General features: G+C 41.0%; 87 protein-coding genes, 1 tRNA gene, 1 other RNA gene, 2 riboswitches and 1 other annotated feature. Of the genes, 86 read left to right on the top strand and 3 right to left on the bottom strand.

Annotated elements, in window-relative coordinates; genetic code table 11:
- The first annotated feature begins 92 nt into the window (after nucleotides 1–92).
- From EO126_RS08545 to ssrA, 50 genes are all read left to right on the top strand, one after another.
- Nucleotides 93–437, top strand: coding sequence for an ABC transporter permease subunit (locus tag EO126_RS08545; RefSeq protein ID WP_225723643.1), 345 nt, complete (start codon nucleotides 93–95; stop codon nucleotides 435–437).
- Nucleotides 437–1273: an ABC transporter permease gene (locus EO126_RS08540; protein WP_127008495.1), complete on the top strand. Its 837-nt coding sequence runs from the start codon at nucleotides 437–439 to the stop codon at nucleotides 1271–1273. The genes EO126_RS08545 and EO126_RS08540 overlap by 1 nt, the downstream gene beginning before the upstream one ends.
- Nucleotides 1270–2214 carry an ABC transporter ATP-binding protein gene (locus EO126_RS08535; RefSeq protein ID WP_127008493.1) on the top strand — a complete coding sequence of 315 codons (945 nt, stop codon included), beginning with the start codon at nucleotides 1270–1272 and terminating at the stop codon, nucleotides 2212–2214. Before EO126_RS08540 ends, EO126_RS08535 begins: the two co-directional genes overlap by 4 nt.
- Nucleotide 2215: 1 nt before the next feature.
- Nucleotides 2216–2983: an ABC transporter ATP-binding protein gene (locus tag EO126_RS08530; RefSeq protein WP_021840533.1), complete on the top strand. Its 768-nt coding sequence runs from the start codon at nucleotides 2216–2218 to the stop codon at nucleotides 2981–2983.
- Between the two features lie 305 nt (nucleotides 2984–3288).
- Nucleotides 3289–3460, top strand: a riboswitch (cobalamin riboswitch).
- A gap of 224 nt (nucleotides 3461–3684) precedes the next feature.
- A complete protein-coding gene (locus EO126_RS08525; RefSeq protein ID WP_127008491.1) occupies nucleotides 3685–5928 on the top strand; it encodes a TonB-dependent receptor in 2244 nt (747 codons plus the stop codon).
- 57 nt (nucleotides 5929–5985) lie between these two features.
- Nucleotides 5986–7266, top strand: coding sequence for a PepSY-associated TM helix domain-containing protein (locus tag EO126_RS08520; protein WP_164726730.1), 1281 nt, complete (start codon nucleotides 5986–5988; stop codon nucleotides 7264–7266).
- Nucleotides 7267–7329: 63 nt separating this feature from the next.
- A riboswitch (cobalamin riboswitch) is annotated at nucleotides 7330–7500 on the top strand.
- A 142-nt stretch (nucleotides 7501–7642) separates the two neighbouring features.
- Entirely contained in the window at nucleotides 7643–8260 is a 618-nt protein-coding gene (locus EO126_RS08515) for a MotA/TolQ/ExbB proton channel family protein (RefSeq protein WP_006556571.1), read from the top strand.
- A complete protein-coding gene (locus tag EO126_RS08510; RefSeq protein ID WP_006556572.1) occupies nucleotides 8250–8654 on the top strand; it encodes an ExbD/TolR family protein in 405 nt (134 codons plus the stop codon). The genes EO126_RS08515 and EO126_RS08510 overlap by 11 nt, the downstream gene beginning before the upstream one ends.
- A gap of 11 nt (nucleotides 8655–8665) precedes the next feature.
- Nucleotides 8666–9403: an energy transducer TonB gene (locus EO126_RS08505; RefSeq protein WP_127008487.1), complete on the top strand. Its 738-nt coding sequence runs from the start codon at nucleotides 8666–8668 to the stop codon at nucleotides 9401–9403.
- 103 nt (nucleotides 9404–9506) lie between these two features.
- Complete coding sequence (locus EO126_RS08500; RefSeq protein WP_127008485.1) at nucleotides 9507–11483, top strand: TonB-dependent receptor plug domain-containing protein; 1977 nt, start codon at nucleotides 9507–9509, stop codon at nucleotides 11481–11483.
- A gap of 115 nt (nucleotides 11484–11598) precedes the next feature.
- Nucleotides 11599–12684, top strand: coding sequence for a radical SAM/SPASM domain-containing protein (locus tag EO126_RS08495; RefSeq protein WP_006556575.1), 1086 nt, complete (start codon nucleotides 11599–11601; stop codon nucleotides 12682–12684).
- Between the two features lie 4 nt (nucleotides 12685–12688).
- Nucleotides 12689–13675: an ABC transporter substrate-binding protein gene (locus tag EO126_RS08490; protein ID WP_127008483.1), complete on the top strand. Its 987-nt coding sequence runs from the start codon at nucleotides 12689–12691 to the stop codon at nucleotides 13673–13675.
- Nucleotides 13676–13717: 42 nt separating this feature from the next.
- Complete coding sequence (locus tag EO126_RS08485) at nucleotides 13718–14755, top strand: FecCD family ABC transporter permease (RefSeq protein ID WP_006556577.1); 1038 nt, start codon at nucleotides 13718–13720, stop codon at nucleotides 14753–14755.
- Nucleotides 14756–15601 (top strand): ABC transporter ATP-binding protein, encoded by an 846-nt coding sequence (locus EO126_RS08480; RefSeq protein WP_127008481.1) that lies wholly within the window; start codon nucleotides 14756–14758, stop codon nucleotides 15599–15601. It abuts the gene before it with no gap.
- Between the two features lie 59 nt (nucleotides 15602–15660).
- Nucleotides 15661–16587, top strand: coding sequence for a magnesium chelatase ATPase subunit I (locus EO126_RS08475; protein ID WP_127008499.1), 927 nt, complete (start codon nucleotides 15661–15663; stop codon nucleotides 16585–16587).
- Between the two features lie 47 nt (nucleotides 16588–16634).
- Nucleotides 16635–18545: a VWA domain-containing protein gene (locus EO126_RS08470; protein WP_006556580.1), complete on the top strand. Its 1911-nt coding sequence runs from the start codon at nucleotides 16635–16637 to the stop codon at nucleotides 18543–18545.
- Between the two features lies 1 nt (nucleotide 18546).
- Nucleotides 18547–22335 carry a cobaltochelatase subunit CobN gene (cobN, locus tag EO126_RS08465; RefSeq protein WP_127008479.1) on the top strand — a complete coding sequence of 1263 codons (3789 nt, stop codon included), beginning with the start codon at nucleotides 18547–18549 and terminating at the stop codon, nucleotides 22333–22335.
- A gap of 3 nt (nucleotides 22336–22338) precedes the next feature.
- Nucleotides 22339–23271 carry an ABC transporter substrate-binding protein gene (locus EO126_RS08460; protein WP_127008477.1) on the top strand — a complete coding sequence of 311 codons (933 nt, stop codon included), beginning with the start codon at nucleotides 22339–22341 and terminating at the stop codon, nucleotides 23269–23271.
- Nucleotides 23272–23350: 79 nt separating this feature from the next.
- On the top strand, nucleotides 23351–25255 hold the full coding sequence (locus EO126_RS08455; RefSeq protein ID WP_006556583.1) for a TonB-dependent receptor plug domain-containing protein: 1905 nt from the start codon (nucleotides 23351–23353) through the stop codon (nucleotides 25253–25255).
- 119 nt (nucleotides 25256–25374) lie between these two features.
- Nucleotides 25375–26577, top strand: a complete 1203-nt coding sequence (locus EO126_RS08450) for an adenosylcobinamide amidohydrolase (protein WP_127008475.1) — start codon at nucleotides 25375–25377, stop codon at nucleotides 26575–26577.
- A gap of 60 nt (nucleotides 26578–26637) precedes the next feature.
- The gene (nifH, locus tag EO126_RS08445; RefSeq protein WP_040771387.1) at nucleotides 26638–27450 is read left to right on the top strand and encodes a nitrogenase iron protein; all 813 of its coding nucleotides are present in this window, start codon (nucleotides 26638–26640) and stop codon (nucleotides 27448–27450) included.
- On the top strand, nucleotides 27437–28981 hold the full coding sequence (locus EO126_RS08440) for a nitrogenase component 1 (protein WP_127008473.1): 1545 nt from the start codon (nucleotides 27437–27439) through the stop codon (nucleotides 28979–28981). Before nifH ends, EO126_RS08440 begins: the two co-directional genes overlap by 14 nt.
- Entirely contained in the window at nucleotides 28971–30335 is a 1365-nt protein-coding gene (locus EO126_RS08435) for a nitrogenase component 1 (RefSeq protein ID WP_127008471.1), read from the top strand. Before EO126_RS08440 ends, EO126_RS08435 begins: the two co-directional genes overlap by 11 nt.
- 38 nt (nucleotides 30336–30373) lie before the next feature.
- Entirely contained in the window at nucleotides 30374–31402 is a 1029-nt protein-coding gene (locus EO126_RS08430) for a MerR family transcriptional regulator (RefSeq protein WP_006556588.1), read from the top strand.
- A gap of 576 nt (nucleotides 31403–31978) precedes the next feature.
- A complete protein-coding gene (locus EO126_RS08425; RefSeq protein WP_006556589.1) occupies nucleotides 31979–32254 on the top strand; it encodes a metal-sensing transcriptional repressor in 276 nt (91 codons plus the stop codon).
- 215 nt (nucleotides 32255–32469) lie between these two features.
- A complete protein-coding gene (locus tag EO126_RS08420) occupies nucleotides 32470–34377 on the top strand; it encodes a heavy metal translocating P-type ATPase (protein WP_006556590.1) in 1908 nt (635 codons plus the stop codon).
- 176 nt (nucleotides 34378–34553) lie between these two features.
- Complete coding sequence (locus EO126_RS08415; RefSeq protein ID WP_006556591.1) at nucleotides 34554–35123, top strand: hypothetical protein; 570 nt, start codon at nucleotides 34554–34556, stop codon at nucleotides 35121–35123.
- A gap of 27 nt (nucleotides 35124–35150) precedes the next feature.
- Nucleotides 35151–35804 carry a DsbA family oxidoreductase gene (locus tag EO126_RS08410; RefSeq protein ID WP_127008469.1) on the top strand — a complete coding sequence of 218 codons (654 nt, stop codon included), beginning with the start codon at nucleotides 35151–35153 and terminating at the stop codon, nucleotides 35802–35804.
- 37 nt (nucleotides 35805–35841) lie between these two features.
- The gene (locus EO126_RS08405) at nucleotides 35842–36372 is read left to right on the top strand and encodes a cysteine hydrolase family protein (protein WP_127008467.1); all 531 of its coding nucleotides are present in this window, start codon (nucleotides 35842–35844) and stop codon (nucleotides 36370–36372) included.
- Between the two features lie 228 nt (nucleotides 36373–36600).
- Entirely contained in the window at nucleotides 36601–37041 is a 441-nt protein-coding gene (locus EO126_RS08400) for a MarR family winged helix-turn-helix transcriptional regulator (RefSeq protein WP_151384937.1), read from the top strand.
- Nucleotides 37038–37364, top strand: a complete 327-nt coding sequence (locus EO126_RS08395; protein ID WP_127008463.1) for a DMT family transporter — start codon at nucleotides 37038–37040, stop codon at nucleotides 37362–37364. The genes EO126_RS08400 and EO126_RS08395 overlap by 4 nt, the downstream gene beginning before the upstream one ends.
- Before the next feature lie 480 nt (nucleotides 37365–37844).
- Nucleotides 37845–38330, top strand: coding sequence for a ferritin (locus EO126_RS08390; RefSeq protein ID WP_006556596.1), 486 nt, complete (start codon nucleotides 37845–37847; stop codon nucleotides 38328–38330).
- A 493-nt stretch (nucleotides 38331–38823) separates the two neighbouring features.
- Nucleotides 38824–39303 (top strand): CtsR family transcriptional regulator, encoded by a 480-nt coding sequence (locus tag EO126_RS08385; protein WP_006556597.1) that lies wholly within the window; start codon nucleotides 38824–38826, stop codon nucleotides 39301–39303.
- 6 nt (nucleotides 39304–39309) lie between these two features.
- The gene (locus tag EO126_RS08380; protein WP_006556598.1) at nucleotides 39310–39849 is read left to right on the top strand and encodes a UvrB/UvrC motif-containing protein; all 540 of its coding nucleotides are present in this window, start codon (nucleotides 39310–39312) and stop codon (nucleotides 39847–39849) included.
- An 11-nt stretch (nucleotides 39850–39860) separates the two neighbouring features.
- Nucleotides 39861–40931: a protein arginine kinase gene (locus EO126_RS08375; RefSeq protein WP_127008461.1), complete on the top strand. Its 1071-nt coding sequence runs from the start codon at nucleotides 39861–39863 to the stop codon at nucleotides 40929–40931.
- 17 nt (nucleotides 40932–40948) lie between these two features.
- Complete coding sequence (locus tag EO126_RS08370) at nucleotides 40949–43399, top strand: ATP-dependent Clp protease ATP-binding subunit (RefSeq protein ID WP_127008459.1); 2451 nt, start codon at nucleotides 40949–40951, stop codon at nucleotides 43397–43399.
- Nucleotides 43400–43611: 212 nt separating this feature from the next.
- A complete protein-coding gene (gene radA, locus EO126_RS08365; protein WP_127008457.1) occupies nucleotides 43612–44985 on the top strand; it encodes a DNA repair protein RadA in 1374 nt (457 codons plus the stop codon).
- Between the two features lie 85 nt (nucleotides 44986–45070).
- Complete coding sequence (locus EO126_RS08360; RefSeq protein WP_006556602.1) at nucleotides 45071–46228, top strand: PIN/TRAM domain-containing protein; 1158 nt, start codon at nucleotides 45071–45073, stop codon at nucleotides 46226–46228.
- Nucleotides 46225–47388, top strand: a complete 1164-nt coding sequence (gene ispD, locus EO126_RS08355) for a 2-C-methyl-D-erythritol 4-phosphate cytidylyltransferase (protein WP_127008455.1) — start codon at nucleotides 46225–46227, stop codon at nucleotides 47386–47388. The genes EO126_RS08360 and ispD overlap by 4 nt, the downstream gene beginning before the upstream one ends.
- Before the next feature lie 59 nt (nucleotides 47389–47447).
- A complete protein-coding gene (gene gltX / locus EO126_RS08350; RefSeq protein ID WP_127008453.1) occupies nucleotides 47448–48914 on the top strand; it encodes a glutamate--tRNA ligase in 1467 nt (488 codons plus the stop codon).
- Nucleotides 48915–49025: 111 nt separating this feature from the next.
- The gene (gene pepT, locus EO126_RS08345) at nucleotides 49026–50246 is read left to right on the top strand and encodes a peptidase T (protein WP_127008451.1); all 1221 of its coding nucleotides are present in this window, start codon (nucleotides 49026–49028) and stop codon (nucleotides 50244–50246) included.
- Between the two features lie 127 nt (nucleotides 50247–50373).
- Nucleotides 50374–50577 (top strand) — a binding site (T-box leader).
- Nucleotides 50578–50626: 49 nt separating this feature from the next.
- Nucleotides 50627–52081 (top strand): cysteine--tRNA ligase, encoded by a 1455-nt coding sequence (cysS, locus tag EO126_RS08340; RefSeq protein WP_006556606.1) that lies wholly within the window; start codon nucleotides 50627–50629, stop codon nucleotides 52079–52081.
- Nucleotides 52071–52538, top strand: a complete 468-nt coding sequence (locus tag EO126_RS08335; protein ID WP_040771308.1) for a Mini-ribonuclease 3 — start codon at nucleotides 52071–52073, stop codon at nucleotides 52536–52538. The genes cysS and EO126_RS08335 overlap by 11 nt, the downstream gene beginning before the upstream one ends.
- 32 nt (nucleotides 52539–52570) lie before the next feature.
- Nucleotides 52571–53299, top strand: a complete 729-nt coding sequence (rlmB, locus tag EO126_RS08330; protein ID WP_006556608.1) for a 23S rRNA (guanosine(2251)-2'-O)-methyltransferase RlmB — start codon at nucleotides 52571–52573, stop codon at nucleotides 53297–53299.
- A gap of 19 nt (nucleotides 53300–53318) precedes the next feature.
- Nucleotides 53319–53855 (top strand): NYN domain-containing protein, encoded by a 537-nt coding sequence (locus tag EO126_RS08325; protein ID WP_006556609.1) that lies wholly within the window; start codon nucleotides 53319–53321, stop codon nucleotides 53853–53855.
- A gap of 81 nt (nucleotides 53856–53936) precedes the next feature.
- Entirely contained in the window at nucleotides 53937–54608 is a 672-nt protein-coding gene (gene sigH / locus EO126_RS08320; protein WP_006556610.1) for an RNA polymerase sporulation sigma factor SigH, read from the top strand.
- A gap of 14 nt (nucleotides 54609–54622) precedes the next feature.
- Complete coding sequence (secG, locus tag EO126_RS08315; protein WP_006556611.1) at nucleotides 54623–54859, top strand: preprotein translocase subunit SecG; 237 nt, start codon at nucleotides 54623–54625, stop codon at nucleotides 54857–54859.
- A gap of 54 nt (nucleotides 54860–54913) precedes the next feature.
- Nucleotides 54914–57379, top strand: a complete 2466-nt coding sequence (gene rnr / locus EO126_RS08310) for a ribonuclease R (protein WP_420883049.1) — start codon at nucleotides 54914–54916, stop codon at nucleotides 57377–57379.
- 28 nt (nucleotides 57380–57407) lie between these two features.
- Nucleotides 57408–57887, top strand: coding sequence for an SsrA-binding protein SmpB (smpB, locus tag EO126_RS08305; protein ID WP_127008447.1), 480 nt, complete (start codon nucleotides 57408–57410; stop codon nucleotides 57885–57887).
- 200 nt (nucleotides 57888–58087) lie between these two features.
- Nucleotides 58088–58430: a transfer-messenger RNA gene (gene ssrA / locus EO126_RS08300) on the top strand.
- A 156-nt stretch (nucleotides 58431–58586) separates the two neighbouring features.
- On the opposite strand, the gene EO126_RS08295 is transcribed toward ssrA, so the two are convergent.
- Nucleotides 58587–60065: a DASS family sodium-coupled anion symporter gene (locus EO126_RS08295; protein ID WP_006556614.1), complete on the bottom strand. Its 1479-nt coding sequence runs from the start codon at nucleotides 60063–60065 to the stop codon at nucleotides 58587–58589.
- Nucleotides 60066–60273: 208 nt separating this feature from the next.
- Between EO126_RS08295 and EO126_RS08290 the strand changes: the two genes are divergently transcribed.
- The 15 genes from EO126_RS08290 to EO126_RS08220 all read left to right on the top strand — a co-directional run bounded on the left by EO126_RS08290 (nucleotide 60274) and on the right by EO126_RS08220 (nucleotide 80080).
- Nucleotides 60274–60357 (top strand) — tRNA-Leu (locus EO126_RS08290).
- 216 nt (nucleotides 60358–60573) lie between these two features.
- Nucleotides 60574–61128: a YagU family protein gene (locus tag EO126_RS08285; protein WP_006556615.1), complete on the top strand. Its 555-nt coding sequence runs from the start codon at nucleotides 60574–60576 to the stop codon at nucleotides 61126–61128.
- Between the two features lie 474 nt (nucleotides 61129–61602).
- Nucleotides 61603–62166: a TetR/AcrR family transcriptional regulator gene (locus EO126_RS08280; RefSeq protein WP_164726729.1), complete on the top strand. Its 564-nt coding sequence runs from the start codon at nucleotides 61603–61605 to the stop codon at nucleotides 62164–62166.
- Entirely contained in the window at nucleotides 62159–63289 is a 1131-nt protein-coding gene (locus EO126_RS08275; protein WP_006556617.1) for an efflux RND transporter periplasmic adaptor subunit, read from the top strand. Before EO126_RS08280 ends, EO126_RS08275 begins: the two co-directional genes overlap by 8 nt.
- An 11-nt stretch (nucleotides 63290–63300) precedes the next feature.
- Nucleotides 63301–66441, top strand: coding sequence for an efflux RND transporter permease subunit (locus EO126_RS08270; RefSeq protein ID WP_127008441.1), 3141 nt, complete (start codon nucleotides 63301–63303; stop codon nucleotides 66439–66441).
- Between the two features lie 310 nt (nucleotides 66442–66751).
- Nucleotides 66752–68134, top strand: a complete 1383-nt coding sequence (gene dcuC, locus EO126_RS08265; protein WP_127008439.1) for a C4-dicarboxylate transporter DcuC — start codon at nucleotides 66752–66754, stop codon at nucleotides 68132–68134.
- 197 nt (nucleotides 68135–68331) lie between these two features.
- Nucleotides 68332–69609, top strand: a complete 1278-nt coding sequence (locus EO126_RS08260) for a manganese-dependent inorganic pyrophosphatase (RefSeq protein ID WP_127008437.1) — start codon at nucleotides 68332–68334, stop codon at nucleotides 69607–69609.
- A 91-nt stretch (nucleotides 69610–69700) separates the two neighbouring features.
- Complete coding sequence (gene pcrA, locus EO126_RS08255; RefSeq protein ID WP_006556621.1) at nucleotides 69701–71896, top strand: DNA helicase PcrA; 2196 nt, start codon at nucleotides 69701–69703, stop codon at nucleotides 71894–71896.
- Between the two features lie 45 nt (nucleotides 71897–71941).
- A complete protein-coding gene (gene ligA, locus EO126_RS08250; protein WP_127008497.1) occupies nucleotides 71942–73966 on the top strand; it encodes an NAD-dependent DNA ligase LigA in 2025 nt (674 codons plus the stop codon).
- Nucleotides 73967–74031: 65 nt separating this feature from the next.
- Nucleotides 74032–74322 carry an Asp-tRNA(Asn)/Glu-tRNA(Gln) amidotransferase subunit GatC gene (gene gatC / locus EO126_RS08245; protein ID WP_006556623.1) on the top strand — a complete coding sequence of 97 codons (291 nt, stop codon included), beginning with the start codon at nucleotides 74032–74034 and terminating at the stop codon, nucleotides 74320–74322.
- Between the two features lie 11 nt (nucleotides 74323–74333).
- On the top strand, nucleotides 74334–75791 hold the full coding sequence (gene gatA / locus EO126_RS08240) for an Asp-tRNA(Asn)/Glu-tRNA(Gln) amidotransferase subunit GatA (RefSeq protein ID WP_127008435.1): 1458 nt from the start codon (nucleotides 74334–74336) through the stop codon (nucleotides 75789–75791).
- Nucleotides 75788–77230 (top strand): Asp-tRNA(Asn)/Glu-tRNA(Gln) amidotransferase subunit GatB, encoded by a 1443-nt coding sequence (gene gatB / locus EO126_RS08235; RefSeq protein WP_127008433.1) that lies wholly within the window; start codon nucleotides 75788–75790, stop codon nucleotides 77228–77230. The genes gatA and gatB overlap by 4 nt, the downstream gene beginning before the upstream one ends.
- A gap of 65 nt (nucleotides 77231–77295) precedes the next feature.
- Nucleotides 77296–77664, top strand: coding sequence for a hypothetical protein (locus tag EO126_RS08230; protein ID WP_006556626.1), 369 nt, complete (start codon nucleotides 77296–77298; stop codon nucleotides 77662–77664).
- Nucleotides 77665–77908: 244 nt separating this feature from the next.
- Nucleotides 77909–78748 carry an HAD family hydrolase gene (locus EO126_RS08225; RefSeq protein ID WP_006556627.1) on the top strand — a complete coding sequence of 280 codons (840 nt, stop codon included), beginning with the start codon at nucleotides 77909–77911 and terminating at the stop codon, nucleotides 78746–78748.
- Between the two features lie 135 nt (nucleotides 78749–78883).
- On the top strand, nucleotides 78884–80080 hold the full coding sequence (locus tag EO126_RS08220; RefSeq protein WP_127008431.1) for a subtype B tannase: 1197 nt from the start codon (nucleotides 78884–78886) through the stop codon (nucleotides 80078–80080).
- A gap of 143 nt (nucleotides 80081–80223) precedes the next feature.
- Here EO126_RS08220 and nadE read toward each other — a convergent pair whose 3' ends face one another.
- Both nadE and EO126_RS08210 read right to left on the bottom strand, forming a co-directional pair.
- Nucleotides 80224–82185, bottom strand: coding sequence for an NAD(+) synthase (gene nadE / locus EO126_RS08215; protein WP_127008428.1), 1962 nt, complete (start codon nucleotides 82183–82185; stop codon nucleotides 80224–80226).
- Between the two features lie 94 nt (nucleotides 82186–82279).
- The gene (locus tag EO126_RS08210) at nucleotides 82280–83503 is read right to left on the bottom strand and encodes an MFS transporter (protein WP_127008426.1); all 1224 of its coding nucleotides are present in this window, start codon (nucleotides 83501–83503) and stop codon (nucleotides 82280–82282) included.
- A gap of 431 nt (nucleotides 83504–83934) precedes the next feature.
- On the opposite strand from EO126_RS08210, the gene EO126_RS08205 reads away from it, so the two are divergent.
- The 21 genes from EO126_RS08205 to hslU all read left to right on the top strand — a co-directional run bounded on the left by EO126_RS08205 (nucleotide 83935) and on the right by hslU (nucleotide 108498).
- Nucleotides 83935–84519, top strand: a complete 585-nt coding sequence (locus EO126_RS08205) for a histidine phosphatase family protein (RefSeq protein WP_006556631.1) — start codon at nucleotides 83935–83937, stop codon at nucleotides 84517–84519.
- Nucleotides 84520–84655: 136 nt separating this feature from the next.
- Nucleotides 84656–86461 carry a B12-binding domain-containing radical SAM protein gene (locus EO126_RS08200; RefSeq protein WP_127008423.1) on the top strand — a complete coding sequence of 602 codons (1806 nt, stop codon included), beginning with the start codon at nucleotides 84656–84658 and terminating at the stop codon, nucleotides 86459–86461.
- Nucleotides 86454–87416, top strand: a complete 963-nt coding sequence (gene mnmL, locus EO126_RS08195; RefSeq protein ID WP_006556633.1) for a tRNA modification radical SAM protein MnmL/YtqA — start codon at nucleotides 86454–86456, stop codon at nucleotides 87414–87416. The genes EO126_RS08200 and mnmL overlap by 8 nt, the downstream gene beginning before the upstream one ends.
- Before the next feature lie 51 nt (nucleotides 87417–87467).
- Nucleotides 87468–88577, top strand: a complete 1110-nt coding sequence (locus tag EO126_RS08190; RefSeq protein WP_006556634.1) for a PhoH family protein — start codon at nucleotides 87468–87470, stop codon at nucleotides 88575–88577.
- 5 nt (nucleotides 88578–88582) lie between these two features.
- Nucleotides 88583–89077 carry an rRNA maturation RNase YbeY gene (ybeY, locus tag EO126_RS08185; RefSeq protein WP_040771401.1) on the top strand — a complete coding sequence of 165 codons (495 nt, stop codon included), beginning with the start codon at nucleotides 88583–88585 and terminating at the stop codon, nucleotides 89075–89077.
- Nucleotides 89070–89966, top strand: coding sequence for a GTPase Era (era, locus tag EO126_RS08180; protein WP_006556636.1), 897 nt, complete (start codon nucleotides 89070–89072; stop codon nucleotides 89964–89966). The genes ybeY and era overlap by 8 nt, the downstream gene beginning before the upstream one ends.
- Nucleotides 89967–89972: 6 nt before the next feature.
- Nucleotides 89973–91319: a hemolysin family protein gene (locus EO126_RS08175; protein ID WP_374111555.1), complete on the top strand. Its 1347-nt coding sequence runs from the start codon at nucleotides 89973–89975 to the stop codon at nucleotides 91317–91319.
- 6 nt (nucleotides 91320–91325) lie between these two features.
- Nucleotides 91326–92042 carry a DNA repair protein RecO gene (gene recO, locus EO126_RS08170; RefSeq protein ID WP_006556638.1) on the top strand — a complete coding sequence of 239 codons (717 nt, stop codon included), beginning with the start codon at nucleotides 91326–91328 and terminating at the stop codon, nucleotides 92040–92042.
- A gap of 172 nt (nucleotides 92043–92214) precedes the next feature.
- Complete coding sequence (glyQ, locus tag EO126_RS08165) at nucleotides 92215–93090, top strand: glycine--tRNA ligase subunit alpha (RefSeq protein ID WP_006556639.1); 876 nt, start codon at nucleotides 92215–92217, stop codon at nucleotides 93088–93090.
- A 1-nt stretch (nucleotide 93091) separates the two neighbouring features.
- Entirely contained in the window at nucleotides 93092–95143 is a 2052-nt protein-coding gene (glyS, locus tag EO126_RS08160) for a glycine--tRNA ligase subunit beta (protein ID WP_127008421.1), read from the top strand.
- A gap of 53 nt (nucleotides 95144–95196) precedes the next feature.
- On the top strand, nucleotides 95197–96600 hold the full coding sequence (locus tag EO126_RS08155; protein WP_127008419.1) for a DASS family sodium-coupled anion symporter: 1404 nt from the start codon (nucleotides 95197–95199) through the stop codon (nucleotides 96598–96600).
- A gap of 188 nt (nucleotides 96601–96788) precedes the next feature.
- Nucleotides 96789–97130, top strand: a complete 342-nt coding sequence (gene rplS, locus EO126_RS08150; RefSeq protein ID WP_006556642.1) for a 50S ribosomal protein L19 — start codon at nucleotides 96789–96791, stop codon at nucleotides 97128–97130.
- 287 nt (nucleotides 97131–97417) lie between these two features.
- Complete coding sequence (ylqF, locus tag EO126_RS08145) at nucleotides 97418–98338, top strand: ribosome biogenesis GTPase YlqF (protein ID WP_006556643.1); 921 nt, start codon at nucleotides 97418–97420, stop codon at nucleotides 98336–98338.
- Complete coding sequence (locus tag EO126_RS08140; RefSeq protein ID WP_006556644.1) at nucleotides 98325–99134, top strand: ribonuclease HII; 810 nt, start codon at nucleotides 98325–98327, stop codon at nucleotides 99132–99134. The genes ylqF and EO126_RS08140 overlap by 14 nt, the downstream gene beginning before the upstream one ends.
- A gap of 339 nt (nucleotides 99135–99473) precedes the next feature.
- Nucleotides 99474–99830, top strand: coding sequence for a YraN family protein (locus EO126_RS08135; RefSeq protein ID WP_006556645.1), 357 nt, complete (start codon nucleotides 99474–99476; stop codon nucleotides 99828–99830).
- 31 nt (nucleotides 99831–99861) lie between these two features.
- The gene (locus EO126_RS08130; protein WP_127008417.1) at nucleotides 99862–101415 is read left to right on the top strand and encodes a YifB family Mg chelatase-like AAA ATPase; all 1554 of its coding nucleotides are present in this window, start codon (nucleotides 99862–99864) and stop codon (nucleotides 101413–101415) included.
- A 141-nt stretch (nucleotides 101416–101556) separates the two neighbouring features.
- Nucleotides 101557–102723 (top strand): DNA-processing protein DprA, encoded by a 1167-nt coding sequence (gene dprA / locus EO126_RS08125; RefSeq protein ID WP_127008415.1) that lies wholly within the window; start codon nucleotides 101557–101559, stop codon nucleotides 102721–102723.
- Nucleotides 102713–105019, top strand: coding sequence for a type I DNA topoisomerase (gene topA / locus EO126_RS08120; RefSeq protein ID WP_127008413.1), 2307 nt, complete (start codon nucleotides 102713–102715; stop codon nucleotides 105017–105019). Before dprA ends, topA begins: the two co-directional genes overlap by 11 nt.
- A gap of 127 nt (nucleotides 105020–105146) precedes the next feature.
- The gene (trmFO, locus tag EO126_RS08115) at nucleotides 105147–106457 is read left to right on the top strand and encodes a methylenetetrahydrofolate--tRNA-(uracil(54)-C(5))-methyltransferase (FADH(2)-oxidizing) TrmFO (protein ID WP_006556649.1); all 1311 of its coding nucleotides are present in this window, start codon (nucleotides 105147–105149) and stop codon (nucleotides 106455–106457) included.
- A complete protein-coding gene (gene hslV / locus EO126_RS08110; protein ID WP_006556650.1) occupies nucleotides 106457–107002 on the top strand; it encodes an ATP-dependent protease subunit HslV in 546 nt (181 codons plus the stop codon). The genes trmFO and hslV overlap by 1 nt, the downstream gene beginning before the upstream one ends.
- 92 nt (nucleotides 107003–107094) lie before the next feature.
- A complete protein-coding gene (gene hslU, locus EO126_RS08105) occupies nucleotides 107095–108498 on the top strand; it encodes an ATP-dependent protease ATPase subunit HslU (protein WP_127008411.1) in 1404 nt (467 codons plus the stop codon).
- Nucleotides 108499–108658: the final 160 nt, after the last annotated feature.

Here is a 108658-nt window from a genome sequence, read left to right as displayed (position 1 = left end):
TGGTGTAATGCACTGCCACGCAAAATTCTAAATTACCGGACACCACAAGAAGTATTCATTGAAGAAGTTAATAAGTTACTGGGTTTTTAAAAGTGTTCAATTTCATATTGCAATTTACTCCTTTTATTCAGACTTTACGCGCTAAAGGTTTTCCTATGCGATATATCTTACTACATCATGTGTTGCCTAATTCATTTATGCCGGTTATAACTATGATTGGTACTTATTTCGGCGCCATTCTAGGCGGCTCGGTAATAATTGAAGATTTATTTTCTATTCCCGGGATGGGCAGTTATGTACTGGCTGCCATATGGGGGCGAGATTACCCCGTTATACAGGGCTATGTGATTGTAAGTGGTACGATATTCCTTGTTTTTAATTATTTAGTCGATTTGAGTTATTATGTATTAAATCCTAAGGGACGAGGTGGCGATTGATGAAGGTTTTCCGCTCTGTACATCCTTTATATCTATTAGCTTTTGCTATAGTATTGGGAACAATCTTTTGCGCCGTAATGGCACCATGGATTTCACCTTATAATCCTACGGAGGTAAATACTGAAGAAATTTTGGAATGGAGTTCATACAAACATTGGTTAGGAACAGATGCATTAGGTCGTGATATTTTATCACGCATGATTTATGGTGCAAGAACATCAGTTGTTTTTGCGACCGTAGCAGCTTGTTGTACTATGCTAGTAGGATTGATATTGGGAATGATTGGCGGCTATTACGGTGGACGCATAGATCAAGGTATACAAGCTTTGGTCAGTCTGTTTCAAGGGTTGCCCGGTATGAGCTTTATGATTGCTATTGCGGCCGTATTACCGGAAAATGATGCCCGTTTAATTATAGCGGTAACGATTACTTCATGGACCGGATTTTCACGTATTGTGCGAAGTGAGGTAATACATCTTCGAAATGAAAACTATATTATTGGCATAAAAAGTTTGGGTGCCGGTAATTCTTATATTCTGAGAAGATATATACTGCCCAATATTTTTCCTTTAATCGTTGTTTTACTGACTCTTAGAATCGGTACCTCTCTTTTATCAGCATCTGCTTTATCTTATTTGGGCCTGGGGGTAGCACCGCCAATTGCCGATTGGGGTGTTATGATTAGTGATGCCCGGACTTATTTTAGGAGTTATCCGTTGATGATATTGGCACCGGGTATGGCAATAACACTTTTTTGTATGAGTATAAATTTGATTGGTGATTTTTTGCGTGAACATTTGCAGTTGAGTAATGCCGGAGAAAGGAAAATGTTATGATGGAAGATATTATTATTGATGACTTATCAGTTGCATATCCGTCAGAACAGGGGCTTACTCGAGTGCTTCGCAATGTAAATTTCAGATTAGTTTCAGGTAAAATAACGGCTTTGGTGGGCGAGTCGGGAAGTGGGAAATCTATAATGGGGTCAGCGATTATGGGGCTTTTGGATGAATCTGCTGTTGTGACCGGTAAAATTTATTTAAAAAATCAGAATTTATTGGCACAATCAGAAGCGGAATGGAATATGACCCGAGGTACCCGGATAGGATGGATTGCACAAGATCCTATTACTGCTATGGATCCTATGCAAAGGGTAGGTAAACAAGTCGTTGAATCAAACTGTTACAGAAATAAGACTTCTTATTCCGCTGAAAAAGCAAAGGGGATTGAACAATTAAAGCGGTTTGGCTTGCCTAATGCGGAAGCGGTATATGATAAATATCCCGGTGAATTATCCGGTGGGATGGCTCAACGTGTATTAGCAGCTATGATGGCGATGCCACACCCCGGGTGGATAATTGCGGATGAACCGACTAAAGGTTTGGATGCTTTTGTGCGGCGCGAAATTTGTCAGTTATTCCGTGATCTTCGAGATGAGAGCGGTGTTAGTATTTTATTCATTACTCATGATATCTGTTTAGCAGAAAAACTAGCAGATTATATTGGGATTATGTATGCGGGAGAAATTCTTGAATACGGTACTTGTGAAGAAGTATTTAAAGAGCCTAAACATCCTTATACTATCAGTTTTTTAGAAGCACAACCAAGATATAGGTTAAAATCGATTCCGGGGTTACCACCTGATTTGCATAACATTCCCAATGGTTGTATTTTTAAAAATCGTTGCAAGTATTATGAGTTAGACATATGCGAAAAAGATCAAGTTATGAAGAATTTATCTTCTTCCCATCAGGTGCGTTGTGAATGGAGTAAATAGTATGAGTGTATTGGAAATAAGGAATATCTCTAAAAGTTTCACAACAGGCTTTATTAATAAAAGAATCTTCAAGGTTTTAAAAGATATTTCTTTTTCGGTAGAAGAGAATGAGATTCTTGGTTTGGCGGGAACCAGTGGGGCCGGGAAGTCCACATTAATTAGAATTATCATGCAACTTTTAAAGCCAGATCAGGGAGAAATTCTATTAAACGGAAAAGTAATATCGCAAATGTCGGCAAATGAGAATAAAAAAATGCGAGAAGATATGCAGTTAGTTTTTCAAAATCCGACTTCGTCTTTAAATCCGCGCATGACAATCAAAGAGTCTATTGAAGAACCGATTCGTATCCATAAGAATCAAGATATTAATTTAAAGCATAGTATAGAGGATGTTTTAGAGAAAGTACAACTTCGTAAAGAGTTACTTTCCAGATATCCGCATCAACTTTCCGGCGGAGAATTACAGCGTATTTGTCTTGCCAGGTTACTGTTATTAAATCCGAAGATTCTTTTATTGGATGAACCGACATCGATGCTTGACGTATCGGTGCAAGCACAGATTATTTCTATTTTAAAAGATATTCAAAAGGAACGATCTTTAGCTTGTCTGTTTATCTCGCATGATTTAGATTTGTTACGCGTAATTTGTAATCGTATCGGAATTATGCGCGAAGGCCGGTTGATTGAATTACAACCGACAGAATTACTTTATCAGCATCCTAAAGAAAAATACACGAAAGAATTGTTAGCGGCTTTTGAAGATTTTTAGTTGAGTATTTGCAGTAAATTATTATATTAGAGTATAGTTATTTTGATTAAAAATATTATAAAAAAATAAATAGAGTTTAACTATAAGATGAAACCTTAAAGTAAAAAATCTTTTGTTTTAAGGTTTTTTGTATAAAAATACTGTTTAGAATAATATGTTTAAATATAAAAATTAACGATGATAAGCTATAAAACCCTATGAAATAAAGGAGTTTTAGTATACAATATAGGGTATAGTATGATTAATATTTGTTTTGAATTAAGATTGACGAGGTGGAAAAGTAAATATATACTGTATATGAAGAAATTTTATACATATTTATAGGTGTCGATTTAGACTTAATAGAGAAATCGGTATAAGCCGATGCGATCCCGTCACTGTAAGAGGAGCTAATCTCATGTTGCCACTGGATATTCCGGGAAGGCGAGAGGCGCTATGAATCTAAGCCAGGAGACCTGCCTATTTATAATCTCCGTTTTAATCTACGAGCGATAGAGAGGCGATTATGGCAAAGGTCATGTAGCATATCTATTTCAAGATTGAAGTAGATATGTTTTTTTATAAGTTAATGGATTATGAAGGGATTACTAAGAACCTTGAGTTAGCATTAGGTGAGGTAGTGTTAAAAGAAGAGGAATAGTAAAAAAAATAAATCTATTAACTGATTAGGTAATTTAGGGTAATTTTATTAGGAGGGTATTATGAAAGGTCAGGGATTGTTAGTACGAGCGGCAGTATTGGCATGTTGTGGTAGTATTTTGAGCTGTGTTGGTGTACAGGCCGAAGATGCGGTTACTGATTATGATTTAGGGACAGTAGTTGTAACTGCGACAAAAACTGAGCAAACTATTGCTAATGTGCCGGCCAGTGTAAGCGTTATTACCTCACAAGATATAGCTGATAAGAATATTTCATCGGTTCAGGAGGTTTTGCAGTTTTTACCGGGCGTTTTTATTGACCAAAATGCACAAGGCAGTTTGACTATGCGCGGTATGAATTCTAAAGATATCTTGGTATTAGTTGATGGTGTTCAACAAAATAGTACCTATAATGGCTCAGTTGATTTTAATATGATTCCAATCAGTAATATTGAGCGTATTGAAGTATTACGCGGTGGTGCATCTTCCTTGTATGGTGGTCATGCAGTTGTCGGCGTTATTAATATCACAACGAAAGGCGCTCCGGAATTCGGTACATCCGTTGTAGCTGATTTATCGTATGGAAGCAATAATACATGGAAACGTGCCGTAGTAGTTAATTCAAGAGTATCTGATAAATGGAGCGTAGGGGTTAACTATGAAAAACGATCATCAGATGGATATAAAGGATTTTATCGCTCTATAAAACCGGTAACCGAAACGAGTAAAAATAAAGCAACTATGGCTGCAGATTTACCGCAATTAAAAAATGGTAATTATGTCGTTGGTGGCCGTGGGGAAAAAGAATGGGAGCATGAAAATTACGGTTTTAACGTAGGCTACTATTTTAATGAAAACCAGACTTTAACTTATAGCTATTCACATATTAACAGCGAATCATTCTATAAAAATCCGTTCTCTTATGTTCGCGATGCTGATGGCAATCCGGTTTGGAGCGGCTCTGTACGAGTAGCAGATAAAAAGGTGGTCGTATTATCCCCGGGGAGCTTTCTTGGTTATGATAACGAAAATAAGCGTGATACACACATTTTAACGTATCGTGACAGTGCTAATGATCTTGTGGCTCGAGCAAGTTATATTCATGATAAAGTTGACGGATATACGCAACCGATTGTTGACAGTAAATATACCGGGATTGATTGGACCGGTTTGGGTGAATACTCTAAATATCCGGGTAAAAAGTTCACGTATGAGGTTGAAAAAACCTGGCGCAATATTGGCAAACATACGATTAATGCGGGGATTTCTTATCATACAGAGGAAATGACTCAGAATCGCTATAAATTATCGAATTGGCATAATAAGAACTCTGTTATAACACACTATGCTCAAGATAATGGTAAGGTTAAAAACTTGGCAATCTTTGCCCAAGATGAATATAAAGTTAATGATGAGTGGAGTGTATTTTTAGGGGCTCGTTATGATCGTTTCGATAAAGGTGGCGGTAAATTTTGGTCGACAGAAGCTAATTATAATGACACCTCTGATGGAAAAATTTACAATCATATAAGCCCAAAAGTTGCCATAGAGTACAAAGCTAATGAAGATACTAATTATTACTTATCTTACGGTGCGTCATTTAATCCACCGGCCTTATATAACATCTATCGATACGTTGTCTATACCGGAGCCTCGGTCAATTCCGGCAATTATATTCCTAACCCGGATTTAGACCCTGAAGTATCTAAAACTTGGGAATTAGGCATGAAGCGTCAGCTTACTGATAAAGACACTCTTGATGTTTCCTTATATCATATAAAAACTGATGATAAGGTAGCGGCAGCCACTTTCTATGAACCGAATACCAATCCTAAGAAAGTAAAATACAAACAATATATAAATTACAGTGAAGAAACACGTCGCGGCATTGAGCTTAACTATGAGCATAAATTTACAGATAGTTTATCTTCATATGTTAACTATTCGTGGCAAATGGGGAAAATCATCGGACCAAAAATAACGAATTCTAATCAATCAGGCTATAGCAATGCAGTTGATTATTCTGTACCGAAACATATCTTCCATGCCGGTTTGGCTTATGACAAGGAAAAATGGACCGGTTTGTTAGATATGCAATATGTTAGTGCACGCCAAAGCTCTACGGCAGCAGCCGGCGAATACGGTGCTTATGACGGCTATTTCTTAGTGAATACCAGTGTTGGGTATCGCGTTACCCCTGATTTTACAGTTAAATTTAGTATTGATAATATATTTGACCGTGAATTCTATGATAATGAGGCAACTGCCGGTCGTACCTATACATTAGGTGTTCGTTACGAGTACTAGACGATTTAAAAAAGACCCTCAATCTATCATGATCGAGGGTCTTTTATGGAGTTTTATATGAAACAATGGTATAAGATTCATAAATACACGGGTTATATAGGGGGCATTGTATTTTTCTTACTCTGCTTTTCCGGGTTAGTTATTATGCTTAGAGGCTTTTCTTTTTCGAATATTGAAAAAGAAATGTACTCTGCCCATGAGAGTTCCATGTGGAATAACAGCCAAAATCAGATTAATACAATATTGGCGGAACATCCTAATTACACGTTGCGATCCATGGCAATTCGACCGGAGACCTCTTTGATTTCTTTTCGTTTTACTGAAAAGAATAATAAGGAGATTATTCGTTATCATTACTATATTCGAGATGGTCAGTTTATTCCGGCAAATAATCAGATGGTACCACGCCATGTTGATATGGACTATACGGCTGTAATTGTAAGAACCTTAGCCAGATTTCACAGTAATCTTTTATTGGGAGATACGGGGCGTGTTTTATTATTGCTGTTTAGTTTGGTTAGTTTAGTAACGTGTTTTGCAGGCTATAAAATTTATAGAAAAATTAATCTTTCACCAAAACGAGGAATGTATTCGCTACATACATTCCTAGGAATTGTAGTTTCGCCTTATTGCATTATTTTATTCGTTTCAGGCATTTTGTTGATAGGTCATTCTTATTTTTCACGGGTGTATTATGCTGATAGTGCGGCCGGGGCAGAAGCGTCTTTTGCGTCACAGCAAAAGACGGCATCTGTTTATACGTATTCGGACATTTTTGACTTAGTAAAGAATAAGTATCCGGATAAGGAGGTTTTATCGTTAGATATTCCATCCGGGAAAGATTTGTCTAAGCCGGCTACAAGTACTTATCACTTATGTTTGATTGATAAATCTGAATTGCAAAATGCATATCAAGGATACTTTGTGGCTGACGACTTGTGGGTGTGGGCTTATAAGAGTCCGGAGTTTATTTCTTACATAACCTCGCCACCATGGTATATGAGTATTTTGGCCGTGGGGGTTGATTTACATTTTAAGAATCATGGGCATCCGGCGTTAGAAATCATATGGCTTATTTATTTAGACTTGAGTTGCGCTTTATTGCTGTTATTATTCATAAAACCGCTTAGACGTGTACAGATTGTTATGAATAATCGTTATTCATTTGGTTGGGGAACTTTTATTTTAAACTGTGGTTATTTATTTTTACCTCTATTTGGGAAAATCGGTGTGTATATAGGTATTGTGTGTGGCCTTTTGAGTTTTGTTCTGATAGGGTTAAATATAAAAAATATTATTTATAAAAAATATGAAATAACACTTTTTTATTTAATTTAATTCAAAGAAGATGTGGGCAGTTGACAGCTATTATGTAGTTTTATACACTATAATCATATAATTAATAAAGTACATTATATAGGTGTCACATGACTTAATAGGGAAATCGGTATAAGCCGATGCGGTCCCGCCACTGTAGGAGGAGCGAACCTCACATTGCCACTGGATTTTTCCGGGAAGGCGAGGTAAGCGATGAATCTAAGCCAGGAGAACTGCCTATAGGAGAATCACCGTTTTTACCTACGAGCGATGGGAAGGGGATTAGCGATAATATAAACATTTGTTTTATTATGGGCACATCTTCGTAGATGTGTCCATTTTTTATATTTTGGGTGATTTGTGTTTTTGATGTGTTTGTCAAGGAGGATTTAAAATCGTGGAAATTTTAGAATTATTTCATAAGGGTGGCTTAGTTATGTATCCTATTTTACTGGCTTCGATTATAGCAGTAACAATAGGGGTAAATCGGTATTTATGTTATAAAGCGGCATCGTCAAATATTGATTTATTAAAAGAACAATTACCGAATTTATTACGTACACGCCAATTAGAAGCCGCTAAAGCTCTTTGTGATGAAGCAGGTGGTGTAGCCGGTAATATTGTTAAAACGGCTATTATTGAACGTACTGAAGATTTAAAAGCCGGTGATGTGGTAGAAAGTATTGCTACGCACGAAGTATTCCAATTAAAGAAATATCTGAATTATTTAGAAACTATTGTTACCTTATCGCCGTTATTAGGTCTATTGGGTACTGTTGTCGGTATGATTGGTTCTTTTAGCGTGCTTTCTATCGAATCCGGTGAACCGTTTGCTATTACCGGCGGTGTCGGTGAAGCCTTGATTGCGACTGCTACAGGTTTATTGGTAGCTATTTTGGCTTTGGTAATTCATACATATTTGGCTCAGCGTGTTAATGTATTGATTGCCGATATTGAGTATGTTGCTTCTTTATATGTAATTAATACGAATGCAGGTGTACGTCATGAAGCTTAAGTCAATGAAAATAGAACATCAACCTAAATTGATGATTATACCTATGATTGATATTATCTTCTTTTTATTGGTATTTTTCATGATGAGTATGTTGACGATGGTTGTTCAAAAGAGTGTTCCTATTCAATTGCCGCAAGCTGCAACATCTAAAGTAAACTTAGATAAAGTATTGCCAATAACGGTAACGGCGGACGGAGCCATTTATTTGGAACAGGAACGAATTCCGGAAGGTCAGTTGAAAGCACGCTTGGAAGCTGAAAAAAGTAAAAATCCGGAGATGGCCATTATTGTTCGCGGTGATGCGGGTGTTAATTATGGACGTGTAGTAAGTGTTATTGATACAGCTAAAAAATCAGGGATTCAAAAAGTATCTATAGCCGCTGAAGAAAGATAGGAGAGAATTCAATGAATAGTCGAAATATGTGGACTAAGCCTTGGGTCGCCTCACTCATTTTTCATGCCGTTGTATTAACCGTTATTCCTTTTTTGCCATGGCCGGCCATCCCTAAAGCGGATGATATGTCATCGATTATTGAGGTGGATTATGTAGAAATTAAACATCCTAATCCTAAGGGCAATTCTAATAGCGGTGGCGACGGTGGTGATGGTAGTGGAAATTTTGGAGCTAATTTACCGGCAGTAACGCCTATGACGGCGTTGCCTGAATATTCTGAGCCATTAACCAGTAATAATGAAAATAGTATTGTTACTAAACATCAGGAAACAATCCAACAAGGCGTAGTAAGTGCAGGCTTGGATTCAGCTCTTAATAGTGGTGGCAGTGGTTCCGGCAGCGGTGGTCTTGCCGGTTTCGGTACCGGTACAGAACCCGGCATTCAGGGGGATCCTAACGGTACGGAGGTTGATACTACTTTTTATAGGCCGGTACCGACATATACGCCCAAACCAAAATATCCAAGATCGGCTCGCAATCAAAATGTGCGTGGCAGTGTTGGCGTTGGTTTAACTATAGGCACTGACGGAAGTGTTGAGTCTGTTTGGATAAATGATTCATCAGGTAGTGATACCTTGGATCAGGCTGCCTTGGATGCAGTAAGTAGTTGGCGATTTGAACCGGCCAGAAGAGGTAATGAACCAATCAGTACGACTACAAGTGTTAATGTAGAATTCCAGTTGCGATAAAAATTAGGGAATTTCTTGCAACTCGAATATATTTTTATGTGTTTAAAAATAAAACTAAGCACATTAGGTATTTTTAATTTTGTATTGGTGTTAAGAGGTTATTATGACAAAAAAGAGTGTGTTGAACAAATCTGTGTTAAAAAAGCTGGTTTTGTTAAGTGTTGTGTCAAATTGTTTGTATACGGGAATTGCTTTAGCGGCTGAAGAGACCTCGGATTCATATACATTAGATCCGATTGTAGTTACAGCTCAACGTACAGAAACGAGAGATTTGGAAACTCCGGCGGCAACAGCTGTATTAACTAAAGAAGATATTAAAAATACAGGTGCTAAGACTGTATTTGACGCTATATCGTTTACAACGGGGATTACGAATTTTTCCTATGGGGCTGGCGGTCTTGATTACGGTTCCATGGATAGCCGTGTAAATATTCGTGGTTTAGAACGTGGTGCTCTTATTTTGATTAATGGCGCTCCTATTAATTTGAATGGTAAAAATAGCTTAAGTGGTATATTACCGGAAAATGTCGAAAGAATTGAAATTGTAAAAGGCGCGTCTTCTACGTTATATGGTGCTGAAGCACTAGGCGGGGTTATTAACATTATTACCTCGACGCCGGAAAAAGAATATGTAAAAGCCAAAGTTGGGTTAGGCAATTTAGGCTATAAACAGTATTTGGTTTCTGCCGGCAATAAAGATTTTAATATCGCTGTAGGTAAAGAGTTTTTCGGTGCTATTGATAGAACGAGTCCGAATCGTAAGGATTTAGACGGCAAGCGTAAATATGAATATTATAATGAACGCGGTAAAGGTGATTTATTTAATATTGCCTTAAATGCTAAGTTAAGTGAACGTTTGGATTTAAGTTATATGCGTAGTGAATCCAACTCCACTTATGGTCAAATTGTAGTACCGGGAACGTTAACTAAAGCAAAAGCGACAGAGGCATCAGAAAGTAAGCGTTATCATTATGACGATAAAAAGAATAATTTTTCATTGACTTATGACTATGATAATACTAAAGCCGTAGCTTTTTACACCGATCGTGATTTGTATGGTGAAAGTAAAAACTTGGCTACTAATAAGTGGAGTGAAAATGCCAGTAATTATTTAGCTCGTAAATATGGTATTGATGTTCAACATGAATGGAGTTTACGAGATAATAAAGATTCTTTCATTGGTGGTTTATTGGTAAGCCGAGATACCTATAAAGGCACAGCAGCGGCTACATCCAATGTAAGAGCTGGTCGTAATAATATGGCATTGTATGGTAGCTATTCGTATGAAATTAATCCTAAATTGACGACAATTTTAGGCGCTCGTTTCCAAAAAATCTCCGATCCGGTAAATGACCAGAATGTATTTATGCCACAATGGCAGATGCTGTATAAATTGGATGAACAGTCATCCATTTATTCGAATGTTGGTAAAGCCTTTACGATGCCAAACTTATCGGATACTTTTAAATATGTAAATGGCGGTTATCAGGCGATTAGCGGTCCGAATTTAAAACCGGAAGAAGGCTGGAACTATGAAGTTGGTTATAAACATGTAACTGAAAAAGACTCCTGGAAAGTGGCTTTATTCTACATGGACTTTAAAAACTTCTTTGATTGGGCTCCGGATCCTGAAACCGGTAAGAATACCGTTCGAATTAATGGCGGTAAATTCCAAAATGTCGGTATTGAATTAGATTACAAACGCTTATTGACAGATAAAGTAACATTGTCTTTGGGGACAACGTATTCTAATCCTAAAAAACGGGATATTGGCGTATCAACTTGGAATCAGGCGTATCCAAAACTTCAATTTAATGCGGGAGTAAATTATACTGACAATAAATTGGATGCCGGTATTGCGTTAAATTGGTTAACTAAACGTTTGCAAAACCGTGATGGGGGAACTAATCCGGATTTAATTAATTTGAATGCATATGTTTCCTATGCCTTCGGCGAAAATGATTCCGTACAAATTAATCTTAATAATATTTTAGACAGACATAATGTAATTACTAATGGCGATTGGGAATATTGGGATAATCCATTTAACTACACTGTTAGTTATGCACACACATTCTAGTGGCAGATTATAAAGGAGTGAATTTTATTTTTAATTTGCTTCTTGATATTTAGTATTTAAAAATTAAGCAAACTGATAATCACCGTCGGTATTTTGAATTTAGTAGGTAAAGGTAATGAGCTATATGGCATGCATGAATTGTAATGCGGATAATACAATACAGTCTAAATCAGTTCAGTTACTGATTTTGGCTTTAACAGGCCAATGTAATTTGAAGTGTTCCTATTGCTATGCAGCCAATCAGACTCAACAGCCTATGACGTGGAATACAGCAAAGCAAGCATTGCAGTATATAACTGAGTATTCGGGTACGCCTACCATTCAATTTACCGGCGGTGAACCTTTATTGGCGTGGGAGTTGCTAGTTAAATGTGTTGAATGGTTAGAACGTCATAAAATCAAGGCAAAATTGCAGATACAGACGAATGCGACGCTGTTAGATGACCGAAAAATAGAATTTATAAAGAAACATCAAATTGCTATAGGGGTTAGCTTGGATGGTTTTGCCGATAGCAATGCTGTGAACAGACCCTATATGGATTTTGGTGATTCAACAATGGATACAATTAAAAGTATTCAACTTTTAAGTAGTGCCGGTATTGAAATAGGTATTACGACAGTAGTTAATGCAGTTACTGTGGATAAATTGGACAAGGTTATAGATTTGGCCTATTATTTGGGAAATGTGCGGCAAGTCGGATTTAATCTGGTGCGTCCGCAAGGTCGGGGAAAAGAAGAACCACTTATTACCGAACAAATATTGGAGGCCGGTGTTCATAAAATGTTAAATCGGCTGGAATATTGGCAAAATATAACGCATCGTTCACTTATAATAGCTCAAATTGATAAAGTTAATAAATTACAAAAGGGATATACTCCTTTTTCACATTGCTATGCACTTCATAAGGCCGGTATGTATGTAAGTCCGGATGGTATGATGTATGCTTGTGCTTCTTTGGCAGGGCGAGAAGAATATTGTCTTGGCCATGTTACTACCGGGGGAGATAGTCAAAAGGAAAGTGTGTTATTGACTCATTTAGAGCCGGTTGTTGATATGTGTACGCAGTGTAATTTTATTAATTACTGTGGTGGTGCCTGTTATAGTCGGGTACGAGCAGGTCAGACTATAAATCCTTTAGAATGTACTATGAAAAAAATCTTTATTAAATATTATCAAAATAAACATACGATGAGGGCATAATTTTATGGCTTTTTGGAAAATATATCGAAAGATAATTATTGCCGGTTTACTTGCCATACTATGCTTAATCAGCTTATCCGGGTGTAGCGTTCATCCGGTTATAGATTCTACATCCGAGAAATATACCAAAACGGTTGAAAGTGCTGATGGTGTAATTGTAAAAATTCCTGATTATCCAAAGCGTATTGTAACGCTGACATCGGCTTATGATACAGTTTTATTAGGTCTTATTGATACGTCCCGAATAGCTGCTATCAGCTCGCTGGTAAAATATGAAGGGTATTCTATGGAATGGGAAAAGGCTAAGCAAGTAAAAACACAGTTGTATAGTTATCCTTTTGAAAAGATTGTAAAGCTAAAACCGGATTTGGTATTGGCACCGGAATATACATCTAAAGATGTAATTGACGGCTTACGCGGAATGGGGATTCCCACTGTAGTCGTCGATTCCGGAAAAACGGTAGAAAGTACTATTAAAAATATAGAAACAATGGCATATCTTGTGGGAGAGCCTGAGAAAGGGGCTTATTACAGTCGTAAAATTAGAACTGAGATTGATTGGCTACAGAATCAAGTAAATAAAATACCTGAGGATAAACGACGGAGTGTACTTTTTGTTTCATCCATGGACGGATATACCGGAACGGGAAGTTTCTTCGATGATATGAGTCGCTATATGGGTATTTATAATGCTCCTTCTTATCGAGGTTATCCACCGCGAATATCATTTACCGATGAGCGAGTTATTGATATGAATCCCGATTATTTATTGATTCCGGCCTATCAAACTATGGATAAAGGTTTGGAAGAGCGGTTCTTACATACGCCTGCTTTTCAGTCGATGAAAGCTATGCGGAATAATCATGTAATGCCGGTTCGAGCAGCGTATTTGTATACGAGTAATCAGCATATCGGTGAAGCAATGATAGAAATTGCAAAAATTGTTTACCCTGAGTATATTCAATCGGATTCGATTCCCAAAAATTTTTAGTTGTTAAGAGATGTAATTTAAATAATTCGTTTGGTGAGAGGTATGGACAGAAAAAAGAAACAAGTTATCAGCGTTATAACAATGACGGCCCTTCTGATAGGGATAATTATAATAGCCCTTCATTTGGGAACTATTAAGGTGCCGGTTCTTGGCGGTTTGCAGAGTATTTGGCAAGGTTTGGGTATACCGGTCACGGTAACTGCTCCATTGGAACCGGAGCAGGAAGCGGTATTATGGTATATTCGTATGCCGCGTATTTTAGTGGGGCTCATGGTTGGTGCCTCGTTAGCATTGGCCGGTGCCGTTATGCAGGGAATTTTTTCCAATCCATTAGCCGATCCGGGCATTATGGGGGTTTCGGCGGGTGCATCGTTAGGTGCTGTTATTGCTATTTCCTTAGGACTTACTTCGCTTGGTATGTTTTATATGCCGATGTTTGCCTTTATTGGCGCATTTGCGGCCGTTAGTATTACGATTTTATTAACCATGCGTGGTGGTCGTGTGGAAACGGCTACTTTATTATTGGCTGGGGTTGCTATCAGTATGTTGCTTGGTGCTTTTACCTCCGGTATTTTGACGCTGATGAATGAATATCGTTTGCGAGAATTTTTATTCTGGATGGTAGGCGGGCTCGATTTTAGACGTTGGGAGCATGTTTTTCTTGCTATTGGACCATTCCTCATTGGGACAACTATTCTAATTACTTTTGGGCGCCAATTAAACGTGTTGGTATTAGGTGATACGGAAGCAAAGGCTTTAGGCGTTCCGGTTATGTTATACCGATTGATTTTCTTATTTTTAGCGTCATTTATTACAGCGACAGCTGTTTGTGTAAGTGGTGCTATCGGTTTTGTGGGGCTTATTATTCCTCACATCGTTCGAATTTTGGTGGGGCCTGACCACCGCATATTATTGCCGGTTTCAGCCTTAGCAGGAGCACTTTTTCTTGTATTTTGTGATACATTGGGGCGTGTGTTGGCGTCGCCGAGTGAAATTCGCGTGGGTATTATGACGGCTTTATTAGGGGCTCCGTACTTCTTATATCTATTACGTCGTGTTCGTCAAAAAGGAGGCATTTAAATGGAATTAAGTGTAGAACATCTAAGTGTATCCTTGAGTAATCAACAGATTTTACATGATATCTCTTTACAGGCTAAACGTGGCGAGTTTATAGGTATTATTGGACCTAATGGTTCAGGTAAAACTACTTTTTTAAAGGCATTACGAGGTTTATATCCTTTTACGGAAGGAGCTGTTATATTAAACGGTGACTCTATAGCACAACGGAGTGATAAAGAGATTGCTCGACAAGTTGCTTGTATGCAACAAAGTGTAAATTTAAACTTTGGTTATACAGCTAGAGAAATCGTTATGACGGCACGCTATCCATATTTAAAATGGTGGCAAAATGAATCTGCCAATGACGAAAATGTTGTTGAGACTGTTATGAAGAATGTGGGGATTTGGCATTTACGAGATCGAGCCGTTAATGAATTGAGTGGTGGTGAACGGCAACGTGTTTTCTTGGCCAAAGCATTAGCTCAAGAAACAGAATTATTACTTCTTGATGAACCGACGGCAGCTTTAGACTTGGTATATGCCGATGAAATTTTTAGACAGGGACGACAACATTGTGAATCGGGTAAAACTATTTTTATCGTAGTCCATGATTTAGAGTTGGCGGCTAAGTTTTGTACACGGCTTTTATTGATTTCAGACGGCTACTTAGTAGCGGATGGTTTGCCTAAAGAAGTATTGACGGCTAAAAATTTAAAAAAGGCGTTTCATTTGTCGGCCGCCGTGTATGAAGATCCATATTTTACACAGCAACGTATTTTTGTATTCCCGAATGATGCAACTGATATCGAACCGTATCGTCGCGGGAATACCTTACCACCTGATATGACGGTAGAGTTAAATGGATAGTAGGAGTCAGCAACATGAGCGAAATTAATGAAATAGAGCAAGGAACACAATTTAAACAAATATTATATCCGTTTTCGGCAATTGTAGGTCAGGAGGATATGAAGCGTTCTTTAATTTTAAATGCTATCGAGCCGGCTATTGGCGGTGTTTTGATAAAAGGGGAAAAAGGAACGGCCAAGTCAACGGCGGTAAGAGCGTTGGCGGCTATTTTACCGCCCTTGGAAATTGATGGCTCAGCGTCAATGCAGGTTGTGGAGTTACCGATTAATGCTACTGAAGACCGTGTAGTCGGAACGATTGATTTGGAATACGCTCTTACTGAAGGCAAGAAAAAGTTTGAGCCCGGTATATTGGCAAAAGCTAACAATAATATTTTATATGTAGATGAGATAAATTTGTTGGACGATCATGTGGTGGATGTTCTTTTAGACGCAGCGGCTATGGGGATTAATACAGTTGAACGAGAAGGTATCAGCTACTCACATCCGGCTAAATTTATATTGGTAGGTACTATGAATCCGGAAGAAGGGGATATTCGCCCACAGTTATTAGACCGTTTTGGCCTATCGGTAGATGTAAAAGGTGAACGCGAACCCGAATCGCGTATGGAAGTTGTAAAGCGTCGTTTGGCTTTTGAAAGTGATAAAGCCGCTTTTGAGGCAGTGTATAAAGACAGTGAGCGGGAATTGGCTGAAAGTGTTGTTAAGGCTCGTGCTCTATTGCCACAAGTTAACGTTACCGACGCTGTTTTGCGGAAGATTGCAGCTTTGTCGATTCGTCTTAATGTTGACGGCCATCGGCCGGATATTACGATGCTACATACTGCAAAAGCGTTGGCTGCGTATAATGAACGAACCGAGATTATTAATGATGATTTAAAAGAGGCGGCACAATTGGTATTGCCACATCGTATGCGCCGCCGCCCGTTTGAGGAACAAGGGTTTGACTGGAATAGTGTTGCCGATATTTTAGAGGCGGATGAATAATTTTTTATTCGTAAAAAATATCGGTTTAACCGCATAAAGGTGGACATATGATTGCGAATGTAGAGCGAGCTTTAGCAATGGCTCTTATACAACCAAAAATAAATAGCATTATAATTTCCGGTCCGACCGGTGTAGGAAAGAGTTATCGTGTCCGTGAATTATTACAGCAATGGCAAATTTCGTATCGTACTATTCCGGTACATATTCAGGCCGAGGCATTGACAGATCATATTGATTTGGAGAGAACCCTTCAAGCCGGTCATTATGTAGGCGGCAATGGTTTATTTAATCAGGCTGTAAAGGTGTTTTTTGTTGATGATTTTCATCTGTTACGAGAATCTTTACGCCACTTTTTACTGCAACGCGTTAGAGATGTGGGGGGAACTTTAATCGGTACTGTCAATACGGCAGAAGGTAGTTTGGCTGTATCTGAGTGGGAAAATATTGACTTACATATATCCATGGAAAACCCGGATGAAACAAATCGTTTGGCTGTATTGCGAGAAGTTTTGACTTCAGAACTTATCGAACCCATAATTTCGATAACGGATCTTAGAAGAGCTGAAGCATTGGTAACAAATATAGAGCCGTCTGAGGCGATATTGCAACTTTGTATCAGTTTTATAGTAAAATCCGGCGCAGTAGGTAATACAAATGAATTTTTACTGGCGGTTGCGGCAGCGGCATTGGCTGGGCTAGATCAAAAGTCATATATTTTACCGAAACACGTAGAGGAAGCTACTTTATATGTATTGCCTCATCGTATGCGGCAACAAACTGAAGTGGGAAATAGTCAAAATCAGTCACTCGATAGAGATAATAATCAATCAGAAAATAATCATGATAATGGTACGGTCAGTGAGGAGGAAAATAATCCGGATAATAATTCGCAAGAACCGGAGCAAAATAACGATAACGAAGATATTCAGAATACTGAATTAGAGGGTGACAATGAAAATGATGTTAGCCAAGATAATCAGTCACAGTCTGATTTTAGTGACGATTTAGATAGTTTAAATGAATCCTCTGAGAACGAAAGTCAAACTGATTTGGACAATCAGGATGATAGCCTTGAAAACGATGGTGTAAATAATATATGGCCGGAATTAATAGCGGCCATGAATCAAAACTTAATGGGTTTGCGTTTAGATGCTGATAAAACCATGGATCGTAAGGCACGAAAAGGTTCAGGCAAGCGCTTACGTACTAAAGCCGGAGATTGCGGCGGTCATTATGTAAGAGCTATCCAATATCCGGAACCGTTAAAAGATTTAGCTTTGGATGCGACTATACGAGCGGCTGCACCGTATCAAAAAATACGGCATTCGGAGTTACAAAATAACAGTTCGTTAGCCATTCAAATCAAGGCACCGGATTATCGACGTAAAGAGCGTGAAAAACAAGTCGGTGGTCATTATCTATTTGTTGTGGATGCCAGTGGTTCTATGGCGGCTCGCAAACGTATGGAGGCCGTGAAAGGTGCTATTTTCAGTTTATTACAGGATGCCTATGAGAAACGTGATAAAGTAGGTCTTATCGTATTTCGCAAGGAGAAAGCGGAATTGGTATTACCTTTTACCGGCAGTATTGAGTTGGCAAGACGTCTATTAGAACATTTACCTACCGGTGGTAAAACACCGCTTGCAGGGGCTTTGGAATTGGCTTATAGAACTTGTGAGCAGGTTTTACGACGTTCACCAACCGAAAAAATAGACGTTCTTATTGTTACGGATGGTCGGGCAACCTATGGTGAAACCGATAATCCGGTAAACGAAGCTTTAGCTTGGGGGAAAGCTTTTATTGATTTACCGGTGGGGATTTTGATATTAGATACAGAGCAAGATTTTATCCGCCTTGGAATTGCGAAAGAACTGATGCAGGCTATGCGTGGAACTTATTATTCGATTGATACCATAACAGCTGATACTGTATTGCAAGTGGTGAAAGGAAGCCGCTAAAATGAAAAAAATTTTATATATTACTAATATGGCTAAGCAAATACACCATGTTCGTGAAGTTGAAGCTAAAGGTCGTATTGAGGCCAAAGAACATTTTAAAATTGACTTATATAACTTAAAACAAGAACCGGAATGGAATGAATCATGGGAACAACGCCTTAAAACATCAGATGTTGTTATTATGAAACATATGGGGACCGGATTAGATACACCGTTTTTACGTCGTTTGGCTAATTGGTTATATCAGAACCATCCTTGCTATGCGTTGTATGCCGATGAAGAACAGGATATGGATAAATTGCGCGCCGGTATGAGTGAAGCTGAAATGATTCGATTGTCAGAATATCAGCAGTTGAGTGGGCTTACCAATTTTGAGAATTCGTTTTTATATGCCGCTTCATTAGCCGGTGAAGCTGTTGAAGTACCGGAGCCGATACCGGTGCTATGGCAAGGTATCCTTGGTGAAAATGGCGTCACGTACGCGACCTATAAAGAGTATTTGGAAGCTGAAGGCGTGGTTGATTGTCCAAGTATCGGTGTATTTTTCTATCGTGAAGAATGGATTATGAAGGAGTTGTATTATCCTGAATTGTTGCGAAAAACAATTAAGACATACGGTTACAACCCTATTATCTTTTTCGGGCAATACGGCGGTAATCCGCTTATAGGAGCACCTTCGTTGAAAGAGTCATTACGGATTTTATTCTGTGATGGACCTTTACCGTTTGAAGTATTAATTAATACTTGTAAATTTTCACTAATCAGTTTGAATGCAGCAACTCAAGAAGATATTAGTCATTGGGATATTCCGATTTTAATGGGGTATAACATCTATATGGATGAAGCGACTTGGGAGGCCAATGTACAAGGTTTAAGTCCTTTAGACGTGAATTTATCGGTATCTTTACCGGAATTTGATGGTTCCCTTCATGGTGGGGTTGTAGCGGCACAAACTAATATTGATGGTAAATACATATATTGGCCGGTTAAAGAACGAGTGGAATCTATCGTTAAACGAGCTGTAAAATATGAAAAACTTCGTCATTTATTGCCAGCTGAAAGAAAAGTTGCGATTATTCTTCATAATTATCCGCCTAAAAATTCTAATATAGGTTCGGCAGCCGGTTTAGACACACCGGAGTCGGTGCAACGTTTATTGGTAGCTATGAAGAACGAAGGGTATACCATTGACTCAATTCCTGAGTCGGGGGCTGAATTAATAGAATCTGTTTTATCACATACTACTAATGATCGCAGTATGCTGAGTGAGGAACAGGTTGAAGACGCCGAAGGTAAATTAAGTGTGCAGCAATATAAGGAATTTTTTGATTCATTGCCGGATAAATCGAAAGTAAATATGGAAGAAGGCTGGGGACCGGCACCGGGAGAAGTTTTTCGTTATGGTGATGAACTCCTGATTCCGGGATTCAGTAATGGAAATATTTGGGTAACGGTGCAACCGCCACGTGGTTTTGGTGAAGATCCGGGTAAATTGTATCATGATCCTATTTTGGCTCCGACACATCATTATGAAGGATTCTATTATTGGCTCCGCGAGATATTTAAAGCGGACGTGGTGATGCATGTAGGCACTCATGGTTCATTGGAATGGTTGCCCGGGAAAGGCACGGGGTTAAGTTCTTCTTGTTATCCTGAAATGGGCATTCAGGATTTACCCAATGTGTATCCTTATTGGATGACAATTGTCGGTGAAGGGATACAAGCTAAACGGCGAAGTTCAGCCTGCTTAATCGGCCATATATCGCCTCCTATGGCTGAAGCCGGCCTTTATGATGAATACGAGGAGTTAGAAAATCTTTTGGATGAATACGGTCATTTTGAATTGGAATCGCCGGAAAGTTTAACATCGTTGTATGAAGCTATCATTGAACAAGCTAAGTTATGCCATTTTTGGGAAAGTATTCCAGAAGATAAAAATACCGATAAGAATAGTGTTTTAGCTATTTTGCATGAAATGTTAACAGATTTAAAACATATGCAAATGCGCACGGGGTTACATATTCTTGGCAATGTGCCGACCGGTAAGAATTTACAAGAGTTTTTGTTGGCACTTATGCGAGTTCAAAATGGTACTGTGCCGGCATTACCGGATACGATTGCCGAAGGTCTGGGGTATGATTGGAATACATTGGAACAACATAGTGGTCAAAAGATAGATGCTTTATATATAGATGAACAAATTAATTCTAATGAGAATCAAGACTATACCTTTATCGGTAAGCGTATCATTCGTAATAAAGATATTGTTGATCAAATTTGGCTTGTCATTCGTAATATAATTACACATTTTGCAGAAAATGATTATACTTATACTGATTCATGGCAAAATTTAGAAACTGTTAATACGTTATGGCAGTTGTATAACATTGAAAAAGATAATAAGGAAAAGCAAGATTGGCTGACTGCAATCGGTTCAATTCTAATGGAGGCATGTCACGAATATGTGCCGAAATTAATGCAGACAGAGCAGGAAATAGGACATACATTAAAAGCTTTGGCCGGTCGTTATATTGAACCGGGTCCCGGTGGTGCGGCTACAAGCGGACACGCTGATGTATTGCCATCGGGACGTAATTTCTTCGGTGTCGATGAAAGAATGCTGCCTACTAAAGTAGCGTATGAATTGGGAGCTACATTGGCAGATCAGGTTATAACTGATTTTATTAAAGAGGAAAGGCATTATCCGGAGTCAATTGGCATAGTTCTATGGGCAGGCAGTAATACACGTAGTCATGGACAATGCTTGGGGCAGTTTATGAATTTAATGGGCGTTCAGCCAGTTTGGCAAGGCGGTGGCGGTCGTGTTATCGGAGTTGAAGCGATACCGCTTTCAGAGTTGAAACGACCACGTATTGATGTGACCGGACGAATAAGCGGGCTTATTAGAGACATGATGCCAAATGTTTTAAAATGGCTAGATAAAGCAGTCACTTTGGTTGCCGAATTGGATGAGAGCGAAGAAGATAATTTTATTAAAAAACACATTAATGAAGATGTTTCGTGGCTCGTAGCAGAAGGGGAAAATGAAAAAGACGCCTATCAAAAGGCTCGCTTCCGTTTGTTTGGTGATCCGCCGGGGGCTTACGGTGCCGGTGTTGGACAATTGATTGAACAGAAAAATTGGAAATCGATTGATGATTTAGCTGATGTTTACGTGACCTGGGGCGGTTATTGTTATGGTGACGGGGCTAAAACCAATCAGGATAAACGGTTATTTAGAAGACGTCTGGCCACTATGGAAGTTACCATTAAAAATGAGGATAATCGAGAAGCACATATGTTGAGCTCGGATGATTATAATGCCTATCATGGCGGTTTAATAGCTGCTGTTCGAAGTATTCGCGGTGAAGTCCCACGCTCCTATGTTGGTGATAGTTCGAATCGTGAACAGGTAAAAACACGTAATTTAAAAGAGGAAGTGAATCGTTTAGTTCGTGGTGAGACGTTAAATCCTAAGTTTATAGAAGGTATGCAACAACATGGCTATAAGGGAGCCTCTGATTTGGCAAATGTGGTGGCACACAGTTTTGCTTGGGATGCCACGAGTGCTGTAATCGAGGACTGGGTATATGAAGGCTATGCCAATAAGTATGCTTTAGATAAAGATATGCAAGAATGGATGCAATCAGTGAATCCATGGGCATTGGCCCGAATTGCTGAAACATTATTAGAGGCTATTCAGCGTGGTTTGTGGCAAGCACCAAAAGATATGGAAGATCAATTAAAACAATTGTATTTAGCCATGGAAGGCGAAATTGAAGGACGATAGTCTATGAGTGTTTATAAAAAGTTGTGGTTTTTATTTATCTTTTGTCTGATAGTATTTTCCATTGTAGGTTGTAAGACATTAGATGAAACAAAAACGTTAGAGGGAACACATCAGATAAGAGATTCTACCGGTGCCGTGGTGCAGGTGCCGGATAATCCTACACGCGTTGTTCCTATCGGTGTAAGTACGGAAGATATGGTGATTTCTTTAGTAGGTCCGCAGAAGATTGTGGCTTTAGGTAATTTACCAAATAATTTTCCGGAAGAATCCAAGCAAATAAAAGCAAAGGTAAAATTGAATACGGAAGCCGTTTTGGCATTGCATCCGGATTTACTGATTGTTCCTGACTGGGTGGACCAGGAAATGGTGGTTACTTTACGAGGCCTAAATGTTCCAGTCTATGTATATAAAGCCCCAATAACTATAGATGGCAGTGAAAAAACTATTTTAGAGTTAGCTGACTTATTAAATCAAAAGAGTAAAGGCGAAGCCATTGTTAACTCAATGCAGCAACGATTGGTAAAGGTTGCTGCATTTACGGAGCAGGTTAAAAGCCGGAAAATTGTCGGATTTTATGGTGTTTTAGGCTTGACCGGCGGTATAGGGAGCACTTTTGACAATATGACACAGCTGATAAATGCAGCTAATGCGGCAGCTTTATTGGGCTTGGACATCAGTGAAAGCGGAACTCGTGAAGATTTAATACGAATTAATCCTGATGTTATTATTGTACCGTCAAATGTTTATAGTTTTGATCAGTATAAAGAAATTGAAGTTACTTCATTATATAGTGATCCTGCCTTGAAAGATGTGAAAGCTGTAAAAAATCATCAAATTTATGTAATTGACGCTCGCTGGATAATGAGTTATTCACAGTTTATGATTAATGGTATTGAGGAATTGGCGCGTGTAACATATGGATACTCCGCAAAATAATAAAGCGTGTTTAAGGTGTTTAGTTTATTACTATTTTTATAATAAGTATTTTTATAGGTATTGAGTTGGAGGGTTTATTATGGGTCGAGTTATTGGTAAAAACAAAAAAATGTTAGCTGCTTATGTTACGTTTGCACTAATGGGTATGTCATTAAGTGGCCAAACCATGGCGGCAGCCGGCACTACTGATGAGGTATATGCATTACCTGATGTTGTAGTAACTGCTACAAGAACGGAACAACAGGTTACCAAAGTTCCTGCCAGTGTAACTGTTGTAAAAGGCGAAGATTTGGAAGAAAGACATGAATCTAATTTAGGGGAAGCTTTGCGTAACGTACCGGGAGTAGAGTTTAATACATATGGTGGCGGTGTAGGGTATACTAACTCTAATTCTTTCAGAATTAATGGTAGTAATAATGTTTTATATATGGTAGATGGTATTAATATGAATGCTGCCGGTGTTAACGTACCGTTTACTATTTTAAAAAATATGGATGGTATTGATCGTGTGGAAGTGGTTAAAGGGGCTGCTTCTACCTTATATGGGTCCGGTGCTATTGGCGGTGTTGTAAATGTTATTACTCGTGTACCGGAAGAAGGCATGAAAACAACTGCTCGTATTACCGGTGGCAGTTATGATAAAGAACAATATAAATTTATCAACGAAGGTAAAGAAGGCAATGTATATTGGCGTGCATCGTATCAGAAAGATATTGTGGGTAGCTATAAGGATGCTCATGGGGTCGAAGTTCCACAACATTTAAACGGACGTACCGCATCTTTCATGGTGGGTAGTGATATTGATGATAACAATAATGTGATGATTTCTTATGATTCCTATCGTGCCGATGTAAAATATGCCGATTCTGCTAAAAAATTAAATCATATTCGTTATGGTAATGAAGGCAATGATTCGTTCCGTGGCATTTGGAAAAATAAGATTAATGATCGCTTAAGTCATCAGTTATATGTATTAAACAATCACTATGATGGTACTTATGACGGCTATACGACGGATATTAAAACGATTGCAATTGGCGATCAGGTAACGTATCTTTTAGATAAACATACTTTGATTGGTGGTTTTGATTGGCGCCAGGATAAAGTAAATACTATCGGTGATAGTTGGGAAAAAATTACTGGTAAAAAATTAACTAATACATCGTATTATGTACAAGATGCATGGAATTTTGCTCCAAAATGGACGTTAACTCCTGGCATTCGCGTTGACCATCATTCGGAATTCGGCTCACACACATCGCCTCATATTTCCTTAGGGTATGATGTAAATGAAAAGACTAATGTGTATGTGTCTTACAATGAATATTTCTTAGCGCCGCCCCCATATCAGTTATTCAGCGAAACTTATGGTAATAGAAACTTAAAACCGGAAACAGGGCATGAAGTAGATTTCGGTGTTCATCATCAATTTAGTAATTCCTTATTAGGGAATTTAAATTTCTTTACCCGTCACTCTACCGATAAAATTGACTATAATATGTCTACCAGTAAGTATGCTAACTTCTCTAATGAAAAAGCACGTGGTTTCAGTTTTGATCTGCGTAAGCAAATTACCGGTAATTTGTCAGCTAGAGCAGCTTATACTTATACTCATATTGATGCTACCTCCGGTCGTTCCGCCAATGCAAACGGCTATGTTCCGAAACACGCCATCAATTTAGGCTTAGACTATAATGATGCTAAATGGGATGCTCATTTGGATGTGCGTGCTGTAATTGACCGTCCGGGTCGTGCTACGACTGCCGATAGAGGTGATTTCTTCCCTAAGAGCACCTATTGGATTACTAATGTAAGTGCCAATTATCGTATTACTGATGACATTACCGTTTTTGGCCGTATTAATAACATCTTTGATGTGTACTATGCGGAAATGTCGAATGTTGCTGGTTGGGGCGGTACTGCCGGTGACTGGTGGGCAATGCCTGGCCGCAACTATCAATTAGGTATGGAATTCACTTTCTAATATAAATATCGAATGCAGTATAGGATTAGTTTTTTACTATAGTTTAAAGATTTCCCCCATTAAGCAAGTAATGGGGGCTATATCTATAGCATTATTTTTCACCAAAAGGAATCTATTTTATGGAACTGTGGAAATTGCCAACCGGCGACTCGGTATCTCGTTATGAAAAATCAATCGTTGTAAATTTTACCGGACCGCGCAAGGTATTGAGTACCTCTCTGTTTAATGGTGGCTATCATGAGGACTACACATATGTATTCAATCATGACTCTAAAACCGGCCCCGGCGAAACGATGTGCACATCATTAGAAGACTATTTGCAGCATTTACATGATGTAACTTTGCGTTTGGGATTTGAACCGGACAAAGGGAGCGGTATCGGGACAGCAGCCTACATGGAGAATGTAGCGATTATTGAAAAGTCTTATAAGGAACTTACCGTAACAGCTATTGTTACCGGTGGTATTGATGTTAATGGTGGGCGTGTAGGTGATGAAGCTTCGTATTATAGACCTTTGTTAAAAACGGAAACAACAACTGACGATGATATTCGTTTTAAAACGGGCCGAAAAACAGAATCGCCTAAAAATCCAGCTGATCCATTAGGCACTATTAATATTATTCTTTATATTGACGGTGATTTGGCGGAACCTTTATTAGCCAGAGCCTTAGTGACTTGTACGGAAGCTAAAACTGCTGCCTTACAAGAGCTCCAAGCAGGTAGCCACTATTCTCTAGGTATCGCTACCGGTTCGGGAACGGATCAAACGATAGTGGTCGCCAACAGCGAGGCGCCTTATTATTATGACGGAGCAGGAAAGCATTCCAAGCTTGGCGAATTAATTGGTAAAGCAGTCAAAAAAGCGGTAAAATTAGCATTATACAAGCAAACTCATTTAGGACCGAAACAGCAACATAATTTATTCAAACGTTTGCAACGATTCGGGCTTTCTTTGGATTATTTATTTGAAAGCTATATGAGCGAATATGAGGCTGATGGGCATGAGAAGTATGAAGTGCTTAATACCTTTGAAAAATACGCACGCAGTGATGAAACCGTAGTTATGAGTGCCATGTGGTCGCATTTGGTGGATGAATGGCTCTGGGGCCTTTTAACGGATGAAGAATTAAATCTCGGTTTAGTACAAGTGGGCTTGGTACCTGTTGAAGCAAGCGGTACCTACTTGGCTGAAAGCATTGGCCACTTTGAACCGGCCGGCATTTCCGATGTACATCAATTTGGAGTCGATGCGGTCATTCGGAATTTAGAAAATCACATTATCAACGAAGTGCGCATCATGTTGGGAGATTCTACGAAATAGCCATATACTAGGGGACGCTACGAAATAGCCTTATATAATAACGGAAAGGCAGTGATGCATATGAAAAAAATTGCTATATATGGTAAAGGCGGTATCGGTAAATCAACGACGACAGCCAACATTTCAGCTGCCTTGGCTCAGCAAGGGGAAAAAGTCTGTCAAATTGGCTGTGATCCTAAAAATGATTCTACACGGTTGTTGCTTCATAAAATTTGCCACCAAACCGTGCTGGACGAAGTTTGTCTAAAAGATGACGATGTTACGGCTGAAGACGTGGTTCATACCGGTTTTGCCAGTGTCACTTGCATTGAAGCGGGCGGACCGGAACCGGGTGTTGGTTGTGCCGGGCGAGGTATTATCGTTGCCTTGGAGAAGCTCAAAGAGCTGTCTGTTATGGATGATACGGACATTGTCATTTATGATGTGCTGGGTGATGTGGTTTGCGGCGGTTTTGCCGTACCGATTCGTGAAGGCTATGCCGAGGAAATTTACATTGTTACATCCGGTGAGACGATGGCGCTCTATGCGGCTAATAATATCTGTAAAGGGATTGTCCGTTTTGCCAACCGCGGCTCCGTTCGTTTGGGCGGACTTATTCTGAACAGTCGTTTAGTCCCTAATGAAGAAGCCATTGTGCAAGCTTTTGCAGATCGTTTAGGCACGAAAGTAGTGGCTGTGATTCCGCGTGATACGATCGTACAGAATGCGGAAGTTAATCGTCAGACAGTTATTGAATATGCCCCGGATAGCAATCAGTCCGGTGTGTATCGTGAATTGGCGGCATATATAAAAAATAACAAAGCTGCCGATGTACCGAAGCCTTTAACGTTTGAAGAACTGGAAGAGTTGGTGTATAGCTATGGCCGTGAATAAGCGACGTTTTATAAAAGATAAAGTCAGTTGCAGTTGCAGTATGCCCGGTGTGTGGAAGGCGGTAGCTCATTCGGAAGGTTGTGTGGTGGTATATCATTCACCGAAAGCCTGTGCTCATATAACGGAAGAAATGGAGCGTAATCAGTATTTTCGTATGTTGGCTCGCCGTGAATATACTGACCCGCCCTATACGGCCCCTTTGGTAACCTCTAATATAGGCAAAAAAGAGTCAATCTTCGGCGGCAGTCAATTGTTAAAGAAATGCTTGGACTATGTGGTGGCAACGTATTCTCCAAAGTATATTGTAGTTACCGATTCCTGTGTGTCCGGCGTCATTGGTGACGATTCGGTAGCCGTATGTCAGGAAGCTGAGCAAGAGCATGGTGTGCCTATCTTGCATATAGATTGTCACGGCTTTTTAGACGGTGAGTATTACGGTGGTTTTATTGCGACCGGTAAGCTTTTAATTGATCGGTTTATGGTGAAAACGGAAGCGACCGAGGAGATTACGGTCAAATCAGAACATGAGGTTAATGTGCCACGCCAAAATCATGTTAAATCTGAATCGACAAATCCTGTCAGCTCTAAACTTTCATCGGTAACGCCTTATAAAGTAACTTTGATTGGTGAAAAAGACGGTCCCAGTTCGCTGGACATTCAACAGTTCTGTGCGTTAATTGAAGACTTCGGTTTGGAGATATATAAAAGCTTTCCCGGTTATTGTTCGATTGAAGATATGCAAAAAATCGGTGAATCGGATTTTACTGTCATTTTAGGTGGCACACAAAAAGCCTATGCTTATCTAAAAGAAATTGCCGATTATATGAGTGAAAAATTGGGCATTCCTCATTTTGCCTCTGATTATCCGATTGGCTGGCAGGGAACCGTTCGTTGGCTCGATGCGTTTAATACCTTTTTACAGGATTTTAAAAGGGATAAAGCTGTACAAGTTACAGCTTCAGCTACTGTTGCATCGATTACAGATGCATCTATAACTTCAAGCACAGTTGCACCGACTACAGATATACCTATATCTTCAAATTCAACTTATCTTCAAACTGCGCCGGCTATTGATATCGAGGCTGTAAAAGCTAATGTTTGGCACCGTTTTGAAGAGGGCTATGAGCCATATAAAAAGACTCTTCAAGCGGCTTCAATTATATTGTGTTGGGGCGTAGTGAGTCCGACTACTGATTTAAGTTGGGTTTTAGAATGGTTGTACTTAGGCGGTCTTTCACTGGATAAGGTCGTCATTCTCGATAATGTGCCGGTAGATCAGCAGAAAAGTTTGAGGAAGCTGTTAGATAAATATTATCCGGAAACACCGGCCGTTTTAGAGCAAGCGGATACAGAATTACCGCGTGATGCGTTAATTATTACGACACAGGAATTAGCGGAACCTTTTTTACGACAGCTGATGCTGCCTTGTCTCCCGCCTATCGGCATGGCCGGTTTGGTACAGATGTATCGCAAGCTGTTTATGTTAGCAAGGCGGCGTGGTGAAAGGGGGATTGTGCTTTATGGCTGGTAATTCGTGGTTTAATCATAATGAATGTTTACAAAGTTGCGCACTGGCCGGTGCGGCGGCTATGGCGGCCGGAATTACCGATGCTTATATCGTTGCCAACGGGCCGACTTGGTGTTATTTTTATGCCATGAAAGTAACTGATCGTCCCGGACTTAATTTGGGACAACGATTTTTATGCACGTATCCGACGAATGGTGCCATTGTGTTCGGTTCTGAAAAAGAGGTATTGCAGACATTGTCTGATTTAGCTAAGCTGCCGACTCAGCCCGGTTTGGTTTTGGTTGAAAATAGTTGTGCTTTCAGTTTAATCGGTGATGATTTGCCGAGTATTGTGGGCACGTCCGATTTGACTTGCCCTATACTAACCATGGACTCGGGTGGCACTTTAGGCGATTTTTGGCAGGGCTATAGCAAGGCTTTACTTGATTTACTTACAGACTTTGATGAAACAGATAAAGATGAAGGTCAACATGTAAGTGAAGATAGAGGCCAATATGTAAGTGTAAATACTGGTACCGATGCAACAGTGCGCTGCGGTGAAGGTGCAAAAAACGAATTTACGGTTAACTTAATAGGCTGTTCAGTTACGTATTATAATGAACTCGATGATTTGGCCGAATTAGAACGTCTCTTAAATATGGTTGGGATAAAGGTTAATTTAAGTCTGGCGGTTAATCATAGCATGGCGGACTTACAGCATTTGCAAAAAGCTGATTTAAATGTGGTGGTTCATCCCGAACTTGGTCATGAAGCCGCTGAGTGGCTTTCAAAAAAATTGTCAATGCCATATATTGAGCCGGTTTTGCCATATGGTCTGGAAGGTACTAAAACTTGGGTCAGTGAAGTGGTAAGGGCTCTAAATAAGAATATGGAAGCACAGTTGGAGCCTTTGTTGTCAGAAATTCAAGGTGAAAAGACGCGTCAATTTGAACGAACTAAAGAGATTCAACGGTTATGTGGTGAACCGTGGTTTGACTCCGTTGTGGTGGCCGGTCCGAGTTCTGTTTTACAAGGCATGGAACGAGCCCTCAAGGAGGAATGGTTGGATGCCGGTGAATTTACTTATGTTGCTCATGATGACAGTAAAACAAAGCCTAATTATTATTCCTATGTGCAAGGCCATGATTGGCAGGCTGCTTTGCAAACCGGTAATAATAGTTTATTATTAGGTAGTGATCAAGAGCGACGTTTAATTGTTAAAGAAAAGTCTGTTGCCTTTCAAACTATCAGTAATCCCGAACCGGCTGAGATAGTATTAAGTGAACGACCGTTTATGGGGATTAAAGGTCATCGGGCTATGCAAGAAATTATTTGGAATTTATATATTAATAGTTTGGAAACAGCAGGCAAAGCGTAACAGTTTAGCAGAATAGCGCTGGAAAGGAGTGAGATGCTATGGATACTAATGATACAAATAATAAAAGCAATTTAGGACAAGAACATGCTTTTGATGCGGATAAGAAGCAATCTGACATTAACATCATTGAGCCACATCGCGGTGATACTCCTATAAGGGTAAAAGCAAGTGAAAAAGTGGATACGGAAGCCATCGTAATGGATGAATCGATTCATGAAAACTTGCTCAGTATCAGTGATATGGCTAAGTTACATGGCTTGTCTCGCCCGACGTTGTTATATTATGACTCTATAGGACTCTTTTCACCGGTTTTTACCGCATCGAACGGTTATCGCTACTATAGTCGTGTTCAGATTCCGCTCTTGCGTGAGATATGTTTTTTAAAGGCCTTAGGGATCAGTTTGAAAGAGATTCAAGGCCATTTAAATAATCGAAATCCTGAAGCGGAGCTTGAATTATTAGTTGCTCAGGAAGCAAAAATTCAAAAAGAAATACAGGAGTTGGGGCGCAAGCGCTTGGCATTGCAACAGCGTTTTTATATGTATAAAGAAGCTGTTCATGCCGCAACTAAGCCACAAGGAGAGCCATTTTTACGTCATTACAAGGACCGAAGTATCATATTTCATAAATTTATGGAAAATAACATGGATGGCGTAGATCGTCAAAATATTCATTTAACTTCAATGGAGTTATGGCGTGATTTATATAACCACGAATTTTTACCGGCTTACAGTTATGGCTTTTTATATAAAGAAGAAGCACTTAAATCAGATAATATGTTTAAGGACGGCGGTTGCTATATTCGTGTTCCGGTCGGCAATTTTGAATTTGAGTCTACGCTTCTTACGTTACCGGAAGGCGACTATATTTGTTGCTATAAGAGTGGGCGTCCAACCGATATGACTTTATTGAAGCGTTTGCTCAGCTGGATTGAAGAACACGGTTATCAGGTGAGTGGTGATGTGGTTGATTCGTGTTTCTTGGATACTACGTTTGACGAAGTGTTGCATGATGAAATCTTTTCTTTACTACAAGTTCCGGTGGTGAAAAAGGACGCCGAAAAGTAAAAGTCAAGCAAGATGGCAGGTAAGTTGATAAGTGAATGAAAAAAAGACATTTTATACGATAGAACTGTTAAATATATCAAAAATGTCTATATCCATGTTGCATTTATATATTGTTATTGGATAATGTGATAAAATACTATAGAAAATATGATATAAACTTCATCTAGATTTCAGAGAAAAGCTGTTGACTGTAAAGTTACTTTATAGTTTAGAATAGCATCATAGAAAAGAAGTAGGAATTATGGAAGGTACCTACTGTTGAGATGGAGGGATGTAGTATGTTAGCAATTTTAATCTTAATCAACCAGGCCATTGAAGATTGGCTCAAAACTTTTTAATTAAAAAGCGAGTTTATCATGACAGAACAACATTTTATGAGCCACTGTGAAAAGGTGGCACAAAAAGCATCGTAGTTATTGCGAATAATAACTGTGATGCTTTTTTTGTTTACCTATAACTTTTGGGAAGTTTACAATGATTAGTTTTTATTCAGACTGTGAAAAGGTGTCATATTATTGACAATACATGTGTTCGCGGTTATTATTAAGTATAAGATAAAAACTATGGAGGATACCTATGAAACAGTGTATGGATGCGGATAACTTACATCGCCGTCTCAAAAAAATTATCGGTCAAGTACAGGCGATTGACAGAATGGTAGACGAAGACGTACCATGTGAGGATATTTTATCCCAAATTAATGCTGCAAAATCTGCTTTGAATCGTTGTGGGCAGGTTATTTTAGAAGGCCATATTCGTCACTGTGTACGTGATGGGTTAGAGCATGGTGATGTAGATAAAACTCTCGATAAATTCACCAAAGCTGTAGAACGTTTTGCTAATATGCAGTAGTGAAGTTAAGTATAAAACTAAATAGAAACGACTGAGGCGAAGATGATAAAGTCTTCGTCTTTTTATTTTTTTTATATTGACAACATATACCTCTATAGGTATATAATGCAAATACAAACATATACCCCTATAGGTATAAAATAACTTAACATATGAATATTTGCTCATTCATTAGTGTTATATTATATTTTATAGTCATCAGAAAGGAATCAGTCATGGAAGCAGTCATTCACAAGTTGGAAACAGGCTTATTCAGTAAATTAGAAGAGTTATTAGAATGGGGCGGCGTTAAAAAAGATATTATATTTTTAGTTTTATCAGGTTTGGCTGTATTAGCCAGTTTATTTGGTTTTCAGCCGTTACCATTTGATATCGCTTGGCTTGCTATTATACTTTGCGGTTTGCCGATTATTATAGAGGCTATTATCGGTCTGGTAACTGAATTTGACATTAAGGCTGATGTATTAGTGTCATTGGCTCTCATTGCGGCTGTTGCAACCGGTGAAGTTTTTGCGGCTGCCGAAGTGGCCTTTATCATGCAGATTGGTGCTTTACTGGAAGATATTACAGTAGCAAAAGCAAGAGCCGGTATTGAAAAGTTGGTTAATTTAACACCACAGGAAGCCCGTCTTTTGACTTCAAGCGGAATTCAGCTTGTAAAAGCGGAGACCGTTCAAGTAGGCGATATTTTGCGTGTATTACCCGGCGAAACGATTCCGGTAGACGGCGAAATTATTGCCGGTGAAACATCCATAAATCAAGCTGTATTAACAGGTGAATCATTACCGGTGGATAAAACGGTAGGCGATATGGTTTCAAGCGGTACGGTAAACCAGTTCGGCAGTTTTGATATGCGTGCCGTAAAAGTAGGTGAAGACAGCTCTATTCAGCGTATGATTCGTTTGGTACAGTCTGCCGATGCAGGTAAGGCTAAAATCGTGGGCTTAGCCGATCGGTGGGCTACTTGGGTTGTAGTTATTGCTTTACTTTCCGCCATCGGTACTTGGGCCGTAACCGGCGAAATTTTGCGTGCTGTTACTATCTTGGTTGTATTTTGCCCATGCGCTTTAGTTTTGGCTACGCCAACGGCTATTATGGCTGCAATCGGTAATGCAACTAAACATTGTTTTCTCGTTCGTGAAGGCGATGCGTTGGAACGTTTGGCCAATGTTAAAACGATTACTTTTGATAAAACAGGAACCTTAACATTCGGTGCGCCTAAAGTAGTTGCTGTTGAGAAGATTGATTCGCCGGTAGGGTGTACCGAAAATGCTATTTATCGCTTGGCAGCCAGCTTAGAATCTTTGTCGGAACATCCGCTGGGGAAAGCTATTGTTAAATCCTATAAGGAGAACGCTAAGACAGATATTTTGACGGTTACCGATTTTAAAATGATGCCGGGGCGAGGCGTTTCCGGTAAAATTGCAAGTCAATTAATCCTAGCCGGTAACGAACGAATGATGATGGAAGCCGGTATAGTGATTAATTCTAATGTAACAAACGGAAGTGCCAAGTATTTGGATCAAGGGGGCACTATTGTATTCGTAGCTGTTGCACAACATTTAGTAGGGTACTTAGTCTTGGCTGATACTGTGCGCACCGAAAGTAAAGCTGTTATTGATAAATTAAATCGAATTGGTGTTGAAACAGTTCTTTTGACCGGCGATAATGAAAGTGCAGCGTATACTATTGGTACTCAATTGGGAATTCGCAGTATCCGGGCGAATTGTTTACCTGAAGATAAATTAAAATATATTGAAAATAATGAAGCCCAATTTGTTTGTATGATTGGTGATGGTATTAATGATGCACCGGCACTCAAAAAATCTCATGTCGGTATTGCCATGGGTGGTGTAGGCAGTGATATTGCGGTGGATGCTGCAGATATTGCCCTCGTTGATGATGAAATTAAAGAGTTACCTCATCTTATGGCATTATCTAAGCGTATGATGAGTACTATTAAGTGGAATTTGGCATTTGCCATGATTCTTAATTTTACAGCAATCGGTTTATCCTTCCCGGGAATTTTAACACCTGTTACAGGTGCGTTGGTACATAATGCCGGTTCTGTGCTGGTAATCATTAATTCGGCGTTGCTTTTGACTTGGCGTAATAGAGTATAATATATAACATTAGTATATAGGGCCTTCTCGTGATGGTTTATGAGAAGGCCTTTTTATTGTTCTTTTTTATAAAAAGAGGGAGTCTTAGTGAAAAGGAATTTTAAAACGCGGTGTAGAAGTAAATAAATAGTATTTTTTATAATGTTTGAATGTTAAATTCTATGGGGTGGACAATTATGAAAAAGCAACTAATATCTATAGTCGTTTGCGGTGCTTTAGTGTGCTCAAGTATTATCGGAACAGTAGAGGGAAAAGTAAGTTCATTGAGTACGATACAAGGACAAGTGAGGGGAACAAGTTCATATAATCAGTTGGTTGATAGCGGTTTAGATCCTTCTGAACTTAAGGTAGCCGGATTACCATTGGGGCTTACCTTGGCTCAGGTTGAAACTAGTTTAGGAAAACCCACAGAAGTTTTAAAAACAAATGGTGGAAATTATATAGTAGGATATCGCTATGGTGGAATTAAGTTTTTACGCTTCAGAGGCGGAGAAAAAATAGGGTTAATTGTTATTACAAATCGAGATGCAGTAACTTCACGTGGAATAGGGGTAGGTGATACCTTAGAGGATGTATATGCAACATATGGACATCCTTTGACTGTAGAAGAAAGAACTGACAGGAATGGTAAATCAATACCGGAATGGTTTTATGGTAAATGTGTATATGGTACAGATATCATGTTGGGGATTATTTTTAAACACGATGGTGAAAAAGTAATAGAAATTAATTATATAGATAATTAACGTGATATAAATAAAAAGGAGATAATTATGGAAATTATATATTGGTCAGATTATGCTTGTCCGTTTTGTTTCATCGGACGCAAACATTTAGAAGCAGCAATTCAGAAGTTAAACGAAGAAAATAATGAAAACATTACGGTAACGATGAAAGCATTTGAGCTTGATCCGAGTGCACCGACTGTTGTTACTCAAACGGCCACCGAACGCTTGGCCTCTAAATACGGTTTAACGTTAGAAGATGCTGCCGACCGAATCAATGGTGTTAATATGATGGGCCAGGCGCTTGGCATAGATTTCAGATATGATAAAGCAAAACCGGGTAATACCTTTGATGCTCATCGCATTACTAAGTTAGCACAAGCAAAAGATTATAAAATCGCGGAGACTTTGACAGAGTTATTGTATAAAGCTTACTTTGTAAAAAGTGAAGTGATATCAGATCATGCGGTGCTGATTGCCAAAGGTAAAGAAGCCGGTTTAGCTGAAGCGGATGTAAAGGTTGTGTTGGATTCCGATATGTATGCCAAGGAAGTACGCGAAGAAGAAGCCTTGGCCGCTCGTTACGGAATTAATTCGGTACCTTTCTTCGTGGTGAATGATAAAGTAGCGTTACCGGGCGCATTACCGATTGCAGAATTTGAAAAAGTATTGCGTGAAATGTTGGTAAAAGAGGCTGAGTAATACGTTAAAAGTTGAGGCAAGCGAGGAGAAGATTATTATGGGCAAAAATGTTTTGATCGTCGTGGATATGCAGAACGATTTTATTTCCGGTTCGTTAGGAACACCGGAGGCACAGGCGATTGTACCAAAAGTAGCAGAAAAAATTGCTCAATTTAATGGGGATATATTTTATACCATGGATACGCATGATGATACGTATTTAAGTGCGCAAGAAGGGCAGAATTTACCGGTTTTGCACTGCCAGGAAGGCACTGAAGGATGGCAATTGGCTCCGGAAATTATAAATGCAGCACCTGTAGATCCTGAAAAGGTATATTGTAAAAATCAATTCGGTTCTGTTGAATTGGCTGAAGATTTACAGTATTTGAATGCGGAAGAGCTTATCGACTCTATTGAACTCGTGGGCCTTTGCACTGATATTTGTGTTGTATCCAATGCAATCTTATTGAAAGCTTTTTTACCGAATGTACCGATTACAGTATGGGGCGATTGCTGTGCCGGTGTTACACCTGTTAAGCATGACGCGGCTTTGGAAACTATGCGCAGCTGTCAGATTATTGTTAAATGAGAGATTTAATATAATGTATTAATACTGTGGTTGTCCGATATAAATACAGTCAAACATCAAAAAATAAAAAAGTCCTAATCCGTACTATAATACAAAATGTAGAAAGTACGAATTAGGACTTTTTGGTTTGTGAAGGATCAATATAAGGATAATAAATTGTAAATCTGCATATAAGATGCTTAGCTTTGATGTATTTAATTGTATATAAACGGAGGTATTACTTTGGATATGATACATAAAGATCAAATTAAGGCGTTAGGTCACTTTTTTGGACAAACAATTATGTTGTATTCCGATTTCGCCAAACAAGAAGGTATCAGCTATAATAAGTCGGCTATTTTAATCAGTATTTTTGATTATGAAGAAGTAACTCAGCGGAAAATTTGTGCGGAGTGGGGATTACCTAAACAAACGGTTTCAACTCTGTGTAAAAGCTTTGAACAAGATGGCTTTATTGCCTATAAAGCCATATCGAATGATAATCGCGAGAAATATTTGGTAATGACGGAAAAGGGGCGAACTGAGTTTCAATCACTAATGAATAAATTAAATGCTGTTGAGTCATATGCTTTTCAAAAAATGGGGAAAGAACAAGTTGAATTAATGTTAAACGGCATGAAACAGTTTTCACAAGCGTTTGCTGAAGGTCTCAAGGAGGTTAATAAATGATTGGTTATGTATTTTTAGGCGCAGCTATTTTACTGGAAATATTTTCAACATCCATGATGAAGTTATCCATGGGTTTTACTAAGCTAATTCCATCCATTGTGGTTGTAGTGGGCATGAGTTCCTCGTTTTATGTATTATCAAAGGCTTTAAATTTGATCCCACTCAGCATTGCTTATGCCATTTGGTCGGGAATCGGGACTGCGTTAACGGCCCTTATCGGTGTATATATTTGGAAAGAAGAACTTTCCATGACAGCCGTAGCCGGTATCGTACTCATTATTATCGGCGTAATATTATTAAACCTAAAAGGTGCAGCCCATTAATTGGTAGATTAAAAGCTTATAATATAATTCTTTGTATTAAGAGCCCCGAGGGGGCTCCTTTTATTTTTTACTAAAAAGAATCTCATTTAAATCTAAAAGTTCACTAAATCTTCATCTTGCTTTAATGTAGCAGGCATAGAGTAATGATTACAGAGGTGTTAAGAGCAACGAAGTAAATAGAACAAATAACAAGGAAGAAGATGATAGAGTAAGGAAACCTTTGTTGATAACGATTGTAGCTGTTTTAGTAATTTAACATATGAATTATTAGAATTATTATATGGTCGCTGTTTGAAAAACAAGGGTAGATTTATGATTATCGATGTGTTATAATGAAGTTGTAAGCGATAATAAATTCTTATAAAGAATTAATCAAGCTTAGTGATGTGAATCACGGCTCCATTACAGCATGTAAATTTCTGCGTGGTGTAACATTAATTAATAAATTAATTGAGAAGAAAGGTTTCAGGTGAATTTACCATGAACAAAAAAATCGCAAAAGCATTAAACGAACAAGTAATTTTTGAATTTAATTCCGCATATTTATATTTAGCATTATCCTTGTCAATGGCTGATGCACGTTTTAAAGGTTTCTCCGCTTGGTTACGTTTGCAGTACCAAGAAGAAATGGATCATGCATTCAAATTTATTGACTATTTAGAAACTCGTAACGAAACAACTACTTTGGGCGACATCAAAGCTCAGGCTGTTGAAGTTAGCGATCCATTGAAAGTTGCTGAAATGGTTTACAACCATGAACAAGTAATTACCGGTAAAATTAACGAAATCTATGCATTAGCTATTAAAGAAGAAGATTATGCAACTGTTAACTTCTTGAATTGGTTCATTAATGAACAGGTTGAAGAAGAAGCCAGCGCTCGTGATTTGGTTGATGAATTCAAATTCGCCGGTGATAGCCGTGCCAGCCAGTTGTTTGTTGACGCTCGTTTGGGTAACCGTCAATAATTATAAGTTCGGTTGTGTCCACAACCTGACTTAGTTTAATATCAACAGTTTCAAACTGATAAAAAAATTACATCAAGCTTAAGTAAGCTTTAAAAAAGACGCTCATTGAGCGTCTTTTTTAGTATATGGATTTTTATATATTATATAAATTGACTTTTAAGAAATTGTTTACAGTTTACTTTAAAACATTATAATCGGTTCATCATAAGAGTGCTTGTGAAGCCCTATAATTACTGAAAAAAATAAAAAGTCAAATTTTTAAAATTTTTTTGACTTTTTAGCTTGACAAAAGTCAAAAAGTCAACTATTATATAGACAAGGTCAAAAGAACAAAAGGTGAAAAGGTTAAAAGATTGAATGAAAAAATACAGCAAGTTGAACTGAAAGTAGACCGTCCGACAATCAATTAAACCGAGCGACCGAATCATAAAAGAACGAAGGTAGTATATGAAACAGAGTGTATTATTAGATATAAAGTTTGGAGAGATGATGTATGGGAATTTTAGCGGATCGAATTGAAAAATTTATATTAGCTAAATTGTTAGAAGAGCAAGCGGACAGAGAAGACGGTATCGTGTTACGTCGTAACGAATTGGCTGATGAGCTCAATTGTGCGCCATCGCAAATCAGTTATGTCTTAAGCACACGTTTTTCAAACGACCGCGGGTTCATCGTAGAATCAAGACGTGGTTTGGGTGGATTCATCAGTATCACACGGATTCCGGTGAAAGCGTTATTGGAAGCATCTAAACAAGAAGAAAAGAAAGAAACAGCCACTGACAAACCATTGACCATGGGTATGATAGATAATTCATTGTTTGAATTGATGCAGCAAAAGTTCTTGCGTAAACGAGAAGCAGCGCTTTTACATGAAGCGTTCGCCATCTTGATGGAAGAACCGGATCGCAAAACGCGTGAAGCAAAAGTTCGTCGGTTGTTTGAACAAGTAGTCTCCATGGTGAAGGAGGTATGATGCGTTATGTTATGTGATAATTGTAAAAAAAATGAAGCCACGGTTCATATGACAAGAGTGGTTAACGGTAAGAAAAGTGAACGTCATTTATGTAGTACCTGTGCTAAACAGCAAGGTGAAGATTTCGGCAGTCAAGGATTTATGAATTTCGGTCCGTCCTTATGGGACAATGACTTTTTCACTAATGATTTCTTTACCAATTCATTGTATCCGGAAAGTTTATTGAATCCTCGTCAAGAAACTCGCTGCAGTCAATGCGGTATGACATTTAGTGATTTTAATCAAACCGGTAAATTCGGTTGTGATCATTGTTATGAAACGTTTGAAGCACAGATTGCACCGCTTGTAAGACGCCTGCAAGGCTCATTAAATTATGAAGGTCGTGTACCGAGTCGCGGCACCGGCGTTTTCAAAACAAAACACCAAATCAAACGGTTACGTCAAGAGCTTGATAAAGCCGTTAAGGCAGAACAGTTTGAAGAAGCCGTTCGTTTGCGTGATGAAATTAAATCGTTGGAACAATCCTTGGGTAATACCGATAAATAGGAGGGACAGTTATGTTAGATAAAATCTTGGATGAACCGCTTAGCGGTTGGCTGAAAAGCAGTGATCCCTTGGGACAGCTAAATTCACATATTGTACTGTCCAGTCGAATTCGTTTGGCTCGTAACTTCAAAGGGTTGCAATTTACTAATCGGAATAACGAAGAGTCGCTGAAAAAGGTCGACACCATGATGCGCGGTGTGCTTGGCACTTTAAAAGCCGCCGATGGTCGCGATTATTCCAATATTAGTTTAGATAAATTATCCGATACGGAACGTGAAATTCTCGTTGAAAAACACTTAATGAGTCCGCAAATGGGACAAAAAGCAATGTATCGCAGCTTAGTTGTTGCCAACGACGCGTCTGTGGCCATTATGGTCAATGAAGAAGATCACATTCGTATCCAGGCCATGGAACCGGGTCTGAGACTGAAAGAAGCATTGGAACATGCACTTTTAATCGATGATGCGATTGAAAGCAAATGTGACTATGCCTTCAGCGAACGGTACGGTTATTTAACAGCTTGTCCGACTAACGTAGGCACGGGGCTTCGTGCATCCGTTATGTTACATTTGCCTGCGCTAGCCATGACAGGTCGAATTAATCGTTTAGTTCGTAATATTACACAGACCGGTTATTCGGTTCGCGGTCTCTATGGTGAAGGTTCACAAGCATTAGGTAATATTTATCAGATTTCCAACCAGGTAACGATGGGGATCAGTGAAGAAGACACAATTAAACAAATTCAAAAAGTAATTGAAAAATTGGTTCAAGAAGAAGTAAAAGCTCGTGAAGCCATAAAAGGTAATGACTTCGAAGCGTTTGAAGACCGTGTATGGCGTGCCTTCGGCACCTTGCAGTATGCACGACGTTTATCCGGTGAAGAAGCGCTGGGCCTTTTGAGTGATGTTCAATTAGGTATGGATATGGGTGTGTTACCGCAACATTCAGCTGATGTATTTAATGAATTAGTGGTAACTACAAGACCTAACTTTTTAAGTAAATATGCAGGGAAAGAATCGATGACAGCTCCCGAACGCGACCGTTATCGCGCAAAAGTTGTTCGTGACAGATTGGCCCGTTAAAGATATGAGGTGATAAAATGTTTGAACGTTTTACAGACGGTGCGCAACGTGCTTTAGGCATTGCGCAGGAAAAAGCTAAGGAGTTTGGCCACGATTACGTGGGCACAGAGCATCTGCTCCTTGGTTTATTGGAAGAAGACAGTGTAGCTTCCAAAGCACTCCATTCCTTGGGTTTGGAAGATGAAGTTACAGAAAAAGCTGTGTTGGATGCGGTGGGGCGCGGTAACAGCCACAGCAATGAATTATATATTACACCGCGTACTAAACGTGTATTGCAATTGGCTGTTGGCATTGCCAACCAAATGCAGCATAACTATGTAGGTGCCGAACACTTATTGCTCGGTATTTTACAAGATGGCGACGGTGTAGCTGTTAATGTTCTTTATAGCATGGGCATTCGCAGTAACGATGTAGTAAAAGCTATCAACAACATTTACGGCTCTGAACAGGGCGGTGCTGAAGGTGCCGGCAATGGTTCCGGTAGTGCCAACGGCAGCAGTAATTTGGGCGATTTAAAAGATTTCGCTACTGATTTAAATGAAGTAGCCAAACAAGGTAAAATTGACCCGGTTATCGGTCGGGACAATGAAATCAATCGTGTTATTCAGATTCTGAGCCGTCGTACGAAAAACAATCCTGTGTTAATCGGCGAACCGGGTGTCGGTAAAACAGCCATTGCCGAAGGTTTGGCACAGCGCATTGTAAGTCAGAATGTACCTGAAATTCTACGCAATAAACGTATTATTTCCTTGAGTTTAACGGCTATGGTTGCCGGTGCTAAATACCGTGGTGAATTCGAAGAACGTCTGAAAAAAGCTATTGATGAAGTACAGAAGCACGATGATATGATTATTTTCATCGATGAACTTCATACTTTAATCGGTGCCGGTGCTTCTGAAGGCTCCATGGATGCAGCCAATATTTTGAAACCTGCTTTGGCCCGTGGTACATTCCAAGTAATCGGTGCTACGACACTTGATGAATATAAGAAACATATTGAAAAAGATGCCGCTTTGGAACGTCGTTTCCAACCTGTGTTGGTAGGTGAACCTAGCGAAGAAGAAGCGTTGGAAATCTTGAAAGGCTTGCGTGACCGCTATGAAGCGTTCCACAAAGCTAAGATTACCGACGAAGCCTTAAAAGCAGCGGTTGAATTATCCAGTCGTTACATTTCGGATCGTTTCTTGCCGGATAAAGCTATCGACGTTATGGATGAAGCAGCATCCAAAGTACGTATGAAAGTATTCACCGCACCACCTGATGTAAAAGATTTGGAAACCCGTCTGGCTGATGTTCGTAAAGAAAAAGAAGCAGCCGTAACCGGACAAAACTACGAAGAAGCGGCTAAACTCCGTGATGAAGAAAAGAAATTGGTTGACGAAATTGAAGCTAAACAAGCGGCTCGCAGCAAGGAAGACGAAGAAAAACTTGTTGTTACCGAAGATGATATTGCGGCTGTCGTTTCTCAATGGAGTGGTGTACCGGTTGCTAAAATTGCTGAAGAAGAATCAGAACGGTTGCTTCGTTTGGAAGACGAACTTCATGAACGGGTTGTTGGCCAGGATGAAGCTGTAGTAGCTGTATCTAAAGCCGTACGTCGTGCTCGTGCGGGCCTTAAAGATCCTAAACGTCCTATCGGTTCGTTCTTATTCTTAGGCCCTACCGGCGTCGGTAAAACCGAATTGGCTCGTGCTTTAGCAGCCAACTTATTCGGTGATGAAAATGCCATGATTCGTCTTGATATGTCCGAATATATGGAAAAACATACCGTGTCCCGTTTAGTTGGGGCGCCTCCGGGCTATGTCGGTTATGATGAAGGCGGTCAGTTGACTGATGCCGTACGTCGTAAACCTTACAGTGTCATCTTGTTTGACGAAGTTGAAAAAGCTCATCCTGACTTCTTCAACATCTTATTGCAGGTATTAGACGACGGTCGTTTGACTGATAACCAAGGTCGTACGGTAGATTTCCGTAATACGGTTATTATCATGACAAGTAACTTAGGTTCCAACTTCTTAAAAGAAGACAGTGCCGCTATGGGCTTCTTAGCTGCTAAGAGCAAAGATGACGCTAAGAAAAACGCAGAAAGCAATTTTGCCGAAGCTAAGAAGAACACCTTGGATGCCGTTAAACGTCATTTCCGTCCTGAGTTCTTGAACCGTATTGATGAAATGGTTGTATTCCATCCATTGACCGGTGAAGATTTGGGTAAAATCGTTAACATCTTGTTGAAAGATGTAACAAAACGTTTGGCTGAACGTGACCTTGCTTTGGAAGTATCTCCTGAAGCTCTTGAAGTATTGGTTAAAGAAGGTTCCGACTTTGCGTATGGTGCTCGTCCGTTAAAACGTGCTATCCAGCGTTTGGTTGAAGACCCTATTTCCGATTTGATCTTAAAGGGTGATGCTCCTGCAGGTTCCGTTATCAAAGCTAATGTGGTGGATGGCGACATCACTATGGTAGTATAATTAACAGGAATTGATTAACAGTTACAGATTTGGTTGATTATTACGCCGATTTTCAATTTTATTCATGAAAAATTACTCCTCTGTTTGAAGGATATTGCACTAAAAATCACGAATACTATTTAAATGGTGTTCGTGATTTTTTTATAATCAATTTATGAAAAAAAGGTTCTCAAATTGAAGTTGATTCACGAGTATATAAAGAAAGGGAATCTATGGCTAAGGTAAAAACTGCGTATTTTTGCAATAATTGCGGAGCGGAATCGGCTCGTTGGCTCGGGAAATGTCCTCAATGCGGTCAGTGGAATACACTGGTTGAAGAAGTGGTGCGCGAGACCAAACAAAAGGGCTCGGTATCCTATGCTCCTGTTGATAAGGCCGCTACCAAGCCGGTAGCATTGGCTGACATAAAAACTGAAGATTCGCCGCGTATATCGACCGGCTATGGTGAAATCGACCGTGTTTTGGGCGGCGGTATTGTGCCGGGCGCGCTTATCTTATTGGGCGGTGATCCGGGGATCGGTAAATCTACGATTTTACTGCAGGTATCGGGACGTATTGCCGATACACATGGTAAAGTGCTGTATGCATCGGGTGAAGAATCGCAGATGCAGTTAAAGCTCAGGGCTGAACGCCTTGGTATTCAAGGCAAAGAGTTGTCGGTTATGGCCGACACTAATTTGGATGCTATTTTGCAAGAAGCAAGTCAACATAAACCGGCTTTGCTTGTCATTGACTCGATTCAGACAATGTTTACGGAGGTACTCGATTCGACGCCGGGCAGTGTAGGCCAAGTTCGTGAGTGTACGGCTCGTTTACTCCGTTTTGCCAAAGAGCAGGGCGTGCCGGTTATTATTATCGGTCATGTAACTAAAGAAGGTAATATTGCGGGACCGCGCATGTTGGAGCACATGGTGGATGTAGTACTCTATTTTGAAGGGGAACGATCTTATCAGTTCCGTATTTTGCGTGGTATTAAAAACCGTTTCGGTTCCACGTCGGAATCCGGGCTCTTTGTTATGGAGGAGGAAGGCCTTGCAGAGCTTATTAATCCATCGGCCACGCTATTGGCGGAGCGGACGGAGGAAGAAACGGGTTCGGCGGTTATGGCCTATTTGGAAGGGATTCGTCCGATTTTGGTCGAAGTGCAAAGCCTTGTGGCTACGACAGCTTTCGGTATGCCCCGGCGTACTTCCATCGGCTATGATTTGAATCGACTTATTATCTTATTGGCCGTGCTTGAGAAACGCTGCAATTTGACTCTTGGCAATAAGGATGTTTACGTTAATGTTATCGGTGGTTTAAAAGTCAATGAACCGGCTTGTGATTTGTCGGTGGCTGTTGCTATTGTATCGAATTTAAAAAATCGTCCTGTGCCGTCCGATATGGTGATTCTGGGTGAAGTTGGTCTGACCGGTAATATTCGCAGCATTCCGCGCATCGAACAACGCATTGCGGAAGCTGCCAAAATGGGCTTTACTCGTTTTGTTGTGCCGGTAGGAAATGCGAAACAGGTGAAGGGGAATCGCAAGGATATTGTAATTCACGGTGTTACAACCGTACAAGAAGCGATGCAACTTGTATTTTGATAGCATTTTTTAATAATGAGTTAATGATTTATTTATAATTTTAATGTACAATAGAGATGTACAAAGGGAAAGGAGGTGAAATGAAATGGTATATAAGATTTTACGTTATGTCATAGCCTTATTGGTTGGGATTATGGGATATATGTTGACAGATACTTTTATGCCGGTTTGGGAGCCGATTATCGATGTGAAATTCTGGACTATGGGTTTCTTCGGTATTTCGGTAATTAAGATTTTAGCCTTAGCTTTAGGCGGGGTTATCGGTGCTTTGATCGGTTTTGTAATTGCTTTACCGATTATCGATCAAGGTTTGAAACTGGCTAAAAATATTGAACGCATTTTATCACGTGTACCTAACCAGGAATTAATGGCCGGCACAGCCGGATTACTTTTTGGACTTATAATAGCAAATCTTATTGGCTTGGCATTTTATCGCGTACCGATTATCGGTTCGTACATTCCTATTATTTTAAGTGCTATCTTCGGTTATATCGGGATGCGTCTTGCATCACGTAAGGGGCCGGAACTCTATGCCAACTGGCTTCAGAGTCGTACAGTAGCAAAAGATAAGAAAAAAGAAGCAACGCCCAAAGAAGTTGAGCAGGTTACAGCTCCGGTTGTGTCTGAATTCGAATCTGTGTCGGTAGCAAAGTTATTGGATACGTCGGTTATTATTGACGGTCGTATCGCTGAATTGTGTGCCACCGGCTTTTTGGATGGGCCTTTGGTTGTGCCTTTATTCGTATTGGAAGAATTACAACATATTTCCGACTCGGCCGATGTGTTAAAACGCAATCGCGGTCGTCGCGGTCTCGACATTTTGCAAAGCATGCAACAAAAAGAGTTAATTGCTATTAAAGTAATCCCCGATGATTTTGAGGATATTGCGGAAGTAGATTCCAAGTTGATGCGTTTGGCTTTGGATAAAAAATGGAAAATTGTAACGAATGATTTTAATTTGAATAAAGTGGCCAGCTTGCAGGGTATTGAAGTCCTCAATTTGAATGATTTGGCGAATGCTTTAAAACCGGCTATGATTCCGGGTGAATGGATTCGTGTTCAAGTTATCAAAGAAGGTAAAGAAGATAATCAGGGTGTGGCTTATTTAGACGATGGTACTATGATTGTTATTGAAAACGGGGCACAGTATGTTGACACGTCGATTGATGTCATGGTTACATCGGTATTGCAGACAAGTGCAGGTCGTATGATTTTTGCACGAGCGAAAGGAACTAAAGAATGATCAGCTGTATTTTATTAGCCGCCGGAGCCGGCAAACGCATGCGCTGTGAAGCTAACAAAATATTTTTGCGCCTCGGCAAATATTCCGTATTGCAGTGGAATTTACACCATTTGGCGTCAGTAGCTGATATTTCTGAAGTAATTATCGTAGCGGCAGCCGGTGAAGAGGACATAGTGACCAAGGAAGTGGCTGACATGGGGGCATTACCTTGGCAGCCGCGCATCGTAACAGGCGGTAAAGAACGGCAAGATTCTGTGCGAGCCGGTACATTGGCTGTCAGTGCAACGACGGAGATTATTTTGGTGCATGACGGGGCCAGACCTATGGCGAAACCGGCCTTGTTCACGGCTGTGGCCGAGGCAGCACAAAAATACGGTGCCGCTGTAGCTGCTGTCCCTGTTATTGATACGATTAAACGGGTGACTGATGATTTATTGGTTACAGAGACATTAAAACGCAGCGAATTATATGCGGTTCAAACACCACAGGGGTTTCAGAAAGACTGGTTGTTGGAAGCTCAAGCTTATGCGGCTGAAACAAACTTTATGGGCACCGATGATGTTTCCTTGGTGGAACATCAAGGTAAGCCGGTTCATATAGTGCTGAGTGACTATATCAACTGTAAACTTACAACCCCTGAGGATATTATAAGAGCTAAACAATATTTAGGAGTGACAGAACCTATGATGCGAGTAGGATTCGGGTATGATGTGCATCGTTTTAAAACAGGAAGACCTTGTATTTTGGGCGGTGTGCAAATTGAAAGCGAATTCGGCCCGGATGGCCATAGTGATGCGGATGTATTGATTCATGCATTGATGGATGCCTTATTGGGAGCGGCCGGTTTACCGGATATCGGTTACTGGTTTCCGCCGGAAGATGATGCGTTCAAAGGTATTTCAAGTATGGAATTATTACGTCAAGTTATGAAACTACTACACGAAAAAGGATTTAAGGCGTATAATGTAGATGTTATGGTCATTGCGGAAGCACCTAAATTAAAGCCGCATATCGGGGCTATGAAAAGAAATCTGTCCGATGCCTTAGGCATTGGTGAAGATTTTATCAGTGTAAAAGCGACGACCCATGAAAAGATGGGGGCGTTCGGTCGCATGGAAGGCTTGGCAGCACAGGCTGTAGTGAGCTTGTACCAAGCGTAATCGTCAGCGAATGGCAACCATAAAATAAAATGTATTTTTGTAAAGGAGCGGATATAAACATGGCAAAGATGAAGGTACGATTTGCACCGAGTCCAACAGGGCCTTTCCACATCGGTGGTGCTCGTTCAGCCCTTTTCAACTGGCTATTGGCACGTAAAGAAGGAGGCACATTCCTTCTGCGTATTGAAGATACAGACTTAGCGCGTTCTACGCGTGAAAGCGAAGAGAATATTAAAGCCGCTCTTAAATGGCTTGGCATGGATTGGGATGAAGGTATTGACGTAGGCGGCGAAAATGGACCATATCGTCAGACGGAACGTCTTGATATTTATAATGAAGTGACGCAGCGTTTATTGGATGAAGATAAGGCGTATCGTTGTTACTGTACCGAAGAAGAATTGGAAGCAGTTCGTCAGGAACAGTTAGAACGTGGTGAAACACCTAAATACAATGGTCATTGCAGTCATTTAACCGAAGAACAAATCGCTGAATATGAAAAAGAAGGTCGTAAACATACTGTTCGTTTGCGTGTACCTTTGAATCAGACCATTGCGTTTGATGATATGGTTCGCGGTCACGTATCCTTTGAATCTAACGGTGTAGGCGATTTCGTTATTGTTAAATCCGACGGAATTCCTGTTTATAACTATGCGGTAGTTATTGACGACCATACCATGGAAGTAACGCATGTTATCCGTGCGGAAGAACATCTTTCCAATACACCGCGTCAGATTGCGATTTACAATGCTTTGGGTTGGGAAGTACCGACATTTGGTCATATTTCCTTAATCCTCGGTAAAGATTACAAGAAGATGAGTAAACGTCACGGTGCTACTTCCGTTGATCAGTATCGTCAGCTCGGTTACTTGCCGGAAGCTATCGACAACTTCTTAGCCTTGCTCGGTTGGGCTCCGGACGGCGAACAGGAATTGTTTACTCAGGAAGAATTGATTCAGAACTTCTCCATGGACCGCGTAGCGAAGAATCCGGCCGTTTTCGATATCGATAAATTGAATTGGATTAATTTCAACTACATGAAGAATTTATCCGATGAAGAATTATACGAATTATGCTTACCGCATTTGCAGGAAGCCGGTTATGCTTCGGCAAACCCTGATGAAGTGGAAAAAGCAAAACTCATCATGCTTTGCGTATGTTTAAAAGATCATATCAGCTTCGGTGCTCAGATTAAAGAAGAAGCTAAATTGATTTTTGAAGATATGGAAGCTCCGGACGCTGAACACGCCGAAGAAATTAAAGCTGTGTTGGCTGAAGAAACTTGTCCGATCGTACTCAATGCATTCCGTGCAGCAGTAGCCGATTTGGACGAAATTACGCCGGACCTAGTGAAAGCTACTATCAAAGGTATTATGAAAGCAACCAAATTGAAAGGGAAATTCGTATTTATGCCGATCCGTATTGCTACGACCGGTCAAATGCACGGCCCTGATTTGAATTACATCATTACCTTGTTCGGTAAAGAAAAGACGTTGGCACGCCTTGATGCGGCTATCAGTCAGTTATAATTGATTATTTTTTGTAGGTTACATCCTTTATTGACGGTCAATTTTTGAGTACGGGAGGTTTCCTCCTGTACTCTTTTTTATATTCTTTCTTTTTTAAAAGGAGGCTATAATATGGAATCTATGGTTGAACGTTTTTTGCGGTACACTAAAACAAACACGCGCTCTGATGAAGCGGCTACTTCAGTACCGAGTACTCAAACTCAGGTTGAGTTTGCCAAAGTATTGAAAGCTGATTTGGAAGCACTGGGCTTAAGTGATGTGAAAATCAACGAAAAGAACGGGTTTGTAATTGGTGCTTTACCGGCTAATACTAACGACCAGGTACCGGGCATCGGCTTTATTGCTCATATGGACACTGCCGATTACAATGCGGAAAATATTACGCCGCGTATTATCAAAGACTATGATGGGCAAGATATTTTGTTGAATGACGCAAAAGGAATCTATAGCCGTGTAGCTGATTTTCCTAATTTAGCCAATTATAAAGGTCAAACTTTAATTGTTACTGACGGTACAACTCTTCTTGGCGGTGACGACAAAGCCGGTATCGTTGAAATCATGGAAGCTTTACGTTATGTAAAAGAAAATCCGGACATTAAACATGGTCTTATTATGTGTGCTTTCGGACCCGACGAAGAAATCGGTTGCGGCGCCGACTTATTTGATGTGAAAGACTTCCCGGTAGATTTTGCCTATACTATTGACGGCACACGCCTCGGCGAATTGGAATACGAAACATTTAATGCGGCTTCTGCCACTGTAGAATTACACGGTGTATCCGTTCATCCCGGTTCGGCTAAAAATACAATGATTAACTGCAATAAATTGGCCATGGAATTTGACCGCTTATTGCCTCAAGCTGCCGTACCTGAATTGACGGAAGATCATGAAGGTTTTATCATGCTTTCCAGCAATGAAACGGGTGTTGAATCAGGCACTATGAAATACATCATTCGTGATCATGACCGCTCCTTCTTTGAAGCAAAAAAACAATTGTTTGTATTGGCAGCCAAAGTATTAAATGAACGTTATGGCCGTGAAGTGGTAACATTGACCGTTAAAGATCAATATTACAATATGTACGATATCATTAAAGATCACATGGATTGCGTCGAAGTAGCCAAAGCCGCTATGGAAAAAGCCGGTGTTAAACCGCTTATCCAGCCGATTCGCGGCGGTACTGACGGGTCTAAGATTTCCTTCATGGGTATTCCTACACCTAATTTGTTTACCGGTGTAGAAAATCTTCACGGACCTCATGAATTTGCCTGTGTTGAACACATGGAATTAGCTGTTAAGACAATTGTTAATATTGCTACAGCCGGAAAATAAAACAGGATAAAAAATCACTTGCACACTATTTAATTTTAGCCGTATAATTTGTATAGAATTAGTAGGGATACATTGACTTTATAAGGGTTTCGTGATATCATATTCAATATATCGAATAAAATTGTTATGAAAGACGATGAACGAAAGAAGTACTTTGTGTCTAACTTTACAGCGAGAACTAACTGGTGGAAGGGTTTAAGTATAGCCAAGGGAAATGCATTCGGGAGTTAACAGGCTGAATAGAGTAGGTTTGTTCGGATACGCCCGTTATGCGTTTGAGAGAGTGCTATCAGTACTTAACAGAGTGGAACCGCGGGCCACCGTCTCTGTAATGAGATGGTGGCTTTTTATATTTTTACGGAAGAGAGGCATCGGTAGCGATGAGAGAAATTAAAGTATACAATACGATGACAAGAGAAAAAGAAGTATTTAAGCCGGTAAAGGAGGGTGAAGCAAAGATTTACGTATGTGGCGTAACACCATACAACCATCCTCATATCGGTAATGCTCGTCCTTTTGTTACTTGGGATGTAATTCGTCGCTATTTGACGCATGTCGGTTATAAAGTGACGTATGTGCAGAACTTTACCGACGTTGATGACAAAATTATCAACACCTCCAATGGCGAAGGTGTTTCTTGGGATACGATTGCAAATCGTTATATCGATTCCTATTTTGAAGTTATGGATGCTCTTCATGTACGTCATGCCGATGTATATCCGCGCGTATCCGAACACATTGATGAAATCATTGCTATGATTTCCACTTTGATTGAAAAAGGCTTTGCCTACGAATTAGACGGCGATGTATATTACAGCGTTGAAAAATTTGAAGACTACGGTAAATTATCCGGTCGTACATTGGATGATATGGAAGCGGGTGCTCGTGTTGACGTGGATGATCGTAAACAAAATCCGATGGACTTTGCACTTTGGAAAAGTGCTAAACCGGGTGAACCATACTGGGAAAGCCCATGGGGTAACGGTCGTCCGGGCTGGCACATCGAATGTTCCACAATGAGTAATAAATACTTGGGTGAAGAATTTGATTTCCATGGCGGCGGCAGTGACTTGATTTTCCCTCACCATGAAAACGAAATTGCTCAGTCCGAAGGATGCACCGGTCATCATCCGTCCGTGCGTTACTGGTTGCACAATGGTTTCATCACCATTAACCAGGAAAAAATGAGTAAATCCTTGAATAATTTCTTCTTGGTTAAAGATATCTTGAAAGAATACAGTCCTGATGCGCTTCGTTATTTCTTGATGAGCACTCATTATCGCAGTCCGCTTGATTTCAGCGATGAACGTTTGGAAGAAGCGAATAAATCATTGGAACGCATGACAACAGCTATCCAGAACCTTTTATACTTGGAAAACCAAGAAGAAGGTGAATGTGATGAAGAAGCAAAAGCATTACTGGACAACGCTCGTAAATATGCGGAAGAATTTGAAGAAGCTATGTCCGATGATTTCAATACAGCTTTAGCCGGTGCACCTATGTTCGGCTTAGCTAAAGAAATCAACATCTACTATCAGGCTGTTCAGAACTGCAATGGTAAAGTTTGCCATGAAACATTGGCTGAAGTAAGAAACATCTTCAAGATGATGACAGATATTATTGGCATTTTGGAACAGGCTTGGGAAGGTCCTCAAAGCGGTGCCGGTGCTGAAGAATACGAAAAATTAATGCAGGTAATTTTAAACGTTCGTCAGAATGCCCGTGAACAAAAACTTTGGGATTTGGCAGATGCCATTCGTGATGAATTGGGCAACATCGGTATCGTAATTGAAGATTCGCCGCAAGGGGCACGGTGGAAAAAACGTGAACTTTAAGCGCTATCAATTTTTACGAGCCACGGCTATTGAAAAATTAAAAGCAACAACTACGCATGAGGGAATAATACCGGCGGAAGCTGAGGATTCCCTCATGCTTGCCTATATAGGCGATGCCGTATATTCCTTGTATATTCGTGAACGTATGACTGAAGCGGGTATTACGAAGGTTCAAGTGTTACATAATCTGGTAACTGAATGTATTTGTGCCAAGGCTCAATCAAAAGTCCTTCATGCTTGGGAAACGACGGAATATTTGACCGAGATGGAAAAACAAGTAGCCAAACGGGCTCGCAACAGTAATGTACATGTACCGAAGAGTGCAACGGTACAGGAATATCGTGCCAGCACGGCTTTTGAAGCCGTATTGGGCTATTTATATCGATCCGGACAGGCCGAACGGTTGCAAATATTGATGAAAGATGCTTTTCACTATACTTTGGACAGTATGGGTTAGTTGAGTTATGATAAAGTAAAGGAGACAGACTCATGAGTGATTATATTGTAGGGCGCAATGCAGTGCGTGAAGCTTTGCGGTCGGGACGTACCATTCAGCGTCTGTTTATTACCAATGATAAAGTACAAGGCTCCTTACAGGAAATCATAGGCCTCGCTAAGGACAAAGGCATTGAACTTCGTCGTGTAGATGATAAACAGCTCAGTAAATATGCAGATGGTGTGGTCCATCAAGGCGTGGTGGCTTTGGCTGCGCCGGTTAAATTTGCTGATTTAGGTGAAGTATTGGCTGCTTGGCCGGCCGATAAAGCACCGCTTTTAATATTGTTGGATGGTATAGAAGATCCTCATAATATGGGGGCGATTATTCGAACGGCCGAATGCTGTGGAGCAACGGCGGTACTGATTCCGAAACGACATACGGCACCGATTAATGCGACGGTTGCCAAAACATCGGCGGGGGCTGTTGAATCAATTCCTTTGGTACAGGTCGGCAATGTAGCGCAGACGATTGAAGAACTTAAGAAACAAGGTTTCTGGGTTCTGGGGGCCCATATGGAAGGACAACAGACTTTGTATCAAGCCGATTTAACGAGCCCGCTTGTGCTTGTTATCGGTAATGAAGGCAAAGGCCTCAGTCGTTTGACTAAAGAACGTTGTGATTTTCTCGTAACGATTCCTATGTATGGGCGTTTAAATTCATTAAATGCATCGGTAGCGGCCGCTATTTTGATGTATGAAGCAGTTCGGCAACGTCAATAAAGAGGAGTGAGGCTCCGACATGAGAGAAGATATTTTAATTGTTGACGGATATAATGTTATTTTTGCGTGGCCGGAACTTAAAAAAATAAGTAAAAGTTCATTGGAGCATGCCAGGGGTCGTATTAAGCATATGTTGCAGAATTACGGCAAGCATAAAGGATATCGGGTTATATTGGTTTTTGACGGTAAATATGCCCATCCCGGCAGTGCCGAAGAGTTTATGACTGATGATTTTTTAGAAGTATATACGGCTGATGGTGAAACAGCGGATTCTTATATTGAACGGACCGTTTTTACTTTTAGAAATTCCTATGCCAATGTATATGTATGCACTTCCGATTATGCGGAACAAAGTCAGGTGCTCGGTTTCGGTGCACTTCGCATTTCCGCTCGCGAACTTAAAGCGCAGGTGGAACGAGCCAAAATTGATGAACAGCGTTATTATAAAGGACTTCACAATCGTGACAGTCTGCAATTACAACGCAATGAGCTGGGGTATCAAATTGACGGTGAAGTGGCTAAACAGTGGGAAACCCTGCGACGGGGCAAGAAATGACCTTGCAGAACTGAAGGCTATCAAGTATAATGAGAGTTACATTAGTTAGGTTCTGCGAATCCGGCAGAGTGGGAGGTCGGCATGTGCGTTAATCCACGCGTAAATGATGAGTACCGTCGTTATGTAGATTTAACAGATGAGGAAATTTGTAAATTAGCGCAAGAACAAGATGACCACTTGGCGGTGGACTATCTTGTGGATAAATATAAAAACTTTGTGCGTGCCAAGGCACGGTCTTATTTTTTAATCGGAGCGGACAAAGAGGATATTATTCAAGAAGGAATGATTGGTCTTTATAAAGCAACGCGCGATTTTAAAGGGGACCGGTTGGCGTCGTTTAAAGCTTTTGCCGAATTATGTGTTACCCGGCAAATTATTACAGCCATTAAAACGGCGACTCGGCAGAAGCACATTCCGCTCAATTCCTATATTTCGCTGAATAAGCCGATTTATGCGGATGAGACAGAACGTACCTTGATGGATGTATTAATCGAAGGTCAAGGGACGGATCCTGAAGAACTCTTCATCAATCGTGAAGAATTTTCCGATATTGAAGAAAAAATGGGGTCCATATTAAGCGATTTGGAAGGCAAAGTGTTGATGGGTTATTTGGACGGTAAATCCTATAATGAGATTGCCGCTGAATATCATCGCAGTATTAAATCCATTGATAATGCATTACAACGCGTAAAGCGTAAGTTAGAAAAATATTTGGAACATCGCAGTGAGTTGGCAAAAAAGAATGAGCCTTAGGAAGGATGACAATTGTGAGAAATTTCTTGATGTTTGCAGAAGTGGTAGTTGCTATTTTATTGATTTTGGTGGTTGTATTACAATCTAGTAAAAGTGCCGGCATGGGCGGCGCCGTGAGTGGTGCGGCCGATTCCGTATTTGGCGGTAAAGCGCGCGGTATCGATGGTTTATTATCTAAATGTACTATCGTATTGGGTATTGTTTTTGCCATTTTAAGCTTATTCTTAGGGATTTACTTGAATCAATATTAATAGGAGCCTGCCTTGTGCAGGCTTTTTTGGTAGGGGTAAACGGTTATGGAAGAGATGAAAGATAAGATTTTAGCGTTTTTTAAGGCCATTAGTCCGGAAGCGTATCATATTGAAGATGCGGCGTATATTTTGGGCATAAAAGGGTCTGAAGAGTTGGAAGCTTTTATGGGCGATGTTGAGGCGCTGACCAAAGAGGGGTTACTGGAATCACGGCCGGGCGACTATTACAAATTCATCGATAAAGCTGAAGAAGCAAAGAAAAAGTTTGAAGAAGTACGGGAATTTGAAGGCACGTATAAGAGTCTTCGCAACGGGCGCGGCCTTGTTATTGATGATACAGGCTTGCACGAAGTTAATATCGGTGCCGGCGACCGTAACGGGGCTATGCATAATGATAAAGTCTTAGTTCATATCTTTCGATTCGGTCATGTCGGTGAGCAGCGCCACGAAGGTCGTGTTGAAAAAGTCCTTGAACATGTGAATACGGCTATTGTGGGCACGTATGACCGTCAGCAGATGTTCGGCTTTGTAACGCCTGATGATGAACGTCTTGTTGATGATATTTATGTAGCTTTACCGGATACCATGGAAGCTCGCAGCGGGGCTAAAGTATTGGTAGAAATAACCAATTGGCCGGATGGTAAGGGCCGTCAGCCGGAAGGTAAGATTACGTCTATTTTAGGCTATAAAGGCGATGTGGGCGTGGATATTAACTGTGTGATGGCACAGCATAAGATTCCGTTCGAATTTCCTGAAGCCGTTTTAAAAGAAGCCGATCGAGTATCGTTTAATGTGGCCGTTGACGGCAAACGCCTCGATTTACGTGATGTACCGATGATTACTATTGACGGTGAAGATGCCAAGGATTTGGATGATGCGGTAAGCTGTAAACAAATGGCTAACGGTCATTATAAACTAGGTGTTCATATTGCTGATGTAAGTCATTATGTTCGCGGTAATACTCAGCTCGATAAAGAAGCCTATAAACGCGGCACCAGCGTGTATTTGGTTGACCGGGTTGTTCCGATGCTTCCCACCAAATTATCTAACGGTATCTGCAGTCTTAATGCTAAAGAAGATCGTTATGCCATGAGCTGCATTATGGAAATCAATCATGCCGGTCGTGTTGTCGATTTTACAATCAGTCCGTCCGTCATTCGGGTTGATCGCCGTTGCAGTTATCCTGAAATATATAAAGCGTTGACACAGAGCATTATTCCGGATGATTTGTTACCGCTAATGCCTATGGTTCATGAACTCCATGAAGTCGCCAAAATTTTAATACAAATGCGTGAAAAGTCCGGTGCCATTTCTTTTGAATTTCCGGAATATAAGATATTATTGGATAATGAAGGTACGCCTCTTAAAATCGTACGTAAAGACCGTTCGATTGCCGAAAAAATTATCGAAGCATGCATGTTGATTGCCAATGAAACGGTGGCATGTTATTTGCGCGATACTCATAAACCGGGTATTTATCGTATTCATGAACAGCCTAGTGAAGAAAAGTTGCAAGCTTTGCAAACCGTAGTAACGTATTTAGGCAAGCCGTTCCATTTAGCGGATGGTGCGGTTGAACCAAGAGATATTCAAAAATTCTTGGACAGTATAGCCGGAACAGAGATTGAGCCGATTGCTCAAATTATGACCTTGCGTTCTATGCAACAAGCACGCTATTCATCGGTTAATGTGGGCCACTTTGGCCTTGCTTCGGCATGCTATACCCATTTTACATCACCGATTCGTCGTTATCCGGATTTAATTGTTCATCGTTTGTTGAAGAAACGTTTGCACTGGGGCGACGGTTATAATAAATATGATGATACGGATGAATATTTAGCCAAAGCGGCTGATCATTGTTCTATTCAGGAACAAATTGCGGTTGCGGCCGAACGTGATACGAATGACCTTAAAAAAGTACAATATATGGAACCGTTTATCGGTGAAGTTTTTGACGGTAAAATCAGTTCCATTACATCATTCGGCATGTTCGTAGAGCTCGAAAACGGTATTGACGGTTTAGTTCATATCGCCACGATGGATGATGACTATTACTTCTTTGATGAAGAACATTTCTTGTTGGTAGGTCGTCGTACGGGGCGGACGTATCATCTGGGACAAGAAGTTAAAGTTACGCTTATTAAGGCTGATAAGGATAAAAAACAAATCGATTTCTTACTTGGTGAAGTAGATGCTCAGACGCTAATTGAAAAATCGTTGGCCGGAGAACATCGTCGTGCCGGTTTAGGTAGTCGAGGCATGCGTTCCGGTAAGTCGGGAAAAAACGGCAAATCCGGTAAGGGCGGTAAAGGTTCTAAGGGTGAAAAGAGCAAGAGCAGTGACAGTGCTAAAGACGGTAAAAACGGTAAACGCAAGAGCGGAAGCGGTGCTAAATACAGCTGGCAACGTGATTATGAAGATACTATGCCGGCGGCTTTTGCCAGATTTGCCAAAAAATCTAAAGGCAAGAAGCAGAGCAAGAAAGTAAGTCACAAGAAGAAATCAGGTAAGAAAAAATAGCAGTACATGAAGTTTTAGGAGGTAGTTTGTGAGTAAGTCTAAGAAAGATAGTACCAGTTTAATTGCCGATAATCGTAAGGCCAGACATGATTATCACATTCATGAGACCTATGAAGCGGGAATTGCCTTGACCGGTACTGAAGTTAAGTCGATTCGTCAGGGCCGACTTAACTTAAAGGACAGTTATTGTGCGATTCAGAATGGCGAAATGTTTTTGTTTCAAGCTCATATCAGTCCCTATGAGCAGGGGAATCAGTTTAACCATGAGCCGATGCGCACGCGTAAGTTATTAATGCATCGTAGCGAAATTCATAAATTAATGGGTCAGGTTAAGGAAAAAGGATTTTCTTTGGTACCGCTCAATTTTCATTTTGCACATGGTTTAATCAAGGTGACGGTAGGGCTCGTAACCGGTAAGAAGAATTACGATAAGCGTCAAGATATGGCTGAACGTGATGCCCAACGTGATATTCGTCGTCGTATGAAAGAACAAAGTTGCGATTACTAATTAATATGCAATGTGAAATATAGACGCTTTGAGGTATATTCTTTCAGATATGCCTCGGCGTCTAAAATATTATGTTTATGCATTTTTTATTAGTGGCTTTTAAAGAATCAAATGTACTGTAGATTTAAACTGTCAGTTCAAAATATACCATTTTGTTTGACAGTTATGGTACAGTTGTTTATAATTAATCATGCACACATGGGGACGTAATGGTTTCGACAGGGGTGCGTGTATCACAGATAGCGAGTCGGCGTTCCATTTGGCCGTTAAACGGTGGAACTTTTAAATTAAACGCAAAAGAAAACTTTGCATTAGCTGCATAAGCTACGTCTTACTCTGATCTGCCCGTGATCGGGGATAAGGCGTCAAACTACGGGCTCGCCTAATATATTTGCTCTAGTATAGTAGGTTAAACAACAGAGCTGGGTTAATATAGTTTGTCGTTGTACGAAAGTTAGCTGAGATCTAAAACATCGTCTGCACTCGGAGAAGTCTGTGGGGCAACGCTTCTGGACAGGAGTTCGATTCTCCTCGTCTCCACCAGATTCTAAAACAGCCACTACTTAAGGGTAGTGGTTTTTTATTTGTTCATATCATGAAAAAGCGGTAACGAATCGTGAATTGAATCACGATTCGTTACCGCTTTAAGTTTAGTGATTAATGGTTTAATCTAAAGTCCGCTATTTTGTTAAAGTTTGATTAAATCAATTTAGGTAAAATAAATTCAATCCAAGGAATACCGATTACGATGAATATAACGAGGTAAATGATACCGAAGATAGCACCCAATTTCCAGAATTCAGGACCTTTTACATAACCGCTGGCGAACCATACAGGGCTATGACCGGTACCGTATGGTGTTAAGATACCCATAATGCCCATTGGCAAGAGTAAGATAATCATAATTTGGCTGGCATCAGCTCCCGGAATTTGGAGTGCCAAGGCGGCGAATAAACCGACCATAGCCGTTACATAGGCTGTACCGGAAGCGAAGAAATAACGAAGTACACAGAAGGCGATAAGCATGCCTAAGGTAGCCATAGTTACATCCAAGCCTACGAGGTAGGAGCCGGCAGATTTTGCCAACCAGTCAAGGAAACCTACATTTTTAAGACCTGCAGCCATAGGAACTAAGGTGGCAAACCAAGTCAATACATTCCATGCCGGTTTGTTGGCGAGAAAATCATTCCAGGTGATGATTTTAAATAACACCATCAGGATGATAACAACCAGTGCTGTTGTGGTTGGGTTTACACCAAAAGTAGAAGATCCGATCCAGAGGGTTAAGGCAATGAGGGAGATAATCGCCATGGCGATTTCGGATTTGCTCATAGCCCCCAATTTATGGAATTCTTCCTTGGCCCATTCGGCAATTTCAGGAGAACCTTTTACTTCCGGCGAGCAAAGGTAATATGTCAGAATTGGTGTAATTAAGAATAGAATAATGCCTACAGGAGCTACAGCCAAGAACCAGCTTGTCCAGTTAACAGTGGCCACCCCCGATTTGGCGGCCAGTTCAACGGCTAACGGATTCGGAGCCTGACCGGTGAGGAACAAGGTACTGGATACACAAGTGGTAGCCAAGCTGATCCAGCATAAATAAGAGCCGATGCGGCGAGGGTTTTTATCCGGATAGCTGTCAAACATAGGGCAAATACTGGACACGATAGGGTAGATGGTACCACCGCTACGGGCTGCATTACTTGGGATAAATGGTGCTAAAATAAGATCGGTAATAGCAATGGCATACCCAAGACCCAGGGAAGATTTGCCTAATTTTTGAACTAAGAATAAAGCGATACGTCGGCCCAGACCACTGTTTTGGTAACCGATACCGATCATGAAGGCCGCAAAGATTAACCATACGATGGCGTTGGAGAAACCGCTGAGCCCCCAGTTAATTGCTTGAGCGGCAGTCGTAGGGACGATTTTACCGGCTTTTTCAACAACCGGCATACCTACGCGGAAGAGAACCGCTAAAGTAATTGCAATCATGCCGATAAAAGCAGGTGGCATCGGTTCGAGAATAAGACCAACGACTAAGGCGGCAAAAATACTTACGAAAATCCAGGCACCGGACGATAATCCCTCCGGAGCGCCGATAGCGAATACGATTAAACCCACAATAATCGGGGCCAGGTATTTACCAAGGGAACTAAAACTTAACTTTGATATCATATTTTTTTGTCTCCTTTCTATTGATACAAAAGTACCTCTTATTATATAGAAGATTAGAAAATAGTAAAGTAAATTGTTCATAAAAAATACATGTTATGAGAAATAGACATAAGTTACCAAATTTATTTTTAAAATTTGAAAATTTTTTGTAAAAAATTTGTTGACAGCTTTGTAAAGTTTGCGTATAATAATCATTGTTCCGAAACACGCCGGAGTGGCGGAATGGCAGACGCACTTGACTCAAAATCAAGCGGGTAACACCGTGTGGGTTCAAGTCCCACCTCCGGCACCAGATTAAAAGACGCTCAGTTGAGCGTCTTTTTTTATTTTAATTTTAAAGTAAATGCATTTTAAGGCAATTATATTATTACCAACATTCATGTATAAGCTTGACATGTTAAGAATTGAGTGAAAATGAAATTATTTGAGCAAATTTAATGGCGATTTAATCAATAAAGTGATATAATACTATTATTGAGGAAGTATTTGTAAGAAAGGGGGCTTTGTGATGAAAGTAGGTTTTAATTACATCACAGAACCAAGCAGACGTCGTGTAGGTTTGTCTGTTTTAATCGGTATTATTGTCGGCATTATAGGTGCCATTGCTAAGTGGGGGTGGGAAGTTCCGTTTCCTCCGCGTGATCCTAATATTTTTTGGCCGGTTGATGCCATGTCGCGTGTAACACCACCTAAAGTAGTTTTGGATATGTTGCATATGCCTGATTTATCGTATACATTCTCCGGTGTACAGCTACCGCTTGATGTATTTATTGTGCATGTTTTATTCTCTATTGTATTTGGTATTATGTACTGTGTAATCGCTGAATATTGGCCGCGTATTAAAATGTGGCAAGGTTGCGTGTTTGGTTTCTTTGTATATTTATTTGCCCATGTAATCGTTATGCCACTTATGGGATTAGTACCGCCTTTGGCACAGATTCCGTTTGATGAAAATTTATCTGAACTATTTGGTCATCTTTGGTGGTTATGGATTATGGAAGTTGCCCGTCGCGATTTACGTAATCGTATGACCGGAGAACTTGACCCGGAAAAATATATGTAAGTAATATAAACCTCTTTACCTCCCGGTTAGTATATGGTGTCTTTTTAAGGCATATAATGTATATACTAAAATAGTGGGATGGTGAAGAGGTTTTTTATATCGAAAAAAGTTGAAGATTATAGTATAATAATTATTGACAAAGTATGCTTTTTTCGATAAACTCAAGACTGGTACTAGAGTTTTCACTTCGGTTTGCAGCGTGAGTTGAAAGCTTTTTTAGAATAAAAACATTGGTAATGCGTAAAGTTTATCAATTTTTTATATAGTGTTTACTTTATAATCGGATGGAGTGTGCCGAATTGTAAGGTAAGTGCTGTGAGAATGTGATTGTTATAGTGTAGTGGGTACCGATTTTTATAAAGAGGTAAGCAGTATAGTGTAATAATTGCTTTGTTGTTTTTATGTGTTCTGTGGAAGGTATCTTGTAGTGTTTATGTTGACACGAAAGTGTGCCTGTTGATGGAGGAGGCGACTATGAAGCAGCGAATTATTGATGCGGCCGTAGCCGAAATAGAATTACACGGCTCGTCATTTCGGATGGATGATTTGGCAAAGCGTCTAAATATTAGTAAGCGCACTTTGTATGAAAATTTTCATTCTAAAAATGAAATTATTGAACGGATTTTATTTGATAAGGGTCAAGATTTCTATAATTTGCATAAGCAAATTTTGGAAGATGACAGTTTGGACGTTGTGACTAAATTAAAAACCTATTTTACAGTAAAATCCGATTTGTACGCTGCAATCAGCGGGGATCACTATCGATTAATGTTTGCGTCTGTACCGTCTCTATTAGATCAGGTAATGCGAACATTCGAGCGAGATTGGGATTTGTTTGGTGACTTTTTAAAAGAACAGCAACGATTAGGCATTATAAGAGATTTAAATATTGATATATTATTGCTTATGTTGAAGGGCGTAGTTAAGTCTGTGTTCTATGATGGACAACGGAATCCGCAGGATTGTATTGATATTTTAACAGAAGCTATGAATATAATCTTACATGGTATTTTAAATGAGGAGACAGAGAATGAATAAGTTTCGATTGTTTGGGGGCATTATGGCCGGGTTGGCGATGATGCTGATCGTAGCCGGTTGCGGTAAGGAAGAAGCGCAACAACAGGCTGTAGTGGTAAATACATATAAAATTGTGGCTACCGATACACAAATTGCTACATCGTTTAACGGTACGATTACTTCGCAGAATTCGACAGCAGTTCATGCGCGCGTATCCGGTCATGTGGTAGAAAAGTATGTAAAGGGTGGGGAGCAGGTTGTTAAAGGTCAACCGTTATTCCGTTTAGATTCGCGTCAATACGAAGCTAATTTAGCAAGCGCACAAGCTACTGCGGCTTCCACCAATGCATCGTATTTAAATGCTGAACGTGATTTACAGCGTTATCAACAATTAGCTAATGAAGATGCTATCGCACGTCAGACTTTAGATACACAAGCCAGCACAGCTGAACAGCAAAAAGCAGCTTTAGCGGCAAATGATGCAGCTGTTCGTATTGCACAAGACAATTTACAAGACACTGTAATTTATGCACCGTTTGACGGTACGTTAGAAATGGATGATGTTGATTTAGGTGCTTATATAACAGCAGGCAGCACTACTTTAGTTACGATTAATACGGTTGATCCTGTATACGTAGAATTTGCCATGAGTGAAGCTGAATACCTTGATTTTATGAAAAACAAACAAGGTCAAAGCTTAGACAATGTACCATTACAACTTCGTTTATCTGATGGTTCTATTTATCAATATACCGGTACATTGGTACAGGCTGCCAAAAATCTTGACAGTACATCCGGTCAGTTGATGTTCAAAGCATCTTTCCCAAATCCGCAGCATATGTTATTACCTAATATGTATGCATCCGTTGTATCCTCCGGGGATATTATTAAAGGCGCTATCTTAGTTCCTACTAAAGCCATTACCTATGTATTGGATAAATCCTTTGTGTTTACTGTTGATGAAAATGGTAAGGTTACCCAAACACCGGTTGAAACCAGCGGTACTCAGGGTATTTATACAATTGTTAAGAGTGGGGTGAAACCGGGAACAACCGTAGTTGTTGACGGGTTAACCAAGATTCGTAACGGTGTAACAGTTAACCCTACGGCGTTGACTAAAGAACAGATTGAAAAGATGAAATAAGGGGGGACACTGTGTCGAAATTTTTCATTAACCGACCTATCTTTGCCATCGTTTTGTCCTTGATTATTACGATTGTCGGCCTCGTGTCAATGTTAACCTTGCCGATTGCGCGTTATCCGGAGATAACACCGCCACAGGTACACGTAACGACCAGTTACGTAGGGGCGTCTGCAGATGTTGTAAGTGATACAGTAGCATCCGTAATTGAATCCCAAATCGTAGGGGTTCAAGATATGGACTACATGACTTCTACCAGTAGCAGTAGTGGTAGCTACTCCTTGACAGTCCAATTTAATCAAGGTACTGATGCGGATATGGATACGGTAAATACCCAAAACCGTGTACAACGTGCTTTAGCATCCTTGCCGTCGGAAGTACAGAATGTAGGCGTTATAACTACTAAATCTACCGGCGATATGTCCTTAGTATTTGTATTGAAATCTAATGATGCTAATGTATATGACCAAACATTCTTAAAGAACTACGCATCCAACTATATGATGGACGAAATTAAATCCATCAAAGGTGTTGGTAGTGTGCAGGAATTCGGTGCTGACTTCGCTATGCGTGTTTGGCTTGATCCAAGCAAAATGTCACAGCATAATGTGACTATTGCCGAGGTAACCAGTGCTATTTCTGCGCAGAACAAACAGGCGGCAGCCGGTTCCTTAGGTACCGACCCGACGCCTAGTACGCAACAAATTTCGCGTAATATTTCCATTCAAGGTCGTTTGATTACGCCTCAAGAATTCGGCAATATCGTTATTAAAACTGATAGCAACGGTAATTTACTTCGCTTAAAAGACGTGGCTACTATTCAGCTTGGTTCTGAAGACTACGGTTTTAACGCCAAGAGTGACGGACGTCCAATGGCGGCTTTTGCCGTATCCTTAACCAGTGATGCGAACGCGATTGAAACAATCGGTAATGTAAAGAAAATCTTGGAGAGACAAAAAGACAGCTTGCCACCGGGCGTAGAATATACGGTTATCGTAGATAACACGAACTTCGTTGTTGCGTCCATTGAAGAAGTAGTTCAGACATTCGTGGAAGCCTTGATTTTAGTTGCCTTGATTGTATATATCTTCTTACAATCCTGGCGTTCCACATTAATTCCGATGATTGCCGTACCGGTATCTTTGCTTGGTACCTTCGCGGCGTTTGAAGTGTTAGGTTTTACTATCAATACCTTAACATTGTTCGCTATGGTATTGGCCATCGGTCTCGTAGTCGATGATGCTATCGTTGTTATTGAAGCGGTAGAGTACGAAATTAAAGTCAACGGCTTACCGCCACATGATGCGACGATTGCCGCTATGAGAAACGTTCAAGGTCCGGTTGTCGGTATTGCTTTCGTATTGGCATCCGTATTCGTACCGGTATCTTTTATGGGTGGTATGACCGGTATCTTGTATAAACAGTTCGCCTTGACAATTGCCGTATCAGTAGCTATTTCCGCTTTCGTAGCGTTGACCTTGACGCCGGCACTTTGTTCTATGATGTTAAAACCACATGTGCCTCAAGAACATGAAAACTTATTGCATCGCGGTCTTAATAAATTTAATGATGCGCTGGATCGTTTTAGTGATTGGTACGGTTACCAATTAGCTCGTTTGGCTAAACATTTATGGATTACAGTTGCCGCTTTATTGGCTTTTGCTTTAGTATCGGTTGGTGTATTCCGCGTATTGCCGACCGCTTTCGTACCACCGGAAGATAACGGTTACTACATGGTTGCCGTAAACTTACCGGAAGGGGCTACTTTATCGCGTACGATTGCCGTACTCGATAAAGTACAGGGGTTTATGAATGAAGATCCGGATATTGTCGACAAAGCAGGGATTGCCGGTTTTGATATTTTGGCCAGTGCTCAAAAAACAAGCGGCGGTCTGATGTTTGCTACTTTGTCTGACTGGAGTCAGCGTAAAGGAGCCGGTCAGGATGTTAACAGCAAAATCGGTAAATTGATGGGCTATGCGGCCACTGTTCCGGAAGCTACCATTTTGCCGTTGAACCCGCCACCAATTCCGGGTTTAGGTAACTCCGGCGGTTTCTCCATGTATATTATTAATAAAGCCGGGGATTCCACCGCAAAAATGGCTACCGTTGTTAATGACTTCTTAAGTGAAGCACGTAAACAACCGGTATTCGGTTCTATTTATACGACATTTACTGACAGTACGCCATCTTATGATTTTGACATTAATCGTGACAAAGCAGCCCAAGACGGCGTGAGTGTGTCTGATATCTTTACCACCTTGCAAGGTTACTACGGCTCTATCCAGGTTAATGACTTTAACCAGTTCGGTAAAACTTATAAAGTTGTTATTCAAGCCAACCAGGATTACCGCGTTTCGCCTGAAAACAACAATAATATCTATGTAGCTAACAGCAGTGGCACCTTATATCCGGTAGCCAACTATGTTAAAGCTGTATCGTCTACATCGGCATCCACGATTACTCGTTTTAACAACTATCCGGCTGTTAAAATCGGTGGTTCCGAAGCATCGGGATACAGTTCCGGTGATGCCATTGCGGCGCTTGAACAAGCAGCTAAAACCTTGCCGCAAGGCTATGATTATGACTGGGCCGATCAAAGCCGTGAAGAAGTTAAAGCCGGCAGCCAGACTATCCTTATCTTAGGCATGGGGATTATCTTCGTATTCCTCGTATTGGCCGCCTTGTATGAATCCTGGAAAGTTCCGTTTGCCGTATTGTTCTCCGTACCATCCGGTATCGTAGGGGCAGCTACAATTCCTTGGTTGTTGAACTTAACCGGGTCCTATAGCTTGACCAATGATATTTACTTACAGATTGGTTTATTGACCTTGGTCGGCTTAGCGGCGAAGAATGCGATTCTGATTATCGAATATGCGAAGATTCGTGTTGATGAGCGTGGCATGCGCTTTGTCGATGCGGCCATCGAAGCGGCTAAGATTCGTTTACGTCCTATCTTGATGACGTCCTTAGCGTTCATCTTGGGATGTATTCCGTTGGCTATTTCCAGCGGTGCCGGTGCGGGTGCTCGTGTATCCATGGGTATCACGGTAGTAGCCGGTATGACATCTGCTACTATATTCGGTATCTTCGTAATTCCGATGCTGTTCATCTTGATTGAAAGCATCGGTTCCGGTAAAAATAAAAAGCACTAATACCGGTAAAAGTAAGAAAAACTAATATGGTGTAATAAAGTGAGTATGTTCTTTAGATCATACTCACTTTTTATTTCAATCTAATTAATGCATATTATGTATAACTTAAATGAAAGAATATATGATATAATAATGATAATTAAAAATACACAAAAGTATAAAGACAGGAGGCGAAGCGTAGTTTGTGGGCAGCGGTGCGAACTGATATGTTGATAAAACGATGAATATGTTGGGACCGCTGTATGTGTGTTAACGGTTATTGGGGGATGACCGTGATGGTTCGTTGTGGTTGGAGTGAGGAGGTAAGTACGTGAATATTATTATTTCGATAATTGTCATTCTCTGGATTGGTATCTTGGTATTTAAAAGGTATAAAGCACAGGCCGTTTTATTTATCGGTGGTATGGTATTATTGGCATTAGCCTATTTAATGGGTTATGGCACAATTTTAGGTGCTAAACAACAAACAGGTAACTTTATCTTTGATATCTATGAACTTATTCGTATTCTATTCAGTGAACGCGCAGCTAAATTAGGTCTTAATATCATGGCAGTAGCCGGGTTTGCTCGCTATATGGACCATATCGGTGCGTCTCGTGCGTTAGTCACTTTGACGATTAAGCCTCTTAAGAAACTGAAATCTCCATACATCGTACTTAGTGCTTGCTGGGTGGTAGGGATGATTATCGGTCTTGCCATTAACAGTGCGTCCGGTTTGGCTATGTTATTGATGGTTACCATGTATCCGGTTCTTATTGCTTTAGGTGTAAGTAAATTATCGGCAACCGCTGCTATCGCTACTACACTCTGTCTCGACTGGAGTCCTAGTGATACAGGTACAATTTTTGCTGCCGAATTGGCCGGGGTTGATCCTGTAACATACTGGCATTCCTTCCAAGTGCCGGTTGCTCTTTGGGTATTTCCGGTAGTAGCTGTGTTACACTACTTAACACAGAAATACATGGATAAACGGGACGGTCACATTGTAGAATCTCAAGATGTGGTAGTTCACGAAGAAAAAATGACCAATGAAGATTTGCGTAAAGCAGAAGCTCCGCTATATTATGCAATTCTACCGGTTATTCCATTGGCTTTAATTTTATCGTTCTCCAGCCTATGGATCTCCTGGATTAAAATGAACATCATCATGGCCATGTTAATCGGTACGACTATTGGCATGATTTTCCAATATTTCCGTACCTTTGACGGGAAATCCACCTTAGCCGATTTGCAAGTTTATTTTGACGGGATGGGGCGCCAAATGGCGAACGTAGTCAGCCTTATCGTAGCCGGCGAATTATTTGCTAAAGGTCTTATGGCTATCGGTACGATTGATGCTCTTATTAACTGGGCTAAAACATCCGGTTTCGGCGGAATCGGTATTACGCTCGTGATGGTGTCCATTATCGGTATATCCTCAATCGTTATGGGGTCCGGGAATGCACCGTTCTTCGCTTTTGCCAATTTGGTACCGTCCATCGCTGCTTCTACCGGTGTTTCGGCAGCCCTTATGATTCTGCCGATGCATTTTATTGCCAGTGCGTTTCGGGCGATTTCGCCGATTACGGCCGTAATCGTAGTTGCTTCCGGGATGGCCGGGATTTCGCCGTTTGATTTGGTTAAACGTACAGCCATTCCGATGATTGGCGCCGGTATTACTTTAGTTGTGGCTAACTTTGTAATGTTCTTATAATTTTTCGTTTTTATGCAGTCTGATATATTTTAGTGAGTATTTCATATCTCCATCCGATATTGTGTCGGGTGGAGATATTTGTTTGTAAAATGCATGGTATAATCCTTATTTACTCATACTAGAGAGGGCCGATTTATGGTATAATAAATGAGATAAATTAACTTCGTTAATTCTAATTATTTTATGAGGTGATATACATGAGTGAAAATGTAATTTTAGTAACCGGCCATAAGAGCCCCGACACGGATTCCTTCTGTTCTGCATTGGGTTATGCCAATTTGAAAACCCAGATGGGCATGCCTGCCAAAGCAATTTGTGCCGGTAAAGCCAACAAGGAAACATCCTTCGTGCTTGATTATTTCAAAGTAGAACATCCTGAAATCGTGACAAGCTTTGCCGTTCGTATTAAAGACGTTATGGAAAAAGTTCCGGCCGTAGATGCTGCTGCAAGCTTAGAAGATATTTTATCATGGCGCAACACTCATGACATGAACCGTGTACCGGTTGTAAAAGACGGTAAATTCGTTGGCGTAGTTTTGCCAAGTCGTTTAATCGATGCTTTAGCCGGTGCTTGGCTTGATAAGAAAACCGTTACGGCTCTTGATATCGTATCTAAAGCCGGTTGCCAATTGGTTTCCCCTGAACTTAAATTAAAAGAATTTGACCGCGGTCATGCCGGTGCATTCCCTGTAGTAGACGGCGATACTTATTTCGGTATGGTTCGTTCTAAAGTGGAAGCACCTAAAGAAAAACAAAAAGTTGTGTTAATCGACCACAATGAAAAAGTACAGATTATCGATGACATTGAAGATGCCGAAATTATTGAAAACATCGATCACCATCGTATCGGCGGTTTAACAACTGAAAATCCTATTTTCATTCACTATGAACCGGTTGGATGCTCTTGTACAATCGTTGCTAACTTCTACTGGCAGTATGGTCAGGAAATTCCAAAACATATTGCGGGCTTATTGTTATCCGCTATTATTTCCGATACTGTATTATTCCGTTCGCCAACTTGCACACCTAAAGATGTAGAAACTGCTAAAAAATTAGCAACTATTGCCGGTGTTGATTTGGAAGCTTACGGTCTTGAAATGTTGAAAGCCGGTGCCGATGTATCTGATTTCAGCGATGAACAAATCGTTCGTACGGACATGAAAGAATTCGGTGCCAACGGTCAGGTTATCAGCATTGGTCAGTTGACTACCATGAACGCTGAAGAAGTATTAACTCGTAAAGCTGCTTTATTAAAAGCCTTGGAAGACTTACGTGCATCTAATAATTATGCCGCTTCCTATATTATGGTTACCGATATCTTGAAAGAAAGCACAAACTTATTGTTTGCCGGCGATGCAGAAGCTATCGTAGCTGCTGCTTTCGGTCAGGAACCAAAAGAACAGGAAGTATTCTTGGCTAATACATTGTCCCGTAAAAAACAAATCGTTCCTCAAATCTTGGGAGCTATGAAATAATACGGCTTATTAGCTAATATAAGCAAAACAAAAACGTTGCCCTTTGCAACGTTTTTGTTCATTCTGATTATACTGTGTAGAAAGGACTGTTATGAGTAGTTTATTTGACGGCTTGAATAAAGAGCAACAAGAAGCGGTACGCACCACGGAAGGCCCCTTATTGATTGTAGCGGGCGCCGGATCCGGTAAAACACGTGTACTGACGTATCGAATTGCTCATTTATTGGCACAGGGAGTCAATCCGTATGAAATTTTAGCCATTACGTTTACCAATAAGGCAGCTAAAGAAATGAAAAGCCGTGTGGAAGATTTGGTAGGACCTATGGCCGATCGCATATGGCTCAGTACTTTCCACTCATTTTGTGCTAAATTCTTACGTTTTGAGTTGGATAACTTCCTCGGCTACAGTAAGAATTTTACAATTTATGATACGGGTGATTCCCAGGCCGTAATTAAGGGTGCTCTAAAGAGCCTTAACTTAGATGATAAGTATTTTCCGCCGGGAGCCATGTTGAGTGCTATTTCCGATGCGAAGAACCGTCTTATGATGGCTCACGAATTTCGCATGGAAGCTCGTGATTTTTATAGTCAAAAAGTAGCCGATGTGTATGAATATTATGAACGGGAACTGCGTAAGAATAATGCGCTGGACTTTGATGATTTGTTAATGGTGGCGGTTAAGTTATTGCAAAGTCGTGAAGATGTGCTTCAGAAGTACAGTAACCGTTTCCGCTACATTATGATTGATGAATATCAAGATACGAACCACGCACAATACACATTGGCTCATTTATTGGCTTCCAAATGGCAGAACATTTGCGTTGTAGGGGATGCGGACCAGAGTATTTATGCTTGGCGCGGCGCGGATATTCAAAATATTCTTGATTTTGAAAAAGATTATCCGGCTTGTAAAACAATTAAATTAGAGCAAAATTATCGCTCTACCAAGACGATTTTGGAAGCAGCCAATGCGGTTATCGATAACAATGAAGGACGTCCCGAAAAAGTTCTTTGGACAGATAAAGATTTGGGACCTAAAATTCATCATTTTGAAGCTCAATCGGAATTGGAAGAAGCCGCTTTTATCAGTGAAACGATTGCCAAACAGCATGATATTCATGAAGTGCCGTACGGCAATATGGCCATTTTATATCGTACCAATGCACAATCCCGTGCACTTGAAGAAGGGCTTATTAAACGCGGTGTCCCATACGTAATGGTAGGGGGCACGAAGTTCTACGACCGCAAGGAAATTAAAGATGTATTGGCGTATTTAAAAGTGCTCTTTAATCCGTTTGATGATTTAAGTCTGATTCGTATTATAAATGTTCCAAAACGCAGTATCGGCGCTACCACGGTTGCTAAATTACAGGATTATGCTCGGGAAACGGGTAATTCTTTATTTATGAGTTTGACCATGTTGAGCAATATTCCGACAATCAAAGGCAAAACCAAGGAAAAGCTGGAAGAATTCGGTATTTTGATTTTTACTTTAGTAGCCATGATGGAAAACTATAATGTATTGCAGATTTTGGAATCCATTTTAGAAAAAACTGGTTACTTAAAAGAGTTGGAAGACAGTACGGATCCGCAGGATGAAGCCCGTGTAGAAAATATCGGTGAATTGTTATCCGTGGCCAAAGTATTCTTGGACGAAAACCCTACGGGTACAGTGCAAGACTTCTTGGAGCAGGTAGCACTCGTTAACGATGTGGATACGTATGAACAGGCTGATTCGAAGGTAACTTTGATGACGCTTCATTCAGCGAAAGGCTTGGAATTCCCGATTGTGTTCTTAGCCGGTTTGGAAGAAGGTTTATTTCCTCACAGCCGTACGCTTATGAATCCGGAAGAAATCGAAGAAGAACGTCGTCTTTGCTATGTCGGTATTACGCGTGCGGAAAAGGAACTTTACCTTTTGAATGCCACGACACGTACTGTATTCGGTCGCACCAACGGTTATTTACCGTCCCGATTCTTAAAAGAAATTCCGGAAGGTTTGATTGAAGAATTAAGACCTAAACGTAAAGTGCGAGAAGATGTACAGCGTCATGTGCCGTCTCATTTATCGGTCATGTCACGGCCGGTCACAAAACCAACATTACGTAATAAGGTTGTTGAAAACTGGCAAGTCGGGGATACGGCTGTTCACTCCAAATGGGGGAACGGTACCGTTATTGAGCTTCAAGGCTCCGGTTCCGGTCTGAAACTAAAAATAGACTTCCCGACACAAGGTGTTCGTTTAATTATGGCTCAATTTGCGCCGGTTAAACGCTTAGAAAAATAATTTGTTGTTTTACAATAAGACGGTAGGAGAAACATCATGCCAACAATGAATGAATTAAGAGCAGCTGTGGCCGGTGCGGCTACGGAAGAAGCAAAAGCACATGCACTGCAACAATTATTGGCTCATGCCGGATATTTGTACTATGTTAAAGATGCGCCGGAAATGGAAGATTACGAGTACGATAAACTCTATCGTGAATTACTCGATTTGGAAACGGCTCATCCGGAATTTGTAACATCCTATTCGCCGACTCAGCGTGTAGGAGCCAAGATTGAAGGGGATTTTCCTAAAGTTGTTCACGGCCGCCCAATGCTGAGTCTTGGTAATGTATTTAGTGATGCTGAAGTACGGACGTTTGCGGAACGTACGGAACGAGACTTAGGCCATCGTCCGGAATATGTAGTAGAACTTAAAATTGACGGCTTGGCGTGCAATCTTCATTATGAAAATGGCGTTCTTGTAAGAGCCGTAACCCGCGGTGACGGTCGTGTCGGTGAAGATGTGACCAATAATGTGCGTACTATTCAATCGGTACCGTTATGGATTGAAAATGCACCACCATACATTGAAATTCGCGGTGAAGTATATATGCCGCACAAAGAGTTCCAGCGTATTAATGAAGAACGCGAAGCGGCCGGTTTACCTACTTTTGTGAACCCTCGTAATGCAGCAGCCGGTTCGTTGCGTCAATTGGATCCGGCTATTACGGCAAGCCGTAATTTGGACTTTTTTGCCTATGCCGTAGGTTCTTCGGAAGGCTCTGATATTCATGCACAAAGTGAACTCTTGGAACGTTTGGCACAGTATCATTTTCATGTGAACCCACATTATAGAGTTTGTAAAACGATTGATGAAGTGATTGAGCAAATTGCCCATTGGGATGTAGCTCGTCACGATTTACCGTATGATACGGACGGTATGGTTATTAAGGTTAATTCTTTTGAAGACCAGGAACAACTCGGTGCTACCGTTAAAGACCCACGTTGGGCCACAGCCTTCAAATATCCGCCGGAAGAAGTGGAAACTATCGTTAAGGATATTACCATTAATATTGGCCGTACCGGCGTTTTGACACCGACTGCCGAATTGGAACCGGTGTTTGTATCCGGCACGAATGTGGCACGGGCAACGCTTCATAACGAAGATTTTATCAAAGATAAAGACATTCGTATCGGTGACCATGTTATGATTCATAAGGCCGCTGAAATCATTCCTGAAGTTATTAAGTCTTTGCCTGAAAAACGAACCGGCGAAGAACGAGAATTCAGTATGCCTGCTCATTGTCCAATTTGTGATTTCCCGACGGTACGTCAATCCGGTGAGGTAGCTGTTCGTTGCAGTAATCCGCATTGTCCGGCCGTTGAAAAAGAAAAAATTATTCACTTTGCATCGCGTGATGCTATGAATATTGACGGTTTGGGACCAAGCATTGTTGAAAGTCTTATCGCGTATAAATTGATCGCTACCGTAGCCGATTTATACAAACTAACGGAAGAACAGCTTGTTACTATGGAGCGGATGGGTAAAAAGTCGGCTCAGAATTTGTTAAAAGCGATTGAAGACTCTAAATCACGCGGCCTTGGGCGTTTGCTATTTGCTTTGGGGATTCGCTTAATCGGTGCTAAAGCGGGACGAACCATTGCCGAGCATTTTCCTACTATGGAAGCTTTGCAAGCCGCAACCGTTGAAACCTTAACGGCCGTCAGTGAAATCGGTCCGACTATGGCCGACAGCTTGGTAGCTTACTTTAAAGAGCCGTATAATTTAGAACTCATTGCAGCTCTTCGTGAAGCCGGCGTTGTCATGGCGGAAGAACAGGTGGAACCGAGCGGTACGGAGCTTGAAGGGGATACTATCGTTTTGACAGGTACCCTTGAAAGCATGGGCCGTAAAGAAGCGGGTGAACTCTTGGCGGCACATGGCGCTAAGATTACAGGCTCCGTCAGCAAGAAGACGACCATTGTTATTGCCGGTGCCGAAGCGGGCAGTAAACTGACCAAAGCGGAATCGTTGGGCATTCGCGTCATGAATGAAGCGGAATTTTTAGAATTAATCAAAGATTGGAATTAATAAGGCCTTGTTTTGTATTGTTATATTCAATTTGATATAATAATAAAATGAAAGGATGTGTACGCATGAAAATTGATCGGGAAGAAATAAAAAAAATTGCTTTATTATCTCGTTTAGAGATTAGCGAAGAAAATATGGGCACTGTAGAAAAAGCCCTTAATGACGTATTGTCATATGTTGCCGAATTGGAAGAATTGGACCTTGAAGGGGTAGAACCTATGGCCCATGCCGTTCCTTTACATAATGTATTCCGTAAGGATGAAGTGATTCCTTCATTGCCACATGAATTGGCTATGCAGAATGCACCTGAAGAAGAAGACGGTTACTTCAAAGTGCCGCGCGTTATACAGGAATAGGAGGAAGCACTGTGACCATTCATGAATTACATCAGAAATTGACCGCCAAAGAATTGTCCGCGGTTGAATTGACTAATGCTATTATTGCTCATAAAGCAAAAACAGAACTGACCGTACATGCGTATTTAGCGGATTCTCACGAACAAGCTTTGGCCGTAGCCGCTAAAGTTGATGAAAAAATTGCAGCCGGTGAAGCTATTTCACCGTTAGCCGGTATTCCGGGCGCTGTAAAAGATAATATTTGTATTAAAGATCAGCAGGCTACTTGTGCGTCCCGTATGTTGGAAAACTTCGTGCCGCCTTATAATGCATCTGTTGTAGAAAAAATAGCCGGAGAAGATTATGTAAGTCTCGGTAAGCTTAACATGGACGAATTTGCCATGGGCAGTTCTTCCGAAAGCTCCGCTTTTGCTAAAACAACGAACCCATGGAACGCCGATTATGTACCGGGCGGTTCATCTGGCGGTGCGGCCGCTTCTGTAGCAGCCGGTAGTGCTGTTTGGGCTTTGGGTTCCGATACAGGCGGATCTGTTCGTCAGCCTGCTTCTTATTGCGGCGTAGTCGGTTTAAAACCAACCTACGGTAATGTATCCCGTTACGGTCTTATTGCGTATGCATCATCCCTTGACCAAATCGGACCTGTGACTCGTGACGTAACGGATGCAGCCATTGTTCTTAATGTTATCAGCGGTTACGATCATCGTGATTCTACATCCATTCCGGGTGAACGTCCTGATTATACGAAAGCTTTGGTAAATGACGTAAAAGGTCTTAAAATCGGTATGCCGAAAGAATATTTTGGCGAAGGACTCAACAGTGAAGTGCGCGAAGCTCTTGAAAAAGCCGCTAAAGTATACGAAGGCTTGGGGGCTGAAATTGTAGAAGTAAGCTTGCCGACTTCCAAATATGCTTTATCCGCGTATTATATCATCGCGTTGGCGGAAGCCAGCTCTAACTTGGCTCGTTATGACGGCGTAAGCTATGGTTTGCGTGTGCCGGCCGACAACTTGGTTGAAATGTCTACTAAGACTCGTTCTCAGGGGTTTGGTGCCGAAGTACAGCGCCGTATCTTGCTCGGTACCTATGTATTGAGCTCCGGTTATTATGATGCTTACTATTTGAAAGCCTTGAAAGCACGTCGTTTGATCAAAAACGAATTCGATGCGGCTTTTGAAAACGTAGACGTATTATTAACACCGACTGCGCCAAATACTGCGTTCAAGTTTGGTGAAAAAATTAATGATCCATTGTCCATGTATTTAGAAGATATTTGTACCACCCCGGTTAACTTGGCCGGTATTCCGGGCATTTCCATCCCGGCAGGTTTTGCATCCAACGGCATGCCGATCGGTATGCAATTGTTGGCACCGGCTATGGGTGAAGAAGTCTTATTCCGCACGGCTTACACATTCGAACAGGCTTGTCCGGAATGCAATAAAATCGCATCCATTGGGGAGGTAACACTATGAAATACGAAACAGTCGTAGGGCTGGAAGTCCATACGGAGTTAAAGACTAAATCTAAGATTTTCTGCGGTTGTACTACTGAATTCGGCGGCGATCAGAATACCCATGTTTGCCCTGTATGTTTAGGTTTGCCGGGCGTTATGCCGGTATTAAACCAAAAAGTAGTGGAATACGCGATTCGTGTCGGTTTAGCTTTGAACTGCGAAATTTTACAGTTCAATAAATTCGACCGTAAAAACTATTATTATCCGGATTTGCCTAAAAATTGGCAGACATCTCAATATGATTTGCCAATCTGCTTGAACGGTCATATTGATATCGAAGTGGGCGGTAAAACTCGTCGTATCCGCATCACCCGTATCCACATGGAAGAAGATGCCGGTAAATTGGTTCACAGCGGCAATACTATCAGCACATCCGATTCTTCCAATGTTGACTATAACCGTACCGGGGTACCATTGTTGGAAATCGTATCGGAACCTGATCTTCGTTCCGGTGAAGAAGCGCGTGCTTATGTAGAAAAAATCCGTTCCATCATTAAATACTTGGACGTTTCCGATGTTCGTATGGAAGAAGGCAGTTTGCGTTGCGATGCCAATATCTCTGTACGTTTGATGGGCGAAGAAAAATTAGGTACTAAAACTGAAATTAAGAATATGAACTCCTTGACCGCGTTGCAAAAAGGTGTTGAATATGAAGCTATTCGTCAGGCTGAAACTTTGGAAGACGGCGGCATTATCGTTCAGGAAACCCGTACTTGGGATGACAGCAAGGGCATGACTTTGTCTATGCGTAAAAAAGAAGCGGAAAATGACTACCGTTATTTCCCTGAACCAGACTTGGCACCAATCGTAATCACGGATGAACAAATTGAAGCAGCCCGTCAGTCCTTACCGGAATTGCCGGATGCTAAGATGGCCCGTTTCCAAGCTGATTACGGTTTATCTGAAGAAGACAGCTCGATTTTAACAACTATGCGTGAAACAGCTGATTATCTTGATGAAACTGTTAAAGCCGGTGCCGATGCTAAGACAGTAGCTAACTGGATGCTTGGTGATCTATCTAAAATGGTTAACGAAGCGAATATTACTTTCGCTGATGCCAAGGTTAAACCGGCTCAATTGGCAGCTATGATTGAACTTATCAACAAAGGCACAATTTCCGGTAAAATTGCGAAAAAAGTTATCGTTTCCATGTGGGAAACCGGTAAAGATCCGCAAGCTATCGTAGAAGAACAGGGCCTTGTTCAGATTACCGATACCGGTGCTATCGAAGAAATTGTAAAACAGGTTATTGCCGATAATCCTAAGTCTGTAGAAGACTTCAAGAGTGGTAAAGGCAAAGCTATCGGTTTCTTGGTCGGTCAAGTTATGAAACTCAGCAAGGGCCGTGCTAATCCGGGCGTTGTTAATGAATTGTTGCAAAAACATTTAAACGCCTAATTTAAAACTTACACGCTTTCGACTTAATAGTGCTGACGATTAGATTTAAAACATAGGAGATTGCTATGGAAGATAAACAATCTTATGATACTAAACAGACTAGTGTGTTATCGGAAGAAGAACGGCGTTCCTTCGATGGGATGACCATTGATGAGAATGGTCGGGAACAGTCGGAAGAAGAAATTCGTCGTGAAAATCGTGCCAAAACTAATGCTATATTTGGTGGGTTTAGACGTGATTCTTCTGACCAGACAATTCCGGGGATAAAAATATTTACCATCAGTTCTTTAGGCTGGAAGGGTAAATTAATTATGGCAGCTGTTGCGGTTGCTCTATTTAGTGTGTTAACTTTCTTTGGTGGTTTATTTTTAATTGGATTTATAGTGTTGGCAGTAGGAGCGGGTTTATTAGCGCTCTTGCGAAAGCTTTTTTAAAAAAATAAAGACTTCCTTATCACGAATCGCCATCTGGCATGCAAGCATAAAGGCTGGCTTATCGTGATAAGGAAGTCTTTTCGTATATTAAAAGCAATTCGCAAGAGTGGCTAATATACTTAAAGGAGTGGAGGAGGCGTGCATGCACGAAAGGCTAGCTTGCCCAGAATGGAGAAGTCTTTTCGCGTTTAGAAAGCAACTCGCAAGAGTCGCTGATAAACTAAAAGGGAGGAAAGGAGTTTATATGGAATCGAATAAAAAGCCTATAGTGGCTTTGATGTATGATTTTGATAAGACGTTGTGTACTAAGGATATGCAGGAATATGGTTTTATTCCGGAGCTTGGTATGACAACGGCCGATTTTTGGCGTGAGGCGAACGGCTTGACTGACAAAGACGGTATGGATGGTATTCTGGCATATATGTTTATGATGGTTAAGATGAGCCGGCTTCACGAAGTGCCGATTACGCGGCAAACTTTAAATAAATTAGGGGAAGGGATTGAGTATTTTCCGGGCGTTAAATCTTGGTTTGACCGCATCAGTACTTATGGAGAATCAAAAGGTGTACAAATAGAGCACTATATTGTATCGTCTGGTGTAAAAGAAATCATCGACGGCAGTGAAATTGCCCAGTTTTTCAAAAAGATTTATGCTTGTGAATTCAAGTATGATTATAACGGTCTCATTGAGTGGCCGAAGATTGCCGTTAATTATACGGCTAAAACGCAATTTTTATTCCGCATCAATAAAGGCGTTTTGGATATTACCACGAGCAGTGATAAAGAGCTTAATCAATATACGCCGGAAGTGGAACGACGTGTGCCTTTCAGTAATATGATCTACATCGGTGACGGTCTTACCGATGTGCCTTGTATGAAACTGGTTAAAGTAAACGGCGGTCAAGCCATTGCCGTATATAATCCGGAACAGGAAAATGGAATTAATGTGGCTAAAAATCTGATTAAAGACAATCGTGTTAATTTTGCTTGTCCGGCTAATTATGAAGAAAATAGTCGATTGGATAATATTGTGAAGACTATTATCGATAAAGTAAAAGCCGTTGAAACTTTGCAGCGAATGTAAAGGTGAACCAAATGTCTGGTATAGTTTTTTTCATATTTCTCCTAACCTTTCAACTTATAATTATAATCAATACAAATAGAAGATATAATACAAATATAGTCAGATGTAAAAAATACATTGAAAGGAGAAGTAATTATGGAAAGAGCAAAACATTTGAAATATAAAAAGATATTACGAGCTATGGTTCTTATGGGGGCGGTTCTCACTGTGGGCGGTATGATAAGTTCAGCTGGAGCCGCAGGGGTTATTAATAATAATTCAGAGACCACTAATATGAAAGAAAATGCGGATTCTCTAAATTTTGAAGATCGTACCTATGAAACGCGAACAATGAAGGTTGACGGTAAGAATGTTACCTTTAGAGCCTATGAAAATATTCCGTACGTGGCTAACCCGGTGGATACGACCTATCAGTCCATGAATGTGTATATTCCGGAAGCCTATTTTCATAATGAAAAGGACCATAAGTATACAGCTGAATCGGCCCCTATCTTTTTGCCAAATTCGGTAGGCGGTTATCGTCCGGGTAAAGCAGCTACACCGACTCTTTTTAAAGACGGTGAACCAAACGCTGTTTTATATGCTTTATCGCGCGGCCTTGTAGTGGCGGCGCCGGCAGCGCGCGGTCGCAGTAATGAAACGATTGAAGGCGTTTATTATGGGAAAGCGCCGGCTGCTATTGTCGATTTAAAGGCAGCTGTGGCGTATCTGCACAAAAACGATAAGAATATGCCGGGTGATGCGAATAAAATTATCTCTAACGGGACCAGTGCAGGCGGGGCCTTGTCATTATTATTAGGTGCTACCGGCGATGAACCCGATTATGCTCCGTATTTACAAGAGATTGGCGCAGCCAATGCACGGACAGATATTTTTGCTATATCGACTTATTGTCCGATTACCGATCTCATAGATGTTGATTGGTTAGCTTACAATACATCCGTAGGCCGTATGAAAGCACCCGGTGCTTTTGATGCCCGTGATAATTTTACCGGTGAAAATAATCTTTTCGGTACGGCAACTATTGATAATCAGCATTTTACAAAATTTGCATCCTTTAACGGTGATGGCACGGCAGTGGCTGATGAACATATAATAAAAATGATGAATCCGCTTAATTATATTAAACCGAACGGTTCTACTGAACATTGGCGTATTCGTTATGGTGAAATCGACAATAACACATCCATGGCAGTAACGCTTATTGTAGCTACCCGCCTGGCTAACTATGGCTACGATGTTAACTTTGACTTACCTTGGGGTATTCCACATGCCGGTGATTACGATTTGGAAGAACTTTTTGATTGGATTGATAAAATCGTTAATGAATAAAAACTTAGCGTACGATAAAATTTTATAATTTAAGCAAAAAAGATATTCCCCGAATTGGTCATACATCAAATGATTTAGACTTTTACGGGGAATATCTTTTTTATTGCTATTGATTATTTTTGAAATGGTAGTAGTTAATATTGCTATACCAATGTTTCTTTCAGTTCATAATATTTTTCCGTATAATACGGTGCCATCTGTGATTCCAGTAAATCACCGCCATAGGCACGACGACTGACTACGATGATAGGTGGGCTCTGAATTCGTTTCGCTACGGCAAGACCGGCAAACGAATTCCACCAACGTTCCAAATCAGCAATGAAATCTGAAGCACTGGTAAAGTAATTTGAAATTGGCTTAGGTAAGTTTAAAACAGTTTCCAAGCGATTTTCTTTATAGGCTGACAACAAGTCTTCCGGTGTCATGCGATTCCAAGGTTCGATGAAACTTCGGAAAAGGCGGTCATGGTATTCATATTGTAACGGATCGCCTTGGCCTTTGGTGATATCCTGGTTTTCAGAAAGTTCGGCACTCGGAATTATATCGATAGTACCTTGGGGAATAACTTCACGTTTAAAGATTTCTTTATTTAAATAATCGGCTAAGTTATAGACCTGGTATTTCCAGAGGTCGCCGGAGGCAGCTAAGAAACCGGCTAAATCACCATATAAAGTAGCATAACCGATGGTAAATTCTGTCTTATTGCCATTGCAGGTAAAGGCACCGCCTACGGAAGCGGCAAGACCGGCCAGGATACGGGCGGAACGATCGCGAGCTTGGATATTTTCCTTTACAAAGGAACTGACTTTTACTTGTTCCGAACCGTTCGGTCCTTCGAAACTTAATGACTCAAATTGATTAACGGTAAGTGTTAAACTGTCTTCTACCGGGCAAACTGCATATTGACAGCCGAGATTTTTGGCCAGTTGAGCCGCTAAATCTTTCGTGGCTGTTGAATTAAAGCGAGTCGGCATATTTACCAAGTAGATTTGTGACGGATCCAAAACGGTCGCGTAGAGGGCCGCATTTAAAGCAGAATCGATACCGCCGGACACGCCGATGACAATTTTCTTAATACCGGTTTGTTTTAGGAAGGATTGTAAGCCGTAGTGAAGGGCATGGTAAATTTGGGCCGGTTCCGATGGAACGGGGACCTCAACGGCCGGTTTAACAGTCGTGTGGCCATCTTTTAAGTCTGCAATGCCATACATGGCACAAGAATCATCATTTGCAACCGGTTTAAGCTTATCAAGTAATACCGGTTGTACTATAGATTCATAGGCCGGTAATTGGGTTACAATTTCTCCGAATCGATTATATACGGTGGATTGTCCGTCAAAGGTACAAATAGATTTACCGTTATTTTGCAGGCCCACTGAATTTATATAAAATACGGGTGTTTTAAGAGCTCGGGCCCGTTCGGTAAAGAGGCGGTGGCGTCGTTCATTTTTGCCAAGGGTAAATGGGGAAGCCGAAATATTGATAAAAGCATGAATCGGCACATTTTGAATAGCACTCTTATCGGCTAAAGTTGTGGTTGGTGAAAACGAATAATTCTCATCCCAGCTGTCTTCGCAAAGTAACGGTGCCACATTAAAAGTTTCGCCGTTTTTAAAGGTAAACGGTAAGAGTCCCAATAATTCTTCAACGGGACGATGTAATTCTTGAGCTACAATCGGCAGGGGTGTGAAATACCGGGCTTCATTGAAAAAGCGATAGTTTGGATTTAATGTTTTTATGATAAACGGATACGGTGCTTCTTGTGGTGTAATGAGTTCGCCGTTTTGGGCGGCAAAAATAGCATTAAATTTACGTGGACGACCGTCAAAGTTTGTTTTGTCAGGATCAAGACCGACATTGCCGAAAATAACAGCTATATTATCGGTTGCTTTAATAATAGTTTCGCCCATGGCGACACATTCATTGACGAAAGCCGGTTGATCCCAAGCATCACCGATGAGATAACCGCTGAGGGCGAGTTCCGGCAGTATTAATGAATCTATGCGCAATGCTTTGGCATATTCGATAGCTTGTAAAATGGTGTCTCTGTTTTTACGGGGATTGCCGGGAACGATTTCAATTTGTCCCATACCGATGCGTATCATAGTAGCTCCTTATTTTAAAAGAAGAGGATTCATAATGTTAAAATACTGTCTAAGAGTTATTAATGCAATAACTCCTAGACAGTTTTATTATACCTTATTTTTCAATAGTATTGGTTTTATTTTTAAAACGCGGTAAATCGGTAATGAAGAAGGTGGATAATAAAGCAACCCACACAATCGGATTTAAGGTAAGCCAAGCATTCTGAAGTCCGTAAATATCCGCTAATTTACCGATAAGCGGTGCCACGATACCGCCAAGGGTAATGCCGAGGCCTAAGGTAATACCGGAGGCAAAACCGATGTTTTTGGCTAAATAGACTTGCCCCAAAATAATCATTGGGCTGTATTGGGTGAAAATACCGAAACTTAACGGTAAGATAAGAATCATAGAGAGCCAGTAATTATCACTCAGCGTAAAGGCCAGCATGATAGGTACTAATGAAATATAGCAATAACGAATGGCTTTGACATAACCGATGCGGTCTGCCAAGGTGCCGCCTAAAATAGTAACGATAATGCCGCAAACAAAATAAATGGATAAGGCTAAATTACCGGATGCCGTAGTTTGCCCAAAATGTGTAATCCAATAAATCGGGATAAAGGTATTAAGAACGGCAAAGCAAATGGAACGGGCAGCGATGGTAACGAATAGTATATTGAAACTGCGCCAATCGTTTTGAGCTGTTGTTGTGGATGTTGATTCTTTTACTTTACGTTCAGCTTTAGCTGCTAATTTATATGGCTTTAACACTAAATATAAGGTAATCGCAATAACTGCGATTACGGCAAAAATTAAGAGACTTTTTACGCCCCAAATGTAAGCAGTACTGCCGATGATTGGTCCGATGGTAAAACCGGCTTGACCGCCGACGGAGAAATAACTCATAGCTTTGCCTTTTTCCTTGCCGGCAATGGCATTGACCCAACGAGCTGCTTCCGGATGGAACAGCGCGGAGCCAAAGCCGGAGACAAGTGCGCATAGAATGATACCTATGTAACTATCAACAAAGGCAATGGAGGCAATACTGAAACCGCAGATTAAAATTCCCAGAGGAATACTCTGCCAGAATGTTTTTTTGTCGGCCAGATACCCGAAAAACGGTTGAGCGACTGTAGCTAAAGCCGTATTAAAGAATATGATGATGGCTACTTGTTCATAGGTTAGTCCGTAGTTGGTAATGAATAATGGCAACAGCGCCGGTAAAGAACCTTGGGCTGTATCGTTTATCATATGACAAATAGCCGGTAAATACTCATGCATTTTACGTATAAAGTTGGATTGTTTTGGCGTTTGGTCGAGTGTTATTTCATTAGTCATAAAGAACCTCACAGTTTAATTGTTAATCAATTTAATCTTCCGATAACGAATTTATCTAAATGAAACCGGTAAAACAACTGAATCAAATGATAAATTAATAGTTACTATATTTAAAGTTTTAAAAATATTAAGACTCATTATTGTTTAAATCTTTCGTAGTACTCATATTTTATACCCAATATGGTGTTTTTTACAAGAATTTTACGCATTTATCTATGTGGCAGGTTTTTGAATTGTAATTTATTAATTCTTTTTATACTCTTTTATTAAGTGACTGATAGGTAATAAATGATAATAAAATTGAGCGTTTCTCTGTTCATGATAAAATTGCAATAGATTTTTATGATTATTGAGCGTACAATTAATACAAGATAATGAGAATGATAAAGGTTTATTATTGACACAGTTAACAATTAAGTAAAAGGAGCAATATGGCAACCATCTATCTTATCCGGCACGGTGAGAGTGCAGCTAATGCCGGTCTTAAGACTTTTAACACAGCAACTATACCGTTAACTCCATTAGGGCAATCTCAAGCTGAAGAGGTGCCGGAGCATCTGCCTGAACACTTGGAGTATATCATCCACTCTACGTATTTACGCACTAAAGAAACGGCTAAGCCAACAATTAAGGCATATCCGACAGCGGCAGTTGAAGAGTGGCCGGAAGTTCGTGAATTTACTTATTTAGATCCGGTTAAATGTATGGGTTCAACTATGGCGGAACGGAAGCCAATGGTAGAAGAGTTTTGGGGAACATTGGATCCGGATTTACAAATGCGTCCTGACGTGGAATCGTTTGGCCAATTTATACGCCGCGTTAAGACTGCTCATATATTACTTAACGAACGATTTGGCGGCACCCATGAGAATGTTGCCGTATTTACGCATGCTCTTTTTATGAAAGCATTTTTCCAGGTAGCATCGAAACCTGATGCAGGGGCCAAACAGCTTATGTCGGAGTTTTTTGATTGCCCGATAATTTATAACTGTGATATTTTTACGTATGAAATTTGATAAGAGTGTAATATTATCGTAAAAAGCGATATTCCCATTGGAGTTTTCACACAAAATTCTCAAGATATGATATAATGTAGATAATGACTAAGTTAGTGGCAGTGTAGTTAACTGCGATCATATGATGAGGATATTAATGAACATACTTTTAAGTACTTTAAATTCAAAATTTATACATTCGTCGTTGGCGCTCAGGTATTTGCGCGCTTTCGGGCGTACAAAGGGACAGGCATATGATATAGTGGAATACACTATTAATATGCCTGTTTTGGATATTATAAGTGATTTAACGGAACATGATGCCGATGTGGTGGGCTTTGCCTGCTACATTTGGAATATCGACATGACACTTCATGTAGCGTCTTTGTTAAAATCGGTACGGCCGCAGATAAAAATTGTACTCGGCGGTCCTGAAGTAACATATACGGCACGTCGTATTTTAGAACATCATCCCTATATTGATTATATTGTGCAAGGGGAAGGCGAAGAGGCCTTTTCTGCTTTGACAAAGCGCTTGCAAAACGGTGAATCGCCGTTGGAACCCGAGATAATCGGTATTTTAGGTCGCGGTGATAGTGATGCAGGTGCGAAGGGGCTCGGTCAAATTTTAGGTTCCGAAGAAGTGGCTGAAGTGGCTGATTTAAGTACAATCCCATTCCCGTATGAAGAAGCGGACATGGTGGATTTAGAGCATAAAATCATATACTATGAATCGTCCCGCGGTTGTCCGTTCTCTTGTCAATATTGTTTATCCGGGAATGCTAATACGGTACGATTTTTCCCACAGGAACGAACCTTTAAAGAATTACAGTGGTTTATCGACCATAAGGTAAAGCAGGTTAAATTTGTTGACCGTACCTTTAACTGTGCCAAGCATCATCATTTACCGTTGATGCAGTGGATTCATGATGCGGATACAGAGACAAATTTCCATCTCGAAATGGAGCCCGTATTAATGGGGCAGGAGGAAGTCGATTTACTCGTCAGTGTCCCAAAAGGACGAATGCAGATTGAAGTAGGTGTTCAGAGTACAAATCCGCAAACGTTAAAGGCGATTCGTCGTTATAACAATTGGGAGCACATCTGTGAAGTAATTCGACCGGTTATTGAATGTGGTCGCACTCATGTGCATATGGATTTAATTGTGGGCTTACCGCATGAACCGTATGAACGATTCGGCGAGTCTTTTAATGATGTATTCAGTCTGACACCGCATGCGTTACAAATCGGATTCCTCAAATTATTGCAAGGTTCCGGCTTGGAACGAAGCACGGAATATGATTATGTATATGACGCTAAGGCACCGTACGAAGTGTTGGCCAGTCATGTATTGCCTTATGATGAGGTTCGGTTTCTAAAACATTTTGAAGATGTATTTGAACGATTTTACAACAGTGAGCGTTTGCGTACTGTCTTCGGCTATTTGGGACGGCGTCTGATTGATACCGGTGATAGTGCCTTCCATTATTTTGAAAAATTGACCAAAGCTTGGATCGCTCAGAATTTGCATAAACGTAAATTGAATGACCGTGATCAAATGGCATTTTTACATGATTATTTTACTAAGCAAAATGATGTAATCAGTCGAGAACTCTTGGAATTTGATTGTCTTGTCAGCTTCGGCGGTAAGGTACGTGGTGATGAATTAGGTCTTCCGAAACAGACGAAAGAATTATTACAGTCGGGGGAAGCCTTTTGGCGTGACGAAGAGCTTGTTAAACAATATATTCCTAATTATCGGTTTGTGGAATGGCGACGAATTCGTCAAGATTATTGTGAACATACGGTATCATTGGCTACGGCTTTCATCTTGGGGGCTATTTCCGAAGCGGAACAAGCAACTTACATGTCAAAAGGCGTAACCGAGGTGACGTTAATTATAGATGTAAAACAACGGCAAAGACCGTTTGTGAGACCGGAGGCGGTATTAGTTAATGAGTGATACAACAAAACCGAAACGGTACCGAGCCATATCGGCTTTTTTGAAAGAAAAATATGGTGAAAAAGTATATAAATTACCGGTGGCTTTGCCGTTAACCTGTCCGAATCGTGATGGTTCGGTTGGTGTAGGCGGCTGTGTATTTTGCGGTGAAATCGGGGCCGGTTATGAAAACTTGCCGGCATCGATGACGGTCCGGGAGCAGCTTGAGAAGAATATTGCTCATATTGCTCCTAAATACAAGGCCTACAAATATATTCCGTATTACCAAAATTTCAGCAACACTTATTTGGAACCGGATCGATTTAGAGCGTATATGGAAGCCGGTTGCATCGACAGTACGGTGGGAATTGCTATTGCTACACGGCCTGATTGCATAAATGACAGGTATCTTGAGATTTTACAGGATATTAAAGAAAAATACGGGGTAGATATTTATCTGGAATACGGCTTACAGTCAGTTAACTATCATACATTGGAAAAAATCAATCGCGGTCACGGTATGGCGGAATTTATTGATGCGGTGCTGCGGACCAAGCGTTACGGGTTTAGTGTTTGTGCCCATATGATTGTTAATTTGCCTTGGGATACCATGACGGATACAATTGAAGGGGCCCGTATTTTGACGGCTCTCGGCGTTGATCAGGTTAAACTGCATGCACTGTATATAGTTAAGAATACATTAATGGCCAAATGGTATGAGGAAAAACAGTTTTCCTTAATCAGTGCCGACGAATATATTGAGCGAGTTATCGCGTTTTTACAACATTTGGATAAAGATATCGTGTTGCAACGGCTGGTAGGTCGGGCACCGGAAGAAAATACCTTGTTTACGAACTGGTCCATGGGCTGGTGGCGTATTCAAGAAGAAATAGAACGAAGACTGGAAGAACGTGATGTGCGACAGGGGGACTTATGTAACTATTTAAACGGCTCGGCAGTACGTAAATTTTTATAATTCCAACAGTTTTATTTTTAACAAACATATAAAAGGAGTAAGGAGAAGAGTATGACGGAACGAACATTTACGTTTCCACGCTATGAAATGGCAGTGCCTATTTTGGGTATGCAAGAACGTCATTTGAAAATTATTGTAGAAGAATTACCATGTCAGGTGGTGAGTCGCGGCGATACGTTGCAACTCAAGGGGGACGATGAAATCGTCAACCAATTCTGGCGCGTGTTGGAAGAATTAGTGTTCCTTTATAACGAAAGCAGTGCCATTACGGAACAGCAGATTCGTATGGCCGTAAGAATGGTGAAGTCAGGTAAAGCCGACTTGTTGCACACCATGTTTGAAGATACGATTAATGTGACTGTTAAAGGGCGTATGATTACGCCTAAGACGGAAGGTCAAAAGGTGTATGTTGACAGTATTCGTCGCAATACGATTACCTTCGGTATCGGCCCGGCCGGTACCGGTAAAACCTTCTTGGCGGTTGCTTTGGCAGCTTTTTATTTAAAAAATCGCGATGTAGAGCGTATTATTTTGACTCGTCCGGCTGTAGAAGCAGGTGAAAAACTCGGGTACTTACCCGGTGATTTAAAAGAAAAAGTAGATCCGTATTTAAGACCGCTTTACGATGCCTTAAATGATATGTTCGGTTTGGAACAGGTGGATCGTTTCATGTTGCGCGGTATCATCGAAGTAGCACCGCTCGCTTATATGCGTGGTCGTACTTTGGAAAATGCCTTTATTATTTTGGACGAAGCTCAAAATACAACGCCGGAACAAATGAAGATGTTTCTTACTCGTTTGGGTAATAATTCCAAAATGGTAATTAACGGTGACCGTACGCAGATTGACTTGCAGGGCCGCATGGTATCGGGCCTTATAGAAGCAGAACACGTACTTACCGGTTTGGCCGGTATTTCCATGGTTCACTTTACTGATGCCGATGTTGTTCGTCATGACCTCGTAAGTAAGATTATTCGCGCTTATGAACGGTATGAAGTGAAACGAACCGGTCGCGATTTAAATAAACCGTTAACGAAACAAAAGAAAGAAAAACCGGACAAAACCGATAAAAATCATAAAGAAGCTATGCAAGATGAGCAGGTTAAACAGTCTGAGATACCGGTGTTAACGGTAGATACACCACAAGAGGAAGGTCGGTGAAACCTATGATAGTAACAATCAGTTATGCAGAAGGCATGGAGCCTGCTGAAGGCGATCGTGTGGCAGCAGCCAATGAAGAAATCATTCAAAAAGTATGCGGTGAAGTAAGTGAAGTATACGGTCTCAGCGATGAAGAGGAATTGAGCGTTTTACTTTGCAATAATGAAGTAATTCATCAGCTTAACAAGGAATATCGCGGCATTGACCGACCAACCGATGTGTTGTCGTTTGCTCTTAATGAAGGCGATGAAATTGATGTGGAAGTAGAGACCCATTTAATCGGGGATTTGATTATCTCCTTGGAACGAACAGCGGAACAGGCTGAAGAGTACGGACATCCTTTTGAACGGGAGCTTGCATACTTGACGGTTCACGGCTGTTTACATATTTTAGGGTATGACCATATGACGGATGAAGATAAAGCGGAAATGCGCCGTGAAGAAGAATTCGTGCTCGGTAATTTAGGTTATGTGCGGGAGGATGCACCATATAATGAATAAAGATAAACATTTTAAGTCCGGTTTTGTAGCTGTTGTAGGGCGACCGAATGTTGGGAAATCTACTTTGATTAATGCACTCATCGGCGATAAAATTGTGATTGTTTCTGATAAAGCCCAGACGACGCGTAATCGTATCGTTTGTGTGTATATGGATGAGAAGAAACAGATTGTGTTCATGGATACGCCGGGGATTCATAAACCTAAGCATAAATTAGGTGAATTTATGGTAAAAGCAGCGGTTGATTCTTTGAAGGAAGTAGAAGCCGTATTATTCTTGGTGGCCGGTAATGAAAAACGCGGTCCCGGGGACAATTTTATTATTGAACAGCTTAAAAATGTTGATGTACCCGTATTTTTAGTTATTAACAAAATCGACACATTAGCCAAAGAACAAATTTTGGAAACTATTGTAGAATATCAGAATTTATATCCGTTTGAAGGGATTATTCCGATTTCGGCTCTTGAAAAAGATAATATTCATGAAGTATTGGATGTTTTGGAACAGGTATTACCGGAAGGTCCGCAATATTTCCCGGAAGATATGATTACAGATCAGCCGGAACGACTTATTATTGCTGATATTGTGCGTGAAAAGATATTACTTAAAACACGGGAAGAAATTCCTCATGCTATTGCCGTAGATGTGGATGAAATGAAACAACGCCCTGACGGTACAACCTATATTCGTGCAACTATCTATTGCGAACGAGACTCGCAAAAGGGTATAATAATCGGTAAAAAAGGAAATATGCTGCGTGAACTCGGCGCCGAAGCGCGTACCGATGTGGAACGTTTACTGGCTACAAAAGTCTATCTTGATTTATGGGTAAAAGTTAAGAAAGATTGGCGCAATAAATCAGGCATGTTGTCCGAATTTGGTTATGAATAGAAAGGACTGATTGGTATAGATACCCCCCTAGGGGCCGCCATATTATTGATCGGGTTGGCCGTAATTTGTATAGTAATGATTAATATTTTAGTGTTGGCTAAGTTTTCGTTTGCTCGTCTCAGTGAAGAACATTTGGATGATATTGAAGATTTGAGTGAAGTGGCGAAAGCTTATTTGCGGAATTTGTATAAACGACCGGCTCGTTTTATCAATACGGCACAATTTTTGATACTCTTTTTTATTGTTCTGCTCGCCGGCGTAGGCAGTGCATTAATGGCACCTTTTATTGCCGATTGGGAACGATTATTTGAAGTGGAAAGTGATTGGTTGTCCGTCGGTGTAGATTTTGTAATTATTGCTTTAATTGCCTTATCTATTCTCACGTTCGGTGAAATTATTCCGAAGGCCTTAGGCTTATCATTCCCGGTTCGTTATATCCGCTGGACTGCTAAAATCGTAATGGGTGTCGGTTTTATAGCAACGCCGCTCGTATGGCTTGCGGAAAAGGTAAGTGCCATCTTTTTAAAAAGTTTCGGCACCTTATATAAGAATGAACTTGACTTGGTACATACGGAAGAAGAAATTCGCATGATGGTCAATCGCAGTCATTCTGAGGGTAAGCTTGATCACGTGGAAGGCGAACTCATCGATAATGTGTTTGACTTTGTGGAACGTATGGCCCGTGAGGTTATGATTCCGCGTCAAGATGTAGATTGTATCTATGTGGAAGATGATTTTGACGAGACTTTGAAAATCATATCGGAGACAAGTCATACTCGTTATCCGCTTTGTATGGAAGATAAGGATCACGTAATCGGACTTGTTCACATTAAAGATTTGATGGAGCAAAAAGAAAAGGCTCGTAAAGATTTGCGTTTGGTTCGCCGTGATATTTTGACCGTTCCGGAAGTTATGAAACTTTCCGTATTGTTACAATATATGCGTACCCGCCGAATTTATCAGGCTGTGGTTGTTGATGAATACGGTGGTATGGTAGGTCTTGTATGTCTCGAGGATATTATCGAGGAACTCGTGGGCGATATTAAAGACGAACACGAAACAGATTTACCGGCTGTAGTAATCAATGATGACGGCACTTTCGATTTTGACGGTAAAGTTCTTGTTGATGAAGTGGAATATGCCATGCATGTCGATTTTGATGAACCGGAAGAAGATACAATCGGCGGTTATATCTTCGGTATGTTGGAACGAACCCCGGTTGTGGGTGATACGGTAGAACTGGCCGGTTATATTTTTACAGTAACGGAAATGCAGGGTTATCGTATTGCGCGTCTTAAAGCATCACCGGCACCGCCGGTTGAAGAACCGACTGAGGAAGATGAGAAGGAGTAATGCCGTATGAAAGGTCAAGGCACGATTAATTGTGATGCGGTGGTATTATATCGCCGTAAACGTAAGACCTATTCGGTAGTGACGTTTTTGACAAAACAACGTGGCATTCTTCATTGCTCTATTCCGCAACGTCGATGGCAAACCCTTAAAAATGCAGGCTACTTACAGCCGTTTAGTCAAGTATATATAACATTGTTACCCAATGGTGAGTATTATGATCTGCAGCAATTGGACGGCCGTTACTTGATTCGCTCGTTGGAAACGGATTTGGATAGTATTTGCTATGCTTCCTTTGCCGGCGAATTTATCAGTACGGCCTTTGCTGCGGAAGAACGAGACTCGGCGTTATATTCGCTGGTATTGCGTTTTGCCGAATTGATTCTCACCAAACCGGTGCCGTTGGCGGTTATTTTGCTTGGTTGGCAGCTTCTCAGTCTGGCCGGTTTTGTACCATCTGCTAAGGCCTATCAACAGGCGGACGGTGTGGCTCGCTTTGTGAAGGAATTTAGGGAGACTACCGGTTTTAATTTGTCGGCTGCGGCACAGCAAGCGGTGGGGCAAATTTTGCTTTATGATTGGCATGAGGCAACTTCGGTTCAATTGCCGCGAACTTTGTGGCGCGAGTTGGAACGAGGACTATTTGCTTACACAACGGTTCAGTTGGGTCAAGAATTGAGCTCCTTGAAATTCTTGCACGAAATGCAGGCTAAAGCATTTGACTAAGTTGTTATTGAGCGTTAAGAGTTAACGATACTATAATAAACAGTGGTATAATATTTGTGTTACAAACAACTTTTCAGCCGAGGACAATTGTTTTTGGTTGACAATATAAACGGGAATTGGTATGGTAACAGAAGTTAGTGTCCTAAAGGGCACCATGTTAGGAGGAACGAACATGACATTTCAAGAGATAATTTTAAATCTGCAAAAATTCTGGGCAGAGCAAGGTTGTATTTTACAACAGCCTTATGATATGGAAAAAGGGGCCGGTACCATGAACCCGGCGACTTTTTTGCACGCTATCGGACCTGAACCATGGTCGGTATGCTATGTGGAACCATCCCGTCGTCCGGCTGACGGACGTTACGGTGACAATCCGAACCGTTTGTTCCAACATCATCAATTCCAGGTTATTATTAAGCCATCCCCTGAAAACATTCAAGAATTATATTTGAAAAGTTTGGAAACATTGGGCATTCATGCTAAAGACCATGACATTCGCTTTGTTGAAGATAACTGGGAATCGCCAACTTTAGGCGCTTGGGGTCTCGGTTGGGAAGTATGGCTCGACGGCATGGAAGTAACTCAATTTACTTATTTCCAACAGGTGGGCAGTATCGATGTTAAACCGGTATCCGTAGAAATTACGTACGGTTTGGAACGTTTGGCCATGTACATTCAAGGCGTTGAAAACGTATATGACTTGAAATGGAATGAAAATGTAACATATGGTGATATTTGGCATCTTAATGAAGTGGAACAATCCGCCTACAGCTTTGACTTAGCCGATACGGATATGTTGTTCACTTTGTTTGATATGTACGAAAAAGAAGCAAAACGCATTTGCGAAGAAGGCTTTATTTTGCCGGCTTATGACTATGTGTTAAAATGCTCGCACACGTTTAATTTATTAGATTCGCGCGGTGCCATCAGTATCAGTGAACGTACTGCTTTTATCGGTCGCGTTCGCAGCTTGGCTCGTATTTGTGCTCAAGCTTATTTGAATAAACGTGAAGAATTAGGGTTCCCACTGTTGAAAGGAGATAAGTAATATGGCTGAAGATGTATTATTTGAAATTGGTGCTGAGGAAATCCCTGCCGGCGCCATGCCCGGCATTTTAGCACAACTTAAGTCCTTAACAGAAACCAAATTAGCGGAACATCACTTAAAATATGATGCAATTCGCACGATGGGCACGCCACGCCGTATTGCCTTAATGGTTGACGGTGCTGCGGATATGTCCGATGAATTGAGCGAACGCCATAAGGGTCCTTCCGCTTCCATTGCTTACGATGCGGACGGTAACCCTACTAAAGCAGCCATCGGTTTTGCACGCGGTAAAGGCATTGATGTGGCTGATTTAGTGGTGGAAGACGGTTATATTTATGCCGAAACTAAAACGGTCGGTGTAAAAGCTATGGACATTTTTACACAAATCTTGCCTGAATTGATTCACGGCTTAAGCTTCCCTAAATCGATGCATTGGGGCAATTTAGACGATAAATTTATCCGTCCGGTTCGCTGGATGTTGGCTCTTTTGGGCACAGCTGTGATTCCTGTGGAATTTGCGGGTGTTCGTTCCTCTAATTTCAGTCGTGGGCATCGTTTCCTCGGTGAACGTGGCGTGCTTGTACAGCATCCGGCTGATTATATTAAGAACTTAGAAGATAATTTCGTTATTGTCGATCAGGATAAACGTCGTGACATGATTACCAAACAACTTCACGACTTGGCAGCTTCCAAAAACGCCACTATCGTTTGGGATGATGATTTATTGGAAGAAGTTCTTTATTTGGTAGAATATCCGACAGCTTTATGCGGCTCGTTTGATGAAAGCTACTTAGCTTTGCCTGATGCAGCTGTTATTACACCGATGAAAGATCATCAACGTTATTTCCCATTGGTGGATAAAGACGGTAAATTATTGCCTATGTTCCTTACGGTTCGTAACGGTGACAGCCACAGCCTTGATGTAGTGGCGGCCGGTAATGAACGCGTATTGCGTGCTCGTTTGGATGATGCAAAATTCTTCTTCAACGAAGACCGTAAAAAAGCATTGGCCGATCGTTCCGAAGGTTTGAAAAAGATTGTCTTCCAAGAAGGTCTCGGTAACTTAGCCGATAAAACCGAACGTTTATTGGCTTTAGGCGAAGAATTCGGTGAAGCCTGCGGTCTTGATGAAGCTGAAATGGTTGAATTGGAACGTGCCACCGTGTTGGCCAAAACCGACTTAACAACCGGTATGGTAACTGAATTCACGGAATTACAGGGCGTTATCGGTAAAGAATATGCATTACTCGACGGTGAATCCACTGAAGTAGCCGAAGCTATTTTTGAACAGTATTTACCTCGATTTGCCGGTGATATTTTACCTAAAACTCCGGCCGGCAAAGTATTAAGTATTATTGATAAAGTCGATAATATTGTGGCAACCTTCAGTCGAGGTTTAATTCCGACCGGTTCCCAAGATCCATATGCACTTCGTCGACAGACAATCGGTGTGTTGAATATTTTAAGCAGCAGTGCTTTGAATGTATCCTTAGAACTGGTATGGCGTCAGGACCTTACTTTATTAGGCGTTCCGGAAGCTAAACATGATGAAATCGTAGGGCAGTTGACTAATTTCTTCGCGCTTCGTTTGAAAAATATCTACTTGGATCGTGAAGTTCCACATAATGTTATCGAATTGGTATTGTCCAATCCGACTGTTACGGTTGCTCAGGCTGACGGCTTGGTAAAAGCTATCATGGCTCATCGCATTGATGAAAATGTTGAGCTTGTTCAGGCTTATACCCGTATGTTTAACTTGGTGAAAAGTGAAACGTACCAGGCTGTTGATGAAATGCTCTTAAGTGATGAAGCGGAAAAAGCATTGTTTAAAGAAGCAATTCTTGCGTATGAAAACTCCCAAACAGCTCTTGAAAATAAGGACTATGATAAAGTGGTGGCTATTCCGGAAACATTGGTACCGGCTATTAACAAATTCTTTGAAGATGTTATGGTTATGGTTGACGATGCAGCCGTTAAAGCCAATCGCTTACAATTAGTTCGTTTGGCTTATGAGTCCATGGCTGTTATCGGTGATGTAAGCACTTTAAAATAAAATTGGGGAAATTTGAGAGAGAATAAATTTTTTATGTATGTGGGGATATATGTATGAATACTTTTACTCGTGCGGGGTTAACCGTTTTAATAGGGCTGATTATCTGGTTTTTGCCTCATACTGAGGCAATCAAGCCGGAAGGTTGGCATTTATTGGCCATTTTTATAGCTACGATTGCAGGCTTTATTTTGCGACCTTGGCCTACGGGGAGCATGGCTATCTTTGGTGTAGTTGCCGCAGTTGCAACTAAATCCATAACCATGGTTCAGGCCTTGGGCGGTTATGCGGAAGCTAATGTATGGCTCATCGTGGCGGCTGTATTCTTTTCGCGCGGTATTATTAATTCAGGTCTTGGCAAGCGCATTGCGTATACATTGATTCGTATATTCGGTACCAGTTCGTTGAAGTTGGCCTATGCGTTAGCTTGCGCCGATTTAATTATATCGCCGGCTACGCCGTCAAATACAGCTCGTGGGGGCGGAATTATTTTCCCGATTGTGCAAAATATTTCGCTTTCCTTCGGCTCCAATCCGCATGGTGACACGTCACGCAAAATCGGTGCTTATTTAATGACCACGGCACATACCATTAATACGATTACCGTTACCATCTTTTTAACCGCTTGCAGTGGTAACTTATTGATTACCTCCTTAGGCGCTAAATTGTTCGGTTACGATATTTCTTGGTGGGAATGGTTTCAGGCCGGTGTGATTCCCGGTGTAATTTGTATGATTTTAATGCCTTGGTTCATTTATAAAATCTATCCGCCTGAAATTAAGGCAACACCGGAGGCCCCTGCGATGGCTCAAAAAGAGTTGGATAAGCTGGGACCTGTCACAAAAAGTGAAATTTATGTGTCATTGATTTTTGTGGCCTGTATTATTTTATGGGCTACGGCTATATGGACTAAATTGCATCCTACCGCAGTTGCTTTGATTGGTGTACTCGCTTGTGTTGTTACAGGTTCCTTAACCTGGGATGATATACTGGGTGAAAAAACAGCCTGGGATATTCTTATTTGGATGGGGACGCTCGTAGGCATGGCCGGTTTGCTTGGTAAACTGGGTGTAGTTGCTGTATTTGCGGATTTTGTAAGTAACTTACTAAATGGTTATGACTGGTTCTGGGCTGCTTTCTTTGTATCGGCCGCCTTTGTGTATTCCCAATATTTCTTTGCCAGTGGAACGGCTCGTATTACAGCGTTGTTCTCAGCTTTTGCCGCTATTTTGGTGGCGATGGGGGCACCGATACCGTTTACGATTCTGCTATTTGGCTTGATGAACAGTCCGGGATGTACTTTGACACATTATAGTTCCGGCGTAACGCCTATTTTCTTCGGAGCCGGTTATGTACCGCAAGGTACATGGTGGCGTGTAGGATTGGCGATTTCGGTTGTGAGCTTTTTGATTCATTTCTGGGGCGGCGTACTGGGAATGAAATTATTCGGAATTCTTTAATCGTGTTGAAGCCAAGCGTAGCTTGGCGAAAATGCACCCCTGACGATAATAGTCGACAGAATTGAAAATTTTACAAAAATAGACTTGCTATATACAGTTGGTGTGTGATATTATAGTAGTGTTATTTTGAGATAGTCCGCTGCCTATGAGGTATGGGTAAGAATGTCTACAATAAGGAGGAAACAAAAGTGAACATTATTAACGTACTTGAGCAAGAACAGCTTCGTGCAGACATTCCTGCATTCCGCGCCGGTGACACCGTTCGTGTACACGTAAAGGTTGTCGAAGGCACTCGTGAACGTATCCAGGTTTTCGAAGGCTTGGTTATTAACCGTCAAGGCGGTAGCGTTCGTGAAACTTTCACTGTTCGTCGTATTGCTTCCGGTGTGGGTGTAGAACGTACATTCCCACTTCACAGCCCACGTTTGGCTAAAATCGAAGTTATGCGTCGTGGTGTGGTTCGTCGTGCTAAGTTGTATTACTTACGTAATCTCACTGGTAAAGCTGCGCGTATTCGCGAAAAACGCTAATTTCACAAATAAAGGGTTGCCGTTGGCAGCCCTTTATTTTTTGCATGTTATAATAAATATATAAATGATTGAATCATTTTTTATTAATATTGTTTGATTACACGAATTGCATAAATTAAGAAGTTTACCGAATACTTTGCATGTCAGATAATATATATTAGATATAGCATAAGAAAATCTGATAAATAATCTCTTGGGGTTAAACTGATTTTCTTAACCCGTATATTGATACATGCATAATAATCGGTTAAAATTGAACGAATATAGGATTAAAGGAGGCGATACCTATGGCAGATACAAAACAGGATGTATTTCCGGTCGTGCATTGGTTCCCGGGACATATGGCCAAAGCCACCCGTATGATTAAGGAATATGTTAAGAAAGTAGACGTAGTCATTGAATTGTTGGATGCTCGTATTCCGCGAAGCAGTGCCAATCCCGTTATTAGTGAAGTAGTCGGTCAAAAGCCGCATATTGTGGTGTTAAATAAGGCTGATTTGGCGAATCCTCAGGCTACAAAGGAATGGGTTGCCTATTTTGAAAAACAGGGCCTTACAGTCTTGGCGATTGATTCTAAAACAGGCAAGGGTAATAAACAATTGGTAAAAGCCGTTGAACGTTTGGCACAACCTATTATCGATAAATGGAAAAACAAAGGCATTCGCAGCCGTTCTGTACGTACAATTATCTTGGGGATTCCGAATGTAGGTAAATCCACGTTGATCAATAAATTAGCCGGTGCCGCCGCTACCCGTACGGCCGATAAACCGGGGCATACACGTGGTCAGCAATGGGTTAAAATCGGTAAAGATTTAGAGCTTCTCGATACACCGGGTGTATTGTGGCCTAAGTTGGAAGACCAGCGGGCAGCTGCTCGTTTGGCTATGACCGGAGCTATTTCCGATGATGTTTATGATTTGGAATCGGTTATGAAACAGTTATTGAATCAAGTGAATGAGGCTAATCCGGATCTCTTGGCGGAACGTTATAAATTAAAACCGGAAGAACTGGGTGATGCGAATCAACTCTTGGAATCCATCGGTCGCCGTCGCGGTTGTTTGGTGAGCGGCGGTATTGTAGATTTGGAAAAAGCACGTCGCATAGTGCTCGCCGATTATCGCAATCAAAAACTGGGCAATTTAACTTTAGACGGTGTTAATGAAGAACCGTTAGCCACAGAGGATGACACAAAGCATGACGAAGAATGAATTTGATGCCTTAACGGTGAAAGAAATTAAAACATTGTTGGAAACAACGCAGTTTGAATTTGATGTACTATTATGGGCCCAAGAAGACAAACGATCTTCGGTGCGTAAATTGGCGGCGGCGTATGTGATGCGTCAAAAGAAGCAATTGGCTGAATTTCAACGTTTGAATGCTCTCTATAGCTATGAAAACAGCTTTTATGAAGAAGGTATTTATGAAGTTGCCGGGGTCGATGAAGTAGGTCGCGGTCCTATTGCCGGACCGGTGACGGTGGCAGCCGTTATTTTACCGCCCAATGCTCAAATCGAAGGACTCAATGATTCTAAAAAAATCGCTCCTCATAAGCGTGAATTGATTTATGATGAAATCATGCGTCAAGCGGTAGCTGTAAGTTGTATTTCCTATGGTCCTGAAAAAATTGACAGTCTCAATATTTATCGAGCTACTCAGACGGCGATGTATGAAGCCGTTAATACTCTAAAGGTACCGGCTAAGGCTGTATTGGTGGATGCTATGCCGTTGCCTGAACTTACTGTTCCTGTTGAATCGCTTATTAAGGGCGACAGCAAGAGTGCCTCTATTGCGGCCGCTTCTATAGTGGCGAAAGTAACTCGTGACCGTTATATGGAGTCATTGGACGAAGAATATCCCGCTTATGGGTTTGCCATTCATAAGGGGTATTTTACACCGCTTCATCGGGAAGCTTTGGAACAGCAGGGCGTAACGCCGCTGCATCGGAAAAGCTTTGAGCCGATTAAAAGCATGGTTGGTTTTCAAGCTGAAACAGTAAAGAAATAATCTTATTACGATTGTAATTTATAATAAGTTATAGTTATACTTTATGATAAAGATTAAACTGCATACAATTACAAACCGGTCGGCAGACCGGTTTTTTGTATTGTTTTTATCTTATTTTATTTGGGTAACAGTTGAAAGTCGAATATTTTGTTTTGAATAAATATACCCGAATTATGAGAACAAATTATTTTAAATTGTCAATTCAAATATAGTACTGTTATAGAACCCATCGTATCAAAGCACCGTGAAGTTGAATTTACAGTTTCTGTAATATCTGTTAAGGTAAAGAACAAAGGGAGTATGTACCTTATAAAAATCGATTTAGGGAGGCTGTTAGATTTGACAAACAAAGAGTTGGGAAATTTCGGCGAGACTAAAGCGTGTGAATATTTATTACATAATGAGTATGAAATAATAGCACGTAATATACGTACGCGTTATGGTGAATTGGATATTATAGCCAAAAAAGAAGGTGTTCTCATTGCTGTTGAAGTAAAAACACGGCGCACCGGACAATTCGGATTGCCTTGTGAAGCTGTCACTCCGTTAAAGCAAAATCATATACGACGCAGTCTGGAAGTATATTTAGCACAATACAGTAATACAGAGATTTCGATTCGCTTTGATGTGGTTGAAGTCTATATATGCAATGGGACTCATCATGAGATTCGACATTTAAAAGGCTGTTTTTGTTAATTAGACGGAGTTTTATAGGGGACGGGATTGTATGTATGCAAAAACAAAGGGTATGGTGTTATATGGACTCACGGCTAAAGTGGTGACCGTTGAAGTTGATATAGCGCGAGGCTTGCCTTGTTTTGAAATAGTGGGCTTGCCTACGGCAGCCGTAAGAGAAGCTAAGGAAAGAGTGCGAGCGGCCATTCGCAATGCGGGATTTGAATTTCCCATGCGACGTATCGTTATAAATTTGGCACCTGCCGATATTCGTAAAGACGGGTCCGGTTTGGATCTGGCCATAGCGATGGGCGTCCTTTTGGCATCTGACTCAATACGGCTTAATAGTGAAAAAATGCGGTTACTGGCAGAGGCTTCAGTTTTTATCGGGGAATTGTCGTTAGAGGGGCAGCTTAAAGGAACGAGTGGCGCCTTAGCTTTGGCCTTGGGTGCCCGTGAACAACAAATTCAAAGGTTATATACAGCACCATTCGTGGGGGTAGAAATGAAACACGGCTTCGGCGGTGATGTGGTAATTGCCTCCTCACTTAAAGATCTGGTAGCCATGGTTGAAGGAAAATTGCCTGAAGTATTGGCTAAAAAGATAGTGTCGGATTCGAGTTCTGATACGGGATTGTCTGATTTTAAAGAAATTAAAGGGCAATATATAGCTAAAAAAGCACTTGAAATAGCAGCTGCCGGCGGTCATCATGTACTTTTGACGGGATCACCGGGGGCGGGCAAGACGATGTTGGCTAAGGCTATGCCTTCCATATTGCCGCCACTTACGGAAGCGGAGCAATTGAGTATCAGCCGAATATACAGCGTAGCCGGTTTATTACCGGCAGAAGGCCTAATGCAGACGAGACCTTTCAGAAGTCCGCATCATACGATTACTTTAGCCGGTATGGCCGGAGGCGGCAGTATTCCAAAACCCGGTGAATTGACGTTGAGCCATGAAGGGGTGCTCTTTTTAGACGAAGCTCCGGAATTCTCCCGTTCTGTTTTGGAGGTGTTAAGACAACCGTTGGAAGAAGGGGTTATACATATATCCAGGGCAAACGGCACATTTACATATCCATGCCGTTTTATATTGTTAATGGCCATGAATCCTTGTCCTTGCGGTTGGCATGAGGGAGGTGAAGGTCATACTTGCACTTGTACACCTTGGCAAATTGAGAATTATATTAAACGATTGTCGGGGCCGTTGTTGGATAGAGTCGATATGGTGATTCATGTAAGCCGACCGTCTTATGAAGAACTTCAGGCTACAGACGATAATGAATCGTCCGTTACTATCCGTGAAAGGGTCATCAGAGCCCGTATGATTCAGCAGTATCGGTGTGAAAAATTGGGGTATGACGGTTTATTGAATAGTCATACTAACGGATTGCTTAATAGCGAGTTAAGCCATGCTCAATTGGCTAAGGTATGTAAGACTACCGATGCAGCCCAACAGATATTGGCACAGGCGTTTCAGCGGTTAGATATAAGCATTCGCAGTTATGATAAGATTTTGCGCGTAGCCAGAACCATTGCCGATTTAGCCGGTGATGAGCGTGTTGACACCAATCATATAGCTGAGGCGCTGAGTTATCGTATGTAGTGAATTTAATTTGAATATAAAGTTAAGGTACAGTTGGATTAAACTTTATAAAATAGAATTTTAATAGTATAGATAGGTGTATGAAACTATGGAATTTCTAATGGGAAAATTCTAAGAAATAATTATATAGGGGAGTTACAGATGGAGACAGCTACAGATCTATCGAAAGAACGTCTTATTTTAGCCGCTTTGGGCTCTTTACCGGGGGTAGGCAGTGTAACTATAGGTGAGGCTTTAAAGCATTACGGAACGCCTACAGAGCTTTGGCAGGCTGTACAAAAAGATAAAGCTGTCGATAGCCGGGTACAGTTAAGGGAAAATTATAAAAAAGCGTTAAGCCAAGGTATTTTGAATGTGGACTTGGGCGAACTTGAACATGAGTTGAAAAAATATCAGATTCAGGTAATCGGCCGGAATGATGATGTGTATCCTAAAGAGCTCCGTGAAATATTCAATCCGCCGCAAGTTTTATTTTATCGAGGCAATCTGGCGGCACTTACCGCTAATCATAAAATAGCTATGGTCGGAGCCCGTAATTGTACGCCTTACGGACGCAACGTGGCAACCGTTTTTGCAGCCGAACTTGCCGGATATGGTATAGTCATAGTCAGTGGCGGCGCTCGGGGAATCGATTCTTATGCCCATGAAGGGGCACTTAAGGGCCGAGGCACAACAATTGCCGTTATGGGCTGCGGTCTTGATCAAAGCTATCCGCGCAGTAATGCAAAATTATTTCGGAAAATCCTGGATAATGGTGGTTTGCTGTTATCTGAATACGGTCCCGGAGTTTTGCCGCGAGCCGGTTTTTTCCCAATGCGTAATCGTATTATCAGCGGTCTTGTAAAAGGTGTTATTGTGGTGGAGGCGAAATCGCGAAGCGGCTCTTTAATTACAGCCGATATGGCCAATAATGAGGGACGTGATGTGTTTACCGTACCCGGGAATGTGCTGACCGATGAATTTAAGGGGAATCACTGGCTCTTGGAAGAAGGTGCCGTTTTATTGACAAAAGCTTCACAAGTACCTGATATGTATAATTGGCAATGCACTGAAACCCCGACCGGTCAAAAAAGCAGTAGCCATAAAGGCGTTGGTATGTTAAGCTTTACTTTGGAGGAACGAAAGATTTTGGCGTCATTATCAAATGAACAGGAAACATCTTTGGAAACCTTAGCCATGACGACAAAACTTTCAGAGGGAGCACTCCACATGAGTCTATTATCCTTAGAACTTAAGCAGTGTATTGAACGAACTGCTTCAAAGGGGTATATAATATTGGAATATGGGAGGAATCAGTTTGTCCATTAAACGTTCTATTGTAATCGGTGAGAAAGACACCGCCAATATAAAGAAAGAAGAACGCCGTTTGGAAGGCAAAGTGGCGGTAACCGCCAAGGGGAAAGCCAAACCGGTAATGCAGGCCGTAGGTGATTTAGCAAAAACTTTACCGCCTCGTACGTATAATCCGGATGGCAAAACGCTGGTCATTGTGGAATCACCGGCGAAGTCTAAAACAATCGAGAAATTCTTGGGCCCTGACTATGTAGTAAAAGCAAGTATGGGCCATTTACGTGATTTACCGAAAAGTCAACTCGGTATTGATATTGAAAACGGCTTTGTACCGCGCTATTCTAATTTGACGACGCGCAAAAAGCTCATAGAAGAATTACAACATGAAGCGGACGAATCAAAAGCCATTTTACTGGCAACTGACCCGGACCGCGAAGGGGAAGCTATTTCTTGGCATTTAGCGTATATACTCAATGTAGATGAAGCTTCTAAATGTCGTATTACTTTTAACGAAATTACGAAGCATGCAGTGGCGGAAGCTATTAATTCACCGCGTACGATTGATAAAAATATGGTGGATGCTCAACAGGCACGCCGTATGTTGGACCGTATTGTAGGTTATAAATTGAGCCCGTTATTGTGGCGTAAAGTATGTAAAGGCTTAAGTGCCGGTCGTGTACAGTCCGTAGCGGTTCGCCTAATATGTGAACGGGAACGGGAAATTCAGGCGTTTGTTCCTGAAGAATACTGGTCCATTGAAGGCCATTATGTAACAGCGGATAAAGAAAGTTTTACGGCCGAGTTAACGCATAAGGGTGATGAAAAAATCGCCATCGCTGATGAAGCGGCGGCTATGGCTATTCGCGATGAATTAGCCGGTCAAACCGCCGATGTTACTAAAGTTGAACGCCGTAAACGTTCCCGTAAAGCGCCGGCACCGTTTACAACCTCAACCTTGCAACAGGAAGGTGTTCGTAAGCTGAATTTCGGGGCCAAACGCACGATGATGATTGCTCAGCATTTATATGAAGGTCTTGAAATCGGCGGCTACGGTCATGTCGGTTTGATTACCTATATGCGTACCGACTCGACACGTATTGCCGTGGAAATGCAGGAGGCGGCTAAACAATATATTTTGAGTCATTTCGGTAAAGAATACTATCCGGCTAAACCGAATGTATTCGGTACTAAGAAAAGCAGCCAAGATGCGCACGAAGCTATCAGACCGACATCGTTGGAATTACCGCCGAAAATGGTGGAACCATTCCTCAGTCGTGATGAGTTAAAACTTTATACTTTGATTTGGAATCGATTTATGGCCAGTCAAATGGCTCCGCAACAGTCGGAAACGGTAACCGCTCAGTTACAGGCCGGAGAGTATAAATTACGGGCATCCGGCAGTAAAGTCGTATTCAAAGGTTTTACCGAAGTATACGAAGAAGCCAAGAAAGAAGGGGATGAACCTAAGTTAATCCCTATCATGTCGGAAGGTGACACTGCTATCAATACGGATATTATGCCACAGCAACATTTCACACAGCCACCGGCACGCTATTCGGAAGCCAGTCTTATTAAAACATTGGAAGAACGCGGTATCGGTCGTCCAAGTACATATGCACCGATTATTGATACCATCATGACGCGTAACTATGTAGAAAAGCAGGATAAGCAATTTATTCCGACGGAACTCGGTTTTGTCGTAGTTGATTTCTTAATTGTTCATTTTGAAAAATTCATCAATGTTGATTTTACCGTTCATTTGGAAAAAGACCTCGATGATATTGCCGGTGGTGAAGAAACCTACCAGGATGTATTGAGTGAGTTCTACACGGTCTTTGCTAAAGAATTGGACGAAGCCAATGAAGTAGATAAAGTTAAGATTGCTGATGAAGAAAGTGATGTAATTTGTGACGTGTGCGGCAGTCCTATGGTTTATAAATTCGGACGTTTCGGCCGCTTTTTGGCATGCTCCAACTTCCCGGATTGTAAGAATACCAAACCGATTACGGTGAGCACCGGTGTTACTTGTCCTAAATGTCATGAAGGAACCATTGTGGAACGTAAATCGAAACGCGGTCGTATTTTCTATGGTTGCGATCGTTATCCGGCGTGTGATTTTACTCTATGGAATAAGCCGATTAACGAAACTTGTGAGACTTGCGGCAGTATCATGACTGAAAAGACGTACAAAAACGGTACGACCAAGAAATTCTGTTCCAATGAAAATTGTCCGACCCAGCCGAAAAAACGGACTCGTAAGAAAAAAGCTGATGACAGTGATAAAACTGCAACTGATTCAAAGTCAGCCGAATAAAGAAATAAAAGATGAAGAATCAGAAAATTAAACCAGCTGCTTAATACAGCTGTATTGATCAGTGAAGTATTAAGTAATATTAACAGTTAAGTATTAAGTAGTATTAGAAATATCAAAGGAGGATATTGTGACTACATCTAAAGTTACGATTATCGGAGCCGGTTTGGCCGGTTCGGAAGCGGCTTGGCAATTGGCTAAGCGCAATATACCCGTTACTTTGTATGAAATGCGGCCACAACGGACTTCGCCGGCCCATCATACAGAAAATTTTGCCGAATTGGTATGCAGTAATTCTCTGCGAGCCGGAAATATAGAAAATGCGGTAGGCCTTTTAAAAGAAGAAATGCGTCAGCTTGATTCGTTGATTATGGCTTGTGCCGATGCAACCGCTGTACCGGCAGGCGGCGCCTTAGCGGTGGACCGCCATTTATTCAGTGAAATGGTAACAAAAAAATTGTCGGAGCATCCGATGGTGACAGTTATTCGTGAAGAAGTTACGGAATTACCGGCAGAAGGTATTGTTATTGTAGCGGCCGGACCGCTCCTGTCTGATGCTTTGGCCGAACAGGTAAAAGCCAAGACCGGTACCGGTGATTTCTATTTCTATGATGCGGCCGCTCCGATTGTAACAGCGGAATCGCTTAATTATGATAAAGTGTTTGCCGCTTCTCGCTATGATAAAGGCGACGCGGATTATTTGAACTGTCCGATGACGGAAGAAGAATATAAAGCATTCTGGGATGCTTTGACAACGGCTGAAGTAGCGGAAGTTAAAGAATTTGAAAAAGAACAATACTTTGAAGGTTGTATGCCGGTAGAAATTATGGCATCGCGCGGTATTGATACATTGCGTTTCGGTCCGTTAAAACCGGTGGGTCTTGTGGATAAGCGGACTAATCAAGAGTCGTATGCGGTTGTTCAGCTTCGCAAGGAAAATAAAGAAGCGACTATGTTTAATTTGGTTGGTTTCCAAACACATCTCAAATGGGGCGAACAAAAACGAGTATTCTCCATGATTCCGGGACTTGAAAATGCGGAATTTGTACGTTATGGTGTAATGCATCGCAATACGTACATTAATTCACCGACTTTGTTGAATGAATATTTCCAATTGATTGCAGATCCGCGTTTCTTCTTTGCCGGTCAGATGACAGGTGTTGAAGGGTATTTGGAATCGGCCGCATCCGGTCTTATGGCCGGCCTTCAAGTAAGTCGTATTTTGGAAGAAAAAGCGCCGGTCAGCTTCCCACGCACTACGGCGATGGGCGGTTTAAGCCATTATATTAGTGAATATGAAGGTTCCGATTTCCAGCCGATGAATATTAACTTTGGTATAATGGAATCATGGCCGGCTAAAATCCGCAAAAAGAAAGAAAAAAATGCCTTAATTGCGCAGCGTGCGTTAGATACCTTAATGGCGCTGAAGGAGGAATTATAATGAGTGTAGAATTTCACGCAACCACAATATGTGCCGTTAAACGTGATAAATCTGTTGCCATTGCCGGTGACGGTCAGGTTACGATGGGGCAAAGTGTGGTAATGAAAAATACGGCCCAAAAAGTTCGCCGTTTGTATAATGGTAAGGTTATTTCCGGTTTTGCCGGATCTGTAGCCGATGCCTTTACTTTATTTGATAAATTTGAAGCTAAATTAAATCAATATAACGGACAATTGGTTCGCAGTGCCGTTGAACTTGCTAAAGAATGGCGTAGCGATAAAATGCTTCGTAATTTGGAAGCTCTTTTATTGGTAACAGATGGTAAAACTATTTTGTTGGTGTCCGGTAACGGTGAAGTGATTGAACCGGACGACGGCATTTGTGCCATCGGTTCCGGCGGTAATTATGCATTGGCAGCAGCTCGTGCTTTGGCAGCTAATACGGACCTCAGTGCTCGTGAAATCGCTGAAAAGGCACTTCATATTGCAGCTGATATTTGCGTATATACAAACCATAATGTCATTGTTGAAGAGCTGTCCGAATAGTCATAACGGATATCGGTCACAGCTGTTAATATTACAATATACATCGACCGAAGCCATCCCATAGGGGGGCAGGTTACAGTATGGAGGTTTTGATGGATAATAATAACTTTACACCACGCCAAATTGTGGCGGAGTTGGATAAATATGTTATCGGGCAATCGGAGGCCAAAAAGATGGTGGCTATCGCATTGCGCAATCGTTGGCGTGCCAAACAGTTGCCTGAAGACGTTCGTGAAGAATATACACCAAAGAACATTTTGCTCATCGGTCCTACCGGTGTAGGTAAAACGGAATTGGCTCGTCGCATGGCAAAATTGGTAAAAGCTCCGTTTGTTAAAGTGGAAGCCACTAAATTTACGGAAGTCGGTTATGTGGGTCGTGACGTTGATCAAATGATTCGTGATTTGGTTGAAAACTCCGTGCGCATGGTTAAAGAAGAAATGATGGAAGGTCAGCAGGAAAAAGCAGAAGAACTTGCCAATAAACGTTTATTGCAAATTCTTTGGCCTAAAAAGGAATCGGAATCTAAAAAGATGACAAATCCATTGGAAATGCTTTTTGCCAATCCTGAAGATACCGCTAAAGAAGAAGAAAAGAAAGAGCAAGAAGAACCGGAAATGTCTGAAAAGCGTACTCAGTTCTTCGAGCAACTTAAAAATGGTCTCATGGATAGCCGTGAAATCGAAATCGAAGTGGAAGAACAGGCCAAGGCTTTTGCAATGCCATTAAACGGTTCTCCAGACGGTATGGGTACCGATATTTCCGAAATGTTCGGTAACTTATTACCTAAGAAAAAGAAAAAACGCCATACCACAGTTGGTCAGGCGCGTAAAATTTTTGTGCAGGAAGAAGCTCAAAAATTATTGGATATGGATGCCGTTACCGATCGTGCCGTTATGTTAGCGGAACAAGAAGGCATCGTATTCATCGATGAGTTCGATAAAATTGCAGCTCGTAGCGGTGCGTCCGGTCCGGATGTATCTCGTGAAGGCGTGCAGCGCGATATTTTACCTATTGTAGAAGGTGCAACGGTAAATACAAAATATGGACCTATTAAAACGGAACATATTTTGTTTATCGCGGCCGGTGCCTTCCATGTGTCGAAACCGTCCGATTTAATTCCTGAATTACAGGGCCGTTTCCCAATTCGCGTAGAACTTAACAGCTTGACGCAGGAAGATTTTAAAGAAATTTTGACTACGCCGCAACAAGCATTATTGAAACAGTATCATATGCTCCTTAAAGCCGATAAAGTGACGATTCACTTTAAGGAAGAAGCGATTGATAAAATTGCCGAATTGGCTTATCGAGTAAACAATGAAACTGAAGACATTGGTGCGCGTCGATTGCACACGATTTTAGAAAAATTATTACAGGACATTTCCTTTAATGCACCACCAAGTGAAGAAGTGGATGTAACAATTACGGCCGAAATGGTAGAAGAACGTTTAGGCACTATCGTTGAAGACGTTGATTTGTCCGGCTATATTTTGTAATTATTGGCTTAAGGGGTAAACCGGTAGTTGCTAATGTAATTCGATAGTAATACCGGTAATTTAAAGTAGCCGTATTTACTGAAAGTTTGGCCTATAGGACATTTTGAGTTGGTTTTTAGACCGATGAGACTAGTATTTATCTAGTCTTGTCGGTCTTTTA

Source organism: Veillonella seminalis, assembly GCF_003992065.1.
Lineage (GTDB): Bacteria > Bacillota > Negativicutes > Veillonellales > Veillonellaceae > Veillonella_A > Veillonella_A seminalis.
Note: the sequence above shows the minus strand (reverse complement) of the source record. Positions and strands in the feature narration are given on the sequence as shown.

Coding starts and splice junctions, on each gene's coding strand:
- EO126_RS08540 (WP_127008495.1), top strand. CDS start 437: ATGAAGGTTTTCCGCTCTGTACATCCTTTATATCTATTAGCTTTTGCT.
- EO126_RS08535 (WP_127008493.1), top strand. CDS start 1,270: ATGATGGAAGATATTATTATTGATGACTTATCAGTTGCATATCCGTCA.
- EO126_RS08530 (WP_021840533.1), top strand. CDS start 2,216: ATGAGTGTATTGGAAATAAGGAATATCTCTAAAAGTTTCACAACAGGC.
- EO126_RS08525 (WP_127008491.1), top strand. CDS start 3,685: ATGAAAGGTCAGGGATTGTTAGTACGAGCGGCAGTATTGGCATGTTGT.
- EO126_RS08520 (WP_164726730.1), top strand. CDS start 5,986: ATGAAACAATGGTATAAGATTCATAAATACACGGGTTATATAGGGGGC.
- EO126_RS08510 (WP_006556572.1), top strand. CDS start 8,250: ATGAAGCTTAAGTCAATGAAAATAGAACATCAACCTAAATTGATGATT.
- EO126_RS08505 (WP_127008487.1), top strand. CDS start 8,666: ATGAATAGTCGAAATATGTGGACTAAGCCTTGGGTCGCCTCACTCATT.
- EO126_RS08500 (WP_127008485.1), top strand. CDS start 9,507: ATGACAAAAAAGAGTGTGTTGAACAAATCTGTGTTAAAAAAGCTGGTT.
- EO126_RS08495 (WP_006556575.1), top strand. CDS start 11,599: ATGAGCTATATGGCATGCATGAATTGTAATGCGGATAATACAATACAG.
- EO126_RS08490 (WP_127008483.1), top strand. CDS start 12,689: ATGGCTTTTTGGAAAATATATCGAAAGATAATTATTGCCGGTTTACTT.
- EO126_RS08485 (WP_006556577.1), top strand. CDS start 13,718: ATGGACAGAAAAAAGAAACAAGTTATCAGCGTTATAACAATGACGGCC.
- EO126_RS08480 (WP_127008481.1), top strand. CDS start 14,756: ATGGAATTAAGTGTAGAACATCTAAGTGTATCCTTGAGTAATCAACAG.
- EO126_RS08470 (WP_006556580.1), top strand. CDS start 16,635: ATGATTGCGAATGTAGAGCGAGCTTTAGCAATGGCTCTTATACAACCA.
- cobN (WP_127008479.1), top strand. CDS start 18,547: ATGAAAAAAATTTTATATATTACTAATATGGCTAAGCAAATACACCAT.
- EO126_RS08460 (WP_127008477.1), top strand. CDS start 22,339: ATGAGTGTTTATAAAAAGTTGTGGTTTTTATTTATCTTTTGTCTGATA.
- EO126_RS08455 (WP_006556583.1), top strand. CDS start 23,351: ATGGGTCGAGTTATTGGTAAAAACAAAAAAATGTTAGCTGCTTATGTT.
- EO126_RS08450 (WP_127008475.1), top strand. CDS start 25,375: ATGGAACTGTGGAAATTGCCAACCGGCGACTCGGTATCTCGTTATGAA.
- nifH (WP_040771387.1), top strand. CDS start 26,638: ATGAAAAAAATTGCTATATATGGTAAAGGCGGTATCGGTAAATCAACG.
- EO126_RS08440 (WP_127008473.1), top strand. CDS start 27,437: ATGGCCGTGAATAAGCGACGTTTTATAAAAGATAAAGTCAGTTGCAGT.
- EO126_RS08435 (WP_127008471.1), top strand. CDS start 28,971: ATGGCTGGTAATTCGTGGTTTAATCATAATGAATGTTTACAAAGTTGC.
- EO126_RS08430 (WP_006556588.1), top strand. CDS start 30,374: ATGGATACTAATGATACAAATAATAAAAGCAATTTAGGACAAGAACAT.
- EO126_RS08425 (WP_006556589.1), top strand. CDS start 31,979: ATGAAACAGTGTATGGATGCGGATAACTTACATCGCCGTCTCAAAAAA.
- EO126_RS08420 (WP_006556590.1), top strand. CDS start 32,470: ATGGAAGCAGTCATTCACAAGTTGGAAACAGGCTTATTCAGTAAATTA.
- EO126_RS08415 (WP_006556591.1), top strand. CDS start 34,554: ATGAAAAAGCAACTAATATCTATAGTCGTTTGCGGTGCTTTAGTGTGC.
- EO126_RS08410 (WP_127008469.1), top strand. CDS start 35,151: ATGGAAATTATATATTGGTCAGATTATGCTTGTCCGTTTTGTTTCATC.
- EO126_RS08405 (WP_127008467.1), top strand. CDS start 35,842: ATGGGCAAAAATGTTTTGATCGTCGTGGATATGCAGAACGATTTTATT.
- EO126_RS08400 (WP_151384937.1), top strand. CDS start 36,601: ATGATACATAAAGATCAAATTAAGGCGTTAGGTCACTTTTTTGGACAA.
- EO126_RS08395 (WP_127008463.1), top strand. CDS start 37,038: ATGATTGGTTATGTATTTTTAGGCGCAGCTATTTTACTGGAAATATTT.
- EO126_RS08390 (WP_006556596.1), top strand. CDS start 37,845: ATGAACAAAAAAATCGCAAAAGCATTAAACGAACAAGTAATTTTTGAA.
- EO126_RS08385 (WP_006556597.1), top strand. CDS start 38,824: ATGGGAATTTTAGCGGATCGAATTGAAAAATTTATATTAGCTAAATTG.
- EO126_RS08380 (WP_006556598.1), top strand. CDS start 39,310: ATGTTATGTGATAATTGTAAAAAAAATGAAGCCACGGTTCATATGACA.
- EO126_RS08375 (WP_127008461.1), top strand. CDS start 39,861: ATGTTAGATAAAATCTTGGATGAACCGCTTAGCGGTTGGCTGAAAAGC.
- EO126_RS08370 (WP_127008459.1), top strand. CDS start 40,949: ATGTTTGAACGTTTTACAGACGGTGCGCAACGTGCTTTAGGCATTGCG.
- radA (WP_127008457.1), top strand. CDS start 43,612: ATGGCTAAGGTAAAAACTGCGTATTTTTGCAATAATTGCGGAGCGGAA.
- EO126_RS08360 (WP_006556602.1), top strand. CDS start 45,071: ATGGTATATAAGATTTTACGTTATGTCATAGCCTTATTGGTTGGGATT.
- ispD (WP_127008455.1), top strand. CDS start 46,225: ATGATCAGCTGTATTTTATTAGCCGCCGGAGCCGGCAAACGCATGCGC.
- gltX (WP_127008453.1), top strand. CDS start 47,448: ATGGCAAAGATGAAGGTACGATTTGCACCGAGTCCAACAGGGCCTTTC.
- pepT (WP_127008451.1), top strand. CDS start 49,026: ATGGAATCTATGGTTGAACGTTTTTTGCGGTACACTAAAACAAACACG.
- cysS (WP_006556606.1), top strand. CDS start 50,627: ATGAGAGAAATTAAAGTATACAATACGATGACAAGAGAAAAAGAAGTA.
- rlmB (WP_006556608.1), top strand. CDS start 52,571: ATGAGTGATTATATTGTAGGGCGCAATGCAGTGCGTGAAGCTTTGCGG.
- EO126_RS08325 (WP_006556609.1), top strand. CDS start 53,319: ATGAGAGAAGATATTTTAATTGTTGACGGATATAATGTTATTTTTGCG.
- sigH (WP_006556610.1), top strand. CDS start 53,937: ATGTGCGTTAATCCACGCGTAAATGATGAGTACCGTCGTTATGTAGAT.
- rnr (WP_420883049.1), top strand. CDS start 54,914: ATGAAAGATAAGATTTTAGCGTTTTTTAAGGCCATTAGTCCGGAAGCG.
- EO126_RS08295 (WP_006556614.1), bottom strand. CDS start 60,065: ATGATATCAAAGTTAAGTTTTAGTTCCCTTGGTAAATACCTGGCCCCG.
- EO126_RS08285 (WP_006556615.1), top strand. CDS start 60,574: ATGAAAGTAGGTTTTAATTACATCACAGAACCAAGCAGACGTCGTGTA.
- EO126_RS08280 (WP_164726729.1), top strand. CDS start 61,603: ATGAAGCAGCGAATTATTGATGCGGCCGTAGCCGAAATAGAATTACAC.
- EO126_RS08275 (WP_006556617.1), top strand. CDS start 62,159: ATGAATAAGTTTCGATTGTTTGGGGGCATTATGGCCGGGTTGGCGATG.
- EO126_RS08260 (WP_127008437.1), top strand. CDS start 68,332: ATGAGTGAAAATGTAATTTTAGTAACCGGCCATAAGAGCCCCGACACG.
- pcrA (WP_006556621.1), top strand. CDS start 69,701: ATGAGTAGTTTATTTGACGGCTTGAATAAAGAGCAACAAGAAGCGGTA.
- ligA (WP_127008497.1), top strand. CDS start 71,942: ATGAATGAATTAAGAGCAGCTGTGGCCGGTGCGGCTACGGAAGAAGCA.
- gatC (WP_006556623.1), top strand. CDS start 74,032: ATGAAAATTGATCGGGAAGAAATAAAAAAAATTGCTTTATTATCTCGT.
- gatB (WP_127008433.1), top strand. CDS start 75,788: ATGAAATACGAAACAGTCGTAGGGCTGGAAGTCCATACGGAGTTAAAG.
- EO126_RS08230 (WP_006556626.1), top strand. CDS start 77,296: ATGGAAGATAAACAATCTTATGATACTAAACAGACTAGTGTGTTATCG.
- EO126_RS08225 (WP_006556627.1), top strand. CDS start 77,909: ATGGAATCGAATAAAAAGCCTATAGTGGCTTTGATGTATGATTTTGAT.
- EO126_RS08220 (WP_127008431.1), top strand. CDS start 78,884: ATGGAAAGAGCAAAACATTTGAAATATAAAAAGATATTACGAGCTATG.
- nadE (WP_127008428.1), bottom strand. CDS start 82,185: ATGATACGCATCGGTATGGGACAAATTGAAATCGTTCCCGGCAATCCC.
- EO126_RS08210 (WP_127008426.1), bottom strand. CDS start 83,503: ATGACTAATGAAATAACACTCGACCAAACGCCAAAACAATCCAACTTT.
- EO126_RS08205 (WP_006556631.1), top strand. CDS start 83,935: ATGGCAACCATCTATCTTATCCGGCACGGTGAGAGTGCAGCTAATGCC.
- EO126_RS08200 (WP_127008423.1), top strand. CDS start 84,656: ATGAACATACTTTTAAGTACTTTAAATTCAAAATTTATACATTCGTCG.
- mnmL (WP_006556633.1), top strand. CDS start 86,454: ATGAGTGATACAACAAAACCGAAACGGTACCGAGCCATATCGGCTTTT.
- EO126_RS08190 (WP_006556634.1), top strand. CDS start 87,468: ATGACGGAACGAACATTTACGTTTCCACGCTATGAAATGGCAGTGCCT.
- ybeY (WP_040771401.1), top strand. CDS start 88,583: ATGATAGTAACAATCAGTTATGCAGAAGGCATGGAGCCTGCTGAAGGC.
- era (WP_006556636.1), top strand. CDS start 89,070: ATGAATAAAGATAAACATTTTAAGTCCGGTTTTGTAGCTGTTGTAGGG.
- recO (WP_006556638.1), top strand. CDS start 91,326: ATGAAAGGTCAAGGCACGATTAATTGTGATGCGGTGGTATTATATCGC.
- glyQ (WP_006556639.1), top strand. CDS start 92,215: ATGACATTTCAAGAGATAATTTTAAATCTGCAAAAATTCTGGGCAGAG.
- glyS (WP_127008421.1), top strand. CDS start 93,092: ATGGCTGAAGATGTATTATTTGAAATTGGTGCTGAGGAAATCCCTGCC.
- EO126_RS08155 (WP_127008419.1), top strand. CDS start 95,197: ATGAATACTTTTACTCGTGCGGGGTTAACCGTTTTAATAGGGCTGATT.
- ylqF (WP_006556643.1), top strand. CDS start 97,418: ATGGCAGATACAAAACAGGATGTATTTCCGGTCGTGCATTGGTTCCCG.
- EO126_RS08140 (WP_006556644.1), top strand. CDS start 98,325: ATGACGAAGAATGAATTTGATGCCTTAACGGTGAAAGAAATTAAAACA.
- EO126_RS08130 (WP_127008417.1), top strand. CDS start 99,862: ATGTATGCAAAAACAAAGGGTATGGTGTTATATGGACTCACGGCTAAA.
- dprA (WP_127008415.1), top strand. CDS start 101,557: ATGGAGACAGCTACAGATCTATCGAAAGAACGTCTTATTTTAGCCGCT.
- hslV (WP_006556650.1), top strand. CDS start 106,457: ATGAGTGTAGAATTTCACGCAACCACAATATGTGCCGTTAAACGTGAT.
- hslU (WP_127008411.1), top strand. CDS start 107,095: ATGGATAATAATAACTTTACACCACGCCAAATTGTGGCGGAGTTGGAT.